Here is a 114,139-nt window from a genome sequence, read left to right as displayed (position 1 = left end):
GCTGTCGTGGGGCGCGGCCCGCGAGGCCGCGTAGCTCATCCTCCGTCCCATGGACGGTGTTGATCCTTTGGGCTAGTTTGCCCGACATGAAGCTTCGATTCGCGTTGGGTGCGCTGTCAGCGGCGGCCGTCGTACTCGCCACCGCCCTCCCCGCCCACGCCGGGACGCCCAGGCTCGGCTGGGAGCTCAAGGAGACCGGGGTGACCGCGCGCCTGCGCGGCCTGTCGCCGGTCAGCCGGGACGTGGCGTGGGCCTCGGGCTCGGGCGGCACCGTGCTGCGGACCGTGGACGGCGGGCGCAGCTGGCAGAACGTCTCACCGCCCGGCACCGCCGCGCTCCAGTTCCGCGACATCGAGGCGTTCGACGCGCGCCGGGCCGTCGCGCTGTCCATCGGCGAGGGTACGGACTCGCGCGTCTACCGGACCGAGGACGGGGGGCGTACGTGGGCGGAGACGTTCAGGAACGACGAGCCGAAGGCGTTCTACGACTGCCTGGCCTTCTTCGACCGGCGGCACGGGCTGGCCATGAGCGACCCCGTGGACGGCAGGTTCCGCCTCCTGGCGACGGACGACGGCGGGCGGAGCTGGCAGGTGCTGCCCGCCGACGGGATGCCGGAAGCGCTGCCGGGTGAGGCGGGCTTCGCGGCGAGCGGTCAGTGCCTGGTCACGGCGGGCGGGCGGGACGCCTGGCTGGCCAGCGGCGGGGCGGAGCGGTCGCGGGTGTTCCACTCGGGCGACCGCGGGCGTACCTGGACGGTCACCGACACGCCGATCCCCGCCGGCGACCCGGCGCGCGGCGTCTTCGGCCTGGCCTTCCGCGACCGCCACCACGGCATCGCGGTCGGCGGCGACTACCGGCCCGAGCAGGCCTCCCCCAGCGCGGGCGCGGTGAGCGGGGACGGCGGCACCACCTGGCAACCGGCCACCACGCCGCCTCCCGCGTACCGGTCGGGAGTCGCCTGGCTCCCGCATTTGCCGTTCGCGGCCATCGCGGTGGGGCCCTCGGGCAGCGACGTCACGTGGTCGGGCGGGCGCAGCTGGGAGACCTTCGACAGCGGCTCGTTCGACACGGTGTCGTGCACCCGCGACCTGTCCTGCTGGGCCTCTGGCGAAGCAGGCCGCGTCGCACGCCTCACACTCAAGTAGCCTCAGCGGACGCCGCGGGGCCGGAACTGGATGCTGATGCGCGGCCCCGTGGGGCGGGCCGTCTTCGGGATCGCGTGCTCCCACGTGCGCTGGCAACTCCCGCCCATCACGATCAGATCCCCGTGCCCCAGATCATGCCGGACGGACGGCCCCCCGCCCCGCGGCCGGAGCAGGAGCGGGCGGGGATCGCCGACCGAGACGATCGCCACCATGGTGTCCTCGGTGCTGCCCCGCCCGATCGTGTCGCCGTGCCAGGCCACGCTGTCGCGGCCGTCGCGGTAGAAGCAGAGCCCGGCCGTGCGGAACGGCTCACCCAGCTCCTCCTCGTAATGCTCGTTGAGCGCCCGCCTGCAGTCCTCGAGCACCGGGTCGGGCAGCGTCTCGCCCTCGTCGTAGAACTTCAGCAGCCGCGGCACGTCCACCACCCGGTCGTACATGTGCCGCCGCTCCGCCCGCCACGGCACCGTCTCGGCCAGCCGCTCGAACAGCGTGTCCGCGCCCGAGAGCCAGCCCAGCCGCAGGTCTATCCAGGCGCCGTGGTCGAGGTGCGTCCTGCGGACCGTGGCGCCGAGCGGCCCGACCCCGAGCTCCTCGTCGAGGCCGAGCAGAGACGCTTGGAACGGGGCTGTCATGGTGCCGAGTCTACGACACAGTTCAAACATGCATTCGATCGCCAACCCGGTTGGCCCGGTCCGTGCGACACCGACTCCAAGTGGATGCCGGTACGGCGAGGCTCCCCCGGCCCCGCCGTACCGGCAGCAGAAGGGACGTCAGCCGCCGCACGCGGCGAAGACGAACGTGTCCTTCAGCAGTGTGTACTTGTCCCTGACCTTGACCTTGCCCGTCTCGGTGTCGATCTGGACGATCGTGATCTTGTCGCCGCCGGACAGCATGTGGAGGGTCACCTGGGTGTCCCCCGTCCAGTCGATCATGTGGATGTCCGCGTCCGGGAGCTTGATCTTCTTGCGGGCGGTGACCTGGTCGGTCCGCAGGTCGTACAGGACGAGCTCCGGCTTGGCGCCCTGCACGACGTTCGCGACCGTGCGGCCGTCGGCGGACAGCGCCTGCGGCGCGTTCGACACGACGACCTGCGGCGGCGCGACGCGTACGACCTCATCGCCGGTGTCGGTGTAGACCGCCAGTTCGGTGACGGGCTCGTCGCCGTCGACGCTGGTGAGGAGCTCGTCCCCGTCGAAGCTGAAGCCCAGCAGCGACCGGTCGGCCGGCACGGTGCCGAGCCGGGCGCCGGTGGCGGTGTCGAACACGCGCGTGCTCGCGGGCTTCTCGCCCCCGATGAGCGCCGCGAGCCTGCCGCCGTCGTCGGACAGGAGCAGGGTCACCTCGTTCTGGGCCACGCGGGGCAGCGCGTTCTCGGCGAACAGCTTGACGCCGCCGCCGAGCGTCCGCACGGCCAGCCTGCCGGTCTTGGAGAAGTATGCGACCCGCCGGCCGTTCCCGCTGACCGCGATGGGCGCCGGGGAGTAGGGGAGCTTCTTGCCCTTCGCGTCGAGCGCGACCCCCTGGGCGTCAGGCAGCACGCTCTTCTTGCCGCTGTGCATGACGAGCCGCCAGTCGCCGCACGGCCTGTCCGTCTGGGTCTTGGACGTGCACTTCTTGATGGAGGCGTACCTGATGCTGTCGTGCCCCTGATGCGCGTGCGGATCCGCGTACGCGACGCCGGGGGCCGCGGCCAGTGCGGCGGCCACGAGGACCGTGAGGATCCTTGCTCTCATGTCGTTCACTCCCCCGCCTCTACGTGCTCGTACCTGGTCTTGCTGATCGTGTATCTGTCGGTCTGCGTGGCGTTGCCGGACTGTGGATCGACGGTGAGCACCCGTACCACCGCCGTCTTCCCGTCGTCGCCGCGCATCACGGTCGCGTGGAGCCGGTCGCCGGGGCTCCACCACGCGGCCACCGTCACCGCGTCGGGCTCGAGCGGCAGGTCGGCGCCCGCGGACAGCTCGCCGCTCTCCAGGTTGTAGGTCCGCACCCTGGGCGGCTTCTTCTTGCCGGGGTTGCCCGCGATGAACGCGGCCAGCGTCCGGCCGTCAGGGGCCAGGGCGAGGGCCTCCGCGCCGTGGACGACCTGGGGCGGCGTCCGCTTGATCGAGCCGCCGCCGAGCCGGTACGCGGTCAGCCGCGTGGTGTTGTCGCTCAGGTCGCGGCTGGTCAGCACCTCGTCGCCGTCGCCGCTGAATCCGAGCATGGAGTCCCCGAGCGGCAGCGTCGCGGTCTGGCCGGTCGCGACGGTGATCACCTTGACGGGCCGGCGCAGCGGCTCGTCCCCGTAGTCGATCATCACCTTGTCGCCCTTGGGGGACAGCATGACGCTGATTTCACCGGCGCCCTCGGGCACCACCGACTTCGGCAGCAGCTTGGCCGGGCCGCCGGCGACCGGCTGGACGACCAGGCGGTGGTCGCGGGCGCGCTGGTAGGCCAGCACGCGGCCGTCGGCGCTGATCGCGAACGCGGCCGTCTCGTCCTTGGCGTCGATCTCGGTGCCGGCCGCGTCGCGCACCACGACCTGCCTGCCGTCCCGCATGATCAGCTTCCACTGCCCGCAGGGATAGTCGATGTCGTCCTTCTTGTCGTGGCAGGACTTGATCCACGCGGCGCGGGCCGCCGGTGTGCCTGCCTGGGCCTGGGCGGTGCCGGGTGTGAGCCCCAGCCCGCCGATGACCGCCGACGCCAGCAGCGCCGCGATCGCTGAGGGGTGCCTCATGGTCGGGATCCTTTCGCTCACCCCGTTTAGACCTCCACCTGATGTACGCGGTTGGTCACAGATCGGCCACGTTCGACCGGGAGGCGTGGGGTGGAGCGGATGACCGTCCCCGCCGTGCCGGGCGGCTCGCTCGCGGACATCCGGCAGAACGGCCCCGACGACGTCCTGGCGGTGGGCACGATCGCGGGGCCCGAGGATGCGAGCTCACCGACGCGCGATCGCGACAATCCTGTTGTCTTCCGCCGCCGCTGAGGGAGGGGGCCCGCCTGGCTACAGGTATGACCTGGCCGCGGTCACCAGCTCCGGTGTGGCGTCGCGGGTGTCGATGTAGAGGGCCGACTCCGGGGTGCGCTCGCGGACGTCCTGGTCGCGGATCGCGAACACCGCCGGGGCGACCCCCACGTCGCCGTAGCGGCCCGCCACGGCCTCGCCGATGGCCTGGCGCACGTCGCAGACCACGTCGCGGGAGGTGTGACCGGGGCCGGAGGCGGCGAGGTAGCCCAGCATCCCCGCGAAGCGCAGCTCCACCTCGGCCGCCGGGCGCTGCTCCGGCAGCACGGGGCGGTCCAGCCAGAACACCTTGCCCGCCAGGAACGCGTCGTAGCCGGCGCCCTCGTGGCCGAGCACGCGCGCGGCCTCGGCGAGCAACTCCCCGAACTCGGCCAGCTCCGCCTCGAGCGGCAGGTCCGTGGTGACGAACAGGGGCACGATCAGCGCGTCGAGCATTGGACTCATCCCTCCGTGAGGTGCCACATCGTAGGACGCCCGACCGACAATCACGGCCCACGCCACTCCCGCGCCCCGCTTCGGACGCGCCACGACTGCGGGAATCCTGGGCCGGTAAGATCGCGGGAATGGCAGCCGCACTCCTGATCACCGGCACTGTCGGCGTGGGGAAGACGTCCGTGGCCGACGCCGTCGGCGACGTGCTGGCCGGCGAGGGCATCCCCTACGCGGTCATCGACCTCGACTGGCTCCGCCGCGCCTGGCCCGCGCCGCCGGGCGACCCCTTCAACAGCGCGCTGACCATGCGCAATCTCCGCGCCGTGGCGGCGAACTTCCTCGACGCCGGAGCGGAGCGGCTGGTGCTGGCCGGAGTCATCGAGCACCGCGACGAGCGCGCACGTCACGAGGAGGTGCTCGGCGTCCCGCTCACCGTGTGCCGGATCCGTGTCCCGCTCGCGGAGACCCACCGGCGGCTACGGGGCCGGCACGTGCACGACCCTCAGGGACTTGACTGGCACCTCGACAGAGCCGGGGAATTGGCGGACATCCTCGACGCGGCCAAGGTCGAGGACTTCACGGTGGACGGGACGAAAGCCCTGAAGCAGGTCGCGGAAGAGGCGATCAAGGGGTGGCGGGTCTAACGTTCGATCCACTCGTCTTCCAGGGCCGAGTGCACGATCGAGTCGCGCCAGCCGTGCGGCGTGTGCACGTGGTGCCGGATCCGGCCCTCCTCCACCATCCCGGCGGTCAGCATGGACAGCTGGGCAGGGAGGTTGTCCGGGGACCGGGCGCCCCAGACGCGGTGCAGCCCGAGCTTCTTGAACCCGAACGACAGCAGTAACCGCACGAGGTCGGTGCCGATCCCGCGCCCCCACTGGTGAGGATGGAGACCGAAGCCGATCTCCGCGCTGTGGGAGTGTTCGGCCTCGATGCGCAGGCGGGCCACCCCGATCACGTCGCGGTGGGCCGCGTCGACCACGGCCAGCACGTAGAGCAGGCGCGGCTCCGCCGTGGCCGCCGCCATGGCCTGGTCGACGAGCTGCGCCACCTCGGCCATGCTGCGCGGCCCGAACGGCATGTGCTGCGTGGCCGCGGAATCGCCGTAGACGGCGTGCAGGGCCGGCACGTCGGCCTCCGTGACTTCACGCAGGCCGAGCCGCTCGCTGTCGTACACCACCCGCCGCATTCGCCGACCGTACAGCGAGTCCCGCGATCTTCACAACCCCTGGTCAAGTGGCAAGTTGACTACCGTAAGCTCGCGCGACAAGTTCGGCGACGGCGCTGTGGGAGCCGAGCGGCTCGGCGTGCCCGGCGTTGATCGCCCTGGCGGCCTGCTCGACGATGCCCGCGGGGGCCTCGTGGCCGATCATGCAGGGCGCGATGGCCAGCCGCTCGGCGCCCGCCGCACGCAGCCGCTGGGCCGCGACGCCGACGCCCGGCTCGCTGTCGAGGGAGGCCGCGACGACGGGCAGCGTGAGCCGGGAGGCCAGCAGCACCGCCGTGGCCTGCACGGCGAGCACCGCGCGGTCCCCGCCGACCGTGGCGAGGATGACGGCGTCCACGGGGCTGGAGACGTTCAGCAGGCGTACGCGGTCGGCCCTGGCCAGACCGCGCTCGGCGAGCTTGATGTGCAGGGCCTCGGCCAGCAGCGGGTGCGGGCCGAGCGCCTCGGTGACGGCGGCGCCGGAGCCGGTGGCCGCCACGGCCTTGCCGATCTCGGCCATGACCACGGGGTCGTCCCAGGTGAGCAGGGGCACGATGACGGCGTCGCGGCCGGTGGGCAGGGAGTCCGCCAGGTCGGTCACGCTCGTCAGCCGCACCTCGATCTGCGGGTTGTCGACGCGTACGACGGCCGCGATCTCCTGGGCCACGCCGGCCGTGTCGCCTGGGGTGGCGAGCACGAGCACGGGGGCGTCCGGCGGCAGGGACGTGGGCACGGGACGGCGGTGGCGACCGCCGCCCGGCCGGGGGGAACGTTCACGTACAGGCAGGCTCACAGGCGCGCAGTTTATGCCTATTCGGTGGATGTTGTTCCGGGAATAGATGGCGATTCCGTCACAACGCAGGCAGTGTGAACGAGATCACATCGTGATCCCTCAAAACGTTGACTTATCCGTACAAAACGGAAACCCTGAAGCAACTAGAAACGCGTTCTAGAACGACCTCCCGCCGAGCGGGGTTGCGGTCCCTTTGGGGAGTGGAGAGGGCGCGCACCCCCGACCCCGTGGGGCGCGCCCCCGCCGACACAGTCCGAGGACCGTCCGCCGGAGGATGGGAATGAAGCCGTTCTATGTCCGCGAGCTCAGTGTCTACCCGGTCGGCGGCCGCCGGATCTTCCTGCTGGCGATAGCGGTGCTGGCGAGCCTGGTGGCCAACTTCGAGACCACCCTCGCCACCATCCTGCCCCTGCTCATGGACGACCTCGGCATGTCGCTCACCGAGTACGGGCGGATCGCGGCACTGTCGGTGCTGATCGCCGGGATCTCGGCCGGGTTCGGCGGCATCCTGTCCGACCGGTGGGGCCGGGTCACGATCCTGGTGCCGACCCTGACCATCACCGCCGCCTGCAACTTCCTGCTCGCCACCGTGGACACCGTGGCGGGGCTGTTCTGGATCCGCTGCCTGATGCTGTTCATCGAGGGCGCGGGCATCACGATCACCGCCTCGCTGGTGCGGGACTTCTCGCCGCGGATGGGACGGGCGCAGGCGTTCGCGTTCTGGACATGGGGGCCGGTCGGGGCGTCGTTCCTGGCCTCGTTCATCGCGGGGGTCACGCTGCCGCTGTTCGGCAACGCGTGGCAGTCGCAGGCGATCATCATGGGCGCCGTGTCGCTGGCGATGTGCGCGATCATCATCTGGCACATCGCCGAGCCGTCGGCGGCGCTGCGGGCGCAGGTGCTCCAGGCCGAGCAGGCCGTACAGGTCGAGGGGCATGCCGGGCACGGCCGGTTGCGGGAACTGTTCAGGCACCCTCACCTGTGGGCGCACGTCTTCGGCAACACCGGCTGGCAGGTGCTCTACTGGACGTTCGCCATCTTCGGCCAGACCATCCTGACCAGCTCGTTCGGCATGGACGCGGCCGCGGCCAACCGCGTCGTCGCGCTGGGCATCGTGCTCAACGCCCTGGCGGTGGTGGTCGTCGGCCGGATCTCCGACCGGATCCAGCTGCGCAAGCCGTTCACCGCCGCCGGCACGGTCCTGACGGTCGCGGCGCTGGCGTACTTCATCGCCATCGTCGGCCCGGGCGTGCCGGCGGCGCAGGTCACGGTCGTGTTCGCGCTGCTCTACCTGTTCATGGGCATCGCGTACGTGCCCTGGATGGCCGGCTTCTCCGAGGACGCCGAGGACGTCGACTCCCGCCTGCAGGGCTCCGCGCTGGGCATCTGGGGCATGGTCGTCCGCGTCATGATCGTGACCATGCTGGTGGTCTCCCCGGTCGTGGTGGGGGCCGGCGGCTGGCAGACGTGGCTGACCGTGGCGCTCGCCGGCCAGGTCGTGTTCCTGATCTCGATGGCCGCCTTCAGGGGCAGGTGGTCTAACGCGACGGCACCACGACCGACTGCGGGTTTCCCGGGGCGTACACCGTGATGCCCTGCGGCAGCGACTTGAGCTTCTCGATCTCGGCGCAGGCGGGGCACTTGTCGTAGCCGTCCTGCCTGGCCCGGTTCGCGTCCGCCTCCGCCTTGGCCTGGGCGACCTTCGCCTGGGCCTCGGAGACGGCCGCCGAGGCGGCCAGCGAGCGGTCCACGGCCTGCTGCACCTCGCCCGGCAGCGTCACCTTGACCAGCGTGAAGCGCAGCCCGGTGAAGAACTGGCCGCCCAACGTCACCGGCAGGTCGCGGGCCAGCGAGGCGTTCACCGCGTCCTGGACCTTGACGATGTTGGCGTTGCTGTCGCGAGGCTTGAGCGCGGAGCTCTCCAGCAGCGAGCAGGATGGCACCAGCTCCGCGCAGCGCATGGCGCCGATCTGGCCGCGCAGCGCGTTGTCGATCACGGGGCGGACGGCCTGGCCGAAGAAGGCGGACCAGCCCTCGTCACCGTCCCACGGGTAGAGCGCGCGGTCGTCCTGGGCGCGGAAGGTACGGGTGCCATACTTGTCGTCGAACGTCTTCAGCGTCTCGTGGTCCAGGTTGAGCGTGAAGTAGAGGGTGCCCTCGATGCCGAGGTTCACGCCGTCGCTGCTCGGCACCGTCACCACGTCCACGCCGAGGGCCGTGGCGCGCTTGGCGTCGGCGGTGATCGTGTAGAAGCGCTGCTGCGCCGGGTAGGGGTGGGCAGACGACCACATCCCGGTCCAGGTCAGGCCGGCGCCGGGGTCGATCACCTGGCGCACCTTGTTGTCGTCGAGGGGTCCGCCGTCGCGGATGACGGCCACCTCGCCGCCGCCCGTGCTCTCCAGGCCCCCCACGCCCCCGAGGAGCAGGGGGATGGCGATGAGCGCGGCGACGACGATCAGGGCGATTCTCATCCGGACCCTTCCGCGCGGGCGGCGCCGGCAGCCGCCGCCCGCGGCTTTCGCGGCGTTTCAGGGGAAGATGCGTTTCAGGCGAACGGTCCCACCTGGCCGGGCAGGGAGGCCTTGGCCTGGGGCGTCTCGGAGAGGTCGAGGTCGCGGGTCTCAGGGGCGATGGCCAGGCCGAGGGCCGTGACCGCCAGGGCGACGACCACGTAGATCGACACCGCGACCGTGGACGCGTACGCCTCGAACAGCTTGAGCGCGATGATCGGGGCCAGCGCCCCGCCCACGATGCCGGCCACCTGGTAGCCCATGGAGGCGCCGCTGTAACGCAGGCGCGTGCTGAACAGCTCGGCGATGAACGCCGCCTGCGGCCCGTACATCGCGGCATGGGTGACCAGCGCCACCACGGCGGCCAGCGCGATCAGCGGGAACGACCTGGTGTCGAGCAGCGGGAAGAACGCGAACACCCACACCGCCGCGCCCACCACGCCCGCGAAGTAGACCGGCCGCCGCCCGAACCGGTCCGACAGCGCGCCGGACAGCGGGATCAGCACGAGTTGCAGCGCCGACCCGATCAGCACCGCGTTCAGGGCGTACGAGCGCGGCAGTTTCAGCACGGCGGTGAGGTAGACGATGATGTACGCGGTGAAGGTGTAGAAGGCCACGTCCGCCCCGATCCGCGCGGTGAAGGCCGACAGCAGGGCCCGCGGGTGCGTACGCAGCACCTCGAGCAGCGGCATCTCCGCCTTGGCGCCCCGCTCCTCGACCTCGGCGAACAGCGGCGACTCGGTGATCTTCAGCCGCACCCACAGACCGACGAACACCAGCAGGCCCGACAGCAGGAACGGCACCCGCCAGCCCCACGACAGGAACGCCGCGTCGGAGAGCGTGAACGACAGCACCGTGAGCAGCCCGGTGGCCAGCACGTACCCCGCGGGCACGCCGACCTGCGGCCAGCTGGCGTTGAAGCCGCGCCGCCGCCCGTCGCCGTGCTCGAGCGACATGATCACCGCGCCGCCCCACTCTCCGCCGAGCCCCAGGCCCTGCACGAACCTGAGCAACGCCAGCAGGATCGGCGCCACCACGCCGATGCTCGCGTAGCCGGGCAGCACGCCGATGAGGAACGTCGAGACGCCCATTACCAGCAGCGTCACCACCAGCACGGTCTTGCGGCCCACCCGGTCGCCGAAGTGGCCGAACACGATGCCGCCGAGCGGCCGGGCGACGAACGCCACGGCGTTGGTGGTCAGTGATGCCAGCGTCGCGTTGAACGGGTCGAGCGACGGGAAGAACAGCTTGGGGAAGACCAGGGTCGCGGCCGTGGTGTAGAGGAAGAAGTCGTACCACTCCAGCGACGTGCCGATCAGGCTGGCGAGGATCACCCGCCGGGTCTGTTGCGCGGAGCCTGTCATTCGATCGCTCCTCGATTTGGTCTAGGGGGTTCTCTTCAACATAAGAATCGTTGAACAATTCGACAAGAGTTTTGCTCCATGATTCGCTGTCGAATGTGGACAACGTGGTTGCAGATCTCTCCCAGGACCGCCCCCGGCTGGGCCGCAGCAGCACCGCGGAGCGGGTGGCCGACATCCTGCGCGACCGCATCAGCGAGGGCTTCTTCCGCCCCGGGCAGCGGCTGTCGGAGGAGTCGATCTCGGAGGGTCTCGGCGTGTCACGCAACACGCTGCGCGAGGCGTTCCGGCTGCTCGGCCACGAGCGGCTGCTCGACCACAAGCTCAACAGGGGCGTGTTCGTCCGGCTCCCGTCCGCCGAGGACGTCTCCGACCTCTACCGCGTGCGCCGCGTGCTCGAAGGGGCCGCGGTGCGCCTCGGCCCCGCCCCGGAGGCGCTGGCCGTGATCAAGGAGGCCGTGCTCGACGCCGAGCGGGCCGCCGCGCAGGACGACTGGCAGGGCGTCGGCACCGCCAACATCCGCTTCCACCAGGCGCTCGTCTCGCTGAACGGCAGTCCCAGGATCGACGAGGCCATGCGTCAGCTGCTGGCCGAGCTGCGGCTGGTCTTCCACGTGATGGAGAATCCGCGGGCGTTCCACGAGCCGTTCGTCGACCGCAACCGCACGCTGCTCGGCCTCATCGAGTCGGGACAGCCGGAGAAGGCCGCCGCGTACCTGGACGACTACCTCGACCACGCCGAACGGCTGCTCATCGCCGCGTACGCGCCGTAACGCCGGGACGGCCGGCCGAGGTGCTCGCTCAGAGGCCCACCAGGACGTAGGGGGCCCACAGGTCGGGCTCGGCGGGGCCGTAGAGGTCGCGTAGTTCCAGCACGGCCTCGCGCAGCGCCTGTGCCGGGGCCGTGCCGGAGCGCAGCCTGGTGTGGAAGTCGCGCATCAGGGCCCTGGTGACCTCGGCGGAGACCGGCCACAGCGGGAGGAGCACCGACCTGGCGCCCGCGTGCAGGAGCGCGTGGGCCAGGCCCGCTCCGCTCGCGACCCCGCGCTCGATGGCGGTGAGGACGACGAGCCTGGCGTCCACGGTCATGCTCATGAGCTGCCTGGCGGTCAGGAGGCCGTCGGCGAGCCTGATGCCGGAGCCGAACGGGTCGCGGGCGTCGGACACGGCGCGGCACGACAGGTGCGCCACGTCCCAGGTGCCGGGGAGTGCGGTCGCCGTGGCCGCCGGGCCGGTCAGGGGCTGGGTGCCGAGCAGCGCGGCGACGTCCTGCGCCGCCGCCTCGAGCGCGGCCCGGCTCTCGGGCTCGGCTTCGAGCGCGGCCCGGCTCTCGGGCTCCGCGGTGTAGCCGATCACCAGTGACCGGGTCGCGGCCGAGGGCGCCCGCTGTGCGAGGCCGGCCAGGGCGGCGACGGAGGGGCCGTACGTCACGGGGAAGCGTTCGAGGAGCGGGCGGCCGTTCGGGGCCAGGGCGTGGATCGGGACTCGACGGAACTCGGCGTGCGGGACCAGGTAGAGGTGGTCCAGGCCGTCGCCGAGCGCGTCGAGCGCGTCCGCGAGGAGGAGGTCGGCGAGGCGGCGCCACAGGGCGGCACGGTGGCGGCGCGCCTCGATGTCCAGCAGGCCCGGCCGCCGCCCGTCGATGGTGGCGGTGAAGTCAGCCAGCAGGCCGTGGCCGACGGTGGTGGGGAAGGCGCGCGGCTCGGGCCAGCCGGTGCGGTGGGCGAGCACCGTCACGCTCTCCTCGCCGACGTGAAAGCCGGCCAGTGCGACCGCTCCCCCGGCCTGGCCGGGGGCGACGAGGGCGTCGAGTTGGCGCCGGGCGGGCGGGGCGCCCCGGCGCAGCGCGACGTAGTCGGGGGCGAGGTGCTCCATGCGCCGCCACAACGCCTCGACGTCGGCCCGCGCGGCACGGGCTCGCTGGATGAGCGCCGCGGCCTCCGCCGGGTCACGGGTGTTGCGAGCGGCCGACATGAGCGTCCGCACGGTGCCGAGCCCGCGCCGCTCGGCCTCCAGCAGCTCGCCGGGCACGCTGCTGGGCGCGGGCCAACGCTGATCGCCCGGCACGCCGCTGGACGCGGACCAGCGCTGATCGCCCGGCACGCTGCTGGGCGCGGGCCAGCACTGATCTTCGGGGTCGGCGGTCACGGGACGGTGCTCGTCGGCGCGCGGCGCCGCCCCGGCCCCGGGCTCGTCGCGCGGCTGCGAAGCGTCCAGCCGGTGCTCGCCCTGATCCGCCGTGCCGGGCGCATGCCCGAGGCCGAGCTGGGCGGCCAGCGTGCTGGACTTGGCCTGCTCCACGTGCCTCCAAGCCGTCATCCCGTGCCCCAGCCGGACGGCGAGCCCGATGACCCGGTCGGAGACGTGGCCCAGCTCGCGGGCGCGTTCCGCGTCGGCGAGCGCGCCCGGCAGGTCCCCCAGTTCCTCCGCTGCGAGCGATCGATTGTGCAGGGCGATGCCCAGCTCCACGTCGTGGCCGAGCTCCTCGAGCAGCTCGACGGCCTCGGTCAGCCGCCAGTGGGCGCGGGCGTACGACGCGGCGGCCACGTCGAGCGCGCCGAGGCGGCTCAGGGCGAGGGCTGTCCCGGGCCAGAAGGTGATCTCCTGAGCCAGCGCCGCGGCTTCCGCCAGCCAGACCCCGGCCTGGGCGGACTCCTCGAGGCGAGCACGCATGATGAGGGCCAGGACCACGCCGCGGGTCCGGCCGCCGGCGCGTTCGAGGTCCAGGGCCCTTCCGGCGAAGGCAGTCGCCTGCTCCACCGCGCCCCGCAGCGTGCAGACCAGGCTGAGGTCGGCGTAGGCGTCCGCGAGGTTCCCCCGGCCGCCCAGTTCCTCCCCGATCGAGATGGCCTCCTGATACAGGGCCTCGGCCTCCGCGAGCTCGCCCAGCTTCAGGTGTACGGCGGCCCGCCCGGCCAGCAAGGATGACCGCAACGGGCGCCAGATCGGCGAGGTCAGCAGCTCCAGGCCCTCGTCGAAGGCGCGGGCGGCCTCCTCCCAGCGGGCCTGGTCGGTGCGGACGCGGCCGAGCAGGTCGAGGGCCTGCACGAGATCGGCGGGGAGCACGGTGTCGGAGTCGCGGGCCAGGGCGACCGCCTGGGTGAGGTGCTCGGCGGCCTCATCCAGGCGGCCCAGCCCGGCGGCCGCCGCGCCGAGGTTGCGCAGGTGGCTGATGGCGAGGTGGCCGCGTAGCGCGTAGCCGCGGGCGGCGTACGCGTGGGCCGCCTCCGGATCTCCCAGCGCGCGGCAGAAGGCGGAGAGCTTGGCCAGCAGGAACGAACGGTGCCCGGAGGCGGTGGGGCGGCCGTCCGCGCCCAGCTCTGAGACGACGGGGCGGGTGTTCAGGGCCCGCTCGGCGAGGGCACGGGCGCCCTCCAGGTCGCCGGCGGCCTCTGCCTCCTCGATGCGGAGCCAGGTCTCCAGCCGCTCCGCCTGGGCGCCGCCCGCCCTGATCGCCTCGGCCAAGGACGCGTGGCCGCGGGTGACGTCCCCGAGAGTGAGCTGGATGCTCGCCAGCCGCGACAGCAGCTCCGCGTCCAGCCCGCCGCCCATGGCCGCGATGAGCTCGAAGGAGCCGCCCGACTCCCCCAAGCCGCTGTACCCAGCGGGACCGCCGCTCACGACAGCGCCACCGCTCTGGGCCGGGGCGCCCTGCTCCGCCAAGCCGCCGTGCTCGGCCGGGTCGAGGTCGGCGAGGGGCGGGGCGAGGCCGGTGAGGCCGTCTTCGAGGGCCGCTCGGGCGCGGCGGAACTCGCCGCGTTCCTCCAGGGCGAAGCCGAGCTTGATCGAGGTGAGCGCCGCCAGCCCCGGCCGGCCGCTCGCGCGGAAGCCGGCCACCGCCCGCTCCAGCGCCTCCACCTGCGCCCCGAGCTCACCGCTGAGGGCGGCCAGCGCCGCCAGCCGGTCGTGTACGACGGCCTCCTTGAGCGGATCCCCGGCGGCCAGCCCCAGCGCCGAGTTCAGCCGTTCCCCGGCCTCCTGCCACGAGCCGAGCCGCACGTCCAGCGCGGCCCGTCCCAGCGTGGCGATGAGCAGGGTCTCCGGGTCGCCCTCGGCGGCGGCCAGCTCCAGCGCGCGGTCGAGGTCGGCCAGCGCGTCGTCGAAGCGGTCGAGCGTGGTCAGGCAGGAGGCGCGCATGGTCAGCGCGGAAGCCTCCTTGGCGGATGCACGCAGCCGGGCGAACCCCTGCCCCGCCGCCCCGAACTCCTCCAGCGCCCGCTCCGTCTCCCCCTCCGCGTACGCGAGCACGGCCATGTTGTAGCGCACCGAGGCGGCCCCGTCGTAGTGGCCGAGGACTTCGTACTCGCGTTCGGCCAGCTGAAACGCCGTCCTCGCGCCGTCGGCGTCGCCGCAGTCGCGGCGGCGGCGCGCGATGCGGTACCACTCGTCGGCGGGCTCGCGCCGCTCCCCCCTGCGCCGCACGATCTCCACGAGCCGGGCCTCGCAGGCCGCGGCCTGGCCGGGGTGGCCGCGCCCGGCCAGCAGGACGGCCTGCGCGTCGAGCGTCCTGCAGGCCTCCTCCCACGCCCCGGCGGCCTCCAGCTCGATGGCGCACGCGGCGATGAGCTCCCCCGCGGAAGTGAGGTCGTCCTGGTCGAGGGCCGCCCTCGCGGCGGGGGCGAGCACCATGGCCGCCTGCCGCGCCTCGCCGAGCTCGAGATACAGCTCGCGGGCCCTGGCCGCGCAGGCGACGGAGCCTGCGGGGTCGCCGGCGGCCAGGCAGGCCTCGGCCGCGTGTCCCTGCTGGTCCGCCTCCTCCGCGGCGAGCCCGGCGCTCTCGCACAGGGCGATGGCCCGCTGGTGGTGTTCGAGGGCGCGGGCCGGGTCGCCCGCCTGGCGGAGGACCAAGCCCATGTGCCCGAGCTGGAGCGCCTCGGACCCGGCCGCGCCCAGTGAGCGGTAGGCGGCCGCCGATCGCTCGAAGGACTCCAGGGCCAGGTCGAGCTCGCCCAGTTCCTGGTGGACGAGCCCCTGTTCGGACAGCGCGTACGCCATCCTGGAGCCCGCGCCGAACGCCTCCGCGGCATGCCCGAGCACGACGCAGGCCGTGCGCCGCCGCCCGAGCTCGCTCAGCCGCTGCCCCGCCTCCAGCAGGAACTCGCCCGGCGAGTCGGCCTGCCGCCCGGCGTAACGCAGCAGCTTGACCGCCACGTCACCATCCGGGAGATCCGGCAGGGCGAGCGCCAGCGAGGTGGCGGACTGGGCGAGCTGCGGGTCCGGCGGCAGCGGGCCGTCGAGCACCGCGCCGAGCCGGGACAGCAGCTCGGGGTCCCCGCCCCTGGCGAGCGAGAGCACCTCATCCAGGTCACGCACGTCGCCCAGGGCGGAGAAGCGCGCCAGCAGCGCCCGGCACAGCACCCGCTGCGCGGGCGCCTGGTCGCGGGAGGTCTTCACGGCCAGCTCGAGGCCCTGGCGGGCGGCGTCCACCGCTTCGTGCAGGTCCTCCATCCGCCCCGTCCGCGCGGCCCGCCACCGCAGCACTTCCGCGACCAGCTCGTACGCCTCCGCGCGGAACGCCGGCCCCTCACCGGCCGCCAGCGCCTCACGCAGCACCGCGACGGCCTCGTCGGCGTTGCCGACGCTGAGCTCGAGGTGGAGCGCCCGGCCGAGCATCAGCAGCACCCTGGCCCTGGCCGGATCCCGATCGCCGTGGGCCGCGAGCGCGGCGCGGGCGGCCGCGACCGGCTCGGCGGGCTCTCCCCTGGTCACGACGGCCCGCTCGAGCAGCAAGTTCGCCAGGTCGGCGAGCAGTCTGGCGCGGTCGGGGTGCCCGCTCGGCGCGAGCCCCGTCGCCTCGCGCATGACCTCGATGGCGCTGTCCAGGTCGGCCGGTTCGCCGGTGACGCCGTACCGCTTCCACCGGCGCTCGCCCAGCAGGCCGAGCCGGACGACCGGGTCGGTCCCGAGCCCCGGCGCCGTCTCGCCGGGCGTCACATGGAGGGCCTCCAGCATCTCGGCTCCGGCCTCGAACGAGCGCTCGTCCCCCGTGACGACGAACCACTCGACCAGTCCCGCCGCGTACGGAGCCAGCACGCCGGGATGCGCCCACTGGTCGTGCCAGAAGTCCAGCGCGCACTGCCCCACCCTGATGAAGGCCAGCAGATCGCGGTCGGCGTACGACCCCGCCGACCGCGCGTGGGCCAGCTCCACCAGCGCCAGCAGCGCCCGCGACCGTTCCTGGCTGCGCGGCGCCGTCCCCGCGGCCACCAGGTACGCCCTGACCAGCTCCTCGTCGCCGAACGCCACCATGCCGAGCGCCGTGGCCAGCTCCCCCGCGTGGGCCGGCTCGGCCAGCGCCGCCCTGAACAGCACGTGCACCGCGTCGTCGATGTGCTCCCGCTCCCCCGTCACCCCGAACAGCCGCACCAGTCCGCCGCCGAGCAGCGCGAGCGCGCCGGGCGCCCAGGCGGGGTCGGGCGAGCGCACCGACTCCTGTAACAGCAGCTCCCCGAGCCGGTCGGCCACCTCAGGCGCGGGGTCCGCCATGGCCCGCCCCACCAGCGCGTGGACCAGCAGCCCCACGTGCGGGTACGTGGCCGGGTCCACGTGCTGGAACACCTCTTCCACCAGCCCCGCCCACGTGTCGGCCGAGTCGCCGGAGGGGACCTGCGAGCCGCGCAGCCTCTCGGGAAGGCGCCCGGGGTCGGCCACGGCCACGGCGGCGAAGAACGCGCCCGCGACCGCGGCGTCCTGCGTGATGCGCTGGTCAAGCCGGTAGCGGGCCAGGTGCAGCATCCCGATGAGCCGCCAGGTGACCGCGTCGGACCGGTCGCCGGCGCACGCGCGCATCGCCTGCTCGGCCTCGGCCAGCGCCTCGGGATCCCAGATCAAGCCGGGATCCGCGGCCTGCTCGAACCGCTCGATGCGGGCGGCCAGCGCTCCGGCCGGTTCGGTCATGGGCACAGGCTCCCACCGGCTTGCGTACCCGTACAGAACCGGGCATTTGACCACCACATCGCCCCGTACCGTATCGTGCGCCGGTACGAGCGGTCGCCCCTTTAGGGTGTCAGCTCGATGAAGGACACGCCCGGCATCGGCAGGTCGAAGGTCACGGTGACGCTGCCGCCGCCGCCCATCGACTGCCAGGCCGCTCTCCACGTTGGAGTGGTCGCGGTCGATGCGGTGGTGGGTGAGCGGGTACGGGCCGTCGAGCCCGTCGATGGTCAGCGAGATCGTCCGGGCCAGCTCGTCAACGCGGCGATCAACGTTCTCAGGGCAGGGCTTGCCCTTCGCGACGCTGCCGAAGCGGCCTGGCGAGAAGCGCTCCCATCAGGGAGCGGAGGAGTCACAACTCCCTCGACACGGCGGAATCGACATGCCAGCTCCCTTGGCCAGCTCCTGGGTTGTTAACTTCTCGTACAGGCCTCGGCGCGTAACGGTGAGGTCACGCCCGCGATGGGTAGTCGGGGACCATGCTCTACGGCAAGGAACATGTACGGCGTTACCAGGAGACCGACGGCGCCGAAGGACACGAGTGGAACAACACGACTGTCCTCCTGCTCACCACCAAGGGCCGCAAGTCAGGCAGGCCCTACACGACGCCGCTCATCTATCAGAAGCACGGCGACGACCACGTGGTCGTGGCCTCCAAGGGCGGGGATCCGGATCATCCGCAGTGGTACAAGAACATCCTGGCCAACCCCGAGGTGGAGGCGCAGGTGATGGGCGACAAGTTCAAGGCCCGCGCCCGCACGGCCGCGCCGGAGGAGAAGCCGGAGCTCTGGCGGCTGATGACCCGCACCTGGCCCGACTACGACGAGTACCAGAAGAAGACCGACAGGGAGATCCCGGTCGTGGTCCTGGAGCGCGTCAGATGACGCCTCAATGAAGGGAGCCCCGCCGGCGCGCGGCGGGGCTCCCGTGACTCACTTGATCTCGAAGGCCCTGATGACGGTCTCGGTGAAGCCGTTGCCGCCGCGGTCGGCGGCCGTGACGCGCAGCGAGGCGAACTTGCCGCGTGTGCTCGCCGGGTGCCAGGTCTCGGCGGACCAGCCGCTCTTGCCCGACGGGTGCACCAGCGTGGGCAGCCAGGTGCGGCCGTCGTCGAAGGAGATCTCCAGCGTGAGCGTGCGCAGGCCGAGGGCGGGCGAGCCGGCCTGGCGCTGGATGCTCAGCGGGATGCGCATGTGGCCCGTTGCGGCCCGGTTGCGGTCGTCCAGCTCGGGGCTGATCTTGACGGCCAGCAGCGGCAGCACCTGCCGCTTGCCCGGCTCGGCCGACTTCGACCTGAACCGCCACTCAGCGCTGACCCGGGTGGACAGCTTGGTCTGCTTCGGATCGCGGTCGGCGGTCATGGTGAGCCGGTACTCGCTCTCCTTGGTCTCGGCGGGCACCTCGACCGAGCCGATCAGGTAGTCGGCCGCGAGGATCTCCTTTCCGTCGCGGTAGAGCTTGGCCTGCGGGGCGGTGTACTCGCCGTAAGAGACGCGGTCGGGCGTGCCGTCCTCGAACAGCCCGGCCGAGAACTGCAGCAGGTTCTCCTCGCGCCAGCTGTAGTCGCCGCGGGGGTCGAGCGCGGCCGCGAAGACGCCGGTGTTCCACCGGTCGGTGCTCTTCTCGCCGGCGCGGTAGACCTTGGTGTCGCCGAAGAAGAACTGGTCGGTGTCGTTCCAGCCGTCCGGCGGCGTGCGGTACTGGATGAACGACGGGTACCAGCCGGTGTCGCCGGGCGTGTAGTACTCGGTCCTGCGGAACGGGAGCGGGAAGCGGGACAGGTGCCCGTACGGCATCCACGCCAGCTCCGTCCCGTACAGCACGGGCAGGGCATGGTGCTCGCCGAACTTGACGTCGTTCTGCGTCGCGTACGTCGAGGTGACCTGGGCGAGGTCGCGGCGGCGCGGGCGGTAGCCGGGGTCGGCTGGGATGCGCGGTTCGGCCTTCATCAGGTGGTAGAAGTACGGGCTGTCGTCGTAGCCGCCGTCGCCCTTCGGCTTGGCCCACTGCGTCCACCGGTAGTAGGCGAACTTCTTGCTGACCGTGCGGCTCGTCGGGATGGCCTTGATGCCTTCGACGCGGTCCGCGCCCCACATGCCGGCCAGGTCCACGTCCACGCCGAAGGGCTGCTCGCCCTCGACCAGCTGGAGCATGCCGAGCATGCCGATGGCCAGGCGCGCGGTCGGCTCCTCCGTACGCACGTCCACGGGCTTGGACCTGCGGGCGTCGGCGGCGACGGTGCGGTCGGCGTCGAGCGTGAACTCGGGGTCGGCGGCCATCACGATGGCGCCGTCGCTGTCCAGCAGGAGGGTGACGACGGTGTAGCGGTGTCCCCGCGGCAGCCTGAGGTCCAGCGTGCCGGTTGAGATGTCGTAGTTGCGCTGGTCCTTGGCGTCGAGGTCGATCACTCCGGCGAAAGCCGCCTGGGCGGGCCGGCCGTCGGAGCCGGTGAAGGTCAGCTTGACCGCGCGCTTCTCCGGCTCGACGCGCATGCCGATGCCGGTGCGTACGGAGACGTCGGCGTTCCTGGCGATCACCGTGCCGCTGAAGATGCCGATGGGGCCAGGCTCGGCGGTCACCTTGACCTGGGCGGTGCCGTGCGCGGGCACCTCCACGGCCGTGGCGTCCAGCTTGAACGGCGTCACCGTCGCGCCCTCGCCGTCCTTGGCGATCACGCTGAGGTCCAGCCGGACGGCGGCGTCGCCGTCGTTGCGGTAGGTGAGCGTCTTCTCCCTGGGCCCGGAGCCGGGCAGCTCGATCTCTCCCATGCTCAGCGTGGCGGGCTCGGCCGTGACCTGCTGGGTGACGGCACGGGCGACGTCCACACGACCGGAGCCCTGGATGTAGGCGCCCAGCTCCTGCGCGGGCGCGGTGGAGGCCATCAGCGCGGCCTTGATCTGGCCGGCCTTCCAATCGGGGTGCTGCCCCGCGAGGATCGCGGCGGCCCCGGCCACGTGCGGCGTGGCCATGGACGTGCCGCTCAGCACGGTGTAGGAGTCGTCGATCGGGAAGCCGAGGGAGGTGCCCGCGGCCCTGGCCGCGACGATGTCCACGCCGGGCGCGATCAGGTCGGGCTTGACCGCGCCGTCGCCCTCGCGCGGGCCCGTGCTGCTGAACTGCGCGACCGTGTCGTTGTCACGGTAGGAGGCGCCGACCGAGAGTGCGCGGTCCGCGGTGCCCGGGGAGCCGAGGGCCTGGGGGCCGTCGTTGCCCGACGCGATGACGAACAGCGTGCCGTACTTCTCCGACAGGCTGTTGACGGCCTGCTCGACCGGGTCCTCGCCGGGCGAGTCTGGCTCTCCGAGGCTGAGGTTGGCCACGCGGGCGCCGTTCTCGGCCGCCCAGGTCATGGCCTCGATGATGGCCGAGTTGGGGCAGTAGCCGCTCTGCAGGCAGACCTTGCCGATCAGCAGCTTGGCGCCGGGCGCGACACCCTTGTACTTGCCGCCCGCGGCGGCGCCGCTCCCGGCGATGGTGGCGGCGACGTGGGTGCCGTGGCCGTTGAGGTCGCGTACGTCGGGCTCTTCGGTGAAGTTCTGGGCCTTGGTGACCAGGCCCTGGAGGTCGGGGTGGCCCGGGTCGTAGCCGCTGTCGAGCACCGCGACGGGCACGTCCTTGCCGGTGTGGCCTGCCGCCCAGGCCTGGGGCGCGCCGATGTGCGGGACGCTGACGTCGAGGGAGAGCTTGGCCTTGCCGTCCAGCCAGATCTTCGCGGGCGCGGCGTCCGCCGTCCTGGCCTGCCCGGTCAGGCTCTTCCATAGCGTGCCCGCGCCGGTGCGGGGCTCGCTCCTGGCGACCCCGTTGATCGCGGGCAGCGGGCGCCCGCCCGCGGCGCGCAGCGTGGCGGCGCCGGTCTGGTCCGGGTACGTCAGGATCAGCGGGAGCGACGGGCTGGCCGCGTCGTCGTAGCCGAGGGCGGCGAGCCGGGTCACGTTGAACAGCCGGGGGTCCAGCCTGCCCGCGGCCAGCAGGGGCATCGCGTCGACGGGGACGATGCTGAGCCCGTCCTTGGCCCGGCGGTGCACGAAGGTGACCTTCTCCCTGCCGGGGCCTGGCTTGACGTCGAGCTGGGTCTGCTTGCTGGGGAGCCGGCGGAGGGTGACCTTGTCACCGGTGATGAGCGTGATCGTCTGGGGCGGCTCTGCCTGGGCCGGGCCCGGGGTCGCCTTGACGGATGGGGCGGGGGTTGGGGCCGCCTGGGCCGGCGTGGCGGCCGCCACGGCGGCCGTCAGCACCACGCCCAGAATGGCGGTCTTTCGCTGAAGCACATCCCGGTTTCTAGTTGTCAGTTAAATTTGGTGACAAGGTGGTTTCTGTGGCCTATTGCGGCAACTGCCGGAAGTGGCCAAGATCGAGGGCATGCTTGAGGACGGCCGTGCGCTGGAGGTCGTGGGGATCAGCGCCTTCGACGAACGGATCTACCGCGGGGTGCTGGCCTGTCCCGGCATCACCGTTCAGGAGCTCGTCAGGCGGAGCGGGGAGAGCGCGGGGCGCATCCAGTCGTCGCTGACCAGGCTCCGCGCCAAGGGCCTGGTCAGCCGCCTGTGGGGGCGCTCGCCCCGGTGGACGGCGACGAACCCGGGCACCGCGATCCGCTCGCTGGTGCGCGGCCTCCAGAGCGAGCTGGACCGGCTCACCGACACGGCGGACGAGCTGGAGGCGGCCTTCCGCACCGTCGGCCAGGACCCGGAGGAGGGCGGCCAGTTCGAGGTGCTGGCGGGGCCGGAGGAGCAGGCCCGATGGTACGTCCGGCTGCAGCAGGAGGCCAAGGAGGAGGTGCTGACCTTCGACCGGCCTCCGTACGTGCTGGACTATCACAACCCGCTGCAGACCGGCCTGCTCCGCGCCGGCGTGCGCTACCGGACCATCTACACGCCGGAGGCCTTCGACCACGCGGGGGCGTTCGACGAGGTGGGCAAGCTGATCACGGCGGGCGAGGAGGCGCGGATCCTGCCGGAGCTGCCGTTCAAGGTGGCGATCGTCGATCGGTGGCGGGCGGTCATGCCGATGAACATGGAGCCGCCGCTCACGCGCGGAGTGCTGATCACGGGGTCCACCATGGTGGTGGCGCTGGTGGAGCTGTTCGAGCGCCTGTGGCGGGAGGCGCTGCCGGTCCGTCCCGAGCTGTGGCAGCAGCCCGGCGCGCCGTCGTCCGCCGGGGAGGACACGTCGGAGCTGGGGGTGGAGGACCGCCGGCTGCTGGCGCTGCTGGCGGCCGGGCTCAAGGACGACGCCATCGCCCGCCAGCTCGGCACCAGCCCGCGCAGCCTCCGCCGCCGCCTGCGCCACCTGCTGGACGAGCTGAACGCCGAGACCCGCTTCCAGGCCGGCGCCCAGGCCAGCCGCCGCGGCCTGGTGTGACGGCCACCGCGCCCGCGCGCTTCGGCTGACCTCCCTGGAGGAGGGCAGTGGGCCGGCCGGTCAGGGGCGCAGTGCCGCGTACAGGTCCATCGTGCGGTGGGCGATGCGTTCCCAGGAGAAGTGCTCGACGGCCCGCGCCCGCCCCGCCACTCCGAGCGCCGTCGCCCTGGCCGGCTCGCGCAGCAGCGTGTTGACGCGCTCGGCCAGGTCGGCGGCGAACCGCTCGGGGTCGTGCGGCGTGCCGTCGGGGCCCTGGGAGATGGGGACGAGCAGGCCCGTCTCCCCGTCGGCCACGACCTCGGGGATGCCGCCGGTGGCCGTCGCCACCACGGCCGTCTCGCAGGCCATCGCCTCCAGGTTGACGATCCCCATGGGCTCGTACACCGACGGGCACACGAACACCGTCGCGTGCGTCAGCAGCTGGATCACCTCGGGCTTGGGCAGCATCTCCTGGATCCAGAACACCCCGTCGCGCTCGAGGCCGCGCACCAGCTCCGTGACATCCGCCGCGATCTCCGGGGTGTCCGGGGCGCCCGCGCAGAGCACGAGCTGGGCTTCGGGGTCGAAGGAGCGCGCCGCGCGCAGGAGGTGGACCAGGCCCTTCTGCCGGGTGATGCGGCCCACGAAGATGACGTACGGCCTGCGCGGGTCGACCCCGTGCTTGTCCAGCACGTCACTGCCGAAGTCGGGGGCGTATTCTGCCGTGTCGATGCCGTTGTGGATGACGCTGACCTTCTCCGGCGGGATCTCCGGGTAGGCGGACAGGACGTCGCGGCGCATGCCCTCCGACACCGCGATGACCGCGTCCGCGCCGGCCAGCGCGGTCCGCTCGGCCCACGACGAGATCGTGTAGCCGCCGCCGAGCTGCTCGGCCTTCCATGGCCGCAGCGGCTCCAGGCTGTGCGTGGTGATCACATGGGGGATGCCGTGCAGCATCTTGGCCACATGCCCGGCGAAGTTGGCGTACCAGGTGTGCGAGTGAACGACGTCCGCGCCCTCGCAGGCGGCGGCCATCTCCAGGTCCACGCCGAGCACCTGCAGCGCGGCGTTGGCGCCGGCCAGCCCGCCGGGCGTCCGGTAGGCCGAGACGCCGGGCTCGGCGCGCTCGGCTCCGAAGCAGCGCACGCGTACGTCGGCCAGCTTCCGCAACTCCCTGGCCAGGTATTCCATGTGCACCCCGGCCCCGCCGTAGACCTCGGGCGGGTACTCCCGGCTGAGCAGATCAACACGCATGACACGACCCTATGGTGGCCCGCGTTCAGCGGGCCAGCACAAGCAGCGGGTTTCGCGCTTATTAGGGCCCGCATCCCGTGGACCACATCGACAAGCCGAAGATCAGGAGCTCCCGATCGTGCATTGCGCACCAAATCTGGACACGAAGGAAATTCTCCATGCCGGGTTTCGTCGATAGATCGGCCATTTGAGGGTAGCGTCCTGGACATGAAGTCCCGGAGGGTGCTCGCGGTTGTGCTGGCAGGTGGAGAGGGCAAGAGGCTCATGCCGCTCACGGCGGATCGGGCGAAACCTGCCGTGCCGTTCGGGGGGATATACCGGCTCGTCGATTTCGTGCTGTCGAACCTGGCGAACGGCGGCTTCCTGAAGATCGTCGTACTGACGCAGTACAAGAACCACAGCCTGGACCGGCACGTCTCGCGGACCTGGCGGCTGTCGGCGATGCTGGGCAACTACGTGACCCCGGTGCCCGCGCAGCAGCGGCTCGGACCGCGGTGGTTCTCGGGTTCGGCGGACGCCCTGTTCCAGAACCTCAACCTGATCTACGACGAGATGCCCGAGCACGTGATCGTGTTCGGGGCCGACCACATCTACCGGATGGATCCCCGGCAGATGGTCGAGCAGCACGAGGACTCGGGCGCGGACGTGACGGTGGCGGCGATCAGGCAGCCGCTGTCGCTGGCCGACCAGTTCGGGGTGATCGAGACCGATCCTGAGGGGCGCAGGATCGTGGCGTTCAGGGAGAAGCCGAAGGACGCGGTGGGGCTGGCGGACTCGCCCGACGAGGTGTTCGCGTCGATGGGCAACTACGTGTTCAAGACGCAGTCGATGATCGACGCGCTGCGGGAGGACGCCCTCGACCCCACCAGCAAGCACGACCTGGGCGGCAACATCATCCCGATGCTCGTCAAGTCGGGCGGCGCCGACGTGTACGACTTCGCCAACAACATCGTGCCCGGCTCCAGCGAGCGCGACCGCGGCTACTGGCGCGACGTGGGGACGCTCGACGCCTACTACGAGGCCCACATGGACCTCATCTCGGCGCATCCCATCTTCAACCTCTACAACGACAAGTGGCCGATCTTCACCGGCCACGACCCGCTGCCTCCGGCCAAGTTCGTGCACAACGAGGGCGACCGGGTGGGGCGGGCGATCGACTCGCTGGTCTCGCCCGGTGTGATCGTCTCCGGCGGCACGGCGATCAGGTCGATCCTGTCGCCCAGGGTCGTGCTCCACTCGCACTCGCTGGTGGAGGACTCCGTGCTGATGGAGAACGTCAAGGTCGGCCGGGGCGCCGTCGTCCGTAAGGCGATCATCGACAAGAACGTCGTGATCCCGGACGGGGCCCGGATCGGGTTCGACCTCGAGTACGACCGCACCCGGTTCGCGCTGACCAGGGGCGGGGTCGTGGTGATCGGCAAGAACGAGATCGTCGACCGCTAGCAGCGGGGCGCCCTGCGGCGCGGGGGGCGTTCGGGCGAGCATCGGAGACAAGGGGGGGCCGGATGCGCGTCCGGGGCGCACCGTCGGTGCGCCCCGGGATCACACCGGGCTGATCGCCCGTGGCGTGTGCGGGACCGGCTTACCCGCCGTCGTCCCAGGCGCTGCGGGCACTCCACCCAGGGCTGCCCCACCGGCTGACCCAGCTGCGCTCCTCCTGCAGGCTGGGATGCCGGTCGAGATAGATCCGGATCGGGGCGCTTTCGAAGGTGACGTACGGGTCACGCCCCCAGCCGGTGCGGTACCAGTTCTCGTAGCCGCTCTCGGTGAACAGGTCGGCGTCGTAGGTGATCGGGCGGGTCGTGCCGGCGAGGTCGGTGCAGGCTCCGGAGCGGCGCAGACCCGCGCGGTCACCCCAGCCGTCGACCCACAGCGGGTGCGATATGTCGGCTGCGCTCAGCTGGCAGGGACCGGCCTCCGCGCCGGCCGGGCCGGCCAGACCGAAGAGCGCGGCACCGGTGATCAGCACACCACCTGCTGCTACGAGCTTACCTTTCATGATCCCCCCTGTAATCATGAAGTGACGACATGACTACTGTAGGAAGTGAAGCCCGTAACGTGCCGCAACGGCACGCTACGGGGCTTGAAGTGCGTCTGAGCTGCATTCCGCATTCTGTATGGCAATTGGGCCTTGAAGCCGCCGCGGTAAAGGATCACGCTGGCGGCAGGAGGCAGTGAGATGTCGCACCCACTCGGAGTCAGCCGCCCGGATCTCGAAGTCACCGACCTGCCCACGCCGGAGGAGGTCTTCAAGGTCTCCAAGATCGGCACCAAGGAACTGTTCAAGTACGCCGTCGGTCCGAGCCTGATCGCGCTCGGCATCTCGATCGGCAGCGGCGAATGGCTGCCCGGGCCCCTGAACGTGGGCCAGTACGGGTTCGTCGGCGTCGGCTGGGTGATCGTGGTGTCGGCGCTGCTGCAGACGTTCTACAACGTGGAGTGTTCACGGTACGTCCTCGCGACCGGCGAGACGCCCGTGGTCGGCTGGGGGCGGGTGCCGCCGGGGTGGCCGCTCTGGGTGCCGCTGTCCGTGCTCATCGTGATCTTCGCGTTCGTCGCGGGCGGATGGGCCGCGTCGGCGGGTCAGGGCGTCTACGCACTGGTCCACGGCGTCGCGCCGGCTGCCGGCGACGTCGAGCCGCGCTGGTGGGCCATCGGCCTGCTGGTGCTGGTGTTCCTCATCACCGCGGCCGCCAAGCGCGTCAGCCGCGCGCTCGAGCTGGCGAACTGGGTGATGGTCGGCGCCATCCTCCTCGCCCTGGTGGCCGTCGACCTGCTCGTGGTGCCGTTCAGCCAGTGGTGGGAGGGCATCCGCGGGTTCCTCACCCCGGCCGCCCCGCCCGCCGGGATCACGGCGACCCAGCTCGGCGCCCTGGCCGGGTTCACCGCGCTGGCCTCGGGCCTGAACTGGTACGTCATGGGCCACTACCGGGACAAGGGCTACGGCATGGGTTACCGCGTCGGCTACATCTCGGGCCTGCGCGGCGAGCGGCGCGAGATCAGGGCCAGCGGCGTCACCTTCCCCGACGACGAGCGCAACCGGAGCCTGTGGCGCAGGTGGTACCGGCTGCTGCTGATCGACATGTGGGGCGTGTTCTTCGTCGGCGCCGTCCTCGGCATGCTGCTCCCCACGATCCTCATGGCGCAGGCCGTCACGATGGCCGGCGAGAAGCCGACGCGGGCGAACGTGCCGACGTTCGTGGCGAGCGCGCTCGGCGATGAGTACGGGCGGGTGAGCTTCTACATCGCGCTCGTGGTCGGCGTGCTGATCCTCTTCTCCACGCAGCTCGGCATCTTCGAGGCGATGGTACGCGTGACGACCGACGCCGCGAACGCCAGCAGCCCGCGCCTGCGCGCCCTGATCGAAGGGGACCCGCGGCGGTTCTACTACCCGTTCATGATCCTGCTGCTGATCGCCATCTCGATCATCATCTTCCAGTCGCTGCCGGTCGGGCTGGTGGAGTGGTCGGCCAACATGTCGAACCTGGGCGCGTTGATCTATCCGTTCCTGCTGATGTATCTGAACAGCAAACTGCCGCGCCCGGCCCGCCCGCGCCCGTGGCACTACGTCATCCTGGTGCTCAACTTCCTGTTCTTCGGCTTCTTCTTCGTCAACTTCATCGCCGACTTCATCGGAGACCCGCTGGTGACGTTCTGACCAGTCGCCGTGCCGAGCGCCTGTCAGCGGCGGAACAACTCCAGCAGTTCCTCCGCCCGCTCCGTGCGGGTGATCCAGACCTCGCGGCCGCGCCGCTCCCTGGCGATCAGCTTGGCGGCGCTCAGCCGGTCGCAGTGGTAGGTGATGCTGCTGGGCGCAACATGCACGCCGGCCGCCAGCATGCTCATGGTCATGGGCCGGTCGATCGCGACGAGCAGGTCCGCGCGGACCGGCCCGACCAGCGCCGACAACTCGTCGTGCGCCGGTGCGGCGGGCCGGCTCCACAGCGTCTCCGCGCCGGGCACCGGGTACGCGATCCAGACCGCCTCCTCGTGGTCGAGGCTGACGATGACCGCGTCCTTGCCCGCCAGCATCGGCACCAGGACGATCCGCCGGTCGCCAAGCTCGTACGTGCTCGGCTCCACGTCGGCGATGAGCAGTCCGCGCTCGCCGTACATGATGCGGCTGTTGAGCGCGCCGAGCAGCAACTCGGGGCCGCCGCGGACGGTGGCCACGCCGACGCGCCGCACCTCCCTGTCCAGCAGGGCGCGGGCGCGCCCCCACAGGGGTTCGGCGGCGTGCCAGACGTCGGCGAGGGCGCTCGCGTAGCCGTCCAGCCAGGGGGCGGGGCGTTCGGCCGCCGAGCGCCAGTGGGCGGGCAGCGGCCCGCGGCCGAACGCCTGCTCCAGATCATTGATCAGGCGGTCGGACGGGAGGTCGCGCAGGGCGCCGATCTGGGCCTGCACGGAGACGTCCCCGCTGACGGGCGTACGCGGCACGAGGCTGTCGGGGACCACCGAGTAGCCGGGCGCGGCGAGGGGGCGTACGGCCCGGTGTCCCTGCCTGCCGACCCGCGAGCTGATCGTTTTGCGCCAGCGCTCCGGCAGGCCGCGGCGGCGGCCGGCGAGGGCGTCAGCGATCATGGCCAGGGCGGTCAGGTGCGGGGAGATCGAGATGGACAGCTGCGGCGTGGAGGTCACGCGCAGTTCGCTCCACACAGTGGTGCTGGTTACGTCGGCTCCTTCAGGTCGGACTCGATCAAGTAACGATGTCCGAACCTATTCCTGACGCTTTCCCCTTGCTTGAAGCCCGCTTGCACGGTTGACGTGGCTTTGCGCCCTTTGGCCCGGTCGACCGAGCGCGCCGCTGCGGCAGCCGGACTTCACCGGCTGCCGCAGCGGCGCGCCACCGGGTCACCAGTCGTCCCCGCCCTCCCCTTCGAAGAACTCCTCGACCACTTCCTCGACGATCTCACCCGCCACGAGGCCGCCCACGACGCCCGCGGCGCCGGCGGCGGCCACCGCCCCCAGACCGGGACCACCGTGGTGCCCGCCGTGGTGGACCGCGCCGTAGTGCCCGCCGTGGTGAGCGGGCGCGTACTGGGCCAGGCCGTCCAGCCAGCGGCCCAGCTCGGCCGCCCAGTCCGTGTGGAGCGCGTCCTGGTGGCTGACGTGGAAGCGGCCGATGGCGTCGTTCGAGGAGAAGCGCCCCGCGCGCTTGTCCGCCTCCAGCACCACCGCCAGCCCGGCGGGATCGGCCACGAAGGTCACCTCGACCTCGCCCACCCGGCCCGCGTACCTGCCGGTCGGGTAGAACTCGATCTCCTGGTAGAACGGCAGCTCCTGGTGGACCCCGTAGAGGTGGCCCGCCTCCAGGTCGGCCGACTTGAAGCCGAACCCGAGCCCCAGGAACGCCTCCAGGATGCGCAGCTGCGAGGGCAGCGGCTCGATCGCCACCATGTCGAGGTCGCCCTTGTCGACGGCCTTGGCGATGGCCAGCTCGGTGCGCACGCCCACCGCCATCCCGGTCAGCGGCTGCCCGCCGATCTCGCTGATCGGCGCCTCCCACGGCACCGGCAGCTCGAAATCGACGACGCGCTCCTCCCCTTGGCGCAGCGTGAACGGCCCGGACACCTGGAGGCGAGCGAACTCGCCGAGCCCGCCGTGCTCGCCGTCGCCGTGCTCGATCTCCACCCGGGCCACCAGGCCGAGGGTGATGTGCTCGATCTGGGCGTCGAAGTCGCCGCCCTTGAGCCGTACCTCCCCCCGCAGCGTCCCACCCGGCTGGGTCCTCGGGGTGGACAGCACGGTGTCCACCGAGGGCGCGCCGACGCCGAAAGCACCCAGCATCCGTTTGAAGACCACGGCTCTGTTCTCCCTGTCGAAGATCGGTTGTGTACCGCTGGGCCAACGATCCGCGCCGACGCCCGAGTTCCGCGCCACCTGCGTGAATCCTCAGGAAGAAGGTGAGAGGCCGCCGTTGGCCAGGACGCGCTCGACGAAGCCGCAGATGTGGTCACGGAGCAGGCCGGCGGTCTCCGCGGGCGACGCGACGTCCGGCCGCCCAGCCGGGCGCTGCCCGAGGCCGTACGGGAGGAGGTGGCCACGATCCTGGCCGCCTGGCGAGAGGGAGAAGCATGAAGATCACCGCGTTGCGGACGTACATGCAGCGCGTCGGCAATCGGCCGCGGCTGCTCGTGAAGATCGAGACCGACGAGGGCCTGGCCGGCTGGGGCGAGGCCTACAACCACGGGCCCGACCACGCGCTGCCGCCGGTGCTGGAGTACATGTTCCGGCAGATCGAGGGCGTGGACCCGCGGCGGGTCGAGTACGTGGTGCGCCGCCTGCTCCAGGAGGCCCGCTTCCCGCCGGGCGCCATCGGCCTGGCGGCCATCTCGGCCATCGACCAGGCCCTGTGGGACATCTCGGGGAAGGCGGCGGGCCTGCCGGTCTACATGCTGCTCGGCGGCAACGTACGCGACCGCGTCCCCGTCTACTGCGGCGTCTACACCGCGCCTGACCCGCCCGCCTGCCGCGACCTCACCCAGGAGATGAACGACAGGTACGGCTTCACCGCCTTCAAGCTGAGCCCGTACCGGCGCGACCTGTACGCCGGGCGGTGGGGCAACGTGTGCAAGGAGGCGGCCGGCTACTTCGCCGAGATCCGCTCGATCAGCCCGCCGGAGTGGGAGTTCGCCTTCGAGGCGCACGCCCGCATCTTCGAGCCGCGCCAGGCGGTCCAGCTCGGCAACGCGCTGGCCCCGTACGACCCGCTCTGGTTCGAGGAGCCGATCAGGCCCGAGTACATCCCGGCGTGGGGGCACCTGCGGGCCCAGCTCGACGTGCCGCTCGCCACCGGGGAGTCGCTGTTCCTGCCGCAGGACTTCCTGGCCCTGCTGACGGCCGGCGGGGCGGACATCGTCCAGCCGGACGTGTGCGTGGTCGGCGGGCTGGCCCAGATGCGCAGGATCGCCGCCATCGCCGAGGCCCACTTCGCGAGCGTGGCCCCGCACAACCCGATGGGGCCGCTGGCGACAGCGGTGAACGTGCACTTCGCGGCCGCCCATCACGGGCTGAAGCTGCTGGAGTACAAGCCGGACAAGACGACGTGGTGCCCGGACCCGTACCTGCCGGTGGACGGCTACCTCGAGCTGCGGCCCGACCGGCCCGGCTGGGGCGTGGAGATCGACGAGTCGGCCCTGCGCACCGACGACTACGTGCATTGGGAACGTGTCCTGCCCATCCGCCCCGACGGCTCGACCGGGTACGTCTGAGGCGCGCGTCAGCCGGACGATAACGATTAGCTGTGAACCTCGCTCGCGGTGTGCCCCTTTCCCGCCTGCCGTGGAACGCTACAGGCGGCATGGCGATGGCGAGGATCGGGTGAGATTCGAGTGGCATCGACAAGCGGGGGATGGATCTGGCGGCGGCTCTGCCGGGCGGCCGCCTTATCGGCGGCCGTCACGCTGGTCGTGACGGGCTGCTCCGGCAACGACCGGGCGGAGCAGGGGACCACTGGAGCCCGGCAACAGCAGCCCCCTGCCCAGTCCCAGCCGGCGCCGGAGGAACGGCCGCAGGTGGACGAGGGCTGGCCCCGCTGGGGCTTCACCCACACGGGCGTCAGCGCCAACAACATCAACCCGGGCTTCGAGCAGGCGGTCGCCAGGCGGCTGTCGCAGACCCCGATGCTGCAGAACCAGCACATCATGGGCTTCGGCGCGCTCAACCCGGAGCCCTACCCGGGGCAGTACTTCTGGGAGGACCTCGACAGCCGGCTCAACCTCATGAAGCAGTCCGGCGGCGTCCCCGTCATCACGCTGTGCTGCGCCCCCGACTGGATGAAGGGCGGCCCCCAGGGCCCCACCGAGGACTCGGCGTGGCGGGAGCACCTGGAGGACGCCCCCTACCCCCAGCACTTCGACGACTTCGCCAAGCTGGCGGCGGCCGTCGCCTCGAGGTACACGGACGTCAAGTACTTCATGGTCTGGAACGAGCTGAAGGGTTTCTGGAAGGACCACTCCAAGCCCGCGGACTACAAGGGCTACACCGAGCTGTACAACAAGGTGTACGACGCGGTGAAGAAGGCCCGGCCCGACGCCAAGATCGGCGGCCCGTACCTCGGCTTCGACAGCAACAGGACCGGCGACTCCGAGCTGCGCGGCGACTGGGGGGTCGTCAACCAGAACGCCCTTGACGCCTTCAATTACTGGTTCGAGAACAAGAAGGGCGCCGACTTCGTCGTGGTCGACGGCGCCTCGCCCACCGACGCCCACGAGCTGCTGCCCGACGAGTTCGGGGCGCTGGCGAAGTTCGGCGCGGTCACCAAGTGGCTGCGCGGCAAGGTCGGCGACCTGCCGGTCTGGTGGTCAGAGTGGTACTTCGTGCCCGAGGACGGCACCACGTGGCCGGAGCCCAAGCGGCTCGCCGTGCAGGCCGCCTCGATGATCGAGTTCGCGCGGAGCGGCGCCGCCACGGCGCTGTACTGGAACCCGCAGACCAAGGGCAGCGCCTGCCAGGCGTGCCTGTGGGACTCCGGGACCGGCGCGGAGACGCCGACCGGCCGGCTGCTGGCCAACTTCGTCAAGTGGTTCCCCGCCGGGGCCGAGCTGGAGCAGGTCACCTCATCGGACGCCAAGGTCAGGGTGCTGGCCCAGCCCGAGCAGCTGCTGCTGGTCAACACCGCCGACGCCGAGGTCACCACGACCGTGGACGGCGACGAGCACACGCTCAAGCCGTACGAGATCAAGTGGACCGGCCGCTGAGCGGCCGGGACGCCGCGCCGCCCTGCCGCAGCAGGGCGAGGGCCGCCTGCTTGGCCAGCTCGGCGGCCTCGCCCTCGCCGTGGTGGTCGGCGAGCACGGTGGCGCCCTCCACCAGCATGAGCAGCTGCCGGCCCAGGGCCTCCGGATCGCGGGCCCCGGCCCGGCGGGCGATGCCGGTCAGCAGGTCGAGGTGGCGGTCGAGGTGCCGGGCGGCGACGGTGCGCGGGGGACCGTCGTGCCGCTGGGTGGAGGCGTTGACGATCGCGCAGCCGCGGAAGGCGGGCTCGGCGTACCAGCTCCCGAGCGCGTCGAAGACCGCGGCGAGCTGGCCGGCGGGGTCGTCGCCCGCGCTGTCGGCCGCCTCCCGCAGCCAGTGCACGACGTGGTCGCTGCGGGCCTCGAGCACGGCCTGGACGAGCCCGTCCTTCGAGCCGAAGTGCCGGTAGAGCGTCTCCTTGGACGCGCCGACGCTCGCGCACAGCTCCGCCACCCCGACGCCGTCGAGCCCCCGCTCGTACAGCAGGGTCGTGGCGGCGCGCAGGATCGTCGCCCGGGTCTGCACGGGGTCGAGCGAGGCGCCTTTGGGTACGGGCATGAATGAAATGGTACCGGACGGTTCCATTATCCGCCTGGCGCAGCCCTGGTGAGGTTTTGGAAAAGATCTATACTTTTGTCCGAAAACTTCCCGGCATCCTCCCTTCACCCCTCAGGAGGGCTTCACCGTGGCACGCAAGACGAAGACCCGTGTCGGACTGGTCGCCGGCGGGCTGGGCGCGTACTGGCCGCAGTTCCCCGATCTCCTCCCCCAGCTCCAGCGATCGGCCGCGCGGGTGTCCGAACGGATGCGGGAGCTGGACGCGGAGATCGTGGACGTCGGGTTCATCTCCGACGCCCAGGAGGGCGCGGCGGCGGCCGAGAAGTTGCGGGCCGCCGACTGCGACCTCATCGTCGGGTTCCTCACCACGTACATGACGGCCACCATGCTCGTGCCGATCGCCCAGCGCAGCGGCGCGCCGGTGCTGCTGATCAACCTGCAGCCGACCGAGTCGATGGACCACGCCACGTTCGACACCGGCCAGTGGCTGGCCTACTGCGGCGCCTGCCCGCTGCCCGAGATGGCCAACGCCTTCCAGCGGTGCGGCATCCCGTTCCGCTCGGTGTCGGGCTACCTGGAGGACGAGCGCGCCTGGGCGCGGATCACGAGCTGGGTGCGGGCAGCCGGGGCCCGCGCCGCCCTGCGGCACGGCCGCCACGGGCTGATGGGCCACCTCTACCCGGGCATGCTGGACGTCTCCACCGACCTCACGCTCGTCTCGGCGAACTTCGGCGGGCACGTCGAGGTGCTGGAGTTCGACGACCTGCGGGTACGCGTGGAAAAGGTCACCGACGCCGAGGTCGCCGCCAAGCGGGCCGAGACCGAGAAGATCTTCGAGCTGGCCGACAGCGTCAACGACACCGACCTGGAGTGGGCCTGCCGCGTCTCCGCCGGGCTCGACCGGCTGGTCGAGGACTTCTCGCTGGACAGCCTGGCGTACTACCACCGCGGCCTGGACGGGGAGATGCACGAGCGGCTCGGCGCCGGGATGATCCTGGGCGCGTCCCTGCTCACCGCGCGCGGCATCCCGGCGGCGGGCGAGTACGAGCTGCGCACCAGCCTGGCCATGCTGATCATGGACCGGCTGGGCGCGGGCGGGTCGTTCACCGAGCTCCAGGCGCTGGACTTCCACCGCGGCCACGTCGAGATGGGCCACGACGGCCCCGCCCACCTGGCCATCAGCGCCCGCAGGCCGCTGCTGCGCGGGCTCGGGGTCTACCACGGCAAGCGCGGGTGGGGCGTGTCGGTGGAGTTCGACGTCAAGCACGGGCCGGTGACGGCGTTCGGCATCATCCAGCGCCGCGACGGCCGCTTCGCCCTGGTGGCCTCGGAGGGCGAGACCGTGGACGGGCCGCACCTGCAGATCGGGAACACCACGTCCCGCGTGGACTTCGGCCGGGATCCCGGCGAGTGGACCGACGACTGGAGCGCCACCGGCATGTCCCACCACTGGGCGCTCGGCACCGGCCACCGCGCCGCCGAGCTGAAGGCCCTCGCCCACCTGCTGGAAACGGAGTTCATCCAGATCTGACCCCACCTGGCACCGCGTTTCGCGATTACGTCAAGCGAGATCTTCCTCGGCGCCGTTTTCCTAGATCTATGCGGGAGCACAACGTAAGAAATCCGCTACATACGGGCGAGTATTCTGCCCGATATGAGCGGTTTTCGGCGATTGTGGCGCTCACGTAACGTGAGCGAGGCGGGCTGAGGGCGGTGCTGGGGAACGACGCCTCGCCGAGCGGCTCGTCCCGCCTGGACGAGCTGCTGGTCGAAGCCGTCGCCGCCACGGGAGCGCACATCGGCGCCACTTACCTCAAGGACGAGAACGGCGGAGTCCTGCGGATGGACGCGCAGCTGGGACTCCCGGAGCTGATCGCCAAGGCATGGGCCAGGGTCAGGATGAGCGACCCCGTGCCCATCGCCATGACGGTGCGCGAAGGGCGGCTGTTGTGGCTCGCCGGCAGGGAGGACCTGGTGCGCATGTTCCCGGCGGCGGCGCTGTCCGTGCCGTACCACTTCGCGGTGGCCGCTTCCCCCCTCCGCGGCGACGACACCGTCTGGGGCGGGTTCCTGCTGCTCTGGCCGGGCGGGCGGGTGTCCCGGCTCTCCCAGGCCCAGCTCGACGTCATCGACGACGTCACCACCCGGATGGCCCGCCTGCTCGAGGAGGCGGCCGGGCGGGGGCGCCCGATCATGCCTGGGCCCCGGCCCCGCGCGCTGGACTTCGTCCCGCAGGCCGACCCACGGGCCGACCCACGGGCCGACATGGTCGCGCTCGACTGCCTCAACCGGCTGCCCGAGGGCTACTGCTCGCTGGACACGGAGGGGCGCGTGACCCTCCTGACGGCCCCTGCCGCCGACCTGCTGCGCAGCTCCGCGTCCGAGCTGCTCGGCCGGTGTCTGTGGGAGGCGCTGCCGTGGCTGGACAACCCCGTGTACGTGGACCGTTACCGCGCCGCGGTCGTCGGCCGCCAGGCCACCCACTTCACGGCGCGCAACCCGGCGGAGCAGCAGCTGTCGTTCCGCTTCTTTCCCGGCCTGACCGGGATCACCATGCGCATCGCGCCGGGCGCGGGCAACCGCGGCCCCGGCCGCCTCGCGGGCGTCGCCGCGGACTCGTCCAGGACGATCGCCCTGCACGAGATGCTGCACCTGGCCACCAGCCTCTCGCGGGCGATGACCGCGCAGGAGGTGGTCGACCTGGTGGCGCACCACGTCATGCCGCTCTACAACGTCCAGGCCCTGTGCATCCTCACCTCGAAGGGCGGGCGGCTGCGCGTCGACGCCTCGCGCGGCTACAGCAAGGGGGCCATCGAGGAGTTCGACGGCCGTCCCTTGATCCCGCCGAACCCGGCGAACCACTCCTTCGACGCCTGCCAGCCGGCGTTCTTCGCCACGTGGGACGAGCTGCGCCGGGCGTACCCGGACGCGGTCCGCTCGGACGACATGTCCGCCTGGGCGTTCCTGCCGCTGGTCACCTCGGGCCGCCCGATCGGCACGTGCATCCTCGCGTTCGACCGTCCGCACCAGTTCAGCGCCGACGAGCGGGCCACGCTCACCGCACTCGCCGGGCTGATCGCCCAGGCGTTCGAGCGGGCCCGGCTCTACGACGTCAAGCACCAGCTCGCGCAGTGCCTGCAGCGGAGCCTGCTGCCGCGCACGCTGCCCGAGATCCCCGGCCTCGAGCTGGCCGCCCGCTACCTGCCCGCCACGCCCGGGATGGACATCGGCGGCGACTTCTACGACCTCATCCGCCTGAGCGACACCATGGCCGCGGCGGTCATCGGCGACGTGCAGGGCCACGACGTGACCGCCGCCGCCCTCATGGGCCAGGTGCGTACCGCCATCCACGCCCACTCCACCGCGGGGGCCAGCCCCGGCGAGGTGCTCGCGCACACCAACCGGCTGCTCAGCGACCTGGCCCCCGACCGGTTCACCAGTTGCCTGTACGTCAGCCTGAACCTGCGCAAGCGCACCGCGTGCCTGGCCAGCGCGGGCCACCTGCCGCCGCTGCTCGGCCGGCCCGGCTGGCGCACCCGGGTCCTCGGCCTCTCCCCCGGGCTGCTGCTCGGCGTGGATCCCGACGCCGAGTACGCCACCTCGGAGGTGCCGCTGCCGCCCGGCTCCGTCCTGACCCTCTACACCGACGGCCTCATCGAGGAGCCGGGCGTCGGGATCGGCGAGGCCATCGACGAACTGGCCGAGCGCTTCACGCCCTCGGCCGGCGAGCCCCTGCACGACCTGGCGGAGTCGCTCATCAAGGGGGTCACCGTCGAGCAGCGTACGGACGACATCGCCGTGCTCCTCTGCCGGACGTGAGCCCTGGACGTGAGCACTGGATGTGAGCCCGTCAGCGGTGGACGTGGCTCAGCAGGGCCGCGCCGAGGGGTGTGACCGTGTGGATCACGTTGCCGCCGGACCTTCGGCTGACGATCAGCCCCGCCTCACGGAGGGACCACGAGGCCGCGCTGCGCAGGCTCGGCCGGGCGCGGCAGCTCGCGACGGCCATCGACTCCCCCATCTGGCAGGCCCGCGCGCTGCACCAGCTCGCCGAGGTGCACAGCGAGCGCGGCCACAAGGCGGCGGCCGCGTCGGCGCGGGCCGAGGTCCGCGAGCTGCTCGCCTCCATCGGGGCCGAGGACCCGGACCTCGGCGCGGGCGTCCCCGCCGGCCCCACGGTGTAGCGGTCGCCGCCGAGCATGGCCGCGTCATAACAGACCCCGGGCGACCTTTCCGTCTTTGCGGATGATCACCGGTCGTGTGACGATGATCGAATGCGGGTGCGCTTCGTCGGCAGTGGGGACGCGTTCGGCAGCGGCGGGCGTTTCCAGACGTGCATCAGCGTCACGTCCGGCGACCTCGTGGTGCTGGTCGACTGCGGCGCCACCAGCCTGACCGCGCTGAAGTCCCAGGCGATCGATCCGCGGTCGGTCGACGCCGTGGTGATCTCCCATCTGCATGGCGACCACTTCGGCGGGCTGCCGTTCCTCGTGCTCGACGGCCAGTTCAGCCGGCGACGAAGCCGCTGCACGTGCTCGGGCCCGCGGGCACGGGCGTGCGGCTGGCCGAGGCGATGGAGACGCTGTATCCCGGCTCAAGCCGGGTGACGCGGCGCTTCCCCGTCGAGGTGCGCGAGCTGCCCGCGGACGGGTCGCCGTCGGAGGTCGGCGGGCTGACGGTCCGCGCGTGGCAGGTGGTTCACGAATGCGGCGCCCCGCCGCTCGCGGTGCGGGTCGATGACGGCGAGTCGGCCTTCGCGTACTCCGGCGACACCGAGTGGACTCCGGCGCTCGTCGAGGTGGCCCGCGGCGCGAGCCTGTTCGCCGCCGAGTCGTACACCTACGACCTGCCGATCCGCTATCACCTGGACTACCGGACCTTGCGCGCCCATCTTGACGAGCTGCGCGCCGGCCGCATCGTGCTGACGCACATGTCGCCCTCCATGCTGGCGAGGCTCGCCGACACGGACCTGCCCGCCGCGTACGACGGCATGACCGTCGACCTGTGACCGGCTCCTCGCTCCACAGCCGATCGGGGCGAGCGGGAAGCGACGACCCAGGCCGGCAAGGGCCCGGGGCGTCGCGCGCCTTGCCGCCGACGTACCCGAGGATCGGGCGCGTCAGGACGGCGTGACCGGGCGGAAGGAGCTGTCCGCGCGGAACAGGGCCGTGTCCTCGGCCTTGTCCAGGCGCAGCCGGTCGCCGCGGTGGCGGACGAACCGGCCCGGGTAGTTGACCGACTCCAGCCGCACCGATCCCCCGGCCGTCCCCTGCCGGGCGTGGAAGGTCGCGTCGCGCCTGAACAGCGCCGTCCCGTCGTTGGCCTCGAAACGGATCACGAAGTCGCGATGGCGCAGGTAACGGCCGTCAGGGGCGACGAAGGAGTAGCCCTTGGCGCCGTCCAGCCCCGGCACCACCCTCAGGACGAGCGGGTCGGCGCCGATCCGGCCCGTGGCCTGGATGTACGCCTTCTGGCGGTTGACTGATTCGAGTGCCCGCGACACCCCCGTCGCCAGGAGCCCGCCGCCGGTGGCGCGGGTGAAGGTCAGCGTGCCGAAGCCGAGGTGGTCGTACTTGCTGCCGCCGTAGTCGCCCCCGCCCCCTTCGGGGGCGACCCGCTTGCTGTACGCCTCGATGTACGGCACGGCCAGCCCCCGGCGCACGCCGTAGTGGTTGAGCAGCAGCGCCCAGATCGGTTCGGTGGCGCCGCGCCCGGCGGCGGAGATCTCCGTCTGCTGGCGCTGGGCGCAGGTCGTGCTGTGCCCCCACTTGTACGTGGTGAACGGCACCGTCTCGCCCAGGTTGTACTTGGCCACGTACTCGGCGCCCTTCATGAACCGGTCGCCGGCGTAGCCGTACAGGTCGATGCCCTGGTTCCAGGCCATCTCGCAGAGCACGCCCATCCACCCGACGCCGACGCTGGTGTGCCCCTGGTCGCGGCCGCTCTCCTGCCACTGACCGAGCCCGCCGGGGTGCAGGAACGGCACCGCGTTCATGATGGCGCCGTTGCCCTTGCCGTGCTTGAAGTACTCCACCGCCTGGTCCACCTTGGCCTGGTCGTCGGCGAGGACGCCGATGGCCAGGATGGAGGCCATGTTGCACAGGTCCCAGTTGGCCCAGTAGTTGGTGATGCAGGCGCCGTTGTGCTCCCTGAGGAACCGGTCGTTCATCGGGTAGAACACCGTGAGCATCATCTTGGTGAAGCGCTCGAAGTCGAAGCCGGGGTAGCCGCGCATGATCTCGCCGACGTTGGCGAGCTGCCAGCCCTGGATCCCGGCCGCGAGGTAGCGGTCGGCGTTGCCGTTGACCGCCTTCAGCGTGGCCGACCAGGCGTTGAGCACGTCCCGGGCGGTGTCGCCGTGGGCCTTCTCGCCGCTGATCTTCCAGCGCAGCGCGTTCTGGTAGGCGGCGGCCACGTCGATGGCCAGCTGGACGTGGTTCGCGCCCGTGCCGCCCCTGACCACAGTCTCGAGCGGCCGTGCCTTCCAGGTGCTCCTGGAACGGCCGTTGGCGACCAGCTTGTCCCAGCCGGCCTTCCATGGCTGGGCTCCGGCGTTCACCTGCGCCCGCATCCGGTCGAAATCCGCCTGCGTGTGCAGGAGGCCGGGGTGCTTGACCGCCGCGGCGTCAGCGGGCAGGGCGGGCAGCACGGCGGCGCCCGCCCCCACGGTGACGGCGGCCCTCAGCACGCTTCGACGGGAGGGCTGCGTGGTCATATGGATCCTTTCCCAGGAGTCACTCTGGTCACAGGAGACGGGCGCGGGCGGCGGGGATGACAGAAATTCTCAAACCCGGCTGTGCTGGGGGACCCGCGCCGGATGCGCGGCCCTGGTCACGTACTGCGGTACGGGGGCGCGGTCGTCGCCCGTGTCGCGGGTCAGGCCGTACCGCAGGATGCCCTTGGCCGGGTCCGGCCTGGTGGAGATGTCGCCCCAGACCTCCTGCCAGGTCTTGGGCGCGATGGTGAGGTCGATGTCGGTGCCGCTCTCGTTGTTGTGCAGGGTGACGCTGCCGTCGAGGTAGTAGAACTCGTTCTGCCACATCTGCTGCTGGCCGCGGGGCAGCCGCACGAAGCCGGTCTCGGGCGAGCCCATCCAGGTGACGCCGGACGCCTGCTCGTCGTCCATGCGCCGGCCGCCGCCCGAGGCGACGTGGAACAGCTTGCCCTTCAGTCCGGTCCAGGTGGCGGGCTGGAAGGGGCCGACCCGGTTGCGGTAGAGGATGCCCCACCGCACCTGTACGTAGCCCTTTCCGGTGATGGTGACGTAGTCGCCCCGGTGCGTGATCGACGGGGCTCCGCCGAACCGGGAGTACCCGTGCTTGCCGCCGATCTTGACCGTGCCGGCGGGGCGGCGCGGCAGCGGGGCCGGGGGCCGGTTCCTGGGCGGGGCCTGGTCCACCTGGTCCACCGTCCGTCCGTACGGGCTCCTCGTCGTCTTCCTGGACGGGCGCGGCGACGACGTCGGTGAGGACACGGGTGAGGAGACAGGCGAGGACGACACGATCACCGGTGTGGCCTGCCTGGGCGGGGCCTCCGGCCGCATGGTCTGGACGACGACCGCGCCTCCGGCGATCAGTGTGGCGCCGGCGGCGGTGACCGCCATCGGCTTGGCGGCCAGCGCGGAGCCGGCCGCCGCCTTGCCCTTGGCCAGCAGGCCGCCCTTCAGCGCCGGTGCGGCGGCCGTACGAGCGGCTTCGAGCAGGCCCGCCGCGATGCCCACGGGGACGGCGACCAGCCCGAGCTCGGCCAGCAGCCGTTCGGCGGGCACCAGGTCGGCGAGCCGGCCGGTGCAGGCCCGGCAGTCGCGCACGTGCCGGGACAACCGCTTGCGCCAAAGGTCGGACGGCACGCCGTTCCAGGTCGCCACCGCGGCGGCCAGTTCGGGGCAGCGCGGCTGGACCGCGAGCGCGCGCACCACGGCGCGGGCGCTCTCCAACCGGCCCTTGGTGCGCTGGACGCGTACGGCGGCGTGCGGCTCGCTCGTCTCCAGCGCGGCGGCCAGTTCGGCCCTGGTCAGCTCGCCCGCCACCTCCATCCACCACAACGCGAGCACCTCGCGGTCGTCGGCGTCGAGCCAGCGGGTGGCCTCCGCGGCCTCCTTGCGCTGCCCGGACAGGCCGAGGCGGGTGACGGTGAGCGCGGCGAAGTCGGAGGCCGCGTCGGCCATGCCCAGCGCCTCGTCGAGTGCGGCGAGGGTGGCGGCCCTGGCCTGCCGCCACTCGCGTACCTGGTTCATGGCGATGGCGACCACCCAGGAACGGAAACGCTCCGGGTCGCGCAGCCCGGACACGCCCGCCACGACCCTGGCCATCGTCTCCTGCACGACGTCGTCCACGTCCGGATGGCCGTTCATGGCGCGCCCGGCGATGTTGTACACGAGCGGCAGGTGGCTCCTGACCAGCTCGCCGATCGCGTCACGATCGCCTGCCCTGGCCGCGAGCACCGTCTCGACGTCATACGTCGGTCGCGCGTGCATCCGTCACCTCGCCCTGGGAGCGACACCATTCAGACCGCACAAAGCGTGCATTGTTCCATTTGTCGCCTATAGGACGCCAACGCCACCGCCCACACAGCCCCGGGACCGGCCAGCGGGCGGCCGCTCACCCGGGCGCAGGTCAGTGAGCGCAGGTGAGCGCTGGTCAGTGAGCGCCGGCGGCGGTCAGCAGGGCGCGGATCGCGGGCCGCAGGGCCATGATCATCGAAATTCAGAGAACTCGTGAATCACTCTTAAGATCACCCAAGAACAGCCCCCCTACAGGAAGAGCTCACTCATGCGCACCATCTACGCCGTCACCCATCCTGAGGCGACGCACCACGTCGAGAGGGTCGTCGGCGGCTGGCATGATTCGCAGCTGACGCCAGCCGGCCTCAGCGCGGCGGCCTCCATTGCCCAGGCGCTGCGGGCGCAGATCCCGGACGGCGCCGATGTGGAGCTGTTCTCCTCGGATCTGCGGCGCACCCGGCAAACAGCCGAGAAGGTCGCCGAGCTGTTCGGCGTGAAACCGATCCTGGACCGCAGACTGCGGGAGAAATCCTACGGAGAGGCGGGGGGAAGGCCGCAGGAGTGGCTGGACCGACGATTCGTCCCGCCGCCGGCTACCGGGGAGCGGTTGGAACACGACGAGGGCGTGGCGGGTGCCGAGACCAAGGCGGCGTGTGCGCAGCGCATCTACGCGGCCATGGACGAGATCTTGCAGCGCCCCTGCGAACACCAGATCATCGTGACGCACGGCGGCTCCCTGACGTTCGTCGTGGCGTCCTGGATCAAGATGCCGATCACGGCGGTCGGCTATGCCAGTTTCCGGGTGGCATCGGGCAGCATCACCACGCTGCGCGAAGACGACTTCTTCCACAACCGCACGGTCGTCAGCCTCGGTGACACCCGCCATCTCGACTCCGCCAAAGCCGGCTGACCTCTGCCTGGCCTGCTTCGACGGCTGATGAGGTGGCGCAGCGAGCCCGACTGCTCGAGATCCGCGACAACCTGATCGACAGCTTCTCGGGGAGGGCTGACGGTACGCTCGGCCCCGAAGTGCTCATCCTTGCGGCACCACGGCGCCGAGCACCACGTCGATTCTTGCGCGGGTCTGCCGCTGGTGGTGCTCGCGGGCGCGCTGGAGCACTGGTCCTGGTGCGGCCTGAGGTAGCGCTGTGGCCTGAGGTGGACGTGCCTGAGCAGCGCCTACAGGCTGACCAGCGGAACATTCCGCGCGATCAACACCGGCTAGTACTTGCGGCAGTCGTGCTTGGCGAGAACCAGGGTCATCCCGGCGACCTGGTTGGTCTTGTTGGACACGTAGAAGAGGTAGAGCGCCTTCTTGTTGCCCGGCACGCCGGCGGTGGGATAGCCGCCCGGACCACGCCTCAGGCCGGGGTAGGCGGTCTTCAGCTGCGCCCTGGTGGAGCCGACGCCGATGCCCTGGGGCGTCTTGAGGCTAGTGGGCGCGACGATCATGGTCATGCCGTACTTCTTGGAGATGTACATCCCCACCCGGTAGTTCGGGTACGGGTTCTCCTTCAGGTCCCAGCCCGTGCATCCGGCGTGGTCACCCACTGATTTGCGGACGATTCTCCCGGTCGCCTTCGCCTTCGCGGCGCTCATGCCGAGCTTCAGGCTGCCGTACCCGTACGGTCCCAGCGTCGCCTTCTCGGCGGCGAGCGCGGCGGGCGCGACGGCGACCGGCACGAGCCCGCCCGCCAGCGCCACCACCAGCGCCGATCGGCCGATCCGTAGGGCGTTCGTTCGGTTCATCGTGCTACCTCCTTGATCTTTGACTTGATCACTTTAGTGATGGTCCGGATTGGTTGTTGGGGATTCGCGGAGTTGCGGGCAGGCGCCGCCGCATTCGGATCACCCGCCGGCGCAGCATGCCCGCGAAGCACCTCGACGTCGGCCCGCCGTACACCAACGACCTGTACCGGGGCGTTCCGCGCGGGCCTGGCGCGGTCGCCGGCCGACCGTGACGGCCTGACCTCTGTGGTGGACCGTGTTCGACTGGCTGCAGCCGGACTGGGTGTAGCAGAGCGTAGAGGCCCTAGCGCCGCCGGACCGCGGTGAGCACCCCGTCGCCCACCTCGATCAGCCGCACGACGAACTCCCCGTCGGCCGCCAGCAGCTCGTGGAACTCGACGAGCTGCTCACTGTGGCTGACGGCGTTGTCCACCGCGATGACGCCCCCGGGCACGAGCGCCCGCCGCAGGTGGGGCCAGTAGTCCACGTACGCGGGCCGCTCGGCGTCGAGCACCACCAGGTCGACCGACGCGTCCGCGGCGGCCGCCAGCGCCTCGCCGCCGTCGCCGTGCACCACGTTCACGTGCTCGGCCACCCCGGCCGCGGCGATGTTGGCGCGGGCCCGCTCGACCCGCTCGCCGTCGACCTCCACCGTGACCAGCCGCCCTCCGGTGTCCCGCACGGCGTCGGCGAACCAGATCGCCGAGTAGCCGTTGGACGTGCCGATCTCCAGCACGTTCCGGCTGCCCTGCGCCCGGATGAGCAGCGCGATCAGCCCCGCGGCGGCGGGCGTCATGTTGCGCAGCCTGAGGAGGCGGTCGGCCAGCGGGGCGTCGTGCTCGCGGCCGCGCTGGTAGAGGTCCTGCAGGTAGCTTTCCAGGGACGTGTCCACGGTCATCCTTCCTTGAGGCCCTCGATCACAGGGCCGAGGCCGTACATCCGCGGCTCCTGGACGGTGATGCAGCTCGAAACCGTACCGCTCGGGGAGTCCCGGCGATGGCGGGGGTCAGACGTCCGGGCTCGTCGTGGCGAGCAGTCCGGCTCGCAGTGCCTTCTCGTTGGCGGCGAGGAACTCCGCGAACGTGCGGGGCGCGCGGCCCGTGAGGTCCCGCACCGCGGTCGTGGTGGCCGCCAGCGAGCCGGCCGCGACTTCCCGGCAGAGCTCGGCGAAGTCGTCGGCGAACTGCGCGGGCAGTCCCTCGGAGCGCAGCGCGGCGGCGAGCTCGTCCGGGGACACCGCGGCGTGCCCGAACGTCCGGCCCAGGGCCGCCGAGAGCTCGCGCGCGATCTCGGCCGAGGTGAGCGCCTGCGGACCCGTCAGGACGTACGTCTCCCCGAGGCCGTGCGATCCGGTCAGCAGGGCGGCGGCGCAGGCGGCGATGTCGTGGCAGTCGATGTAAGACACCGGGGCGCCCCCGAACCCGTCGAGGAGCTTCCCGTCGGCGGTGAACGCGCCGGCACCGGTGATGAAGTTCTGCATGAAACCGCTCGGCCGCAGCATCGACCAGCTGAGCCCGGAGGCCTTCAGGTACTCCTCGATCTCCCAGTGCGCGCCCTCGGCCAGCCGCCCGCCCTGGTGGGCGCCCCAGACAGATACCTTCACCACCGTCGACACGCCGGCGGCCCGCGCCGCGTCGATGGCCGCCTTCTGCTGGCGGATCATCGGCTGCTCCCCCTCGACCGGCTGGGCACCGCCCGCGTTGAGGAACAGCCGGTCCACGCCGTCCATGGCGGCGGCCAGCGAGGCGGGCTCGTCGAAGTCCCCGACCACGACGTCACAGCCGCGGGCCCGGCCCTTGGCTCTGTCGCGGACCAGCGCCTTGAAGGCCACCCCCTGGTCGAGGAGAAGGCGCACGAGATGCGTGCCGATGGATCCGGTGGCTCCGGTGATCAAGATCATGTGTAGTCCTTCCGGTAAGATGAGGCAACCTCGAAAACACTATATCGAGGCTACCTCGAATTACTGGGGACGCCCGCATGACCAGCACCCGCCGGCCCCGCGCCGACGCCCGCCGCAACTACGAGCGCCTCCTGGCCGAGGCCGACGCCGCCTTCAAGGAACGCGGCGTCGACTCCAGCCTGGAGAGCATCGCCCGCCGCGCCGGCGTGGCCATCGGCACGCTCTACGGCCATTTCCCCAGCCGCCGCGCCCTGGTCGGCGCGCTGCTGCGAGAGCGCAACGAGGCCCTGTTCGAGCTGGGCGACCGGCTCCTGACCGGCTCGGCACCGGACGATCGACCCCTGGCCCGCTCGGCGCCGGGCACGCCAGACGACAGGGCCCCGGCCGGCTCGGCGCTGGCCGGCTGGGTACGCGCGGCGACCGCGCACGCCGCCACCTACAGCGGATTGGCCTCCCTGCTGACGGACGGCCTGGACGACGAGGCGTCGGAGCTGCACGACTCGTGCCTGCGCATGGCGGAGATCGGCGAACGGCTGGTCGCGCGGGCGCGCGAATCCGGCGCCGTACGTCCCGACGCGACCGGCGCGGACGTGACCGCGCTCACCTCCGCCGCCGCCTGGCTCCACGAGCACGTGTCACCCGCCGCCGCCGACCGCCTCATCACCGTCACACTGGACGGCCTGGCCGCCCGCCCTTAGCCGCCGGCGGCCGCCTGCCCTCGCAGCGCATCCGGTAAGCCGGAATTCCCGATGCCACGGCACCACTCCCGGCCGTGATGTCGCGGCCGGGAGTTTCGCCGTTCATTCGGGCGCGCGGCCCAGTTCATTCAGGCGCGCGGCCCACGGACCGGCAGGCGAACGCGCGGCTCGCCCGCGGGCGCCGCCATGCCGATGCCGATCTCAAGGGTCGACCGGCTCGCGCTCCAGGGGCCTGACCCGCCCGGCTTCGTCGCCGCCTCCGGCCGCCGAAGCGGTGCGCCTGTCGGCGTACAGGCTGGTGAGCGTGACGGTGATCAGGACCGCGATGATGACGCCGAGCGAGGCGAGGGTGGGGATCTGCGGGACCCACGCCCACAGGCCGTGCGCCCAGTGGAGGACCAGCTTGACCCCGATGAACGCCAGGATGACACCCAGGCCGTAGTTGAGATGGCGCAGCTTGGTGAGCACGTCCCGCAGCACGAAGTACAGCGCCCGCAGGCCCAGCAGCGCGAAGGCGTTGGTGGCGAAGACCAGGAAGGGGTCCTCGGTCACCCCGTACACGGCGGGCACCGAGTCGACGGCGAAGACGATGTCGGTGGCGAACACCGCCACGGTCGCCAGGGCCAGCGGCGTGATCGCCAGCCGGCCTTGCTCGCGCACCACCAGCCGGAACCCGCGATAGTCGGCGGTGACCGGGATGAAGCGGCGCAGCAGCCGGACGCTGCGCATGGAGTCGATGTCGACGTGCTGGTCGTCCCCCTTCAGCACCTTGGCCGCGGTGACGATCAGGACCACCCCGAACAGCAGGAACGCCCACGTGCCGCTCTGCAGCGCCGCGGCGCCCAGCGCGATGAAGACCGCCCGCAGCACCAGCGCCCCGACGATCCCGTACAGCAGCACCCGCTGGGCCAGCTCGTGCGGCACCGCGAACGCCGACAGCAGCAGCATGAACACGAACAGGTTGTCCACCGACAGCGACTTCTCCACCACGTATCCGGTGAAGAACTCGACCGCCACCCCGGTGCCGAAGACGCCCCACAGGTAAGCGCCGAAGCCCACCGGCAGCACCAGGTAGAAGACCGACCAGGCCAGGGCCTCGCGCATACCTACCTCATGCGGGCGCCGGGTCAGCACGATGTCGATCGCCAGCAGCAGGATCAGGGCGGCCACGGTGATCGACCACAGTGCGGGTGAAGCGATCGTGCCCTGATCGGGCGCAGCCAGAATTGTCCCCGGGGACATGAAACCTCCTCGAACGAGCTCAGCCGTTCGAGGTCTCCTTCACCCGGGGGTGCGGGTGGCCGTCCGGGGACGCCAGATAACGTCCGTACTGACCGGATCGACGCTTGGGAAGTACTCCCCTCGTCTGGCCCAGAGTAGGACAAATCCGGCCAGCGAGCCACTGTACGTCGGCGCGGATCGCGGCCAGACGCTGCTCGGCGTCACCTTCGTCGGCCTCGCGGCGTCGAGCTCCCGCTGCCATGGGTTCGAGCCAGAAAAAAGGGCCGTAGAGCATGGGAACGTCGAGCGGTACGCTCATCGGATCTCACCTCATCGATCCTGGCAGTGGCACCTTTCCTGTCAGGGCAGGTTGCCGGACCGTCGCAGGGCCAGGTCCCTCGGGTCCTCTGGATGATGGCGAGATCCGATCGTCCGTTCCCGGCGGGGAGCGTCAGACCAGGGGCCGCCGAGCAGTTCCCAGGCGGCCCGCCGATCTACTGGTTAGCAAATGCCCCACACCGGGGACCAGAGCTTGTTGTAGTAGCGCGTGCCCTTGTAGTAGATCCGGAGGCCGCAGGGCTTGCGCGAACTGCCCCCCTCCCAGGTGCGCGTCTTTCCGACCGTGATCTTCTTGTAGCCGGAGTCAGGCCCGGTCTGGATCATGTTTACCTTGACGGTGCTGCTGCAGCCGTTCCTCACCTTCAGGTACCGCGTGTTGCCCTTGACCCACGTCGTGTGGGTGACACACCTCAGCTTTGCGTCGGCGCTGGTGGCTGCGCTGGCCGCGGGTACGCCGCTAACGAGCGTGCCCACGATTCCCGTCATCAGTGCAGCGGCTACCAGTTTCTTTCGCATACTTCCTCATTGCCTTATCTTTGGGGATAAAAGCCGCCCAAGACCCTAACACGCATCGCGATCATACGGTTACCCGCCGAGCGCGCCCGGCGGAGCCGGCCCTCGATCCATGCAGGCTCCGTGCCGGGGAGCTGTAGCCGGGTCGGCGTTGCAGCGCTGGCAGGGAAGGCACACCGGTGCTGACGGCAGTAGCTGAGGATGGTTCGGCGCGAGACGGCTCCTCGACAGCACGCGATGCGGAGGAGGCGGGCGTCGGGGCCGTCGACGTACCCAGTGGCGACGTACGTGCATCAGGGCAGACCACGTAGCGTCCGTACTCCGAGACAGCGAGTGCACTTTGCTCTTGCCATGATCGGGCGCTATGCGTGATGCTTGCAGACCTCTTGAGCGAATCGGCCGAAAGCTCCCAGAGCGCGTCACTCGTGCCGTGACATATGCAGCGGCGTCGCGAAGGGAGCGGCAATCAGAGAGGTAGTTCACCCCGTGATCCACGGCCCGTGGCCCCAGCAGCCCGCAGAAACGCTGGAGTCGATGTCCGTTGAACCGCTGCTGACCAGGGACTACGACGCGGACCCCGCACTCGTCCACGAACGCCTGCGCGGCAGGTACGGCCCGGTGGCCCCGCTCGAGCTCCTCGGGGTGCCGGTCTGGTTCGTCCTCGGCTACGAGGAGGTGCTCAACGTCCTGCAGAACAAGGGCGGCATCTGGAGCAAGGACGTGGACAGGTGGCGGGCGCACGTGGAGGGCCGGATCCCGGCGGACTGGCCCCTGCTGCCGATCTTCCAGGCCAACAACTCGGCGTTCTCGGAGGGCGCCGCGCAGCGCCGGTTGAGGTCCGCGTGGACGCAGGCGCTCGCGCCGTTCCAGGACCACTCCAACCCCCAGGCCCAGCTGCTGGAGCAGGCCATCACGCAGTACGCCGACGACCTCATCGGCGTACTGTCGGAAGGTGGCTCCACGGGGTTCGCGGACCTGGCGGCACAGTACGCGCGGCCGCTCCCGCTGATGGTCGCCAACCGCATGCTCGGCTTCGCCGCCGCCCGCGGCGAGGAGGTGGTCATGGACATCTGGCGGATGGCCGACGCCGGTCCCGACGCGGCAGCGGCGTTCGGGCGCCTGTACGAGGCCATGACGGAGCTCGCCGCCGCCAAGCGGGAGCGCCCCGGAGACGACCTGCCCTCCTACATGATCAGCGCCCAACCGGACCTCACGCTGGACGAGCTGGCCCGCGAGCTGTTCATGCTGCCCGGACTGCTCGACTTCACCGCCAGCCTGGTCTGCAACGTGGTCGTCGAGGTCGTCTCCAACCCCGATGTGCGGGCGAGCCTGTCGGTCGGCGCGATCGACGAGACGGTGAACCGGGTCGCCCTGCTCAACCCGCCCATGGCCAACCTCACGTTCCGCTTCCCGAGGGCGGACGTGAAGATGGGGAACTACACGATCGCCGCGGGTGATCCGGTGATGCTCTCCGTCGCGGGCGCCCACGCCGATCCGCGGTTCGCGGGGGCGCTCGATCGGCATGCCATCCGCAGCACCCGGGCCCACCTGGCCTGGGGCGCCGGGCCGCACAGCTGCCTGGGCCAGCGGCTGGCGATCCAGATCACCACGATCGCCGTGCGCCGGCTCTTCGCCAGGCTCTCCAAGGTGAAGCTGGCGCTCCCGTCCGACCAGCTGCCCTGGCGCCCCTCGCCGTTCATGCGGGCGCTGCGCTCCCTGCCCGTCCAGTACGAGCTCGCCGAGATCTACGTACCGGCCGGTGAGGGCGGCTTCGACGGCGAGGCGCTCGCGGCGCAGCCGGCGCCGGCGGACGAGGCCGGGCAGGCGTCGTCCCGTTCCGGGTTGTGGGGCTTCCTGCGCGCGCTGCGTCGCGGGCGATGAAAGCCCGCGGGCCGGTCCCGTGCTCACGCGAGAGACCCGGACCGGCCCACCGAGCCCCGGGCTCACGCAAGAGACCCTGACCGGCCCGCCAAGCCCCCGAGCTCGCGCCAGACACCCGGACCGGTCCGCCGAGGTCCACACGCTCGGGGCTGGTTCACTCCTCGGCCAGGACGTCCTCGCCGACGAGGCGGCGGAGCCGGTCGTTGGCCTGTTCCAGCACCGTGAGGGCGATCTCGCGCCGATCCTCGCCTGTCTCGCCCATGACCTCCTCGGCGAGCTCCGCCCATGCGCGTTCGATGGCGGGCACCAGCTCGTGGCCGGCCTCCGTGACCAGGACGCGCACCTGGCGGCGGTCACCGGCCACCGCCTCGCGGCGGAACCACCCGCCGCCCTCCAGCCGGGCCAGGCTGCGGGTCGCGGTCGGCGGCTCGATGGAGAGCCGCGCCGCCAGCTCCTTGACGGTCATGCCCTCGGGCTCCTGAGCCAGCAGCCACAGCAGCACGTCCTGCCCCGGGTGCAGCCCGAGCGCCGCGAGCTTGCGCGCCTTGGCGGCGCGGTAGAGCTTGCTCATCTTGTTGAGCGCCCGGTTGATGCGCATCACTTCACTTGCATCCACAGCATCCATCCTACCGAGTGTGTATAGTCGGCTAATAAGTAGTCGGCTAACTATTGGAGAAGCTGATGGATCTAGGACTCAACGGGCGGGTCGTGCTGGTCACCGGGGCATCCGGTGACATCGGCCGCGCGATCGCCAGGACGTTCGCGGCGGAGGGGGCGTTCGTCGCCGCGGGCTGGCACGGCAACGAGGAGCGGGCCCGCACCCTGGTCGACTCGATCAACCAGGCGGGCGGCAAGGCGATCACGGTGCGGACCGACCAGCATGACCCCGAGTCGGCGGCGGCGGTGGTGCGCCAGGTCGAGAGCGAGCTCGGCGACGTCGCGGTCCTGGTGGCGAACGCGGTCTCCTGGCCGGTGGCGGGGCCGGAGACGTGGGAGAGCCTGACCGCCGGCCTCACCGGGAACGTGACAGGGACGCTCGCGCTGGTCGACGCCGTGCTTCCCGGCATGCGGAGCGCCGGATGGGGGCGGCTGGTGCTGATCTCGTCCGATGTGGTGGACCAGCCGCTGCCCGCGGGCGTGGCGTACCCCGCCGCCAAGAGCGCGCTGGAGGCGGCGGGAAAGGTGCTCGCCGTGCGGGAGGCCCGGCACGGCATCCTCACCAACGTCGTGCGGCCGGGCTTCACGCTGACGGAGAAGGCGCTGACCTGGCCGCAGTTCGGGCAGGAGGCCGTCGACGCCGAGGGCGCGAAGACGCCGACGGGACGCATCTGCACGCCGGAGGACGTCGCCTCCGCGGTCGCCTACCTGGGCTCCGCCGCGAACGGGCACGCCAACGGCGAGGTGCTCTCCGTGGCGGGCGGGCGGCACCTGACGCGTTAGCGGAGGGTCGGACCGCCGGCGTGGCCCCCTCCGTGCAGGCGCGGCCGGGGAAACCCTGTTCAGAGGGTACGGGCTCGCTCCGCGAGGACCTCCGCGCGGGCGAGCTGCACCTCCCTGGCCTTGCGGGCGGCGTACCGGAGCAGCGGCCCGAACGTCGCCCGCACCGTCAGCACGTCCTCCACCTCGGTCACCCCGCCCTCGGCGGCCAGCCGGAACCGGTAGTCGAGCCGCACCCCGCCGGGGCTGTCCACCTCGCCCTCGACGCCTTCGCGTGAGGCGCGCAACGTCACCTCGATCAGGTTGTCGTACCGCAGGAAGCCCAGGAACCGGAAGCGCTCCACCGACACGAACCGGGTCTGGCCGGGCTCGCGCCGCACGTCCCGCACCTCCACCACCAGCGGCGACAGGCCCACGTAGCTCGACGGCTCGCTCAGATGCGCGAGCACCGCGGACGTCGGGGCCGCGACGTGGAAAACGTTACGCAGCGAGGTCTCCGGCACGGCTCGGCCTCCTGGGCGTCGATGAGTGATCTGCCCAGTATCGGGGTCACGGGCGCAAATGATCGCCTCGGCGCGATCGGCGCCACCCCACACCCTCACTCGCCGTGCCACGAACGCCAGAGGGCGGCGTACGTGCCGCCCGCCTCGACGAGGTCGTCGTGCGTCCCGAGTTCGGTGAGCCGGCCGTCCTGCATGACCGCGACCCGGTCGGCGTCATGGGCGGTCTGCAGGCGGTGGGCGATGGCGATGACGGTCCGGTCGGCGAGGACGGCGGCCAGGGCCCGCTCGGTGTGGCGGGCGGTCCTCGGGTCCAGCAGCGCGGTGGCCTCGTCGAGGATCAGCGTGTGGGGGTCGGCGAGGACCACCCGGGCCAGGGCCACCTGCTGGGTCTGCGCCCCGTCCAGGCGGTGGCCGCCGGGGCCCAGGTCGGTGTCCAGGCCGTCCGGGAGGTCGCCGATCCAGTCGGCGCCGACGGCGGTGAGGGCCGCGTGCAGGTCGGCGTCGGTGGCGGAGGGGGCCGCGATGCGGAGGTTGTCCCGTACCGTGCCGAGGAAGACGTGGTGCTCCTGGGTGACGAGGATGACCCGCTCGCGCAGCCGGTCGGGGTCGAGGTCGGCGACGGGCACGCCGCCCACGGTGACGGTGCCGTTCCTGGGCCTGTCCACGCCTGCCAGGAGCCTGCCCAGCGTGGTCTTGCCCGCGCCCGAAGGTCCGACGATCGCCAGGCGTTCGCCGGGCTGGACGGTCAGGTCCACCCCGCGCAGCACGTCGGGGCCGCCGTCGTAGGCGTAGTGCGCGCCGGCGACTTCGAGCCGGTCATCGGCCGGTACGGAAGCGGAGGCGGTGGCCGGCGCCTCCTGCGAGGCCAGGGCGATGCCCTCGACCCGGGCGAACGAGGCGCTGCTGCTCTGCAGGTTCTCCAGGTGATAGAGGATGGTGTCCAGCGGCTGGGACAGTTGCCGCAGGTAGAGGGCCGAGGCGACGACCGTTCCCAGGGTCATGGCGCCGCCCTGCGTCATGACGCCGCCGACCAGCAGGACGCCGGCCACGGGGATGACGTAGGAGACGTCCACGATCGGGAAGAGCACGCTGCGCAGGAACAGGGTGCGGGTGCGGGTGCCGCGGCACTCGTCGATGGCCTGCCGGCAGGCCGCGGTGCGGCGGTGCTCGAGCCGGAGCGCCTCGATGGTGCGGGCGCCGGTGGTGGCGGCGGCGAGCTGCTCGGCGAGGGCCGAGTTGGCCGCCCCCTCGTCCAGGTACGCGGTGACCGCGCGGCGCAGGTACCAGCGGGCGGCGAACCAGATGCCCACGAGGCCGAGCACGCCGCACGCGCCGAGCAGCGGGTCGAGGGTGAAGACCGCGCCGAGGATGAACGCCGCCTGGACCGCGGCGATGAGGATCTCGGGACCGGCGTCCCGCAGCATGGCGCCGACCTGCGTCACGTCCGTGGTGCCGCGGGTGGTCAGGTCGCCCGTGCCGGCACGCTCGATCACCGAGGTGGGCAGGGCGAGGGCGCGGTCGGTGAACTGCTCGCGGATGCGGGCCAGCGTACGCTCGCCGAAACGGTGGCCGAGGTAGCTCGCGTAGCGCGAGAGCAGGAGCTGCGCCAGGGCGAAGGCGAGGATGGCGAGGGCCAGCCGGTCCACGGTGCCGACCCCGGCGCCGGCCTTGACCTCGTCGACGATGCGGCCGAGCAGCCACGGGCCGACCAGTCCCGCGCCGGCGGCCAGCGCGTTGAGGGCGATCACGGCGGCGAAGGCGCGGCCGTCGAGGCGGATCAGCCGGAGCGCGGCCCGGCGGACCCGGGAGGGCTCGGCGACAGGCAGGGGTCCGGCCCCGGACAGGTCGGTCATCGGACGGCCTCCTCGAGCCCCGTCCCGGCCCCGTCGCCGGACCCGCTGTCGGACCCGTCATCAGCCCCGTCGTCGGACCCGTCGTCGGCGTCGTTGTCGACGTCGTCGTCGTCGGCGGCGTCGCGGGACACCAGCAGGCGGTAGCCGGGGTGTTCGCGCAGCAGCTCGCGGTGGCTGCCCGCAGCCGCGACCGACCCGTCCACCAGGTAGTACACGGTGTCGGCCTGGTCCAGCACGAGCGGCGAGGTCGTGGTGACCGCCGTGGCGCGGCCCTCGCGCGCGGCACGCAGGCGGGCCGCGATGGTGGCCTCGGTGTGGGCGTCCACGGCCGAGGTGGGCTCGGCCGCCAGCAGGATCTCGGGATCGGCCAGCAGCGCCCGGGCCAGGCGTACGCGCTGGCGCTGCCCGCCGGACAGGTTGCGGCCCTGAGGGTCGATGGCCGAGTCCAGCCCGTCCGGCAGCCCGCGTACGACGTCCTCGGCCATGGCCGCGTGGACCGCCCGCTCGACGGCCTGCTCGTCCGGGTCCCTGCTGCCCGCGATGACGTCGCGCAGCGGCCCGGCGAACAGGTCCGCCTCGTTGTCCGCCACCAGGATCCGCTCCCGTAACCGCGCCCGGTCGACGTCGCCGAGGCGGACCGTGCCCCAGGTGGCGGCGGACGCGATGAACCCGCCGAGCCGGTCGAGCACCGCCGCGGACTCCCCCGGGCGGGCGCTGACCAGCGCGGTCAGCTCGCCTGGCGCGATCTCGACGCCGGAGGCGGGATCGCGCAGCACCGACGGCGAGGCAGGCGCGTCCAGGCCCGCGTCCCCGCCTGTGACGTCGGGTTCCAACGTCAGGAGACGGACGACCCTGCCGGCGGCGACGAGGCCCCGGCTGAGGCCGTAGCTGCCCTCGATGAACAACGAGACCGGCACCACCAGCACCGCGGCGTAGCCGTAGACCGCCACCAGTTCCCCGGCGGTGATGTCCCCTTGCGCCGCCATCCGGGCCGCCAGCCAGGTCACCGCGCCGAGGAACAAGGTGGGCAGGCCGACCCCCAGGGCCTGGATCCAGCTGGTCACGGCTCCTACCTGGTAGCCCTTCTCCTGGAGCTCGCGGGAGCCGCGCCGGTAGCGTTCGGCGTACACGTCCTTGCCGCCGATGCCGTTCAGGACCCGCAGCCCCGCGGCGATGTCCCCGAACCGGGCGGCCAGCTCCCCCTGCCGCGCCCGGTACACCGTCTCGGCGCCGCGCAGCCGCCCCATCAGCGGGCCGAGCAGCACCGCGAGCAGCGGCACGCCGAGCAGCACCACCGCGGCGAGCAGCGGCGAGACGGCCAGCAGCAGCGCGGCCACGACGACGTAGGCGAGGACCGCGCCGACGCCGGGGCCGGTGATGGTCAGCGCGTGGGCGATCACGCCGGCGTCGCCGAACCCGATCGTGACCACTTCTCCTGCCGTGACCTTGCGCGACAGCGCCGCGCCCAGCCGCGTCGCCTGCAGGACGACGACCTGTGCGGTACGGAAGGCGGCGTCCATCCGGACCCTGGTCATCGTGCGGTGGCGCATGATGGCCAGCCAGGCGTTCAGCACCCCGATGCCCAGCACCGCGCCGACCCACCCGGCCAGCGCGTCCCAGCGTCCCGGCGTCAGCCCGTCGTCGATGGCCCGCGACAGGACATACGGCGGCAGCGTCAGGCAGACCATCCAGGCGCTGCCCAGGATCGCGCCGACGGCGATCCTGCCGCGCTGGCTCGTGACCAGCCACCACAGGTACCGTCCGGCACTGCGACAGTCGGGAGTCCCAGGGTCCATGATCGTCCGTTCTGCCATGCCCCTGACCCTAAGCCCCGGCCGCTTCCTGCCTCTGGCAGGGGGGTGCGGCTGCCGGAACGGCCCTGCCCGCTAACATCCGTGGTCGGACAACGTGAAAGGCGCGGCATGAGCGAGCACCCCCTGTGGCCCACGACCGGCGAGGCGACCATCACCGCCTTCCCCGTGCAGAGTGAGCGCCCTGCCCCCGCCGTCGTGGTCTTCCCCGGCGGGGCCTACCACCACCTCGCCGACCACGAAGGGGCTCCGGTGGCGCGGTGGCTCAACTCGCTGGGCATCGCGGCGTTCGTCGTGCACTACCGGATCGCGCCGCACCGCCATCCGCTGCCTCTGCTGGACGCCGCCAGGGCCGTGCGCTGGGTCAGGCACCACGCCGCGTCGAACGGCGTGGACCCCGCCCGCGTCGGGGTGCTCGGCTTCTCGGCGGGCGGTCACCTGGCCGGGCTCCTCGCCACCGAGGCGGGCCCCATGCTGCCGGAGGGCCCGCACGACGCCGTCGACCAGGCCGACCCGCGCCCGGGGCTGGCGGTGCTCTGCTACCCCGTCACCGACCTCACCGGACCGGCCGCGCACCGGGGCTCGGCCGCCAACCTGCTCGGCGCGGACGCGCCCGAGTCCGTACGCGCCGAGCTGTCGCTCGCCCACCGGGCAGGCGACGCGACCCCGCCCATGTTCCTGTGGCACACCGCCGACGACGCGGGGGTCCCCGTCGAGAACACCTTCCAGCTGGCTCAGGCGCTCGCCCGCCACCAGGTCCCCCTGGAGGTCCACGTCTATCCCAGCGGCAGGCACGGGCTGGGGCTGGCGGAGGACGACCCCGTCGCCGGCGACTGGACCAGCCGCTGCGCCGCCTTCCTCCGCGGCCGGGGCTGGTGATTGCGCGGCGGTTCAGCCGACGTGGAACTGCGGCCCGCGCTCGTCCGCGGCCGTTCAGCCGACGTGGACGTGCGGCCTGCGCTCGCGGTCCGGCTCGGCCTGGCGCAGGACCTCCCTGGTCAGCGCCGGTACGTCGCCGCCGCCGAAGACCAGGTAGCGCAGCATGGCGGCCACGGGGTTGCCCTCGGTCCAGTGGAAGTAGATGTGCGGCACCGAGCCGGTCCGATCCCGCAGGTGCAGCAGCAGCGCGGCCAGCGCGTTGGCCACGGCCGAGCTCTCGATCTTCAGGATCTTGTGGCCGTACCGCTCCTCGCCCTCGGCGTGCACCTCCGTCTCGAACTCTGACGCGTCCGGCACCGTGACCTCCACGAAGAGCACCGGCTCGGATGGGCGCAGCCGGTGGGTGAGCCAGGTCTCGCGCAGTTTCTCGTTGTACTCGCTCTGATCGCGTTTGTGCGGCTCGTTGGCGATCACGTGGATCTCGCCGCAGGCCACCTCGTTGACGAACCGCTCGGACAGCGCGTCGAGGTGCACCTCGGTGACCCGCAGCTCCGTCGAGCGGGTCGCCCGGGAGATCAACGACGTGGCGATGATGGTCCCGATGAAGAACGAGGCGATCTTGACGCCTTCCGGCCGCTCGATGACGTTGTCCACCAGGGTGTAGGCCAGGACGACCGCGATGACCGCGTACCCGATGGTCGCCCGGTGCCGGCCCTGCCGCCCGGCCGCCAGCGTCACGGCCACCGCGGCAGAGAGGATGAGCACCAGCACGCCGGTGGCGTACGCGCCGCCCTGGGCGTTCACGTCGGCACGGAAGATGATCGTGATACCGAACGCGATCACCGAGAACACCAGCACCAGCGGCCGCACCGCGCCCGTCCACTCCGGCGCCATGCCGTACCGGGGCAGGTAGCGCGGCACGAGGTTGATCAGCCCGGCCATCGCCGAGGCCCCGGCGAACCAGAGAATGGCGATCGTGGAGACGTCGTAGACGGTGCCGAACCAGTTGCCCAGGTAGCCGTGGGCCAGGTAGGCCAGCGCCCGCCCGCTCGCCTTGCCGCCGTCCCGGAACTCCTGCGGCGGGATGAGCACGGTGGTGACGAAGCTGGAGCAGATCAGGAACACGCTCATGATCAGCGCGGCGGTCGTGAGCAGCCGCCTGGCGCTCCTGATCCGCTCCTGGATGTCTCCCCTGATCACCGGCATCACCGCGACCCCGGTCTCGAACCCGGACAGGCCCAGCGCCAGCTTCGGCATGACCACCAGCGACAGCCCGATCATGGCGAGCGGGCTGCTGAAGCCGCCGCTCAGCGCATGCCGCCAGTTCACGACGGCCTGCGGGTCCTCCAGGACGTGCAGGACGGCGGCCGCCACCACGACGGCGTTCAGGCCGAGGTAGACGAAGACGAGCAGCGTGGCGATGCCGATGGCCTCGGTGAACCCCATGAGGAACACCCCGCCCAGCATCGCCAGCAGCACGAGCGTGACCGGCACCCGGTGGCCGTCCAGGAAGCCGGGCACGAACGGGTTCTCCAGGAGGTGCGCGGTCGCGTCCGCCGCCGACAACGTCATAGTGATCACGAAGTCGGTCGCCGCGAAGCCCAGCAGGACCAGCACGAAGATCTTGCCCCACCACTGCGGGGCCAGCTTCTCCAGCATCGCGATCGAGCCCTGCCCGTACGGGCTCTCGACCGCCACCCGCCGGTAGACCGGCAGCGCGCCCAGCAGCGTCAGCGCCACCAGGAACAGCGTGGCCAGCGGCGACAGCAGCCCCGCCGCCAACGCCGCGATGCCCGGCTGGTAACCCAGCGTGGAGAAGTAGTCCACGCCGGTCAGGCACATCACCCGCCACCACGGGTGCTTCACATGGGGACCGTGCTCGATCTGCCTGCGGTCGGTCTGCAGGCCCTGCAACAGCCAGGAACGCAGCGTCCCTTCCGTAGCGGCCGGCCGCTTCGCCAGCACCATGACGGCCACCCCTCTGTCAAGACCGCATGGCACACGTTCCACGGCGACGGGGTGATCGACCTGATCAGAGGGTCAAGAAAAGGTACAAGTCAAAGACAGGCCCCGAGACCCCTACAGGACGGCGCCCCGGCCGTGCGTTCACGGCCGGGGCGCCCACGTATTTGGCGCCCCAGTCACTTTTCCTGACTGGGGCAAGTCGAGACTAGGGCTTTTCATCCGTTTTGTATAGCTTTGGGGCGAAATTTCGTGACATGATCTGGAATAGCGGTCCCCCGAGAGAATGTCGGTGGCCTGCCCTAACCTCTGACGATGGACATCATTCTGATCCCCGGGTTCTGGCTTGACGGCTCGTCATGGGACGAGGTCGTCCCCGCCCTGGCGCAGGCGGGGCATCGCACGCGCGCGCTCACGTTGCCGGGCATGGAGTCGAAGGACGCCGACCGCTCCAAGATCACCTTGCGCGACCACGTCGACGCCGTCGTCGAGGTGATCGACTCGTACGACCCGGCCGACGGCAAGGTCGTGCTCGTCGGGCACTCCGGCGGCGGCGCGATCGCTTACGCCGCGCTCGACGCGCGTCCCGACCGTGTCGCCCGCGTCGTGTACGTCGACAGCGGTCCCCTCGGGGAGGGCGGGGTCATCAACGACGAGCTCCCCGTCGTGAACGGCGAGATCCCGCTGCCCGACTGGTCGCTGTTCGAGGCGGAAGACCTGGTCGACCTCGACGACGAGCTGCGGGCGGCGTTCCGCGAGCGCGCCATCCCGACGCCCGAGCACGTCGCGAGCGATCAGCAGCGGCTCTCCGACGACGAGCGTCGCTACGACGTGCCCGCCACCGTCATCGCGTGCGAGTTCTCGAGTGCGACGCTCCGGGAGTGGATGGAGCAGGGGATGGGGTTCGTGCGGGAGCTCACGAAGCTTCGCGACGTCGACTACATCGACCTGCCCACGGGGCACTGGCCACAGCTCACCCGGCCGGAGGAGCTCGGGCGGGCGATCCTGGCGAGCGTCGGCCCCGCCTGATCGGACCATATGAATGACTCCGAGCCCCTCTGCCCAAGGAGCTCGGAGGGACATCCGGTCCATCCAGGGGACGCCCGTACCGGCTGCCATGTCTGCCATGGCGGGCGAGCCCGAACGGCGGTGCCGCTCCTCGGCGCGTGCGGGCGTGCGGGTCCGGGCGCTGCGCCCTACGCTTCGTGGACCGGTCGCAGGCAGGCAATCGCCGCTGGTGCTCGATGAGCCGATGCGGCAACCGCACAAAAGCGAGACGCCACCACCTGCGCACCCGGCCCGCCGGCTGAGCGGGCCGCGCTCATTGCGCGTTCGCGTGGATCCTGCGGTACTTCGGCTGCCACATGGTGTCCTGCACCATCTGGATGGGGTCGTCCAGGTCGACGCGGGCCAGGTTCTCCTTGGCTGCCTGCCGGGCGACGGCCACGGCGACCGTGGCCGAGATCTCGCGCAGGTTCTCCACCTGGGGCAGCAGGCAGGCGCCCGGGGCGGAGACGTCGACCATGCCGGCGACGGCCTCGGCGGCGGCCTGGAGCATGCCGTCGCTGATCCGGCCGGCCCGCGACACGATCGCGCCCAGCCCCAGCCCGGGGTAGAGCAGGGCGTTGTTGGCCTGGGCGATGGCGTACGTCACTCCGTCGTGCGTGATCGGGTCGACCGGCACGCCGGCGGCGATCAGCGCACGGCCGCCGGTCCAGCGCAGCAGGTCGGCCGGGTCGGCCTCCATCCGGTCGGTCGGGTTGGAGATCGGGAAGACGATCGGCCTGTCGACCTGCGCCGCCATCGCCCTGACGACCTCCTCGGTGAAGGCGCCGTGCACGGTGGAGGTGCCCAGCAGCATCGTCGGCTTGACCCGCTTCACCACCTCGGCGAGCCCCAGGCCGCGGGCCTCCTCCCGCGCCGGGCGGGCGTAGGGCTGCTGGAAGTCGCGCAGGTCCGGCATGTCCTCGGTGAGCAGGCCCTGCCGGTCGATCGGCCAGATCCGCCGGGTGGCCGCCTCGTGGTCCAGGCCGTCGCGGACCATCGCGTCGCGCAGCTGGTCGGCGATGCCGATGCCCGCGGTGCCCGCGCCGAAGATGACGACGCGCTGCTCGCGCATCGGCGTGCCCGTCACGCGGACGGCGCCCAGCATGGCGGCCAGCACGATCGCGCCGGTGCCCTGCATGTCGTCGTTGAACGTGGGGACCCTGCCGGTGTACTTCTCCAGGATGCGCCGGGCGTTGGACGGGCCGAAGTCCTCCCAGTGCAGCATCGCGCCGGGGAACATGCGGGTGGCCGTGGTGACGTAGGCGTCGATGAAGTCGTCGTAGCGCCGGCCGCGCACCCGCGAGTGCCGCTCGCCGATGTAGAGCGGGTCGTTGAGCAGCGCCTCGTTGTCGGTGCCGACATCGAGGGCGACCGGGATGACGCGGCCGGGGTCGATGCCGGCGGCGGCGGTGTAAACGGCGAGCTTGCCCGCGGAGATGCCGGCGCCGCCGCCCACCCCCCAGTCGCCGATGCCCAGGATCTGCTCGGCGTCGGAGGCGACGATCAGGTCCACCTGGCCGGCCTCGAGGCCGAAGTTGCGGAAGGCGCGCTCGATGCCGCCGAGGTCGTCGATGGACAGGTAGACGCCCCTCGGGCGGCGGTACTCGTGGCTGTAGCTCTTGATCGCCTGGGCGACCGTGGGGTCGTACACGATGGGCAACATCTCGCGCAGGTGATCGCCGAGCAGCCGGTAGAACAGCACCTCGTTGCGGTCCTGCAGGGCCGACAGGAAGACGTTCCTGGCCAGGTCCGTGGGCTGGTGGCCGTACTGCGCGTACGCCCGGCCGGCCTGCTCCTCGAGTGTCTCGACCACCGGCGGGATCAGCCCGTCCAGCGCCAGGCTCGCTCGCTCCTCCGGGCTGAACGCCGTGTCCTTGTTCAGGAGCGGGTTTTCCAGCACGGCCAGGCCCACCTCGGACGTGGCATAGCCCCCGTCGGGGGTCTCCACGAAGTCGCGGCGCCTGCCGGCGGCATGCCTGTGCTGGTTCATCGAGGTTGCTCTTCCCGTGCCTGGATACGACGGGTTCGTCGTTTCCAGGCACGGGTAACGCTACGCGCCGGGCACCGGAGATCAATCCTCAAACGGCGGGCTTGGCTGGGTTGCGGTCCCAGCCCTGCCGGCCTTTGCGGGCAAGGGACCACATCTGCATGCCGCGCTCGATCTCCACCGCCGCCGCCCACGGGACCGCCGGGGCGAGCTCGAGCGTGGCGCTGTTCTTGATCCGCCGGGCCAGCTGGGGGTCCGCGGCGGCCTTGGCCACTAGCCGGGTGGCGGTGTCCAGCATGGTGTGCGGTTCGGCGAGGTCCCAGGCGAGGCCGCGGCGCACCGCCTCGGCGCCGGACAGCGCGGCGCCCAGGACGCCGAGCGCGATGGCGTGCTGGTATCCGGCAGCGCGGCCGAGCAGGGACAGGTGCCCACCGCCCGGATGGATGCCGCGCGCCACGAACCCGCTGTCGAGCACCGCGTCCGGGGTGACGAGCATCAGGTCGGTGGCCAGGGCGAGGTTGAGCCCGGCCCCGACCGCGCCACCCGCCACCAGGGACACGCTGGGCACCGGCAGCTGCCCGATCTGGACGAACGCGCCGTAGACGGCGGAGATCCGCTCGACCGACTCCGGCGCGGCCGGGTCCGCAGAGGAGGCGGCCAGGTCACGGGTGTCGGCGCCGCTGCAGAAGTAGCCGCCCGCGGAGTCGACGAGTACGGCGCCGATGGTGTCGTCGTCGTGCACGAGCGCGCAGAAGTCGCCGATGAGCGCCGCCATCTCCAGCGTGATGGCGTTCTTCCGCCGGGGGTTGTTCAGGGTGAGCCGGGCGATCCCGTCCTGGACGGTGGTGATGGCCGGTGGTTCCTCGGTCAAGACGCTGCTCCTGTCTGCGTGATCGACTGCCGTCCGCCGCCGGATCTCCGCACCAGGTCGGCGCGTCTGCGCCGCCGGCGGAGCTCGGTGCCGGTTGTTCATCCGGCATTCAGCATTCGGACAACGGGCGGCGCGATCGACTTCTCCGTGACATCGTTGGGTCGGCTTGTGTAAAGCGTCCCACGTTGGAGGCAATGTCCCATGCCCTCACCTGTTTCCCGTCGTTCCTTCCTCGGCCACGCCGCCGCGGGCAGCGTCGGCATCGCGTTCACCGGCAGCATCGAGGCGATCTCCGGACCTCCCGCCTTCGCCGCCGCGCGGCCCGCGGCCGGCTACGGCCCGCTGGTCGCCGATCCCGCCGGGGTGCTGTCCCTGCCCGCCGGGTTCTCGTACCGGGTCGTCGCTCAGACGGGGGTCACGCTGCTGGAGAGCGGCGAGCCGACCCCGAGCGATCCCGACGGCACCGCGAGTTTCCCGCACGGCAGGGGTGCCACGCTGGTCAACAACCACGAGGTCGGCGGCAGCGAGCCGTACCGGGTGCCCGCGCTGCCCGGCCTGACCTACGACCCGGGGGCCGGCGGCGGCACCACGAACATCGACGTGGACGCGCGGGGCGAGCGGATCCGCGAGTACGTCAGCCTGGCCGGCACGCACAACAACTGCGCCGGCGGCAAGACCCCCTGGGGCACCTGGCTGACCTGCGAGGAGACCGAGCAGCGGGCCGGTGGGGCCTTCCAGAAGGACCACGGGTACGTGTTCGAGGTGGACCCGTTCGACCGCGAGGCCAACCGGGACCCGGTGCCGCTGAAGTTCCTGGGCCGCTATTCACATGAGGCTGTCGCGGTCGATCCGCACACGTCGGCGATCTTCCTGACCGAGGACGCCGGCGGGCCGAACGGGCTGTACTACCGCTGGACGCCGCCGAGAAAGTTCCGCGGCGGCAAGGGCGCGCTGCGGGCGCTGGCGCTGTCCGAGGACGGCGACACCGCGGGCAAGCTGGAGGCGATGAGCTGCTACCAGGACGACAAGCACATCGCCGACCTGTCGGAGGCGACGGCGCCCGGCACGCGGTTCAAGGTCCGCTGGGTCGAGGTGCCCGATCCTGACGCGAAGACCACGTCGACCCGCAAGCAGTTCACCGACGACCAGGTCACCCGCAGCCGCAAGCTGGAGGGCGCCTGGTGGGGCGACGGCGGCGCGTACTTCGTGGCCAGCTACGCCCGCCACACCGACGGCAGCGTGAACGAGCACGACGGCCAGGTGTGGTTCTACGACCCGCGCAGCGAGACGGTCACGCTCAAGGTGCTCTTCGGCGTCAACCCCGACCCTGCCCAGGACAGCAACTTCGACGGCCCCGACAACATCACGGTCTCGCCGTACGGCGGGGTGATCCTCGCCGAGGACGGCGAGGGCATCCAGCACCTGGTGGGCGTCACCGACCGTGGCCGGTCGTACCCGCTCGCGCGCAACGAACTCAACGACAGCGAGTTCGCCGGCCCGACCTTCAGCGCGGACGGCCGCATCCTGTTCGCCTGCATCCAGTCGCCGGGGCACGTCTTCGCCATCACCGGTCCCTGGAAGCGCCGCGACAAGGACGGCGACTGAGGAACCCGCTGCCCCCGGTACACGGCCGCCCGTGTACCGGGGGCGCCCCCGCGTCACCCGATGAAGCGGATCGTCGCCCCTTGGTCGGTGATCGACAGCACGCGGAAGTCGAGCTTGTTGATGCCCCCAGAGGTGCCCACTCCCGAGTAGGCGGTGCTGCCCCCGCTCCACACGGCGACGACGTCCTGGCCGAGCATGTCGCTCCACTCCTTGGCGACGTGTACGTAGCCATCCAGGTCGTACTTCTTGGCGACGCGGAACTTCACCGGCTTCGTGAACGTGAACTTGCACTTCCCGTCGTAACACGCGCGCAGGTTCGGCTTGGCCGCGGCCGTGGCCGGAGTGGCGGCGAGGGCCGGCGTCACGACCAGGGCGGCGGCGAGGGTCAGGGCGGTGATGGCCTTCCGGTGCATGGTCTCCCTTTCATCGGTTCCGCGAAGATCGAGAGCTTTCTACCGGACATATGCCGGGAGGGGTCCCGGCGTGATCCAATATGCTCGACCACATGGCGGTGGACCGCGAGCGGAGCGTGGTGTTCGGAGGGGCGGTCGAGCAGTACGAGTCGGCCAGACCTGGCTATCCCGCCCAGCTCATCACCGACGTGCTGAACTACGCGCCACCGGGCCCGGTGCTGGAGGTGGGCGCGGGCACGGGCAAGGCCACGGCGGGCTTCGCCGCCCGGGCCGCGGATCTCACCTGCGTCGAGCCCGACCCCAGGATGGCCGCCGCGCTGGCGGCGAAGTGCCCGGACGCCCGGGTCGAGATCGGCCTGTTCGAGGATTACGTCCCGGACCGGGCGTTCGCCCTGCTCTACTCCGCGCAGGCCTGGCACTGGATCGACGAGCACAGGCGCTGGGACCTGGCCCACGCGGCCCTGGCGCCTTCCGGAGCGGTGGCGGTCTTCTGGAACCACTACGTCGTCACCGACCCCGGCCTGCGAGCCGCCCTGGCCGCGGTGGACGGCCGCCACGGAGTGACCACCTCGAGCCTGCACCGGGACGGTTCGGTCCGAGCCGAGAAATCCGAGCACGAGCTGGCGCACGACCCCCGCTTCACCGACCTCGACCAGCGCCACTACACGCGCGCCGACCGGTACGAGACCGGCCGCTACCTGGACCTGGCCCGCTCCATCTCCGCCTACCGGATCCTGGACCCGGACTCCCGCGAGGAGCTGATGCGGGAGATCGCCGCCCTGCTGGACGACGGCGTGGATCTGACCTTCACCACCGACCTCACCCTGGCCCGCAGAGCAGGCTGATCCCGCTGAGGCTCAGGCCGCGCCGGAGGATCGGTACCGCCACCGGATGAGACGCAGGGTGCCGGCGCCCGCGAAGTACCCGATCAAGGCCACGATGGGCAGGCCGGAGAGAGCGTGACCTCGCGGGCCGGTCACCGCGAGGGTGAGCAGCCCCGCCACCACGCCGGCGAGGCCGAGGACGGTGAGAACACCCGCCGTCGCCCCGGCCGTCGCTCCCGGCCCTGGGCGGGGACCGGCCCGCCGCTCGACGGGACCGAACACCATGACCAGCACGCCGAGGATCAGGGCCAGGGCGGCGAGCCAGGGCAGACGCAGCAGCAGCCACGCGGGCGTCCCCGGAGGCGGGGCCGGCAGCAGCCCGGTCGGGTACAGCGCCAGCGCGCCGAGCACGACGGCGGTCATGTGCCACAGGAACAGCGTCATGACGACGGAGTTGACCGTCACGACGACGGTCCAGGGACGCGGCCGCCGCAGCCACCGGCCGGCCGGGCCGTGTAGCGACAGCGCCAGCCCGGTCTGCGTCGCGGCCAGCGCCAGCAGCGCCAGCGTGGGTGGCGAGGTGTTCTGGATCCCCTCCCCCGGGATCCCGACCATGCTGATCGGATAAGGGCCTACCACCGTGAGCCCGACCAGGGCGACCAGCCCCGAGAACGCCAGCGGCAACCCGGCGCGGGGCCGGGCGGGCAGGCGCCCGTCCTGCCAGGCGAAGCCCAGCTGATGCACGGCCAGCCAGGCGAGCAGGAAGTTGCCGTCCCCCAGGGCGGGAGCCCGCAGCACCAGGCGGGCCGCGTCGCCGAGGCCGACCAGCACGGTCAGCACGATCGGCACGGCCAGGCCGTAGCGGCGGTGCAGGGCGTGCATGAGCGGGGTGAGTGCCACCACGGCCACATAGGCCACCAGGAACCACAGCGGGATCCCGGCCACCCACACCGCGATGCCGATCAGGCCCGGATCGGCGCCGAGGGCCTGCGCCGCCAGGGCCGATGCCGCCAGCACGGCCAGCAGCACGGTGGTGGGCCGGATGAGCCGGTCGGTACGGCGCAGCGTCCAGCAGGTGGCGTCGCCGCCCGTGGCGCGGTGGGCGGCGAGAGAGGCGGCGTTGGCGTAGCCGCCGACCAGGAAGAAGACCGGCATGACCTGGAACAGCCAGGTCAGCGGGCGCGTCCACGGCACGAGCTCCAGCACGCTGCCGCCGCGCGGGCCCCCGTCGTAGCTCACGTGCACCACCAGCCAGTGGCCGACGACCACGGCCGTGATCGCGATGGCGCGGAGCAGGTCGACAGTGCGGTCCCGATGCGCCGGCGTACGCTCGGCCAGCCGCCGCATCCTTCGCCCCCGTGACTAGCTCGACTTCACCGGACCAGTACCCGGGAGGAGCCGACCTATCACCCGACGCCCGCGCCGGGCTCGGCCTCGTCCATGGCCGGGGCGGCGGTCAGCCGCCGGTGGACTCGCGGGCCACGACCGAGAAGCGGCTGACGAACTCGCGCGCCGCCACCTGTTTCTGCTTGCCCTTGCGGGCCAGCCGGCCGACCAGGAGGTCGACGGCGGTGCCGGCCATGAGGGGGTGGTCGGGGTCGATCGACGACAGGGAGGGCACGGAGTAGGCGCCTTCGGCGATGTTGTCGAAGCCGATGACCTTCACCTGGTCAGGCACGCGCACCCCCCGGTCGGCCAGCCCGCGCAGCACGCCGATCGCCACCGTGTCGGTCACGCAGAACACGCCGTCGAAGTCCGCCCCGCCGTCGGCCAGGCGCCGCGCCGCGGCGGCCCCGCCCGCCATCGTGAACTGCTCGGTCGGGGCGACGAGCCGCGGGTCGAAGGCGAGGCCGGCCTCTTCGAGCGCCTGGCGGTAGCCGGTGTAGCGCAGGCTGGAGACGTTGACCTCGTCGCCCTGGGCGCCGCCGTCGATGAGCGCGATGCGGCGGCAGCCCCGCTCGATCAGGTGGGCGGTGGCGGCGCGGGCGCCTTCGACATTGGGCATGGCCACGTGGTCCACGGGCCCGTCGAAGATGCGCTCCCCCAGGATGACGATCGGGTAGTCCACCTTGAGCAGGTCGGTGTCGGCGGGCCCAAGCCCGACGGTGCTGAGGATGAGCCCGTCGTAGAGCCGGTTGCGCGACAGGGCGAGCGCGTCGAGCTCGCCCTCGCGCGAGGCGCCGGTCTGCTCGATCGCCACCTTGAGGTTGTGCCGGGCCGCCGCGATGATGATCTCGGCGGCCAGCTGCCCGTAGTAGGGCCGGTCGACCTCGGGCACGGCCAGCCCGATGGTGCCGGTCCGCCCGGTACGCAGGTTGCGCGCGGCCACGTTGACCCGGTAGTCGAGGTCGGCGATGGCCCGCAGCACGCGCTCGCGCGTCTCGCTCTTGACGTGCGGATGGTCGTTGATGACGTGGGAAACGGTCATGGCCGAGACTCCGGCGGCTCTCGCCACGTCCTGTATCGTCACCACCCCGGCATCCTTTCACGGCCTCAGCCCTTGACACTGCCCTGCAGGAGCCCGTTGACGATGTGACGCTGCATCGCGATGAAGAAGATCACGACGGGGATCAGCACGATCACGCTGAGCGTCATGAACGCCGGCCAGTCCACCGAGTACTCCCCGACGGCCTTGTAGACCTGCAGGACCAGGGTCTGCTTGTCGGGCGAGCTGATGAACACGTTCGGCGTGATGAAGTCGTTCCAGATCCACATGGTCTGGAACACGCCGACCGTGATGAGGATCGGCCGGATGAGCGGCAGCACGATCCGCCAGTAGATCTGCCACGGTCCCGCACCGTCGATGCGCGCCGCCTCGAAGATCGAGATCGGCAGCGACCGCAGGTAGCCCTGGATGAGGAAGTAGCAGAAGATCGAGCCGGCCGCGTACAGGAGGATGAGCCCTTCGAGGCTGTCCACCAGCCGCAGCCCCACGAGGAGCCGGTAGACCGGGATCAGCGTGGCCTGCCCCGGCACCAGAAAGGCGATCACGAGCAGCACCCCGGCGACCCGGTTGATCAGGGTCTTGCGCAGCAGCATCGCGTACGCCGCCATCGACCCGATGACCAGCATGATCACGATGGAGACGGCGGTGACGTACAGCGTGTTGAGAAACGACTGCAGGATCGGCGTGCTCTCGAAAACCCGCACGTAGTTGTCGAGGTACAGGCTCGTCGGCGGCGCGAGCGGCGAGGCCGACGTCTCCTGCCGCGTCTTGAACGTGTTGACGACGATGTAGTAGAACGGCACGCCGACCACGGCGGCGGCCAGGATCATCGCGAGGCTGAGCAGCGGCCTCCTCATGACAGGCGCCCTTCGAACCGGCGTGACACGATCAGCTGGGCGGCCACGATCGCGCCCACGACCAGCATGAAGACCACCGCCAGCGCCGACGCCTGGCCGAACTTGGCCTGCGCGATGCCGCTCTGGATGATCGACTGGGTGATGGTGAACGTGGCGTACCCCGGCCCGCCCTTGGTGAGGGTGTAGGGCAGGTCGTAGACCTTCAGTCCGCCGGTCATCAGCAGCAGCGTGCTGACGGTGACGGCGGGCGCGAGCAGCGGCAGCGTGATCCGGAAGAACGCCTGCCGGGGCGAGGCGCCGTCCACCCGCGCGGCCTCGTAGTAGTCGCCGGGGATCGACTGCAGGTACGCGAGGTAGAGGATCGCGTGCCAGCCGGTGGACGACCAGACGGCCACCATGATGACCGACAGCTGGGCCAGGGTGCCGTTCGACAACCACGGCACGGGGCCGAGGCCGCCGATCGCGTCGAGGGTCCAGTTGATCGCGCCCGAGCCGAGCGGCGACAGGATGAACCCCCACACCAGGCCGAGGATCGCGATGCTCGGGATGGCGGGGAAGAAGAAGACGGCCCGCACCACGTTCCGGCCGAAGAAGCGCTTGTTGAGCAGCACGGCCAGCGGGATCGCCAGCACCGTGACGATCACCGTGCTGCCGATCGCGAACATCAGCGTGAACCCCAGGCCCGCCAGCATGGAGGGGTCGGTGAAGATCTTGCGGTAGTTCTCCAGCCCGACGAAGTTGACGTCCAGCGAGTAGCCGTTGAAGTCGGTCACGCTGAAGTAGAGCGACTGCGCCAGCGGGATCGCGAACAGCACCGCGAACACGATCCCGATCGGCACCAGGAACGCCTGCAGTCGCAGCCCCTCGAGCGCCTTGGGCGAGGTGAGCCAGGACAGGGCGCCCGTCAGCGCGGGCGCCCTTCTGCCGAGCGCGGTCATGTCAGCCCTGCGCCAGCCGGTTGTCCAGCGCGGCGGCCACGTCCGCCGGCTTGGCCTGGCCCTGCACCATCAGCTGGAGCTGGGCGACGGCCTCGGTGTTGAGCGCGTCCTGGACCCGCGGCCAGGCGACCTGCGGCAGGTAGAAGTTGCCGTCCTTGAGCGCCTGGAGGTTGGGCTCCAGCACCTTGTCGATCACGGGGGTGACGTCGGACGTGGTGGTCATGGCGGCCGTCTTCTTGTTGAACAGCGTGACGCCCTCCTTGCTGCCGAGATACGTCAGGAACGCCTCGGCCTCCTTCTCGTGCTCGGTCTTGGCGTTGATGGCCCAGCCGGGCGAGGCGGCGCCGCTCCAGAACGGCTTGCCGTCGGGAGTGGGCACCCCGGCGAAGACCATGTTCATCTTCGGCGCCTTCTCCCGCAGCGAGGTCACGTCCCACGGGCCCGCGGGGATCATCGCGACGCGGCCGTTGGCGAACTCGTCCACGATCTGCTCGCCTTTCAGGCTGACCACGTCCTTGCTCAGCACACCGCTGGTGAACAGCTGGTTGAAGGTCGTCAGCGGCCCGTTCCACAGGTCGCCGAACTTCTTCTTGCCCGCGAAGATCTGGGCGTCCACGTCGCCGCCCTGGCGCGCGTTCTCGTGGCCGACCATGGCCGCGAGGGTGAGCGGCATGCCCATCAGCGACTCGTAGTACGGCGTGACGCCGGCCGACTTGAGCTTCTGGCACAGCGCGATGAAGTCGTCCCACTTCGTGGGGAACTCGGTGACGCCCGCCTTGGCGAGGAGGTCCTTGTTGTAGAGGATGCCGGCGGACCACGACGAGATCGACATGCCGTAGGCCTTGCCGTCCACGGACCAGGTCTCGGTGTTGAACTTGGACATGTTCGCCATGAACGGCTTGCCGGTCAGGTCCTTGACGAAGCCGCCCTGGACGAGGTTGGTCTTGTTCTCCGCGGCGATCACGAACACGTCCGCCCCGGTGCCCGAGACGAGCCTGGTCTGCAGCGCCGCGATGTACTCGGCCACGGGCGGGGCGTGCGAGAACTCGACGTCGATGCTGGGGTTCTGCTTCTCGAAGGCCTCGATGAGCGGCTTCATCGTCTCCTCGCTCTCCCAGGAGAAGAAGCTCAACTTGGTCTTGCCGCCGCCGTCGCCGCTTCCCGATCCGCATCCGGTGGCTGCGGCCAGGAGGACGACCGCGGCCGCCGTGACGACTTTCCAGCGAGGGGACATTTTCTGGAGAGGGGACATCTCTCACCTCTTCGGTGCTCTTACCGTGGGGGGATGGGTGCGCGGATGAGGGCCCGCGCGGGACTGACCGGTTCGAGATCGCCGTCTTCACGGTGGTCACGCGGCGTTTATCGATACAAGTTTTTATCGATACAAATCCGGCGATGTCAAGAACGTGTTACCGGACCTTCACCCCGGCCGTGAGCGGCTCGTCACCCGCGCGAGGTCGCGCGCAGCACGGCCACGCCCGCGGGCGGCAGGGTGACGGCGTCGACGTCCGCACCCGAGAGCGCGTCGGTCCACTCGCCGCCGAGGGTGATGTCGTGCTTGTCGCCGGTGTGGTTCAGCAGGATCAGGAAGCGACGGCCGGCTCCGGCGCGCACGCTCGCCTGAACCCCCCGGGGCAGGCCCTCGACGACAGGGGTCACTCCGGCTTCGGCGAGCGCACGCGCGAGCACCGCCCGCATGGTGGGCTCGTCGAGCCGGGTCGAGAGGTAACGTGCGGTTCCCTCGCCGTACTCGTGCCTGGTCACGGCCGGGCGCCCGGCCCAGTCGGGGGCGTCGAAGACGAGCTCGGGCTCCGCCCCGGTGAGCCGCAGGTCCTCACGCCACAGGTCGGCCACCCCCTCGAGGTCAGGGAACGCCCCGCACCCGCGCACGGCGAACGTCTCCTGCTCGGCCGCCGGGCAGAACTCCTCGACCCGCACGCCGAGCACCTCTCGCAGGGGCGCCGGGTATCCGCCGAGGTGGACCCGGTCGTGCTCGTCGACGATCCCGCTGAAGAAGGAGACGACCAGCGCGCCGCCACGGGAGACGTACGACGAGACGCGCCGCGCGTCCTCGCTCGACAGGAGGTACAGGTTCGGCACGACGACGAGCGCGTAGCCGGTGAGGTCGGCCGAGGGCGGCACCACGTCCACGCCGGCGCCGAGGTCGAACAGGGGGCCGTAGTGGTCGAGCAGGCGGTCCTGCTGGCGCACGCCGTCCGACGGATGGGAGTCGAGCTCGAGCGCCCACCAGCTGTTCCAGTCGAGCAGGATCGCCACCTGGTTGCGGACTCGCGTGCCGGGCAGGTCGGGGACCGAGGCCAGTTCCCGGCCGAGCGCCGTGATCTCACGGTAGACCCTGCTGTCGGCTCCCGCGTGCGGCACCATGCCCGAATGGAACTTCTCGGCGCCGCCGCGTGACTGCCGCCACTGGAAGTACAGGATCGCGTCGGCGCCCTGCGCGACCGCCTGCCAGCTCCACAGCCGCATCCGGCCCGGCTGCTTGATCGCGTTTCTGGCCCGCCAGTTGACCCCGCTCGGCGCCTGCTCCATCAGGATCCACGGGTCCCCTCCCCCGGCGCCGCGCATCGTGTCGAACACCAGGCCGGGGAGGAGATGCGGCCGCTCGTCGTGCGGGTCGGGGTAGCAGTCGACCGCCACGACGTCCACCTCAGGCGCCCAGCCGAAGACGTCCACGGCCTTGAGACCGGCCAGGAAGTTCGTGGTGATCGGCACCTCGGGGGTGACGCGCCGCAAAATGTCGGCCTCCAGGCGGAAGCAGCCGCGCAGCGCCTCGTCGCTGAAGCGCGTGTAGTCGAGCTGCTGGGCCGGGTTGGGGTACGTCGGCGCGACGCGGGGCGGCTGGATGTGCTCGAAGGACGCGTAGCGCTGCGACCAGAAATCGGTCGACCAGGCGTCGTTCAGCGCCTCGATGTCGTCGCCGTACCGCTCCCGCAGCCAGCGGCGGAAATCGGCCGCCGACGCCTCGCAGTAGCAGGCGGGGATGTGGCAGCCGTACTCGTTGCCGATGTGCCACAGCCCCAGGGCCGGATGGCCGCGGTAGTGCTCGGCCAGCCGCTCCACCAGCAGCGCGGCCCGTTCCCTGTAGACCGGGCTGGACGGGCAGAAGTGCTGCCGACCGCCGGGGCCCAGCACGGTGCCGTCCGCGGTGACCGGCAGGATCTCGGGGTGCTCGTAGGCGAGCCACGGCGGCGGCGACGCCGTCATGGTGGCGAGGTCGGCGGTGATCCCGTGCGCGTGCAGGTCATCCAGGACCTGGTCGAAGAGGGAGAAGTCGTACGCTCCGCGGGCCGGCTCCACGCGGGCCCAGCCGAAGACCCCGACGGTGACGAGGTTCACCCGGGCCTCGGCCATGAGGAGCAGGTCCTCGGCTCTGGTCTCGGCCGGCCACTGCTCGGGGTTGTAGTCGCCGCCGAAGGCCACGCCGCCGAGCCGGCGCCAGAGCCGCTGGACCGGCATGTCATCACGAGGTACGGCCTTCATCGTCGGCGCGGCGGCTCCGGCAGGCGAAGGCGCCGCTCCTCCCTTCTCTTGGTCGCGAGGGTCACGGGGTCACGGGGTCACGGGCGGGGTGGCGGCGCGGCGGTGCTCTGCCTGACGATCAGCTCAGGCGTGACATACGCGGTGGCGGAAGGCGCGGGGCCGCCCTCGATCTGGTCGATCATGAGCGACACGATCCGCTCCGCCACCACGTCGAAGTCCTGCCGGACGGTGGTGAGCGGCGGGGAAAGGTAGGCCGACTCGTCGAGATCGTCGAACCCGGCGATGCTGACGTCGTCCGGGATGCGGCGGCCCGCCTCGGCCATCGCGCGCATCACGCCGAGCGCCATCTGGTCGTTGGCGGCGAAGACGGCCGTCACGCCGGGCCGCCGGGCCAGGACGCGGCCCGCCTCGTATCCGCTGGCGGCGCTCCAGTCGCCGAACACCACCCCGGGGACCGCGGCCCCCGCCTCCTTGAGCGTCGCGTGCCAGGACTCCGTCCTGCGCTTGGCGGCATAGGAGTCCTCGGGCCCGGCGACGTGCCAGACCGTTTCGTGGCCGAGGTCGAGCAGGTGGCGGGTGACGAGCCGGGCGCCGAGGGTCTGGTCGGTGTCGACCATGGGATGGCGGTGACTGACGTCGCCGTCGGCCATCACGACCGGCACGCCCGGCGGCAGGCGAAGCGCCGGCGTGTCGAGGATCTGCGCCTCGATGAGCACGATGCCGTCGACCGCCTGCATCGTGAGCTGGTCGAACGCCTTGTGCACGGCCCGCTCGGTCTGCGACTCGATGGCGATCATGTTCACGGTGTAGCCGGCCCGCTGCGCCGCCTTCGTGACGGCGTCGACGGTGCGGGCGTTGCCGAAGCTGGAGAGCCCGAAGCTGATCAGGCCAAGAGCCCGGAACTGGCCGGTGACCAGGGCCCGCGCGGCGGTGTTGGGCCGGTATCCGAGCATGCGCATGGCGGACAGGACGCGCTGGCGGGTCTCCTCCTCCACGTTGCTCCGGTTGTTGACCACCCGGGAGACGGTCTGGCTGGAGACCCCGGCCAGCGCGGCGACGTCGGCCATGGACGGCCGCCTGCGCGTGCGCCGCCCCGGCGGCGTTTCCTGTGTCGCCCCGTCCACTGTCACCTCTGATCCTCCGATGCTCTGGGCCGATGTTTACGTAAACATGCTCCGCTCGTCAATGCGGACCTCCAAACGGGATGAAATCGCCAGGGATGTTAACTGAGGGTTACCTGTTGACATGATCCGGCGGCCGGTTCAGACTACGGGACTACCTTCCCAATGTTTACGTAAACATTCGATCATCGTGACTGCGGCGGCGAGCAGGCGCAGGTGGGCCTGCGATTTCCCGCGACCGCCCAGGCCCCGACAAGGAGAGTTCAGTGCCAGTCTTCGTGGCAGCGCGAACATCGCCCAGGAGCACGGGATGACCGTGCAGGCCGCCGGAGCCCGGCGTCCCGGCCTCAACCGGCCGTTCCTGCGCCTGCGCGTCGCCGGCTACGCCTTCTTCCTGCCGTTCTTCGTGGTCTTCTTGGTCACGGTGGTCGCGCCGCTGGCGTACGCCATCTACCTCAGCTTCTTCCAGGACCGCCTGATCGGCGGCACGGTCTTCGCCGGCCTGGCCAACTACACCCGCGCCATCGGCGACGCGCTGTTCGGAGCCGGGCTGCTCCGCGTGGCGCTCTTCCTGGTCGTGCAGGTGCCGATCATGCTGCTCCTCGCCCTGGGATGCGCGCTCGCCATCGACAGCGGCCGGCTGCGCTGGCCGGCCATGTTCCGCATCACGATCTTCATGCCGTACGCGGTGCCGGCCGTGGTGGCGGCCCTCATGTGGGGCTACATGTACGGCGACCAGTTCGGTCTGGCCGGGCAGATCGGCGACGCGCTCGGCGTCGCACTCCCCGACCTGCTCTCGCGCTCCTGGATGCTGACCTCCATCGGCAACATGGTGACCTGGGAGTACGTCGGCTACAACATGATCATCCTGTACGCCGCTCTGCGCGCCATACCCGAGGAGCTCTACGAGGCCGCCGAGATCGACGGAGCGGGAGCCATCCGCATCGCGTGCAGCATCAAGCTGCCCGCCCTGCGCCCCGCGCTCCTCGTGGCCACGATCTTCTCGGTCATCGGCAGCTTCCAGCTCTTCAACGAGCCGAACATCGTCCAGAAGCTGGCGCCCGCGGTGATCACGACGAGCTACACGCCCAACATGTACGCCTACAACCTCGCGTTCAACGGCCAGCAGATCAACTACTCGGCCGCCGTGGCCGTGGTGCTCGGCCTCGTCACCATCGTCGTGGCGTACGCGGTGCAGCTCATCACGGCGAGAAGGGAGAAGACGCTGTGACGGCCGTCGCGGAGGCGAGCCCCGCCGTAGGCGCCCACCGGTCGCCCTCGGCCAGGCGCCGCCGGGGCAAGAGCCCCACCCTCACCGTGATCATGCTGGTGATGTTCGCGTACGCGGTCCTGCCGCTGTTCTGGCTGCTGGCCAACGCCAGCAAGAGCGGCGCGGACCTGTTCTCGACCTTCGGGCTGTGGTTCGGCGGGGACTTCCATCTGTTCGCCAACATCGGCGACACCCTGAGCTATCAGAACGGCATCTTCCTGCGCTGGTTCGGCAACACCGTGCTCTACTCCGTGGTGGGCGCGGGCGGTGCCGCCCTGCTGGCCACCATCGGCGGGTACGCGCTGGCGAAGTACGACTTCTTCGGCCGCAAGGCACTGTTCGCGATAGTGCTCGGCGGGATCTCCATCCCCGGCACGTGCCTCGCGGTGCCGACCTACCTGCTGTTCAGCCGCATCGGGATCGTCGACACCCCGTGGGCGGTGCTCATCCCGACGCTGTGCAGCCCGTTCGGCCTCTACCTGATGCGGGTCTACGCCGCCGACGCGGTGCCCGACTCGATCCTGGAGTCCGCCCGCATCGACGGGGCGGGCGAGTTCCGGATCTTCCGGACCATCGCGCTGCGGCTGCTCGCCCCGGGCTTCGTCACCGTCCTGCTCTTCTCGCTGGTCGCGACGTGGAACAACTACTTCCTGCCGCTGATCGTGCTGAACACGCCGGACTGGTTCCCGCTCACCGTCGGGCTCAACCAGTGGAACGCCCAGGCCAACAGCGGCACCTCCGGCGCCGGTGACGCCACCTACCAGCTCATCCTGACCGGCAGCCTGCTGTCCATCGTGCCGCTGATCGTCGCCTTCCTGGTGCTCCAGCGGTTCTGGCAGTCGGGTCTGGCCACCGGAAGCGTCAAGCAGTAACCCCTGTGAGTAAGGAAACGCCATGAGATCATTTGTGAGGACCGCCGGGGTCGCCGCGGCCCTGTCGGTCGCCCTGGCCGCGTGCGGCGGCGGCTCCGGCGGGAGCGGTGGCGCGAGTGCCCCGGCAGCCGCCCCGAGCAAGTCGGCGGCCGTGCAGGACGCGCTGAGCAAGCCGGCCGAGCTGACGTTCTGGACGTGGGTCACGGGGATCGAGAAGACCGTCGCCCGCTTCCAAGCCAAATATCCGAACATCAAGGTCAACGTGGTGAACGCGGGCCAGTCCGCCGACCAGTACACCAAGCTGCAGACCGCGATCAAGGCAGGGTCCGGCGCGCCCGACGTGGCGCAGATCGAGTATTTCGCGCTGCCCCAGTTCGCGCTCTCCAAGCAGGTCGTGAACCTTTCCGAGTACGGCGCCGACGCGCTCAAGGACAAGTTCGCCGCGTCGGCGTGGGCCCAGGTGGCGGTCAACGGCGGCGTCTACGGCATCCCGCAGGACACCGGCCCGATGGCGATGTTCTACCGCAAGGACATCTTCGACAAGCTGAAGATCGAGCCGCCGAAGACGTGGGCGGAGTTCGTCGAGGCGGCCAAGAAGATCAAGGCCGACAACCCGGACAACTTCATCACCACGATCGACCCCGGGGACGCCGGCGGGGTGGACAGCATGATCTGGCAGGCGGGCGGCACGCCGTTCAAGACCTCGGGCGAGAGCTCGGTCAGCGTCACGCTCGCCTCCGACCCCGGCGTCAAGCAGTGGGTCAGCACGTGGAGCACGCTGCTCGGCGAGAAGCTGGTCGACCCGCAGCCCGGCTGGACGGACGACTGGTGGAAGGGCATGGGCTCCGGCAAGTACGCGACCTGGCTGACCGGCGCCTGGGCCCCGAACGGCATCGTGAACTCCATCCCCAAGACGAAGGGCAAGTGGGCGGTCGCCCCGATGCCCCAGTTCGACGCGGCCAAGCCGATGAACGCCGAGAACGGCGGCTCCTCGGTCGCGGTCATCCCGCAGAGCAAGAACATCCCGGCCGCCGTCGCCTTCGCGGAGTGGCTCAACTCCGACCCGGAGGCCGTCAAGTCGCTGAACACCGAGGCCGGGCTGTTCCCCGCCACGAAGGTGCTGCTCGACGACCCCGCGTTCCGCGACGCGCCGCTGGAGTTCTTCGGCGGGCAGAAGATCAACCAGGTGCTGGGCGACGCCTCGACCGCCGTCCGCCCCGGCTGGCAGTACCTCCCGTTCCAGGTGTACGCCAACAGCATCTTCAAGGACACCGTGGGCCAGGCCATCGACGGCGGCGGTGACCTGGCCGCGGCGCTGAAGTCCTGGCAGGACCGCATCACCGCCTTCGGCACCGAGCAGGGCTTCACCGTCAGCGGCGGCTGACCCCAGAGGCTCCGGCCCCGGTTGACGTCAACCGGGGCCGGAGCCGGAACGGGACCGTCAGCGCTTCATGAGCGCGAACACGCCCCAGCCGACCAACGGCCGCTCGTACCTGACGTAGCGCAGCGGCTCGGCTGCCAGCTCGGCCCGGAACTCGGGGGCGAGCTCGTCGCCGGGGTTGGCGTCCAGCCAGGTGCGAATGTTAAGCCATTGGGCGGCGCGGTAACGGTCCCAGCTGTCCTCGTCGGCCAGGACCATCTCGACGACGTCATAGCCGAGGCCGTGGAAGCACTCGAAGAGCCCGGGCAGCGTCTTGTAGTCGTCACGGGACCGGACGCGACAGGCTTCGACGGCTTCCTGGCTGGGCGGCTCGGCACGCCAGAAGGGCTCGCCGATCAGCATCACACCGCCGGGGCGCAGGCTGCGCTCCAGCAGTGCGACGGTCCCGGCGGCGCCCTGGCCGATCCAGGTCGCCCCGATGCACGCCGCCACGTCGACGGGCTCCGCCGCCACGTGGGTGGCGGCGTCGCCGTGCACGAACGCCACCTGATCGGCGACGCCGAGCTCGGCGGCGCGCTTGCGCGCGGCGGTCAGGAAGACCGTGCTGATGTCCACGCCGGTGCCGGCGATGCCGTGATCGCGGGCCCAGGTGGCCAGCATCTCGCCCTTGCCGCAGCAGAGATCGAGCACGGAAGCGCCCGCCCGCAGTCCGATCGCGGCGCCCAGTGTGGCGAGCTTGTCCGCGGTGAACGGGTTGAGAATCCGGTGGCTGCTCTCCCGGATGGTGAAACTACGTGACAGGTCCAAGGGAAGGAGTCCTTACGTGTGATGACGGGTTTACCGAAGTGGACCGGGAACGAACGTCATCGACACGCATAAAGCAACTCCTCCGTCACGAGATGATGATCGGCCCGACCCTAACCGTGGCCCAAGTGCGCGGCAACCGAATTTCGCGCGCCTTCCGGCGTCAGCCGCACACGTCCCGGTAGGGCACATCCGCGAGATACCGGCTCCACTCGGCGGGCGAGAGCGTGCGAGCGGCCCGCGCGCACACCTTCCCGGCCACGAGCGCGTCGCCGACGGGCACCTCGTGCACGCTGTTGCCCTGCGTGCCGACGTACAGGACGCTCCCGTCGGCGCTGAAGGCCATGGACGAGGGATCGAACTCCCCCACCCGGTACGAGCTGCCGAGCCTGCGCCTGGCCTGGACGTCCCAGAACTCGAGGACGCCCTCGTCGGTGGCCGTGGCGAGCGTCCTGCCGTCCGGCGAGAAGACCGTGCGGGCGATGTTGCCGGCGGCCCGGGGCATGGCGGGACCGAGCGCGGTCGGGCCCTTGACGTCCCACAGGCGGATCCGGTGGGCGGCGGACTCGTGGACGGCCATGAGCCCGTCGCGGCTGACGGCCACCGCGTTGGTGGCGCCGAACCCGGAGCCGACGGCCTTGCCGGACATCAGGTCGACGAGCCTGCCGTCGGCCGAGACGAACACCTGCCGTCCAGGAAGAAAGGGCCCGATGGTCAGCCGCGTCTTGTACGAGGCCGCCACGCGGCCGTCGGCGGCCTCCAGCACCACCTGGTTCATCACCGGGGTCTGCCCCAGGACCAGAGTGATGGCGATCCTGCGCCCATCAGGGGTGAAGTAGGCGTACGCCGGCTGGTGGCCGGCGTCTCCCACCCGCTTGGACCAGAGCTTCTTCATGGTCGCGAGGTCCCACAGCGTGATCGTGCGGTTGATGTCGGTGGTGACCAGCCTGGTGCCGGCGTCGTCGACGGTGTCGGCGAGCCCGTCCTCGCTGACGGGTATGCGGCCCGCCTCCTTGCGGGCCCGCAGGTCGAACACGCTCAGCGCGGGACCGTCCGTCCTGGACACCGCCCAGTGGCCGTCGCGGCTGAGCTCCGGAGGGCCGGGCAGGGGGACCGCCGGGGTGCGGGGCTGGAGGTCCACGCTGATGACGGCGTCGTCGATGAGGTAGCGCAGCGTCCTGCCGTCGGGGTCGAAGCGGACGTCGCCGAGATCGCCCTCGGCGCGGTAGCGCAGGATGTCCCTCTGGTCGCTGATCCGCAGGACCTCCAGATCGCGGCCGTGGAAGCCGGCGAGGTAGCGGCCGTCGGCGCTGAACCTGAGCTGTGCGGAGTCTTGGCAGAGATCGCAGTTCAGCACCTCCTTCAGCTTGTGCTCGTGCCCGGTGACGGCGTCCAGGAGAACGATGTCGCCGGCGACGTCGACGCAGGCCAGGGTCTTGCCGTCCTGGCTGTAGGCGGCCAGCACGTGAGACTTGACGCAGGCGGGGAAGGGGCGTTCGGCGGTCCAGCCGGGCAGGGCGAGCTGGTCGAAGCGGCGGCCGGGCAGCAGCAGGTGCCTGCCGGTCGGGTCGACGAGCGGCGCGGGGGTCTGCGCGTATTCCCGGCCGTCGTAGACGGGCCGGCCGAACCGCTTGCCGGTGGTCACGTCGATGAGGAAGGGGACCTCGTCGGCGAGGGTGACCACGAGCGTCGTCTCGTGCTCGCCGAACACGACGCCGAAGCCGCCGTTCCCGGTCGCCGGGAGAGCCGCCCTCACCAGCGTCCTGCCGGTCTTCAGGTCCCATACGCCGAGCTCGTCCGTGGTGGTCCGGGCGAGCAGGCGTCCGCTGCGGCTCAGCGCGGGATTCTGGAGGGCCGTCCCCTTCAAGGTCATCTCGGGCCAGCTCGCCGTCCGGCTGTGGGTGCGCACGTCGTACACGTTGACGCCGCCCTCGCTGACGCTGACCAGCGTGCGCCCGTCGCGGCTCAGCACCCGCCGGCCCACGCCCCTGACCGGCGGATCGTGGAAGACGGCCGTCTCCCGCTGCTGGAGCGAGCCCATCAGGCTGGAGCGCGCCTCCGGCTGCGGCGACACCCGGTAGGCGGCCACGCTGAGCAGCATCGCGAGGGTCGGATCGGCCGTGCGCAGGCGGTCGGCCTCGGCCGCGACCTGCTTGGCGGTCAGGATGTCCAGCCGCTCGGCGGCCTGCTGCCGCTGCCACACGGCCAGCCCGCCCGCCGCCAGCGCCACCGCCAGCAGCCCCGCCAGCGCCGTGGTGACCAGTCTCCTGCGCCGGCCGCGCTTCCTGGTCAGCTCGGTGCCCGCGCGCAGGAAGTCGCGTTCGAACGGGGTCAGCGTCAGGTGCCTGCGGCCGGTCGCCGCCCAGCTCAGTGCCTCCTCCAGGCGGGTGCCCTGCAGCACGTCGCCGTCGCGCCGCCCGTGCTCGTCCCAGTGCCGCGCCGCCACGTTGATCTGGCTGAGCACGGCCAGCCCGGCGCGGTCGGCGTCCACCCACATGCGCAGGCGCGGCCAGGCCCGCAGCAGGCCGGGGCGCGACAGGGCCACCGAGTCGTCCTTGACGGCGACCACGTACGAGAAGGCCTCCAGGATGCGCCGGACGGCCGCCGCCTCCCGTTCGGGACGGCCGCCGAACAGCTCCTCGGGAGCCGCCCGGCGCAGCGTCTCCTGCCCGTCGGCGTTCACCGCGACCAGCCGCAGGAACACCTCGGCCGCCAAATCGCGCTCCTCCGGACCGAGCGCGCCATAGGCGTCCTCGGCGATCGTGCCCAGCGTGGGATCGCCCTGGTCGGGCACCCGCATCCCCCCGGCGCTGCGGCTTCCGGCCGCAAGCAGCCCGCGCGTGTCGGATCCGTCGCCGCTGACCAGCGCGAGCAGCAGGTCGCGTGCGGTGGGCCGCGCCGACGGGTCCTTCTCCATCGCGGCGTCGGCCAGCGTGGCCAGCCGGGGCGGCAGAGCGCTCAGGTCCGGATGGTGGGTCAGCACGCGGTGCATGACGCCGCCCAGGTTCTCGCCGCCGAACGGGTCGCGCCCGGTGGCCGCGAACACCATGATCGCGCCCCATGCGAACACGTCGGCCGCCGCCCCGGCACGCTGCCCGGTCAGCACCTCGGGCGCCATGTAGCTGGGAGTGCCCGCCAGCTCGCCGGTCCTGGTCAGCGACATCTCCAGCGTCCTGGCGATGCCGAAGTCGATCACCCGCGGCCCGTCCGGGCCGAGCAGCACGTTGTCCGGCTTGAGGTCGCGGTGGACCACGCCCGCCTCGTGGATCGCGGTGAGCGCCGTGGCCACCGCCGTCGCCAGCCGGTGCAGGTCGTCGCCGGTGAAGCGCCGCCCGTCCCGTACGGCCGCGCGCAGGTTCGGACCCGGCACGTACTCCGAGACCAGGTACGGCTTGCCGCCGTCGAGCTCGGCCGCCAGCAGCCGGGCGGTGCAGAACGAGGCCACCCGCCCCGCCGCGGCCGCCTCCTTGGCGAGGCGCCCGCGATCGCCCGCCGCGTGCAGCACCTTGACCGCCACCCGCCGGCCCTCGGGGTCGTAGGCGTCGTACACGACGCCCTGCCCTCCCGAGCCCAGCCGGCCCGCCAGCCAGTAGTCCCCGATACGCTGCGGATCTCCCGCGACCAACGCCTCCACGGCGGATTAGATGCGCCGGCCGCCGCCAAAGTTGCCGCCCCCACGATCAGAGCTCGCCCGTCTGCAGCACGCCGCCGGCTCGCCACTCGGCTGAGCCGGCGTGAGGCGTGCGGAGTTCGACCTCCTGTGCGCTGTGGCGCGACTATTCCGTCTCGCGGCGCCGGACGGGGCGCTGCCCGACTGGGCGCGGGCGGCCCTCGGTGGGCCGGCGTGCGACCACGGGCTCCGGTTCGAGCTCCTCTTCCTCCTCGTACTCTTCCGCTTCCGGCTCCTCTTCTTCCTCCTCCTCGGGCTCTTCCTCCTCCTCTTCTTCTTCGGGCTCCTCTTCCTGTTCAGCTTCGGGCTCTACCGCCTCTGCCCGTTCGGGCTCTTCCGCCTCTGCTCGTTCGGGCTCTTCCGCCTCGGCCCGTTCGGGCTCCTCCTCTTCCCACTCCTCCTCTTCGGGCTTCTCTTCCTCCTCGGCCAGCTTGGCGCGCTCCTCCTCCATCGCCGTCTCGTGGTCCTTGACGACCTGGCTGTCGCGGATCTCGCCGCGCCAGCCGTCGCCGACGTCGTCGGGATGCAGCAGGAGGTGCGACATCACGTGCCGCCTGAAGTGCTTGAGCTCCAGCCGTGCCCGCCGGCCCTGGGCGCGCCACATGTTGCCGGTGCGCTCGAAGAGGCCCTGCGGGTGGTACTCCAGCACCATCAGGACACGGGTCAGGTCGTCGGTGAGCGCGTGGAACGTCACGGCGCCGTCCACGTAGCCCTTCGCGCCCTCGGACCGCCAGATGATGTGCTGGTCCGGGACCTGCTCCATGATGTGGGACTTCCACATCCGGTGGGACCAGAAGACCTGGGCCTTCCAGGAGAGCTCCTCGTCGCTTTCCTGATTGACCGTCTCCACCTTCTTCATGAAGCTCGGGAAGTCCTGGAACTGCGTCCACTGGTCGTACACCAGGCGGCGCGGGGCGCCGATGTCGATCGACTCGACAATGTTGACGATCTTCAGCTTGCCGCCCTTGCCGCCGCCCTTCCCGGTGATCTTCTGCCAGAGCCCCTTCACGCCGGCCTTCAGCCCGCCGGCGAGACCGCCCTTGAGACCCCCCTTGAGGCCGCCCTTGAGGGCGCCGCCCAGCACCCCGGCCCGATTCTCCGAGCCGGTCACCGCGCTGAGGAGGCTCTTGCCGCCGGTCTCCGCGTAGTCGGTCAGCCGCCCGGTGAGGCCCTCGATCTTCCCTTCCGCGGACGAGAGCAGCCGCTCGCTCGCTGCCTGCAGCAGGTTCTGCGCCTCCTGGACGAGCCGGCCGGTCGGCAGGCTTTCAACGATCGCGCCACCGGCCTTCTTGACCGTCTCCGTCGCAGCGCCGGCCGCTCCTTGACCGACGTCCCTGGCCGTGCCGGCCACTCCTTGACCGACGTCCCTGGCCGTGCCGGCCGCTCCTTGACCGGCTCTCCTGGCCGTGCCCGCGACACCCCTGGCCGTTCCCGTCACTGCCCGGCCGGTTCCCCGAACTGCCTGCCCGGCCCGGCCGGCTCTCGTCTCAGCCACCCGACTCACCTCCGCGACTGTCCGGCCCGCCGAACGGGACGGGTTCGCCGCTGCGCCCTCTGGGGCGGGAGTTCCCGCTCTTCCTCGTAGTCCTCGGCCTCATCCTCGTAATCCAGGTCCTCGTAGTCTTCTTCCTCCTCTGCCTGCCTCGATGGCCGGCGGGTTTCCTGCGCCGTCCCCTGCGTACGCAGAGACTCGGCACGTTCGTGCAGCCTGTTGCTCAGAGCGTCGATCTGCCTGCTGGTCGCCGCCACCGCCGCCGCCTTGCCGACCTCCATCAGGTCCCCCCGGAGGCGGTCGGTGATCTGCCCGACCTCGGCGGAGGAGCGCAGGGCCTTGACCCCCTGCGACAGCAGGCCGCCCTCCCCCATGCGCGCGCGGCCGACCAGCCCCGCCAGCGCCAATGCCGCGGCCATGCGCAACTTGCGGCGCCGTCCGAGGTAGTAACCCGCGAGCACGGCGCAGGCTATCCGTGACGTGTTCGACATGATCAGCGCTCCTTTCCCTCAAGCTCCTTCGTCTCGGGATGCACAGAATTCGGTGCACAGGAGCCTGTTGCCGCAGCCGAGACACTCGCCCGTGGGCTGCCCTCAAACAGGACAAAGAACCAGATACTCGGGAAAGTTGCGCAGACTTTGAGCGGCCCAGACCAGAGATTTGCGGTCCCCGGTCACCCGGGCACGGGGGCCATGGCATTGCCCGGCTCAGACCGCTTCCGCGGCCTCTCCGACTCCCTGAAGGATGAGGAAGCGGTGCTGGCCGGCCAGGAGGTGGCCGACTCCGACGATGCCCACGATCGGCCATTCCACGATCTCCAGCACTCCCAGCGCGATGAGTACCGCGTAGAACGCGAGATGCTCGGGCTCCGGAAGGGTGACCGCGCCGAGTACGGGCAGCTCCACCTGTGGCCGGCGCTCGCCGGTGGTGCGCGTGACGACCATGATGCCGCTCCTTCGATCGACGACTGGCCGTCCGGCTGCCCTCCAGCCGGTTCGGTAACTCCGGGTGAGGCAAAGCTTCAACGAGCCCCACGACGGCCACCGCTACTCGTGGGGCGATGCGCCACCGGATCGTGACTGATTGCTACTATCCGTGTTGCCTGGGTGATTAGCCCGGACAGATCACAACGACTCCCCCCGAGGACCTCTCAAGGGGGGACGAGATGACAGACATGGAGCAACCACCGCCTTCCTCTTCCGTCATAGAGGCGTGGATCGGTCAGGTTCTCCGGCTCGCCGGCGTGAGACCGCTCAACGACGCATCGCTCCCGTTCCCGCGGCAAACGCCGCCGAAGGCGCCGCTGTCCCGCACCAGATCCGACGAGCCTTGAAACCGGGGCGCCGCGAAATTCCCGGCCAATTCCGGCAACCGGCCGGACCGCCGGCCCGCGAATAAGCAAAGAGCTCTGTTTCCACCGGCCGAATCGTTCAGCCGCGCGTAAACAATTCGCCCGGCCACGACTGGCAGCGTTCGTCAGCCAGTTTATTGCCGCGACATAACGGACAACCATCACTCATGCCATGGGGGGAAACACGCAAGCGGCCGTCGCGGCCATGATGTTCGTGCGCCACCACCCCGGCGATGGAGGCAACGAGCGCGATGTGCCCCCTGCCCGCCGCGACCATCCCCGGCAACGGAGTCTGTGAGGGCGTCATGGTCATGTCGCGAAGCATCTTCAGGCGCAAGCCGGTGGAGCAGATCGCCACCGAGCACGAAGGAGAACTGTCCAGGTCGCTCGGGCTGTGGCAGCTCACCGCCATCGGTGTGGGCGGCATCATCGGCGCGGGCATCTTCGCCCTGGCCGGCGCGGTCGCCAACCAGACCGCCGGGCCGGCCGTGCTGGTGTCGTTCCTCATCGCCGGGATCGCCAGCGCCGCCGCCGCGTTCTCGTACGCCGAGTTCGCGGGCCTGATCCCGAAGGCGGGGTCCGCCTACACGTACGGGTACGCGGTCCTGGGAGAGATCGTCGGCTGGTTCATCGGCTGGGACCTGCTGCTGGAGTACACCGCCATCGTCGCGGTCGTGGCCATCGGCATCTCCGGCTACTTCGGCTTCCTCGTGCAGCAGCTCGGCTTCACCCTGCCCTCGTGGATGCTCGGCGCGCCCGGCACCGGCAAGGGACACGTGGTGGACCTGTTCGCGGTGCTGCTGTGCCTGCTCATCGCCTTCCTGCTGAACCTCGGGATCCGCGCCGCGGCCAGGTTCGAGACGTTCGTGGTGGCACTCAAGGTCGCCGTCGTGCTGCTGGTGATCGTGGTCGGCTTCTTCCACGTCAACCCGGCCAACTACACGCCGTTCTTCCCGTACGGGGTCAGCGGGGCGATCACCGGGGCTGCCACCGTGTTCTTCGCGGTGTTCGGCTACGACGCGATGAGCACCGCTGCCGAGGAGTCACGGGACGCGCAGCGGCACATGCCGAAGGCGATCCTCTACTCGCTGGCCATCTCCATGGTGCTGTACGTGCTGGCCACGCTCGTGCTCACCGGCATGCAGAACTACCGGCAGATCGACCCGGAGAGCGGCTTCTCCTCGGCGTTCGCCGCCGTCGGGCTGTCCGGGCTGGCGACCCTCATCGCCGCCGGGGCCGTGATCGGCATCCTCACGGTCATGTTCACGTTCATGCTCGGCGTCACCCGCGTCTGGTTCTCGATGAGCCGGGACGGGCTGCTGCCGCTGTGGTTCGCCAAGCTCCACCCGGTACGGCGGGTGCCCACGCGGGTCACGTGGATCGTGGGCGTCGCGTCGGCGGCGATCGCCGGGTTCCTGCCCATCCGTGAGGCGGCCGAGCTGACCAACATCGGGATCCTGCTGGCGTTCGTGGTGGTGTGCGTGGCGGTGATCGTGCTCCGCTACCGGCAGCCCGACCTGCCTCGCAAGTTCCGCATGCCGGGGATGCCGGTGGTGCCGGGCATCGGGGCGCTCTTCTCGATCTGGCTGATCACGTTCCTGGCTCCGGTGACGTGGCTGCGCTTCGCCGCCTGGTTCGCGCTCGGGCTGATCGTCTACTTCGCCTACAGCCGCCGGCACTCGGTGCTGGCTTAGCACCACGCGGCTTCCCGCTTCACCGCCCCCTCTGTCCCTTCAGCACCATTGAGCTCTCGTTTGCACACATGTGACCGATCAACTACGGTCCTTGACTGCTCTTTACCTCTTGTGTGCATGCGTGGAGTGATCAAGTGAATATCCGCAGACCGGGTACCGGCATCGCCCTCACCGCGACCGTGACGGCCCTATGCCTCACCGCTCTGTCACCGGCCTACGCCTCCCCTAACACCCCCTCCCCCACCCCGTCCCCCAGCGCCACCGCGAAGTCCCAGAGCCTTGTCGCGCCGCTGAAGTACCAGCTCAGCCTCAAGGGCCAGCGGCAGGAGACCAACTACTTCTGCGTGCCCGCGTCGTCGTCGATGAGCCTGTCGACCTTCGGCGTCAACGTCAGCCAGTCGACCCTCGCCAAGAAGATGAAGACCACCCCGTCCGGCGGCACCAAGCGCGTGAACGCGCTGCCGGTGGTCAATGCCTACGTCAAGGCCCGCGGCTACAAGTACACGGTCCCCGCCGACACTGCCGGCAACCCGGTCCTCCTCATGAGCCGGGTGGCGAACAACGTCGGCCAGCTGCACCGGGCGCCGGTGCTCGGGGTGTGGATGGAGCAGCTGCCCTGGAACAAGGGCAAGATCAAGGGCAGCAAGGTGGGCCACGCCATCCTCGCCTACGGCTACGACAGGGTGGCCGGCACCATCACCGTCTACGACCCGTGGAAGCCCACCGGCGGCACCCACACCATCAAGGCCTCCGTCCTGGCCGGTCTCCTCCAGCCGGGCGGCATGTACTACATCTCCAAGCTCTAGCCGGCGTCCGGCGGGCCGCCGGCAGCCGGCCCGCCATGACGGCAAAATCTGCCGTCCCGTTTTGTCCCATTAGTCACAAAACATCACTCTTTGCACACGCTTGACCGATTCAACACGGTCATTGACTAATCTTTGCTCCATTTGTGTGCCTATGTGGAGTGATTGCGTGAAGAACCATAGACCGAGGACTGCCGGCATCGCCCTCACCATGGCTGCGACGGTGGGGGCGCTCTGTTTCACCCCCCTGTCACCGGCCTACGCCGCGACGCCCGACGGGTTCGTCAGGCCCTTGAAATATCAGCTCAGCCTGGAAGGCCAGCGGCAGCAGACCAACTACTTCTGCGTGCCCGCCTCGTCGGCGATGAGCCTGGCGAGCTTCGGCATCGCAGTCAGCCAGTCGACCCTGGCCAAGAAGATGAAGACCCACCCGCCGTACGGCACCGAGGGCTCGGACGCCGTGCCGGTGATCAACGCGTACGTCAAGTCCCTCGGCTACAAGTTCACGATGCCCACCGACGCGGACGGCAACCCGGCCGTCCTCATGAAGCGGGTCTCCAAGGACATCGGCGAACTGCACCGGGCACCGGTGCTCACGGTGTGGATGGACCAGCTGCCCTGGAACAAGGGCAAGGTCAAGGGCACCGAGATCGGCCACGCCATCCTCGCCTACGGCTACGACAAGGTCGCGGGCACCATCACCGTCTACGACCCGTGGAAGCCCACCGGCGGCACCCACACCATCAGCGCCTCCGCCCTGGCCCGCGTGCTCCAGCCGGCCGGCAACATGTACTACGTCACCAAGCTCCCGTAGGACACCGGCCCCGCGTTGAACACCGGAGCCTTGCCACGCGTATCTCCACATGGCCATGGGTGTGGAGACTTCATGAGGAGGCACCGTGGTGACCGTGCTGGGGCGGACGGCGGCGGCCGTGGCTCTGACCTCGATCGCGCTGGCCTCCGTTCCCGGCGCCGCCGTCGCCGACCCGTCGCCCGCCCAGGCCAGGGCCAAGCTGGTGAAGCTGAACGAGCGGGCCGACCAGGTGGTCGAGCGCTTCAACCAGGCCACCGAGGCGTACAAGAAGGCCAGGAAGAAGTACGACGCCCTCAACGCCGAGTTCGGCCGCAAGGACGCCCAGGCGGACACCTTGCGCCAGGACCTCGTCGGGGCGGCGGTCGGCGACTACCAGCACGGCCCCTTCAGAGGGTGGGAGCGGCTCACCGGCCAGGGCGACCCCGAGGCGATCCTGGGCGGCATGGCCTCGCTCCAGCAGCTGGCCGAGGCCAGGGCGGCGAAGGTAGGCGCCTACCTGGCGGCCGCCAAGGAGCTGCGCGATCGGCGCGACGAGGCCAAAGCGGTCCTGGCCGAGGCCGAGAGCGCGCGCGACAAGGCCGGCGACGAGAAGGCCGAGATCGAGAAGCTGATCGCCGAGCAGACCAAGCTCCTGCGCGGGCTGGGCACGTACAGGACGGGGAACACCAACAGCCGGGGCATCCCGTACACCGGCTCGGCCTCCGGCAACGCCCGCGCCGCGCTCCGGTTCGCCTTCGCCCAGGTGGGCAAGCCCTACCGGTACGGCGGCACCGGCCCGGGCTCCTACGACTGCTCCGGCCTGATCCAGGCCGCCTGGCGCGCGGCGGGAGTCGCGCTGCCCCGCACGACCTGGACCCAGTGGAGCTGGGGATCCGACCGCCGCGTCCCACTGAACGCGTTGGAGCCCGGGGACCTGCTCTTCAGCAAGGGGCTGGGACACATGGGCATGTACGCCGGCAACGGCAAGATGGTCCACGCGCCCCAGACCGGAGACGTCATCAAGGTCGTCGACCTCGACGACTACTGGCGCAACCGCCTCGCCGGCGCGATCCGCCCCTGACGTGCCGGCTCCACTTGTGAAACCCTGCCATTGATCGCATGGCAAGGGAGGCGACGATGGGCTCCAAGGCTCGCGAGGAGCGCCTGCGCCGCTATTGGGACAGGCAATCCGTTTCCTACGACCGGCAGATGGCCTACTTCGACCGGAGGTTCTTCGGCGATACCCGCTCGTGGATCTGCGGCCAGGCCGCTGGAGACACCCTCGAGGTCGCCGTCGGCACGGGCCTCAATCTGCCGCTCTATCCCGAAGGCGTCCGCCTGACCGGCGTCGAGTGGAGCCCGGCCATGCTGGCGATCGCCCGGCGCCGGGCGTCCGAACTCGGCGTCCAGGCAGAGCTGTATGAAGGGGACGCCCAGGCACTCGCCTTCCCGGACGCCGCCTTCGACACGGTGGTGTGCACTTTCTCCCTCTGCGCCATCCCCGACCACCGGCGGGCGATCGCCGAGATGGTGCGCGTGCTCCGGCCCGGCGGGATGCTCCTGCTCGCCGACCACGTGGCCGCCTCGGCCTGGCCGGTCCGCGTGGTGCAGCGGCTGGTCGAACTGGTGACCGTGCCGCTGGGAGGCGAGCACTTCCTGCGCCGCCCCATCCTCCAGCTCCCCGGTCACGGCCTCACCGTCGAACGTCACGACCGCTTCAAGCTCGGCCTCGTCGAACGCCTGGCCGCCCGCAAACCCGCCGCATAGCGCGGCCCCCTGTCGCCCCCGGAACCGTGTCCCGGGGGCGAGGCGCTCAGGAGCTCCGTACCGGGAGGCTGGTCAGGCCGTGCATGAGCAGGCCCGGGCGCCAGGCGAGCCGCTCCTCTGGAACGGCGAGCCGGAGGCCGGGGAAGCGCTCGAGCAGGTGGCCGAAGGCGACCGCGCCCTCGGTCCTGGCCAGCGGGGCGCCGAGGCAGTAGTGGATGCCGTGGCCGAACGCGACGTGCTGGCCGGGAGCGCGGGTGACGTCGAAGCGGTCGGGGTCGGCGAACTGCGCGGCGTCCCGGTTGGCGGACAGGAAGGACACGAGCACGAGCTGGCCCTGCGGGATCTCCATGCCGCCGATCGTGACGGGCTCCTTGGTGAACCTGAGGGTGGACGTGCTGACCGGCCCGTCGAAGCGGAGGAACTCCTCGACCGCGGCCGGCAGCAACCCCTTGTCCTCACGGAGCTTGGCGAGCTGCTCCGGATGGCGCAGCAGGGCGAGCATGCCGTTGCAGATCAGGTGCACGGTCGTCTCGTGGCCGGCGACCGTGAGCAGGAACGCGGTGTCGACGAGCTCCCGCCGGCTCAGCGCGCCCTCCTCGTCCTGCGCCTGGACCATGGCGCTGAGCAAGTCGCCGGTCGGCTTGGCGCGCCTGGCCTCGCAGAGCTCGGCGAGGTAGGTGAGGAAGTCGGTGGCGGCCCGCACCACCTCCTCGGGGTCGAGCACGGCGCCCTCGATGGTGGTGTTGGACCACTTGATGAGCCGCGGCCAGTCCTCCTCGGGGATGCCGAGCAGCTCTCCGATCACCATGGCGGGCAGGGGCACGGCGTAGTCATGGAGGAGGTCGAACTCCTCGCCCACCTTGTCGAGGAGCCCGGCGCTGATCTCCTCGATGCGGGGCCGCAGCGCCTGCACGCGCCCGGCGGTGAACACCTTGCCCACCAGCCGGCGCAACCGCGCGTGGTCGGGCGGGTCGTTGAAGAGCATGTTGTGCGGCACGGTGGCTTCGAAGCCGCTGCTGTCGCCGCCCTCCAGCTCGTTCGACTTGATCATGTGCGGGTTGTTCGCGAAGTCCTTGCTGAGGCGCGGGTCGGTGCAGGCCGCCTTGACGTCCTCGTAGCGGCTCACCACCCAGACCCGTACGCCCTGCGGAGTGGCAGTGCGGTAAACGGGCTGTTCTGTGCGGAGTCGTGCATAGACCGGATGCGGGTCACGCAAATAGTCCTCATCGAACAATGTCTCGGCCATCGTCGCCCTTTCGCATACGGAATGGCAGGGCCTCACTTTATCGACCGCCCCAGAAAACACGTCCGGCGCCCTGCCATTTCGCCTTGTTGCCGCGTATTCTCCGGGAGCCCAAAACGAGCCGGAGGTCACCTCACCAGCGCTTGCCAGGAGGGCGGCATATTGCGGCTGACCTCGATTCCCGAGAACACCGACGGCTCCTGCGGCCCGTGTTTGCGCGCCCAGGCGGCCATCTGCGCCAGCCCCTCGGCCAGCGGCACCGAGTCGGCGCCCACCCCCAGGATCTCCCTGGCCTTGTCGTGCGCGGAGAAGGCGTGGACCACCTCGTGCCGCGCCTCCAGGTGCCGCACCCGCAGCGGCGCGTCCATCGCCTCCGCGACCGCCCTGGCCAGCTCGTTCACGGTGTAGGGGGTGTCGCCGCCGATGTTGAAGACCTCGCCGTAGGCGCGCGGGTTGCCGATCGAGCGCGCGATCGGCAGCGCCACGTCGTCGATGTGGCTGAAGGCGCGGGTCTGCTCGCCGTCGCCGAAGACGGTGCACTCCTCGCCGCGCAGGATCTGGTTCATGAAGATCCCGATGACGTTGCGGTAGCGGTCGCCGATGTTCTGCCGCTCGCCGTAGACGTTGTGCGGCCGGAAGATGATGTACGGCAGGCCGAACATCTCGTGGCTGACCTTCAGCTCCTGCTCGACCGCGTACTTGGCGATGCCGTACGGGTCCACCGGGGCGGGCGTCAGGTCCTCGGTCATGGGGGGACTGGCGTGGCCGTAGACGGCGATGGAGGAGGTGAAGACGAAGCAGCGCACGGTCCCCGCGTTGACGGAGGCGTTGATCAGGTTCACGCTGCCGATCACGTTGTTGGTGTAGTTGTAGCGCTTGATGAAGTGGCTGAGCCCTTCGGCGGCGTACGCGGCCAGGTGGAAGACGTAGTCGAACTTCCAGGTCCTGAACAGTTCGTCAACGGTCTCCGGATCGCACACGCTGCCCTCGTGGAAATGGGCGCCGCCCGGCACGTTGGCCGCGTACCCGCCCGACAGGTCGTCGAGCACCACGACGCGGTGGCCGGCGCGGAGCAGGTCGGCCGCGACGTGGGAGCCGATGAAACCGGCGCCCCCGGTGACGAGTGAGGTGGAGGTCATGACAGTCGTTCCTTTCCGCTGATGGCGCGCGTGCTCACACGCCCATGAGTTGACGGGACCGCGGTCGCAGCCAGTGGAGGATCGCCGCCGCGTGGACGAGCTCGCCGAACGCGATCAGGACCACCGCGCCGAGCGCACCCGCCCACGGCACGACGACGAAGGCCAGCGCCCCGATCACGGCCAGCGACAGTGCCGCCCCGACCGCGGTCGCGTGCAGCGCCTGGCGGCTGGCGTTCTCCATCACGTAGTTGGCGCTGCCGACGGCGAAGATGACCGGGACACAGGCGATGTAGAGGATCACGACCCCCACGTCCCCGCGCGGCTGCAGCACGGTCAGCGCCAGCACCAGCACGGCCAGCACGTACGGCGTGCCGATCAGCATCAGCAGGCCCAGCCAGCGCGACAGCCGCTTGTAGGCCGCGGTCAGATCCCGCTGGTGCAGCGCCCTGGACACGTCGGGCTGCAGGATGCGCAGCAGGTAGGAGAAGGCGTTGAGCAGGGTCGAGGAGGCGGTGGACGCCATGTAGAGGCCGGTGCTCTCGGCCTGCGCGCCGGCCACGGACAGGGCCAGGAACATCAGGCTGATGGCCATCCCGCCGGCCAGGTCGGGCACGGCCATCCGCAGCGACGTCCCGACGGCGGCCTTCTTTAGCGCGCCGCGGCGCAGCCCGCGGAAGTCGGGCCGCAGCCCGGCCAGCAACGCCAGGTTGAGCACGGCCACCGTGCCGGCGTACAGCGTCAGGAACGTGCCCGGGCTGATCCCCAGCGCCAGCGCCGCCCCCGTGTAGCCGGCCAGTGCCGCCGAGAGCACGAGGTGGTTGGCCACGTCGCGCGCGGGTTTGCCGATGGCCCTGGTCAGGCCGACGAGCACCTGGTTGAGCCCCACGCCGATCTGGCTCAGCCCGGCGAGCGCGGCCAGCGGCCACGGCCCGTTGCGCCCGAGCGCCAGCATGCCGCCCAGGACGGCGAGCGCCACCACGAGCAGGACCCCGGCGAGCGCCACGAAGACGCCGATCAACGCGGGCACGGTGTACCGCAGCCGGGGGATCAGCTTGAGCGCGCACTTCTCGATCCCGGTCGTGGCGATCACGGCCAGGACGGCGGCGCCGCCCATGGCCTGCGCGTACCCCGCGTACTCCGGCGAGCCCCAGGCCGCCAGCAGCGCCACGTTGGCCAGCAGCAGCGTCCCGCGGAACACCGCCCGCCCGCCCATCAGCGCCGCCAGCCGCCGCACGGTGGCCGCCCCGGGGCGTTTCATGCGACGTAGTCGGAGGTGACGAACCGGCCCTTACCGCCCGGTGTGACGAGCACGGACTCCGCCCGCACCACCTCCAGCGGGAACTCCCCTCCGGCCAGCCCGAACAGCTTCTCGCGCACTGTCGCGAACACCCGCTCGGCCTCTTCCTCGCCGCTCGGCACGACGTGGAGGCGCACCAGCCCGCCCGCCTCCTGGTGGACGAAGCACTCGCTGATGCCGGGGTGGGTGGCCGCCAGGTGCAGGAACGCGTCCGGGTAGAGCCGCTCGCCCGAGGGCAGCGTGACGTAGTCGTTGCTGCGTCCCGTGGTCAGGCGCAGGACGCGGAAGCGGCGGCCGCAGGGGCAGCGTCCCGGCTCGATGAGGCCGATGTCGCCCAGGCTGTAGCGCAGCAGCGGCATCGCCCGCTCCAGGAACGCGGTGACCACCACCCGGCCGGGCTCGCCGTCCGGCACCGGCTTGCCGCGCTCGTCCACGACCTCGCAGTAGACGCGGTCCTCGCCCAGGTGGGCGCGGCCGTGACGGCAGTCGTAGGCCACGTTGAGCACCTCGAAGGCCGAGTACTCGTCGAAGACCGTCGCCGCGAACTGCGTGGCGAACATGGCGCGGTGCTCGGGCAGCAGCAGCTCCGACTCGGTCATCACGATCCGCAGCGTCCGCCGCAGCCGCGCCAGCTCGTCCGGGGTGAGCGCCCGCAGCAGCGCCCGCAGGTGGACGGGGTAGCCGATCAGCACCTTGGGGCGGTTGGCCAGCAGCTCCGCCTTGATCTCCGCCATGGGCCGGTGCGAGAGGAGCACGTGCCGTCTGAACAGGCCGAACCGCTCGAACATGCGGGCCGGCGGCGCGAACGGCCGGATGTGGCTGAGCCGGTCGGTGGGCAGGTAGCGGCCGGTGGCCAGGAACCTGCGCACGCACGCGGCCATGTGGTAGTCGTGGCTGTCCTGGTCGTGCAGGATCCTGACCCGCCGGCCGGTGCTGCCGCTGGTCTGGAACGACAGGCACCGCTCCGGGTCCACGCCGTCGGCGAGCATGCGCTCCAGCGGCTGCTCGCGCAGCACCTGCTTGTCCAGCACCGGCAGCTCGGCCAGCTCCGCCAGGCCGCGCAGCGGCCCCCGCGCGTAGCGCGGGTCGTCGCGGTAGTACGGCACCCGGGTGCGGGCCAGCTCCAGCACCCGGTTGAGCCCGCGGAGCTGGCGGCGGCGCAAGGCCGCCACGCTGCCGTACTGCCGCGCGATGGTGAGCGGGACGTACGCCGCCTCGCGCACGAGCACCGCTCTACGCGCTCTCGGTCCGGGTCCGGACGAACCGCAGCCTGAGCGAGTCCCACCAGCGCTGCGGGCTGAAGAACACCGCCAGCGCCAGCACCACGTGGACCGCGATGAACGCGTACGCCTCGTACTTGGTGGGCGGGTGCCCGAGGAACACGGTCATGTGCGAGGCCCAGTCCCACACCTCGGGGATGGTGGCCCACGCCGGGTCGGTGTGGTCGTTGACCGTGAGGAAGGCGAGGTCCTCCAGGCCCGACAACATCAGCAGCAGCATGCCGTACGAGAGCCTGCGCACCAGCGCCGCCGAGCCGCCGCCCAGCCGGAAGGCCAGCGTCATGCCCATGATGAGGAACGGCGTCACCGTGAGCACGTGGTAGTACAGGCCGTAGAACGCCTCGCGGGTGCCGGCCGCCACCCCGCCGAAGAAGAAGATCTTCGGCACGAAGTAGAGGAAGTACACCAGGAACGCGACCGGCACCGACCAGACCGCGAGCCTGATCCGCTTGGCCCACTCCACGTCCAGCCTGGCCACGGCCTCGGTGGCGAAGACGAACGGCAGCAGCTTCACCAGGAAGATGCCCAGCGACTTCACCTCCCGGTCGTGGGGCAGTCCGAACCAGACGAACGCCGCGGAGGCGGCCGCCAGCGCCGCGAATATCAGGAAGCCGAGCGGCTTACGGGGGATCATGGGGAACCTTTCACATCGGGCTCGATCTCGAATCGGAGAGTGCGCAGGGCGCGGTCCAGGGCGTCTTCCAGCAACTCCCGCGTGTCGGCGACCAGGACCAGGTAGCCGAGCTTGTGCCCGGCCTGCGTGTAGGCGCGTACGTGGTCGCCGGGCGACTTGAACACCTGCACGTCCACCACCTCGGGCATCCGCCTGAGCTCGGCGAGCCCGTCGATGGCGGTGAGCACGCCGTCGGCCTCGGCGGCCAGGATGCGCAGCGCGGCGATGCGCCGGTGGGTGACGTCGATGGTCAGCGGCTCGCCCAGGGCCAGCCGGATGGCCGCCTCGACCGTGTTCAGGCCGAAGGCGTGCCGCACCATCAGCGGCATGCCGTTGCCGCCCAGCCTGGCGCCCATCTCGATGAAGCACAGGTCGCCGCCGGGCGTCAGCACGAAGTCGAAGTTGACCGGGCCGTGCCGGTGCCCGACCTCGGCGCAGATGGCGCTGACCGCCTCGCTCAGCCGCGCGTACACGGACGGGTCGAGGTCGGCGGGCACCACGTGGGCCAGGCTGATCATCGCCGGCGACCCGGTGATGACGCGGTCGGTGACGGCCATGAACGCCAGCCGCCCGTCGGCGAAGAACGACTCCACCGCGCCGTGGCTGCCCTCGATCAGCTCCTCCAGGATCACCTGGCGGGAGAAGGAGTGCTTGCGGGCGTACTCGATCGCGCCCGGCAGGTCGGCCGGGCCGGTCAGCACGGTGATGCCCTTGCTGCCCGACGAGTCGGCCGGCTTGACGATCAGCGGGTAGCCGAGGCCGGCCGCCGCGCCGATCAGCTTCTCGATGTCGTCGTCCTGCACGTAGCGGTACGCGGGCAGCCCGAGCCGGTCGATGACCTGCCGGAAGAAGCCCTTGTCCACCGTGCACCGCAGGGCGTCGGGCGCGGTCTGGTGCGGGGTGCGGTAGATCCGGCGCAGCTCGGCCACCGACTCCTGGGCCGCGTCACTGGCCGGGGAGATGACGGCGGCGACGTCGATCGGGCCCAGGGCGCGGGCGATGCCCTCCGGGTCCCTGCTGGTCATGCAGAGGAACTGGTCGGCCTCCGCGGCGCCGAGCGCGTCGGGGCGCTGGTCCACGCCGATCACCCGGTAGCCGAGCCTGCGCCCCTCCCGGTAGGCGGGGATCTGGTCCTCGCCTCCGCCGAGCACGATGAGGTTTCTCAACTGACGTTCTCCCAGACTTCGGCGACGACATAAGGGGTCTCGTGGCCGTACAGGGCCTCGTCCGCCCGGATCGGGATGTTGGCCTCGCGGATCTGGTAGCGCGGCACGCCGATCGCCTGCACGCGCATCACCCGTACGAGATAGCGGGCGACCACGGCCAGCAGCACGAGCGTGACCAGCGCGGTGCCCAGGGCCGCCAGGTCGACCACGATCGGGCCGACGTGCCCGGCCAGCGCCAGCGCCGCGATCACGATCCCCCCGGCCACCGCCGCGGTGGTCAGACCGATGAGCCAGGTCAGCGGCCGGAACGAGAACCCGACGAACAGCTCGGTGGCGTGCGTGAACAGCTTGCGCAGATTCCACTTGCCGGTGCCGTCCACCCGCGGCTGGTGCGTGGTGGGCAGCGTGGTGTAGCGGGCGCCGAGCAGCGGGGCGGTGGCGATGAAGTACGGCGTGGACAGCTTGCTGTCCACCACCTTGCGCGCCACGCTGGTCCGGACGATCCGGAACACCGACGCGCCCTGGGGCAGCTCGATGCCGAGCCAGCGCTGGGCGATCATCTGGTGCGCCCAGGTGCCGAGCCTGCGGTACCAGGCGTCCTGGCGGTTCTCGCGCACGGCGAAGACCACGTCGTAGCCCTCCATCGCCTTGGCCACGAGCCGGTGCATCTCGTGCGGGGGCGACTGCAGGTCCGCGTCGAACTGCACCGTCCAGGCCTTGGAGGCGTACTTGAACCCGGCGGAGAAGGCCGCCTCCAGGCCGAAGTTCCTGGCGAAGGAGATGTACTTCACCCGGGGGTCGGCGGCGGCGAAGCCCTTGATCGCCTCCAGCGTGCCGTCGGTGCTGCCGTCGTCGATGAACAGCAGCTCGACGTCCTCGTACTTGCTCAGCTCCGCCTGGATCTCCTGGTACGCGCGCTCGACGCAGGCGATCTCGTTGTAGCACGGGATGATCGCGGTGATGCCGGGAGGCGGCATACGGATGTCCTTCATACCCACATGCGCCCCCGTCTGATGGATAAGCGCTGGTCGGCCGTTTTCTTCAGCGACATGCGACACGGGCCCTTTTCTGGGTTGCGGATTAATCACCGGAAAGCGCGTGATCTTCGTGTACCTTTACGATCTTGATTTTTCCGTTCGCTTCTGGGGCTATCTGGGTTGCCGTCCGTACGGTGGGGTCCAGGCCGGGCGCCTGGCGGCGGAGCGCCTGCTCGATGTCGGCCGCGAGGTCGTGGCGGGCGTCCGCCGTCGGCACGATCACCACCTCGATCGCCCCTGGCCGGTGCTGGATCAGCTGCATCCGGGTCACCTCGGGGAAGGACTGGACCGCGTAGGTGAGGAAGTCGCCGTAGTAGCGCCGGCCGTCGGCGGCGGCGATGCGGTCCTCGCTGCGGCCCAGCACCTCGCGCACGATGGGCGTGCGGGCCACTCCGCAGGGGCAGTCGCTGGGCGTGATGTGCACCCGGTCGCCGAGCCGGTAGCGGATCAGCGGCATGGCCTGGCCGCGCAGCCTGGTGAGCAGGATCTCGCCCCGGCCGTCCTCGACCGAGACGGTGCCGTCCTCGTGCTCGACCTCGACGACCAGGTCGGAGGTGCGCAGGTGCAGGCTCCCCCGCGGGCAGGCCCGGGCGATGGTGAACGTCTCGACGCAGGCGTACACCTCCTGGTGGGCCGCGCCGAAGTAGTCGAGGATGTGCGCGCGGGCGGCCGGGGTGAGCCGCTCGCCGCCGAACAGCACGGTCCTGACGCCCTCGTGGGCGATGCCGCGCCGCTTCAGCTCGTCCACCACGCTGGCGATGACGTTGGGGAACCCGACCAGGAACGTGGGCCTGGCCGTCAGGAACGCGGCCACCTGCTCATCCAGCGACCGGTCGGTCGGGATGTGGAAGTTGCGCAGCACGCCGAAGCGCTCGAGCGGGTGGCGCAGGAACTGGCTGACCCGGAAATAGGCGATCCGGTCGGAGGGGCGCAGCCCGCTGGAGAGCATGTCCTGCAGATACGTGGCGCGCAGGTAGCCCAGGTCGCGTTCCGAGTTGCGGATGGTGATAGGGATGCCGGAGGAGCCGCTGGTCGTGGCGGCACGGGTGTTGGCCTCGGTGAACCCGTCGGCGAGCAGGTCGGCCCCGTTGTCGTGCAGGTCCATGCGGTCCAGCACCGGGAAGCCGGCCAGGTCTGACGCGCTGCGCAGTCCCTCGACCCGGGCCTCGGCGAACGTGCGCCGGTAGTAGGGGACGTTGGCGTAGGCGTGCCGTACGAGGGCGCGCAGGCGCTGGGCCTGCAGGCGCCGCTGCTCGTCGTGGCCGAGGCGTTCCCTGCGGCGGATGCCGGCCAGGTGGTAGGCGACCGGCACGAGGCTGAACGTGGACTTCCTCACGAGGCCACCGCCCCGCGGCCGGCCGGCCGGTCCGATCCGGCCATCTCAGCAGAAGGTGTTCTGGTCGTGGACGAGCAGCCACCGCCCGTCGGCCCGGGTGAAGTAGAGGGTCAGGTAGTAGAGCTTCTGGTACGGCTTGCCCTCCGGGTCCAGGTCGTCGTACACGACCGACAGCAGGGCGAAGGCGGACTCGCCCCCTGTCTCCACCCGCACGGTCTCGGCTCGCAGCGACCAGTCGGGATCGGCGAACCAGGCGGCGTGGAACTCGGCGATCGCCTCCCTGCCGCGCAGGAGCGTCCCGTTCGGCAGGATCAGCGAGGCGTCCTGGTGGACGGTGGCCAGATATCCCTCCAGGTCGCGTGCCTCGATTGCCGTGAGATGCGCGTCGAGCGCCTGTGAGAACTCCACGGTCGTTTGCCTCTCGAGATGTCGGACGGTCGCCACGTGGGAGCGGTCGTGTCTGGGCAAGTCGGTGCGGCCGCCCCCGGCGGTCGTGCTCATGTGCTTCGTCCTAGGAGGCCGTGCGGATCAAATTGCCGGCGGTCCAGAGCTGGGGACGCTCCTGAAACCAGGAGATGGTCTGCCGCAGCCCGTCCTCGATGGGCGTCTTGGGCACCCAGCCCAGCCGGGTCTTCGCGAGCGTGATGTCAGGACGGCGGATCTTCGGATCGTCCTGCGGCCGCGGCACGAACGTGATCTCCGATGCCGAGCCGGTGAGCTCCTTGATCCACTCGGCCAGGGCGAGCATGGAGATCTCATGCGGGTTGCCCAGGTTGACCGGTCCGACCAGGTCCGAGTTGAAGACCCGGAAGACGCCCTCGACCAGGTCGTCCACGTAGCAGATCGACCGGGTCTGGCTGCCGTCGCCGGACACCGTGATCGGCTCGCCGAGCAGCGCCTGCCTGATGAACGTCGGGATCGCGCGGCCGTCGAACGGCCGCATCCGGGGACCGAACGTGTTGAAGATCCGCAGGATCGCGGTGTCGACGCCGCAGGCACGCCGGAAGGCCATGGTCATGGCCTCGGCGAAGCGCTTGGCCTCGTCGTAGACGCCGCGCGGGCCCACCGGGTTCACGTTGCCCCAGTAGGTCTCCGGCTGCGGGTGGACCAGCGGGTCGCCGTAGGTCTCCGACGTGGAGGCGAGGACGAACCGGGCGCCCTTCTCCTTGGCCAGCTCGAGGGCGTTGAAGGTGCCGCTGGAGCCGACCCGGAGCGTGTCGATGGGCAGGCGGAGGTAGTCGGTGGGCGAGGCGGGCGAGGCGAAGTGCAGCACGGCGTCCACGGCGTCCGGGAGGACCAGGTGCTGGGACACGTCGGCGCGGATCAGCCGGAAGCGGTCGTCGGCCATGAGATGCTCGACGTTGGCGACCGCTCCGGTGAGGAAGTTGTCGACGCAGAAAATGCGGTAGCCCTCGGCCAGAAATCGCTCACAAAGATGAGAACCGAGAAAACCGGCGCCGCCGGTAATGGCCACGACAGGCCGTCTTATAAGGGATTCTCACTATCTTTCCCGCATTTTATGGCAGCCAAAAAAGGCATGTTGCGCCCCCGCGTCACATCTTTTGAGCGGGCCCTTGTGAGGTCCCTCAGAAAGATCGGCTTCGATCCACGGGAAGATTATGACGGCCGCGTCGCCACCGTCAATCCCGTTTTGTTGCCATATTCGGACAACATTTCCCGCCACGCCGCCATCACGCACGCCTCCAGGCTGTGACGCGATCGCCAGTTCTTTCCAGCCACGGGGCCGGGATCTTGTATCCGCAAGACAGAAGCGCACCGTGTTCGATCTGTTACATGGTGTGATGCGAGCTGCTCAGGCAGCTCTCCGAGCAGCACGGACCCGAGGAGAAAACAGCAATGAGGTCGACGACACACGGCATGCGGATCGCAACCGTCACCGGCGCCATCGCACTCACCATCGTGGCTTGCGCCGCCCCGGCCACGGCCGCGCCCGAGCCCGCCGCCCCGGCGGCCGGGGACATCTGCCTGTGGAGCGGGCGGGACTACACCGGCGCGTCGTGGTGCTGGAACCCGGGGAACGGCTACGTGGACGTGCCACCGGCGCTGCACGACAACGTAGGGTCCTTCATCGCCCACGCCAACGGCTGCTTCATCAACTGGATCCACGTCCCCGACCGCAAGGAGACGCGCGTGGTCCGTGACGGCGACTACCGCAGGGTGTACAAGAACGACTTCGGCGGCAAGATCGACGCCGTGGCGCCCACCTGCTAGGACGCCGAGTCAGCCGACGGGCTCTGGGCGGTCGCAGCGCGGACAGAGCCCGTCCCGGCGCGCTCGCCTTCACCGATGAGCCGATCATGATCGCCGTCCAGCCGAGGGCGGTGGCCCGGCCCCGCGTGGGGCAGCGGCCGGCGACCGCCGCGTACACCATCGGAGGCCGCCGTGCACGCCCACCCGGCCGGCGTCATCGAGGCGCTGTGGCACTCGAGCGGCTGAAGGTCAGGGCGGGCCGAGCACTTCGGGGGTGACCAGGGCGCGGGCGGCGGCGGCGAAGTAATCGCCGGAGGCGGCGTCGGTCAGGCCGAGGATGGCTCCCTGGCTGAGGCCGACAAGAAGCCCTCTGAGCGCCGTGGCCAGGCGTCGCGCCTGGCGCAGGGTAAGGGGCGCCGCGTCGTGGGACCTGCCGGCGAGGAGCACGGCCAGGCGTTCCTCGTGCGCCCGTACGGATGCGGCGAGCCTGGGCCGCAGCTCCGGGTCGCGCAGCGCCAGGTCCTGCAGACTGATCTCGAACGACAGGTGCCGCAGCGCGTCGGGATCCTCACACAGGCCGCGGTAGTGGCGGGCGAAGGCGTCGACCGTCTCGAGCACGTCCAGGCTTGCCGGAATGGCCTCCGCGCTTTCGTAATGCGGGCCGAGGTAGTCGGTGACCAGCGCGATCAGCAGGCCGTTCTTGCTGCCGAACAGCGAGTAGACCGCGCCGGTGGTCAGCTCGGCCTCCTCGGCGATCTCCTCCAGCCTGGCGCGGTAGCCGTCTCTGGCGACGATCCGGCGGGCCGCGTCGAGCAGGGCACGCCGGTTGCGCTCCTTGGTCTCGGCCCTGGTCATTCTCATAATCCTATTATTACCGTAATTCCATTATTCATGTCGACAAGTACATGCACCAGGCCCGCGACGCGTTTTGCCACCTGTGACACGACTTGGCGCGCAAAGTTGTGACATATGGCTTTTGTGCCGTCTTAGGCGAAATGTAACTCCTGTGTTCTCGACGGCCGCCCAAACTGGAGAAGGACCCAGGCGCGAGCCCGGGGCCGATTCGCGCCGCAGCGGGTTCGCCCGCCGCGGCTCACCGAAATCGGGGGGATCACAGTGAAACGAGTGCTTCTCGCGGCGGCGCTGGCGCTGACCGCCAGCACCGCCGGCACCGCCCACGCTTCCGTCCTTACGCCCACGCCGGAGACGTCACCGTCACCGGAGGCGACCATGCCGGAAACCTCGCCGGCGCCGGAGGAGACCATGCCCGAGGTCTCACCGTCACCGGATGAGACGACGCCGGGCGCCACCGCCAGCCCGTTCGGGCCCGGCTGCGCCGCGATGGAGAGCAACCTGGCCGGCATCGCGGACAAGCCGGCCGGCACTGCCCTCTCCGAGGTCTCCGAGCTCTCCACGCTGTCGGAAGCGGTGAAGCAGGCCGGTCTGGAGGAGAAGCTGAACTCCGCCAAGGACATCACGATCTTCGCACCGGAGAACAAGGCGTTCGACGCGATCCCGAAGGAGGCCCGGGACAAGCTCATGGCCGACAAGGACCAACTGGCCAAGGCCATCAACTACCACGTGGTCGAGGGCAAGAAGGCGCCGGCCGACCTGGCGGGTGCCACGCTCAAGACCATGCAGGGCGCCGAGCTGACCGTGAAGGGTTCCGGCGAGGACCTCACGATCAACGGCGCCAAGATCGTCTGTGGCGACGTGCACACGAGCAACGCCGTCGTCTACGTCGTCGACAAGGTCCTGATGCCCCAGTGAGGGCCACGGGGTCCTGACCCGGGCGGAGGGCACGATCGCCAGGCGACCGTGCTCTCCTCCCGAACCCCCGCCGAGACCGCTCCCCCGCAGTGCCCGTTTCTTACCGTCCGGGCGCCGCCCTCGACGCCATCGAGGCCGCCTTCTGCTCACACCGACCCTGCCGATCATCGCGTTCCCCTAGGGCAGGGACACGCCGCAGGACCGGCCTTCGGCGGACTGGACCGGCTGGACGCCGTACACCTATCCCTTCAACATGACCCAGCAGCCCGCCGCCGGCGTGCCCTGCGGCTTCACCTCCGCCGGCCTACCCATCGGCCTGCAGATCGTCGGCCCCCGTCACGCCGACGCGCTCGTGCTGCGTGCGGCCCGCGCGTACGAGCGCGCCACGGACTGGACGTCGGCGGCGCCGCGGCGGCGTCGCGTTCGGCAGGCGTGAAGCTCATCACATACACTCTGTCCAGCGGTTTCGCGGCGGGTCGGATCGCACCGGCCACCCGTCTGCCTTGCCGGAGCACCAGGCGGCCGGCTACGAGATCGGCGCGACCGCGGCCCTCGTCGAACCCTGCGGCGCAGGGCAACGAAACCAAAGAGAAAAGATCATGCGAATTCTCGCGACCCTCATAGTCGGTGCCGCGTTCGGCCTCGCCGCCTGCGGTTCGTCCGCCGGCAGTGAGCCCTCGGGAGACCTCAATATCGGAATGACCGTTTCGACGCTGGACAACCCCTACTTCGTCCAGTTCCGCGACGGCGCGGAGGCGGCTGCGCAGAACTTCGGGGTCAAGCTGACCGTCACCGACGCGAACAACGACGCCACCAAGCAGGCGGCCCAGGTCCAGAGCTTCACCGGCCAGAAGATGAAGGCGATCATCATCAACCCGGTCCGCTCCGAGACGCTCGGACCGGCGGTCAAGGCCGCTGCCCAGCTCAACATCCCCGTGATCGCGGCCGACCGCTCGGTCAACGGCGCCGAGGTGGCCCAGACCCTGACCTCCGACAACGTGGCCGGAGGCAAGCTGGGCGCCCAGGAGCTGGCCAAGCAGCTCGGCGGGAAGGGCGAGGTGGTCGTGCTCGAGGGAACGGCCGGCACCTCCGCCGCCCGCGACCGCAGCCGGGGCTTCTACGAAGGCATCGCCGCGTACCCGGACATCAAGGTCGTCGCCAAGCAGCGGGCCGACTTCCACAGGGCCAAGGGCGTGCAGGCCATGACGCAGCTGATCCAGCGTCATCCCGACATCACAGGGGTGTTCGCGGAGAACGACGAGATGGCGCTGGGCGCGGTCCAGGCACTGGGGCCGAAGGCGCGTCAGGTCAAGGTGGTGGGCTTCGACGGCACGCCGGAAGGCATCAAGGCGGTGCAGGCGGGCACGCTGGCCGCCACGGTCGCCCAGCAGCCGAGGCTGCTCGGCTGGCAGGCGGTGGACGGCGCCATCAAGGCGGCGAGGGGGCAGATCATCGCGAAATCTGTGGCAATTCCCGTCAAAGTGGCGACCAAGGAGAACGCCCGGGAGTTCTGGACTTTCTAAAAATTTCGGGCGCGCGCGACGGGGGCCGGCCCGATCCGGTTGCCGTCGACGGGCGCCGGAAAACGTTGTCTATACTCCAGGCTCATGGCCAGCAGAGGCGAGCACCGCCCGAACACGATCCGGGACGTCGCGGCACGGGCGGGCGTGTCCGTCTCCACGGTGTCCAGGGTGATGGCCGGGGACTACCCGGTGGCGCAGGCCACCAGGCAGCGGGTGCAGCGGGCGATCAAGGAGCTCAACTACGTCGCCAACACCCACGCCCGCGCGCTGGTGGCGGGCAGCACCCAGACGGTGGCGTTCATCGTCAACGACGTGCGCGGGCCCGCCTTCGCCTCGGCTGTTTACGGGGCCGAGCAGGAGGCCGCGCGCCGCGGGCGGCTGTGCCTGGTGTGCACGACCGAGGGCGATCCCGAGCGGGAGCTGACCGCCGTCCGCCTCATGCGCGAGCAGCGCGCGTCGGCGGTGATCCTGATCGGCGGGGCGGTCGAGGACGACGCCTACCGCGCGCGGATGGCGGAGATCGCGCACACGCTCGACGCGGCCGGATCGCGGCTGGTCCTGTGCGGCCGGCCGCCGCTGGGTGACGACATCCCCGCCACGGTCGTGGAGTACGACAACGAGGCCGGCGCCTACGGGGCGACCGCCCACCTGCTGTCCCGGGGGCACCGGCGGATCCTGTTCCTCGGCGGGGAGCCGGCGTTCACCACGACGGCGGGCAGGCTCTCGGGATACCGGCGGGCGCTGGAGGACCACGGCGTGCCCGTCGATCCCGAGCTGATCGAGACGCAGGTGGAGTTCACCCGGACGTCCGGGTACGAGCACGTGCGCAGGCGGCTGAGCTCGGGGCCGCCGTTCACCGCGATCTTCGCCGAGACGGACATCGTCGCGGGCGGCGCGATGGCCGCGGTCTTCGAGTCGGGTCTGAGCGTGCCCGAGGACATCTCGCTCGTGGGCTACGACGACATACCGCTGGCGACGGACCTGCGGCCGCAGCTGACGACCGTGCGCGTGCCGTACGAGGAGCTGGGCCGCAGCGCCGTGCGCCTGGCGCTGGAGCTGAAGGAGGGGCGGGCGGGCAGCGGCTCGGAGCAGCATGCCGTCTTCGGCACCCACGTGGTGGTGCGCCAGTCCGTGGCCCAGTATGTGCCGGGGCCCGCCCGCGACATAACGGAGGTCAGGCCCACGCGGTGACGGCCGTGAAGGAGCTGTCGTCGCGGAACCCGGCCGTGCCGTCGTAGGCGTCCACCCAGAGCTCGTAGTTGCGGTGCCGCAGGAAGCGGCCGGGGTAGTTGCTCGACTCGAGCCGCACCGAGCCGCTCGCAGCGCCGGGTACGGCGTAGAAGGTGGCGTCGGCCTTGAACAGGGCGGTCCCGTCGTCGGCGGCCAGGCGCGCCCGCCACCCGGTGTGGCGCAGGTACTGCCCGTTGGCGGCGCGCAGGGAGTAGCCGTTCGGCGCGGCGAGGCCCGGCACGATCGTGAAGGTGGCGTCCTGCCGGGTCAGGGCGTCGCTGGAGGCGCTCACCTCGTGCAGGTAGCCCAGGCTGTTCTGGTGCCTGACGTAGCGGGCGGGGAAGTTGACCGAGCGCAGCGACCTCGTCCCGGCCGGGAGGGTGGCGGTGCCGGGGACCCTGGTGTGGGTGAGCGTGCCGAACCCGAGCTGGTCGAAACCGCCGCTGTTGGGCCCGTAGTCACCGCCGCCGCCCTCCGGCCGCACCTGGGCGACGAACGCGGCCGAGTACGGCATGGCCAGGCCGCGCCTGATCGCGTAGTGATGGTAGACGGTCTCCCAGACGGGCCGCACCTGGCCGCGGCCCGCGGCGGAGATCGCGGTGTGCGTCTGCTGGGCGCAGTTCTGGCCGGTGCCCCAGGTGTAGGCGGTGAAGGGGACGTCCTCGCCCAGGTTGTACTTGGCGATGTACTCGCAGGCTTTGGCGAACCGGTTGCCGTCGTAGCCGTACAGGTCGATGCCCTGGTTCCAGGCCATCTCGCAGAAGGCGCCCATCTGCCCGACGCCCATCATGGTGTGGCCCTGGTCGCGCCCGCTCTCCTGCCACTGCGCGAGCCCGCCGCTGTGCAGGAACGGGATGGCGTGCGTGATCGAGCCGTTGCCCGCGCCGGTTTTGAAGTAGGTGACGGCCCGGTCGATGAGGTCCTGGCGGTCGCAGAGCACGCCGATGGCCAGGATCGAGTTCATGTTGCACAGATCCCAGTTGGCCCAGTAGTTGGTGATGCAGGCGTCGTTGTGGTTGGTGAGGAAGTGCTCGTTGAGCGGGTGGAAGACGTTGAGCATCATCCGCTGGAAGCGGGCCAGGTCGAAGCCGCTGTAGCCGCGCATGATCTCGCCGACGTTGGCGAACTGGTAGCCGTAGATGCCCGCGGCGAGGAAGCGGTCGGCGTTGCCGGTGACCGTGGTGAGCGTGCCCGACCAGGCGTTGAGGATGTCGCGTGCCTTGTTGCCGTGCGCGGTGCTGCCGCTGACCTTCCAGCGCAGCGCGTTCTGGTAGGCGGCGTGGATGTCGTTGTAGAGGATGCCGTAGTTCTGCCCGTCGCCGCCACGGATGATCGTCGCCTGCGGGTTGGGGGTCCAGGTGCTCTGGGAGTGGGAGTTGGCCACGAGCCGGTCCCAGCCCGCCTTCCACGGCTGGGCTCCGGCGTTGACCATGGAACGCATGCGGTCGAAGTCGGCCTGGGTGTGCAGCAGGCCGGGGTGGCTGGCCGCGGCGGCGGGTTCGGCGCGGCCGAGCAGGGCCGCGCCGGCGCCGGCGGCGATCACCGTGTTGAGCGCTGTCTTGAGCGCGCCACGGCGGCTGACGGCGGGAGTGCGTGCGGACATGACCTCTCCTTTGGGGGGTTGGAGGGTGCGGTACGGCTCACGCCGGGCAGGCGCGAGCCGTACCGCGGGGGGTCACAGGCTCGCGAGTGCGACGCGCAGCCGCTCGGCCGCGGCGTCGATCTGGTCCTGACCGGCCAGGTCGGAGCGGGCGTGCTCGAGCGCGGCGGTCAGCTCGGGGGTGTACCGGGTCGGGTCGACGGCCTCGGCCTCCTTGATGAGCAGGTCGAGCAGAGTGCGGTCGTCGCTCATGGACAGGAACTCGACCTCGGCCACGTTGGTGTTGCCCGCCGGGAAGGCGATCCGCAGCCACGGGTAGGCCGCGGTCCGCGGGAGCGGGACGGAGTACCACCGCGCCGTGTCGACCCCGCTGACCGTGTGCAGGTCGGTCCAGGTCGCGCCGCCGTCGGCGGATGCCCTGAACACGGCGCCGTTCAGCCGCGTGACGTGCGTGGAGCGCGGGTGGTAGCGGATCGCGTCCAGCGCGACCGCCGTCGGCAGGCGCACGTCGATCCAGCCCGCCGCCGTGGTCGTGTCGGTGGCGGTGGCGAGGTCGCCGTCGAAGGCGCGCCAGCCGTTCTGGGCCTTGGTCCCGCCTCCGCCCCACGGCTCGGTGGACGCCTCCACCATGGACGGCTCGACGGCCACCTTCCTCAGCAGCGTGCCGACCGGCTCGAGCTGCTCGACGGCGGCGTAGATCCGGTCGATCAGCTCGGCCTCGTCGCCGCCCGCCTTCGCCTCGGCGATCGCCCGGGTCAGCAGGTAGTGGCTGCCCTTGGTGTAGTCGGCCGCGGGCAGCTTCTCCGCCTCGGCGATCACCGTGGCGAGCGGCTCGGCCGTCGCCATCAGCAGGCCCGAGCCCGGCCGTTCCGCGCCGTCCGCGCCGATCGCCGCGATCCGGTAGAAGCGCGTGCCGTGCCGCAGCGGCTCGTCGGTGAACTCGAAGGTCAGCGCGCCGGCCAGCACCGGGCGCCAGGCGGCGCTCGCGCCGTCCTTGCGGTACACGGTGAACCGGGTGGCGGTGTCCGGCTTGCTCCAGCGCAGCGTCACCCGGTCCCTGGCCCGCTCCACCCGGGCGTACAGCGTCCCGTCACGGTCGGGCGAGACCGTGACGTCGGTGAACGTGGCCGCCGTGGCCGCCACGACCCCGGCGTACACGCCTTCGGGGAAGGGCGTGAACAGCTCCGCCACGTACGACCACGACCGGCCGTCCTTGCTCGCCCACGCCCGCACGATCTGCGCGTCGGCGTCCCGTACGAGCTTGACGAACGGATACTCGGCCGCGGTGAAGCCCTGGACGTTCGCGTTGAGCGGGCTGCGCCGCTCGTCCTGCCAGTCGTGCCGGGAGTCGCGGTTGCGGTTCTGCAGGACGAGCCTGCCCGAGGCGTCCGCGCCGAAGTAGATGTAGCGCGCGTCCGCCCGGAGCATCACGCCGCTGGCCGGGCCCTGCGCCTGCACGATCCGCGCGCTGACCGACCCGCTGCCGGTGAGCACCTCGTTGGAGAACAGCAGACTGTCCTGGATGTCACGCTTGTCGAGGTAGTAGTCATCGCCCTCGCCGAGGCCCTTGCCGTTGCCCCCAGTGAGCTCGACGCGGTGCTCACCCGCCTTGACCTTGCCGGTGACCTCGCCGACGCGCTCCACCGGCTCGGCGGGCGGCTCGACGGCCTGCGAGGCCCAGCCGGAGCCGTGGCGGTTCACCCCGGTCACGGTGTACGCGCCCGGCTTGCCGGTCCTGAAGGTGGTGCCGCGGACCCCGGCGGCGATCACCTCGCCGTCGCGCCTGATCGTGTAGGTCTCGGCGCCGGCGGCGGGCTTCCAGGTGAGGGTGACGCCGTCGCGGTCGCGCAGCGCCTGGACGAAGTCCACGTGGTGCGGCTTCAGCCGCTCGGCCACGACGCCGTCCAGCTTCAGCACCAGCGCGGTCTCGGGCGGCACGCTGAGCGCGCCCTTGGCCACCTGCCTGCCCGAGACCAGGTCCACCGCGTCGCCGGGGACGTCCAGGGAGAACGACCGCTTGTTCCCGTAGTCGTCCCTGGTGGTGTTGAAGGCGAACACGTAGTTCCCGTAGCGGGCGGTCAGGAAGTCCGCGTATCCGGAGTAGGGCGTGTCGAACTCGTAGTTCTCCCGCCGTACGGTGCCGACGCCCGGCTGGTGGGCGGCGGGCAGGATCTCACCGGCCAGCGCCTGCGGCAGGCCGCCGTCGCCCTTCTGCTGGTCCTCCATGAAGTCGACGTCGATGTTGTCCATCCGCACGTTGTAGTCGCGGTAGGCGAACCGGGTGTCCGTGGCGATCTGCACGACGTTGTGGTGGTCCTTGGCCAGGACGTGCAGCCGCCCGTTCCCGGCGACGCCGCGCTGCCGTTCGAACAGCGAGCCGAAGATCCGGGTGTCGCCGTCGCGGACGGAGACGAACATGTTGTCCACGTCAGCGAACGCGAAGCGCTGGTAGCCGGCCGGATCGACGCCCAGCGCGGCGAGCTCGCCGGGCGTGTAGGCGGCGAAGTCCGTCTGCGGGAGCACGGCCCCGGCCGGCGGCCGGTTGCGCAGGTAGGCGTAGGTCTCCGGCAGCCACATGTCGTACTTCCGCTTGGCCTCCACGGAGGAGAACGTGTTGAAGTACTGGTTGTCGGCGATCTGCTGCTGGAGGAACCCGGCGGCCTCGTTCGCGTAGCGCCGGTACGGCTCCCACTCCGCGCCCGAGTAGCGCTCGGCGTGCTCGGCCATGTGCTTGTCCAGCGTGACGTACTCCATCGTCCGCCCCTCGCTGTTGCGCAGGGCGTAGGCGGGCCAGCCCGGGTAGCTGGCGTTGCGCTCGTCGACGACCATCTCGGCCAGGGACACCCGCTTGCCGTTGGCGTCCGTGCCGGTGTAGCGGGTGAAGCCACGGGCGTGCAGGTTCTTCAGCGCCAGCTTGAGTATCTCGTCGTTGAGCCGCTCGTCGCCCTTGTGCCCCCAGGTGCGGAAGAAGTACTCAGGCAGGTAGTTGGTGGCTTCGCCGTAGTTGGCGACGAAGGTGTTCTCCCTGGTCAGGCCGGCTTTGGTCATGCCGGTGTAATGCTCGCCGTACGGCAGGCGGCGCACCACCTTCCCGTCGGCGCCGAGCTTGCTCCTGGCCAGGCCCTTGGCGACGATCTGCGCGAAGTCGTCGGTGAAGCGGGCGGTGGTGTCGTGCCAGAAGAGCGAGTGGTAGAGGTCCAGGTCCTTGCCGTCGGGCCCGGCCAGCACCTCTTCACCGAGGAAGGGCTCGACGCCGAGCGACTCCAGCAGGATCCGGTGGCTCCTGGCCTTCCCCTCGTAGAAGCGCGAGCCGATCACCCGCAGGCCCTCGTGCGCCTCCCACGCGCCCTCGTAGGTGTACATCACCTGGTTGTAGATGTAGGACAGGCGGGCTCGGGCGAAGTCGAAGTTGGCCTTCAGCACCCGCTCGTACGCCTCTCGCCGGGACAGCTCGCCGCCGTCCCAGTCCACGCCCTTGAGCGAGGCCGGTCCGTCCTGGGTGCCGGTGACGAAGGGCTCGTTCAGGAACGCCTCGAACTCCTGCGTGCCGTACACCTCCGGGATCAGGTTCTCCACGATGTACAGCGCCTCGCCCAGCGCCCCGTAGTAGCCGCCCCAGTCGCCCTGGTGGCCGCCCCTCAGCAGCAGCCGGGTGTCGGCGTAGTAGTCCTTCACGTGGTTGTCGATGGCCTTGAACAGGCGGCGCAGCGCCGCCTTCTTGAGCTCGGGCGTGTTCGCCGGCACCCACGGCTCGAGCAGCGCCGAAGCGTAGAAGCGCAGGTCGTCCTGGTAGCGGACGATCGACAGCTTCGCCGCCGGCGAGGCGTCGAGCTGGGCGCTGTACTGGTTGAACAGGCCGATCTGGCTCTGCCTGTAGCGGTCGACCATCGCCTGCTTCTCGGCGTCACTCGGCCCGGGCGGGGGCGTGGTGTCCGGGGTGACCGCCCCCTGCTTCTCGCCGGAGACGTCCAGGTACGCGGTGGTGTGCGTGTAGGCCCGGTAGTAGCCGCGCGAGTCGGCGGTCACGGGCTGGCTGAACGCGGCGTCATACGTCCTGACGGTCATCTCGACCAGCCGCCTGCCTTGCGTGTGCGCGAGCGGCAGCATGATCGTGTTGTAGTAGAACCGGCCGGGCAGCGGCATGCTCGATCCGAGGTTGATCGCTTCGTAGTCGCCCGAGCGGCGGTAGCCGATCTGCTCGCCGTTGATGTAGGCGATCGTCTTGTAGGGCGAGACGTCGCTCCCCCAGAACTTCAGCGTGAAGTAGTTCTGCGCGACCGGGTCGACCGCAACCCTGAACCGCAGCTCGCCTCCCTTGACGCTCGGCGGGGCGGTCGGCTTGGCGACCCTGGCGGGCTCCCCCAGCGCTCCGTCCACCACCGCGGTGGACGCCGCCTGCAGCGCGTGGGTGCTCTCGGATTCGGCGTCGCCGAACGTGACCACGTCCACGTATCCGGCGGGCAGGGGGGCGGTCGCGACGGCTGCCGCGTGCGTCACGGCGAGGAAGGGCAGCAGCAGGGTCGCGGCGAGCAGGCCGGCTAACCGGCGCCGTGTGCGCATGGCGGATTGATCTCCTGACACGGGGGGTGATGCCTTCGGGCTCGAGGGATAGAAAACGTTGTCCCCCGAGATTAGGTCGGAGTTAGACAAGCGACAAGAAGCCGTTACCCACGCGTTACAAGACCGGACGACACGCGGCACGTTCACGGTCATGCGTTTCCCCTGTTCAATGGCCTAATATGAGGCTCGTGAGATTGCCGCGCACGACGGAAATACGCCTACTCCCTTGTCGACTCGGGCGGCTCACGCCTAGTCTGAGGGCATTTCAATAGACACCGGTCTCTATCGCGCCTCCCGAAGAGCGGCCTCCTCCGCTCGTCGGCGGCCACCGAACGTGAGGCGAGCGCCGGGGCGAGGATCGTGGTCTGGCCGGAGGTCGGCGGCGCCGGCGCGGCGATACGACTGGCGCCAGGGCCTCTGCCTGGCGAAATGCGCCAGGAATAACCTGGTAGTGGAAGCTGTGCGAGCTTGGGGGCGACTCGCTTTTGACGGATGAATCAACATTTGTCGGGCGGGGGCACGAGCTGTCCGCGGCGCGAAAAGCGCTGTCAAAGGCGCGGTTGCTCAGCTTGACCGGCACGGGCGGGGTCGGCAAGACCCGGCTGGCGCTCAGGCTGGCCGAGCTCCTGCGGGACAAGTACCGCGACGGCGCCGAGGTGGTCGAGCTCGGCCCCCTGGAGACCGGCGACCTGCTGGAACCGGCGGTCGCCGCGGCCCTCGGGCTGCGCGACGCGCCCCCCGACCTCATGGGCGCACTGGTGGAGCACCTGTCGGCCAAGCGGATGCTGCTGGTCCTGGACAACTGCGAGCATCTGGGCGAGGTCTGCGCCCGTTTCGTGGAGCGGCTGCTGCAGGGGGCGCCCCATGTGCAGGTCCTGGTGACCAGCAGGCAGAGGCTGGGCGTGTACGGCGAGCAGGTGCTGAGGGTCCAGCCGTTGCCCGTTCCGTGCCCTGGCCGCACGGTCCGGGAGGTCGCCCGGCATGACGCGGTTCGCCTGTTCGTGGAGCGCGCGGCGCACGTCGTGCCGGGCTTCTCGCTGGGCGTGGGCAACGTGGAGCGCGTGGCGCGGCTGGTGCGGCGCCTTGAGGGGATCCCGCTGGCGATCGAGCTGGCCGCCGCACGGCTGCGCACCCTGTCGCTGGAGCGCCTGACGGACGAGCTGGACGAGCGCTTCGACGTGCTGACGGGCGGCGCCCCCACCGCGTTGCCGCAGCACCGGACGCTGCGCGCGACCATGGTCTGGAGCTTCCGGCTGTGCTCGGCGGCGGAGCAGCGGCTGTGGGCGCGGCTGTCGATCTTCCCCGGCGGGGCCGATCTGGACACCGCCGAGAAGGTCTGCTCCGGCGAGGGCATCGACCCGCTCGACGTGCTCGACCTCCTGTCCGGTCTGGTGGACAAGTCCGTCCTGGTCCGGGACGGGCTCGGCTGCCGCATGCCGGAGAGCCTGCGCGCGTACGGCTCCGAGCGGCTGACGCCCTCCGAGCGGCGGCTGCTGCGCGAGCGTTTCGTCGGCCACTACCGGGAACTGGCGCAGGCGCACCGGCTCGACCAGCTGGTCCCCGACCAGCTGGAGCGTTACCAGGCGCTGCGGCGGGAGCTGCCCAACGTACGCGCCGCCCTGGAGATCTCTCTGAGCGAGCCGCCGCTGGCCCCTGCCGGGCTGGAGACCGCGTCGGCGATGTGGTGTTTCTGGCTGCTGTCCGGCGCGCTCAACGAGGGCCGCTACTGGCTCGAACGCGGCCTGGAGCTGCTGCCGGAGGCCGGCCGCGCCCGGGCGACGGCGCTGTGGGTGGACAGCATGCTCGCCCTGCGCCAGGGCAACCTCGGCGCGGCCATGCCGCGGCTGGAGGAATGCCGCGCCATCGCCCGCCAAACGGGCAATGAGGACATCTTGCCGTACGCCGTCCGGACCGAAGGTGTGGCCGCCTTCTCCAGCGGCGAGGGGCGGCGCGGTCTCGCGCTGTTGCGGGAGTCCCTCGCCCTCCACCGGGCCAGGCACGACATGGACGGGGTCCTGTTCAACCTCTACTTCGCGGCCGCGTACGGCTCGAGCGAG

Annotated in this window: 98 protein-coding genes, 1 pseudogene and 1 riboswitch (2 of these 100 running past the window's edge); of the genes and pseudogenes, 42 read left to right on the top strand and 57 right to left on the bottom strand. The window is 70.9% G+C overall.

The genetic code is table 11. The annotated features are described in order from the left end of the window. Together ACIBVN_RS01960 and ACIBVN_RS01955 are read left to right on the top strand one after the other, a co-directional pair. Window positions 1-34, top strand: the 3' portion of a protein-coding gene (locus ACIBVN_RS01960) for a D-alanyl-D-alanine carboxypeptidase family protein (RefSeq protein WP_397131613.1). It extends 845 nt beyond the left edge of the window; 34 of the gene's 879 nt are visible here — the last part of the coding sequence; the start codon falls outside the window, past its left edge; its stop codon occupies window positions 32-34. 52 nt (window positions 35-86) lie between these two features. Continuing rightward, complete coding sequence (locus ACIBVN_RS01955; RefSeq protein ID WP_397131611.1) at window positions 87-1,145, top strand: WD40/YVTN/BNR-like repeat-containing protein; 1,059 nt, start codon at window positions 87-89, stop codon at window positions 1,143-1,145. Window positions 1,146-1,147: 2 nt separating this feature from the next. On the opposite strand, the gene ACIBVN_RS01950 is transcribed toward ACIBVN_RS01955, so the two are convergent. From ACIBVN_RS01950 to ACIBVN_RS01940, 3 genes are all read right to left on the bottom strand, one after another. Further along, window positions 1,148-1,777, bottom strand: coding sequence for an alpha-ketoglutarate-dependent dioxygenase AlkB (locus tag ACIBVN_RS01950; RefSeq protein WP_397131609.1), 630 nt, complete (start codon window positions 1,775-1,777; stop codon window positions 1,148-1,150). A 138-nt stretch (window positions 1,778-1,915) separates the two neighbouring features. Beyond that, entirely contained in the window at window positions 1,916-2,878 is a 963-nt protein-coding gene (locus ACIBVN_RS01945; protein WP_397131607.1) for a hypothetical protein, read from the bottom strand. 5 nt (window positions 2,879-2,883) lie between these two features. Further along, the gene (locus tag ACIBVN_RS01940) at window positions 2,884-3,867 is read right to left on the bottom strand and encodes a hypothetical protein (protein WP_397131605.1); all 984 of its coding nucleotides are present in this window, start codon (window positions 3,865-3,867) and stop codon (window positions 2,884-2,886) included. Window positions 3,868-3,966: 99 nt separating this feature from the next. Between ACIBVN_RS01940 and ACIBVN_RS01935 the strand changes: the two genes are divergently transcribed. After that, window positions 3,967-4,119, top strand: a complete 153-nt coding sequence (locus ACIBVN_RS01935) for a hypothetical protein (protein ID WP_397131603.1) — start codon at window positions 3,967-3,969, stop codon at window positions 4,117-4,119. An 18-nt stretch (window positions 4,120-4,137) separates the two neighbouring features. On the opposite strand, the gene ACIBVN_RS01930 is transcribed toward ACIBVN_RS01935, so the two are convergent. Further along, window positions 4,138-4,602, bottom strand: a complete 465-nt coding sequence (locus ACIBVN_RS01930) for a hypothetical protein (protein ID WP_397131602.1) — start codon at window positions 4,600-4,602, stop codon at window positions 4,138-4,140. 119 nt (window positions 4,603-4,721) lie between these two features. Here ACIBVN_RS01930 and ACIBVN_RS01925 point away from each other — a divergent pair, with 119 nt between their 5' ends. Next, on the top strand, window positions 4,722-5,234 hold the full coding sequence (locus ACIBVN_RS01925; protein ID WP_397131600.1) for an adenylyl-sulfate kinase: 513 nt from the start codon (window positions 4,722-4,724) through the stop codon (window positions 5,232-5,234). Here the strand turns inward: ACIBVN_RS01925 and ACIBVN_RS01920 are convergent. Further along, window positions 5,231-5,779 carry a GNAT family N-acetyltransferase gene (locus ACIBVN_RS01920; protein ID WP_397131598.1) on the bottom strand — a complete coding sequence of 183 codons (549 nt, stop codon included), beginning with the start codon at window positions 5,777-5,779 and terminating at the stop codon, window positions 5,231-5,233. The two genes, ACIBVN_RS01925 and ACIBVN_RS01920, sit on opposite strands and share 4 nt — an antisense overlap. Before the next feature lie 43 nt (window positions 5,780-5,822). Next, window positions 5,823-6,590, bottom strand: a complete 768-nt coding sequence (locus ACIBVN_RS01915; protein ID WP_397131596.1) for a sirohydrochlorin chelatase — start codon at window positions 6,588-6,590, stop codon at window positions 5,823-5,825. Between the two features lie 280 nt (window positions 6,591-6,870). Between ACIBVN_RS01915 and ACIBVN_RS01910 the strand changes: the two genes are divergently transcribed. After that, window positions 6,871-8,181 (top strand): MFS transporter, encoded by a 1,311-nt coding sequence (locus tag ACIBVN_RS01910; protein WP_397131594.1) that lies wholly within the window; start codon window positions 6,871-6,873, stop codon window positions 8,179-8,181. Here the strand turns inward: ACIBVN_RS01910 and ACIBVN_RS01905 are convergent. Together ACIBVN_RS01905 and ACIBVN_RS01900 are read right to left on the bottom strand one after the other, a co-directional pair. Continuing rightward, window positions 8,129-9,061 (bottom strand): SPFH domain-containing protein, encoded by a 933-nt coding sequence (locus ACIBVN_RS01905; RefSeq protein ID WP_397131592.1) that lies wholly within the window; start codon window positions 9,059-9,061, stop codon window positions 8,129-8,131. The two genes, ACIBVN_RS01910 and ACIBVN_RS01905, sit on opposite strands and share 53 nt — an antisense overlap. Before the next feature lie 74 nt (window positions 9,062-9,135). Then, window positions 9,136-10,464, bottom strand: a complete 1,329-nt coding sequence (locus tag ACIBVN_RS01900; RefSeq protein WP_397131590.1) for an MFS transporter — start codon at window positions 10,462-10,464, stop codon at window positions 9,136-9,138. Between the two features lie 104 nt (window positions 10,465-10,568). Here ACIBVN_RS01900 and ACIBVN_RS01895 point away from each other — a divergent pair, with 104 nt between their 5' ends. Further along, a complete protein-coding gene (locus ACIBVN_RS01895; protein ID WP_397131588.1) occupies window positions 10,569-11,234 on the top strand; it encodes a GntR family transcriptional regulator in 666 nt (221 codons plus the stop codon). A 28-nt stretch (window positions 11,235-11,262) separates the two neighbouring features. Here the strand turns inward: ACIBVN_RS01895 and ACIBVN_RS01890 are convergent, their stop codons facing one another. After that, on the bottom strand, window positions 11,263-17,358 hold the full coding sequence (locus ACIBVN_RS01890; protein WP_397131586.1) for a CHAT domain-containing protein: 6,096 nt from the start codon (window positions 17,356-17,358) through the stop codon (window positions 11,263-11,265). A 515-nt stretch (window positions 17,359-17,873) separates the two neighbouring features. Between ACIBVN_RS01890 and ACIBVN_RS01885 the strand changes: the two genes are divergently transcribed. Continuing rightward, window positions 17,874-18,278, top strand: a complete 405-nt coding sequence (locus ACIBVN_RS01885) for a nitroreductase family deazaflavin-dependent oxidoreductase (RefSeq protein ID WP_397131584.1) — start codon at window positions 17,874-17,876, stop codon at window positions 18,276-18,278. Window positions 18,279-18,326: 48 nt separating this feature from the next. Here the strand turns inward: ACIBVN_RS01885 and ACIBVN_RS01880 are convergent, their stop codons facing one another. Beyond that, complete coding sequence (locus ACIBVN_RS01880) at window positions 18,327-21,662, bottom strand: S8 family serine peptidase (protein ID WP_397131582.1); 3,336 nt, start codon at window positions 21,660-21,662, stop codon at window positions 18,327-18,329. A 91-nt stretch (window positions 21,663-21,753) separates the two neighbouring features. Here ACIBVN_RS01880 and ACIBVN_RS01875 point away from each other — a divergent pair, with 91 nt between their 5' ends. Next, window positions 21,754-22,755 carry a TrmB family transcriptional regulator gene (locus ACIBVN_RS01875; protein ID WP_397131580.1) on the top strand — a complete coding sequence of 334 codons (1,002 nt, stop codon included), beginning with the start codon at window positions 21,754-21,756 and terminating at the stop codon, window positions 22,753-22,755. A gap of 60 nt (window positions 22,756-22,815) precedes the next feature. On the opposite strand, the gene glgA is transcribed toward ACIBVN_RS01875, so the two are convergent. Then, a complete protein-coding gene (glgA, locus tag ACIBVN_RS01870; protein WP_397131578.1) occupies window positions 22,816-23,988 on the bottom strand; it encodes a glycogen synthase in 1,173 nt (390 codons plus the stop codon). A 207-nt stretch (window positions 23,989-24,195) separates the two neighbouring features. On the opposite strand from glgA, the gene glgC reads away from it, so the two are divergent. Next, the gene (gene glgC, locus ACIBVN_RS01865; RefSeq protein ID WP_349454855.1) at window positions 24,196-25,431 is read left to right on the top strand and encodes a glucose-1-phosphate adenylyltransferase; all 1,236 of its coding nucleotides are present in this window, start codon (window positions 24,196-24,198) and stop codon (window positions 25,429-25,431) included. Between the two features lie 139 nt (window positions 25,432-25,570). On the opposite strand, the gene ACIBVN_RS01860 is transcribed toward glgC, so the two are convergent. Beyond that, window positions 25,571-25,987, bottom strand: a complete 417-nt coding sequence (locus ACIBVN_RS01860; RefSeq protein ID WP_397131576.1) for a hypothetical protein — start codon at window positions 25,985-25,987, stop codon at window positions 25,571-25,573. Window positions 25,988-26,167: 180 nt separating this feature from the next. On the opposite strand from ACIBVN_RS01860, the gene ACIBVN_RS01855 reads away from it, so the two are divergent. Continuing rightward, the gene (locus tag ACIBVN_RS01855) at window positions 26,168-27,646 is read left to right on the top strand and encodes an Nramp family divalent metal transporter (RefSeq protein ID WP_397131574.1); all 1,479 of its coding nucleotides are present in this window, start codon (window positions 26,168-26,170) and stop codon (window positions 27,644-27,646) included. 23 nt (window positions 27,647-27,669) lie between these two features. On the opposite strand, the gene ACIBVN_RS01850 is transcribed toward ACIBVN_RS01855, so the two are convergent. Next, window positions 27,670-28,626: an ArsR/SmtB family transcription factor gene (locus tag ACIBVN_RS01850; protein WP_397131572.1), complete on the bottom strand. Its 957-nt coding sequence runs from the start codon at window positions 28,624-28,626 to the stop codon at window positions 27,670-27,672. Between the two features lie 213 nt (window positions 28,627-28,839). Further along, the gene (locus ACIBVN_RS01845; RefSeq protein WP_397131570.1) at window positions 28,840-29,790 is read right to left on the bottom strand and encodes a sporulation protein; all 951 of its coding nucleotides are present in this window, start codon (window positions 29,788-29,790) and stop codon (window positions 28,840-28,842) included. Window positions 29,791-29,937: 147 nt separating this feature from the next. Between ACIBVN_RS01845 and ACIBVN_RS01840 the strand changes: the two genes are divergently transcribed. The 3 genes from ACIBVN_RS01840 (at window position 29,938) to ACIBVN_RS01830 (ending at window position 32,687) form a co-directional block, all read left to right on the top strand. Then, complete coding sequence (locus ACIBVN_RS01840; RefSeq protein ID WP_397131568.1) at window positions 29,938-30,066, top strand: hypothetical protein; 129 nt, start codon at window positions 29,938-29,940, stop codon at window positions 30,064-30,066. Next, on the top strand, window positions 30,063-31,199 hold the full coding sequence (locus tag ACIBVN_RS01835) for a mandelate racemase/muconate lactonizing enzyme family protein (protein WP_397131566.1): 1,137 nt from the start codon (window positions 30,063-30,065) through the stop codon (window positions 31,197-31,199). Before ACIBVN_RS01840 ends, ACIBVN_RS01835 begins: the two co-directional genes overlap by 4 nt. 120 nt (window positions 31,200-31,319) lie before the next feature. Then, entirely contained in the window at window positions 31,320-32,687 is a 1,368-nt protein-coding gene (locus ACIBVN_RS01830) for a xylan 1,4-beta-xylosidase (protein ID WP_397131564.1), read from the top strand. Here the strand turns inward: ACIBVN_RS01830 and ACIBVN_RS01825 are convergent. After that, window positions 32,668-33,282, bottom strand: coding sequence for a TetR/AcrR family transcriptional regulator (locus ACIBVN_RS01825; protein WP_397131562.1), 615 nt, complete (start codon window positions 33,280-33,282; stop codon window positions 32,668-32,670). The two genes, ACIBVN_RS01830 and ACIBVN_RS01825, sit on opposite strands and share 20 nt — an antisense overlap. Window positions 33,283-33,409: 127 nt before the next feature. On the opposite strand from ACIBVN_RS01825, the gene ACIBVN_RS01820 reads away from it, so the two are divergent. From ACIBVN_RS01820 to ACIBVN_RS01800, 5 genes are all read left to right on the top strand, one after another. Beyond that, window positions 33,410-34,813 carry an arabinose isomerase gene (locus ACIBVN_RS01820; RefSeq protein WP_397131560.1) on the top strand — a complete coding sequence of 468 codons (1,404 nt, stop codon included), beginning with the start codon at window positions 33,410-33,412 and terminating at the stop codon, window positions 34,811-34,813. Between the two features lie 182 nt (window positions 34,814-34,995). Next, window positions 34,996-37,101, top strand: a complete 2,106-nt coding sequence (locus ACIBVN_RS01815; protein ID WP_397131558.1) for a SpoIIE family protein phosphatase — start codon at window positions 34,996-34,998, stop codon at window positions 37,099-37,101. Between the two features lie 77 nt (window positions 37,102-37,178). Next, window positions 37,179-37,466, top strand: a complete 288-nt coding sequence (locus ACIBVN_RS01810; protein WP_397131556.1) for a hypothetical protein — start codon at window positions 37,179-37,181, stop codon at window positions 37,464-37,466. Window positions 37,467-37,556: 90 nt separating this feature from the next. After that, window positions 37,557-37,889, top strand: a complete 333-nt coding sequence (locus ACIBVN_RS01805; RefSeq protein WP_397131554.1) for an MBL fold metallo-hydrolase — start codon at window positions 37,557-37,559, stop codon at window positions 37,887-37,889. Beyond that, complete coding sequence (locus tag ACIBVN_RS01800; protein ID WP_397131552.1) at window positions 37,814-38,290, top strand: MBL fold metallo-hydrolase; 477 nt, start codon at window positions 37,814-37,816, stop codon at window positions 38,288-38,290. The genes ACIBVN_RS01805 and ACIBVN_RS01800 overlap by 76 nt, the downstream gene beginning before the upstream one ends. Window positions 38,291-38,401: 111 nt before the next feature. On the opposite strand, the gene ACIBVN_RS01795 is transcribed toward ACIBVN_RS01800, so the two are convergent. Beyond that, entirely contained in the window at window positions 38,402-39,997 is a 1,596-nt protein-coding gene (locus ACIBVN_RS01795; RefSeq protein WP_397131550.1) for an AbfB domain-containing protein, read from the bottom strand. Between the two features lie 69 nt (window positions 39,998-40,066). Then, the gene (locus ACIBVN_RS01790; protein ID WP_397131548.1) at window positions 40,067-41,758 is read right to left on the bottom strand and encodes an RNA polymerase sigma factor; all 1,692 of its coding nucleotides are present in this window, start codon (window positions 41,756-41,758) and stop codon (window positions 40,067-40,069) included. A gap of 295 nt (window positions 41,759-42,053) precedes the next feature. Between ACIBVN_RS01790 and ACIBVN_RS01785 the strand changes: the two genes are divergently transcribed. Continuing rightward, entirely contained in the window at window positions 42,054-42,695 is a 642-nt protein-coding gene (locus ACIBVN_RS01785; RefSeq protein ID WP_397131546.1) for a histidine phosphatase family protein, read from the top strand. A 311-nt stretch (window positions 42,696-43,006) separates the two neighbouring features. On the opposite strand, the gene ACIBVN_RS01780 is transcribed toward ACIBVN_RS01785, so the two are convergent. From ACIBVN_RS01780 to ACIBVN_RS01770, 3 genes are all read right to left on the bottom strand, one after another. Further along, window positions 43,007-43,534, bottom strand: a complete 528-nt coding sequence (locus ACIBVN_RS01780) for a hypothetical protein (RefSeq protein ID WP_397131544.1) — start codon at window positions 43,532-43,534, stop codon at window positions 43,007-43,009. A gap of 283 nt (window positions 43,535-43,817) precedes the next feature. Beyond that, the gene (locus tag ACIBVN_RS01775; protein WP_397131542.1) at window positions 43,818-44,411 is read right to left on the bottom strand and encodes an O-methyltransferase; all 594 of its coding nucleotides are present in this window, start codon (window positions 44,409-44,411) and stop codon (window positions 43,818-43,820) included. Window positions 44,412-44,519: 108 nt separating this feature from the next. After that, entirely contained in the window at window positions 44,520-45,413 is an 894-nt protein-coding gene (locus tag ACIBVN_RS01770; protein ID WP_397131540.1) for an NAD(P)H-binding protein, read from the bottom strand. Window positions 45,414-45,490: 77 nt separating this feature from the next. Here ACIBVN_RS01770 and ACIBVN_RS01765 point away from each other — a divergent pair, with 77 nt between their 5' ends. Then, on the top strand, window positions 45,491-46,111 hold the full coding sequence (locus ACIBVN_RS01765) for a TetR/AcrR family transcriptional regulator (protein ID WP_397131539.1): 621 nt from the start codon (window positions 45,491-45,493) through the stop codon (window positions 46,109-46,111). Between the two features lie 201 nt (window positions 46,112-46,312). On the opposite strand, the gene ACIBVN_RS01760 is transcribed toward ACIBVN_RS01765, so the two are convergent. The 3 genes from ACIBVN_RS01760 to ACIBVN_RS01750 all read right to left on the bottom strand — a co-directional run bounded on the left by ACIBVN_RS01760 (window position 46,313) and on the right by ACIBVN_RS01750 (window position 48,187). After that, the gene (locus ACIBVN_RS01760; RefSeq protein WP_397131537.1) at window positions 46,313-47,353 is read right to left on the bottom strand and encodes a TerC/Alx family metal homeostasis membrane protein; all 1,041 of its coding nucleotides are present in this window, start codon (window positions 47,351-47,353) and stop codon (window positions 46,313-46,315) included. 19 nt (window positions 47,354-47,372) lie between these two features. Next, window positions 47,373-47,651, bottom strand: a complete 279-nt coding sequence (locus ACIBVN_RS01755; RefSeq protein WP_397131535.1) for a hypothetical protein — start codon at window positions 47,649-47,651, stop codon at window positions 47,373-47,375. Between the two features lie 8 nt (window positions 47,652-47,659). Then, window positions 47,660-47,750, bottom strand: a riboswitch (SAM riboswitch). 83 nt (window positions 47,751-47,833) lie between these two features. Continuing rightward, window positions 47,834-48,187 (bottom strand): hypothetical protein, encoded by a 354-nt coding sequence (locus ACIBVN_RS01750; protein ID WP_397131533.1) that lies wholly within the window; start codon window positions 48,185-48,187, stop codon window positions 47,834-47,836. A gap of 531 nt (window positions 48,188-48,718) precedes the next feature. Between ACIBVN_RS01750 and ACIBVN_RS01745 the strand changes: the two genes are divergently transcribed. Beyond that, window positions 48,719-50,065, top strand: a complete 1,347-nt coding sequence (locus ACIBVN_RS01745; protein ID WP_397131531.1) for a cytochrome P450 — start codon at window positions 48,719-48,721, stop codon at window positions 50,063-50,065. Between the two features lie 154 nt (window positions 50,066-50,219). Here the strand turns inward: ACIBVN_RS01745 and ACIBVN_RS01740 are convergent, their stop codons facing one another. Next, window positions 50,220-50,681 carry a MarR family winged helix-turn-helix transcriptional regulator gene (locus ACIBVN_RS01740; RefSeq protein WP_397131529.1) on the bottom strand — a complete coding sequence of 154 codons (462 nt, stop codon included), beginning with the start codon at window positions 50,679-50,681 and terminating at the stop codon, window positions 50,220-50,222. A 65-nt stretch (window positions 50,682-50,746) separates the two neighbouring features. Here ACIBVN_RS01740 and ACIBVN_RS01735 point away from each other — a divergent pair, with 65 nt between their 5' ends. After that, on the top strand, window positions 50,747-51,505 hold the full coding sequence (locus ACIBVN_RS01735) for an SDR family NAD(P)-dependent oxidoreductase (protein WP_397131527.1): 759 nt from the start codon (window positions 50,747-50,749) through the stop codon (window positions 51,503-51,505). A 59-nt stretch (window positions 51,506-51,564) separates the two neighbouring features. On the opposite strand, the gene ACIBVN_RS01730 is transcribed toward ACIBVN_RS01735, so the two are convergent. From ACIBVN_RS01730 to ACIBVN_RS01720, 3 genes are all read right to left on the bottom strand, one after another. After that, on the bottom strand, window positions 51,565-52,005 hold the full coding sequence (locus ACIBVN_RS01730; RefSeq protein ID WP_397131525.1) for an SRPBCC family protein: 441 nt from the start codon (window positions 52,003-52,005) through the stop codon (window positions 51,565-51,567). Between the two features lie 95 nt (window positions 52,006-52,100). Further along, window positions 52,101-53,858, bottom strand: coding sequence for an ABC transporter ATP-binding protein (locus tag ACIBVN_RS01725; RefSeq protein ID WP_397131523.1), 1,758 nt, complete (start codon window positions 53,856-53,858; stop codon window positions 52,101-52,103). Next, window positions 53,855-55,672 (bottom strand): ABC transporter ATP-binding protein, encoded by a 1,818-nt coding sequence (locus tag ACIBVN_RS01720; RefSeq protein WP_397131521.1) that lies wholly within the window; start codon window positions 55,670-55,672, stop codon window positions 53,855-53,857. Before ACIBVN_RS01720 ends, ACIBVN_RS01725 begins: the two co-directional genes overlap by 4 nt. Before the next feature lie 108 nt (window positions 55,673-55,780). Between ACIBVN_RS01720 and ACIBVN_RS01715 the strand changes: the two genes are divergently transcribed. After that, on the top strand, window positions 55,781-56,548 hold the full coding sequence (locus ACIBVN_RS01715) for an alpha/beta hydrolase (RefSeq protein ID WP_397131519.1): 768 nt from the start codon (window positions 55,781-55,783) through the stop codon (window positions 56,546-56,548). Between the two features lie 54 nt (window positions 56,549-56,602). Here ACIBVN_RS01715 and ACIBVN_RS01710 read toward each other — a convergent pair whose 3' ends face one another. Continuing rightward, window positions 56,603-58,516, bottom strand: coding sequence for an amino acid transporter (locus ACIBVN_RS01710; protein ID WP_397131517.1), 1,914 nt, complete (start codon window positions 58,514-58,516; stop codon window positions 56,603-56,605). Window positions 58,517-58,825: 309 nt separating this feature from the next. Between ACIBVN_RS01710 and ACIBVN_RS01705 the strand changes: the two genes are divergently transcribed. Further along, window positions 58,826-59,539 (top strand): alpha/beta fold hydrolase, encoded by a 714-nt coding sequence (locus tag ACIBVN_RS01705; protein WP_397131515.1) that lies wholly within the window; start codon window positions 58,826-58,828, stop codon window positions 59,537-59,539. A 137-nt stretch (window positions 59,540-59,676) separates the two neighbouring features. Beyond that, window positions 59,677-59,820: a CGNR zinc finger domain-containing protein gene (locus ACIBVN_RS01700; protein WP_397131513.1), complete on the top strand. Its 144-nt coding sequence runs from the start codon at window positions 59,677-59,679 to the stop codon at window positions 59,818-59,820. Window positions 59,821-59,831: 11 nt separating this feature from the next. Here the strand turns inward: ACIBVN_RS01700 and ACIBVN_RS01695 are convergent, their stop codons facing one another. Then, entirely contained in the window at window positions 59,832-61,547 is a 1,716-nt protein-coding gene (locus ACIBVN_RS01695; RefSeq protein WP_397131511.1) for an NAD-dependent malic enzyme, read from the bottom strand. Between the two features lie 88 nt (window positions 61,548-61,635). Further along, a complete protein-coding gene (locus ACIBVN_RS01690; RefSeq protein ID WP_397131509.1) occupies window positions 61,636-62,415 on the bottom strand; it encodes an enoyl-CoA hydratase-related protein in 780 nt (259 codons plus the stop codon). A gap of 201 nt (window positions 62,416-62,616) precedes the next feature. Between ACIBVN_RS01690 and ACIBVN_RS01685 the strand changes: the two genes are divergently transcribed. Further along, window positions 62,617-64,020, top strand: a complete 1,404-nt coding sequence (locus tag ACIBVN_RS01685; protein ID WP_397131507.1) for an alkaline phosphatase PhoX — start codon at window positions 62,617-62,619, stop codon at window positions 64,018-64,020. Between the two features lie 53 nt (window positions 64,021-64,073). On the opposite strand, the gene ACIBVN_RS01680 is transcribed toward ACIBVN_RS01685, so the two are convergent. Then, on the bottom strand, window positions 64,074-64,433 hold the full coding sequence (locus ACIBVN_RS01680; RefSeq protein ID WP_397131505.1) for a hypothetical protein: 360 nt from the start codon (window positions 64,431-64,433) through the stop codon (window positions 64,074-64,076). A gap of 92 nt (window positions 64,434-64,525) precedes the next feature. Between ACIBVN_RS01680 and ACIBVN_RS01675 the strand changes: the two genes are divergently transcribed. Continuing rightward, the gene (locus ACIBVN_RS01675; protein WP_397131503.1) at window positions 64,526-65,278 is read left to right on the top strand and encodes a methyltransferase domain-containing protein; all 753 of its coding nucleotides are present in this window, start codon (window positions 64,526-64,528) and stop codon (window positions 65,276-65,278) included. Between the two features lie 12 nt (window positions 65,279-65,290). Here ACIBVN_RS01675 and ACIBVN_RS01670 read toward each other — a convergent pair whose 3' ends face one another. From ACIBVN_RS01670 to ACIBVN_RS01640, 7 genes are all read right to left on the bottom strand, one after another. Next, window positions 65,291-66,604, bottom strand: a complete 1,314-nt coding sequence (locus ACIBVN_RS01670) for an acyltransferase (protein WP_397131501.1) — start codon at window positions 66,602-66,604, stop codon at window positions 65,291-65,293. Window positions 66,605-66,713: 109 nt separating this feature from the next. Beyond that, on the bottom strand, window positions 66,714-67,727 hold the full coding sequence (locus ACIBVN_RS01665; protein WP_397131500.1) for a LacI family DNA-binding transcriptional regulator: 1,014 nt from the start codon (window positions 67,725-67,727) through the stop codon (window positions 66,714-66,716). Between the two features lie 23 nt (window positions 67,728-67,750). Continuing rightward, a complete protein-coding gene (locus ACIBVN_RS01660; RefSeq protein ID WP_397131498.1) occupies window positions 67,751-68,560 on the bottom strand; it encodes a carbohydrate ABC transporter permease in 810 nt (269 codons plus the stop codon). Next, a complete protein-coding gene (locus ACIBVN_RS01655) occupies window positions 68,557-69,498 on the bottom strand; it encodes a carbohydrate ABC transporter permease (protein WP_397131496.1) in 942 nt (313 codons plus the stop codon). Before ACIBVN_RS01655 ends, ACIBVN_RS01660 begins: the two co-directional genes overlap by 4 nt. 1 nt (window position 69,499) lies before the next feature. Beyond that, entirely contained in the window at window positions 69,500-70,750 is a 1,251-nt protein-coding gene (locus ACIBVN_RS01650; protein WP_397131494.1) for an ABC transporter substrate-binding protein, read from the bottom strand. Window positions 70,751-70,941: 191 nt separating this feature from the next. After that, complete coding sequence (locus ACIBVN_RS01645) at window positions 70,942-72,975, bottom strand: beta-galactosidase (RefSeq protein ID WP_397131492.1); 2,034 nt, start codon at window positions 72,973-72,975, stop codon at window positions 70,942-70,944. Window positions 72,976-73,076: 101 nt separating this feature from the next. Next, a complete protein-coding gene (locus ACIBVN_RS01640; RefSeq protein ID WP_397131490.1) occupies window positions 73,077-74,129 on the bottom strand; it encodes a LacI family DNA-binding transcriptional regulator in 1,053 nt (350 codons plus the stop codon). Between the two features lie 301 nt (window positions 74,130-74,430). Between ACIBVN_RS01640 and ACIBVN_RS01635 the strand changes: the two genes are divergently transcribed. From ACIBVN_RS01635 to ACIBVN_RS01625, 3 genes are read left to right on the top strand one after another with little or no spacing between them, the layout of a single operon-like run. Continuing rightward, the gene (locus ACIBVN_RS01635) at window positions 74,431-75,351 is read left to right on the top strand and encodes a carbohydrate ABC transporter permease (RefSeq protein ID WP_397131489.1); all 921 of its coding nucleotides are present in this window, start codon (window positions 74,431-74,433) and stop codon (window positions 75,349-75,351) included. Beyond that, window positions 75,348-76,262 carry a carbohydrate ABC transporter permease gene (locus ACIBVN_RS01630; protein WP_397131487.1) on the top strand — a complete coding sequence of 305 codons (915 nt, stop codon included), beginning with the start codon at window positions 75,348-75,350 and terminating at the stop codon, window positions 76,260-76,262. The genes ACIBVN_RS01635 and ACIBVN_RS01630 overlap by 4 nt, the downstream gene beginning before the upstream one ends. 22 nt (window positions 76,263-76,284) lie before the next feature. Next, on the top strand, window positions 76,285-77,646 hold the full coding sequence (locus ACIBVN_RS01625) for an ABC transporter substrate-binding protein (protein WP_397131485.1): 1,362 nt from the start codon (window positions 76,285-76,287) through the stop codon (window positions 77,644-77,646). Between the two features lie 57 nt (window positions 77,647-77,703). On the opposite strand, the gene ACIBVN_RS01620 is transcribed toward ACIBVN_RS01625, so the two are convergent. The 6 genes from ACIBVN_RS01620 to ACIBVN_RS01595 form a co-directional block, all read right to left on the bottom strand. After that, window positions 77,704-78,450: an SAM-dependent methyltransferase gene (locus ACIBVN_RS01620; RefSeq protein WP_397131483.1), complete on the bottom strand. Its 747-nt coding sequence runs from the start codon at window positions 78,448-78,450 to the stop codon at window positions 77,704-77,706. 160 nt (window positions 78,451-78,610) lie between these two features. Further along, entirely contained in the window at window positions 78,611-82,081 is a 3,471-nt protein-coding gene (locus ACIBVN_RS01615) for a protein kinase (protein ID WP_397131481.1), read from the bottom strand. A 142-nt stretch (window positions 82,082-82,223) separates the two neighbouring features. Continuing rightward, entirely contained in the window at window positions 82,224-83,612 is a 1,389-nt protein-coding gene (locus tag ACIBVN_RS01610; protein ID WP_397131479.1) for an SRPBCC family protein, read from the bottom strand. Window positions 83,613-83,617: 5 nt separating this feature from the next. Then, window positions 83,618-84,100, bottom strand: a complete 483-nt coding sequence (locus tag ACIBVN_RS01605) for a hypothetical protein (RefSeq protein WP_397131477.1) — start codon at window positions 84,098-84,100, stop codon at window positions 83,618-83,620. A gap of 216 nt (window positions 84,101-84,316) precedes the next feature. Beyond that, the gene (locus ACIBVN_RS01600; protein WP_397131475.1) at window positions 84,317-84,553 is read right to left on the bottom strand and encodes a hypothetical protein; all 237 of its coding nucleotides are present in this window, start codon (window positions 84,551-84,553) and stop codon (window positions 84,317-84,319) included. Window positions 84,554-85,039: 486 nt separating this feature from the next. After that, a complete protein-coding gene (locus ACIBVN_RS01595; RefSeq protein ID WP_397131473.1) occupies window positions 85,040-85,273 on the bottom strand; it encodes a hypothetical protein in 234 nt (77 codons plus the stop codon). On the opposite strand from ACIBVN_RS01595, the gene ACIBVN_RS01590 reads away from it, so the two are divergent. From ACIBVN_RS01590 to ACIBVN_RS01570, 5 genes are all read left to right on the top strand, one after another. After that, window positions 85,272-86,654 carry an amino acid permease gene (locus ACIBVN_RS01590; RefSeq protein WP_397131471.1) on the top strand — a complete coding sequence of 461 codons (1,383 nt, stop codon included), beginning with the start codon at window positions 85,272-85,274 and terminating at the stop codon, window positions 86,652-86,654. The genes ACIBVN_RS01595 and ACIBVN_RS01590 overlap by 2 nt on opposite strands. 134 nt (window positions 86,655-86,788) lie before the next feature. Continuing rightward, a complete protein-coding gene (locus tag ACIBVN_RS01585; protein ID WP_397131469.1) occupies window positions 86,789-87,460 on the top strand; it encodes a C39 family peptidase in 672 nt (223 codons plus the stop codon). A gap of 208 nt (window positions 87,461-87,668) precedes the next feature. Next, entirely contained in the window at window positions 87,669-88,271 is a 603-nt protein-coding gene (locus ACIBVN_RS01580) for a C39 family peptidase (protein WP_397131467.1), read from the top strand. An 85-nt stretch (window positions 88,272-88,356) separates the two neighbouring features. Beyond that, complete coding sequence (locus ACIBVN_RS01575; protein WP_397131465.1) at window positions 88,357-89,331, top strand: NlpC/P60 family protein; 975 nt, start codon at window positions 88,357-88,359, stop codon at window positions 89,329-89,331. Window positions 89,332-89,369: 38 nt separating this feature from the next. After that, window positions 89,370-90,017: a class I SAM-dependent methyltransferase gene (locus ACIBVN_RS01570; protein ID WP_397131463.1), complete on the top strand. Its 648-nt coding sequence runs from the start codon at window positions 89,370-89,372 to the stop codon at window positions 90,015-90,017. 46 nt (window positions 90,018-90,063) lie between these two features. Here ACIBVN_RS01570 and ACIBVN_RS01565 read toward each other — a convergent pair whose 3' ends face one another. From ACIBVN_RS01565 to ACIBVN_RS01520, 10 genes are all read right to left on the bottom strand, one after another. Beyond that, a complete protein-coding gene (locus tag ACIBVN_RS01565; RefSeq protein WP_397131461.1) occupies window positions 90,064-91,263 on the bottom strand; it encodes a cytochrome P450 in 1,200 nt (399 codons plus the stop codon). A 125-nt stretch (window positions 91,264-91,388) separates the two neighbouring features. Further along, on the bottom strand, window positions 91,389-92,399 hold the full coding sequence (locus ACIBVN_RS01560; RefSeq protein ID WP_397131459.1) for an NAD-dependent epimerase/dehydratase family protein: 1,011 nt from the start codon (window positions 92,397-92,399) through the stop codon (window positions 91,389-91,391). 34 nt (window positions 92,400-92,433) lie between these two features. Then, entirely contained in the window at window positions 92,434-93,657 is a 1,224-nt protein-coding gene (locus ACIBVN_RS01555; protein ID WP_397131457.1) for a hypothetical protein, read from the bottom strand. Further along, window positions 93,654-94,919, bottom strand: a complete 1,266-nt coding sequence (locus ACIBVN_RS01550) for a phenylacetate--CoA ligase family protein (RefSeq protein ID WP_397131455.1) — start codon at window positions 94,917-94,919, stop codon at window positions 93,654-93,656. Before ACIBVN_RS01550 ends, ACIBVN_RS01555 begins: the two co-directional genes overlap by 4 nt. Window positions 94,920-94,929: 10 nt before the next feature. Next, window positions 94,930-95,610: a hypothetical protein gene (locus ACIBVN_RS01545; protein WP_397131453.1), complete on the bottom strand. Its 681-nt coding sequence runs from the start codon at window positions 95,608-95,610 to the stop codon at window positions 94,930-94,932. Continuing rightward, window positions 95,607-96,815, bottom strand: coding sequence for an ATP-grasp domain-containing protein (locus ACIBVN_RS01540; protein WP_397131451.1), 1,209 nt, complete (start codon window positions 96,813-96,815; stop codon window positions 95,607-95,609). Before ACIBVN_RS01540 ends, ACIBVN_RS01545 begins: the two co-directional genes overlap by 4 nt. After that, window positions 96,812-97,807, bottom strand: a complete 996-nt coding sequence (locus tag ACIBVN_RS01535; RefSeq protein ID WP_397131449.1) for a glycosyltransferase family 2 protein — start codon at window positions 97,805-97,807, stop codon at window positions 96,812-96,814. Before ACIBVN_RS01535 ends, ACIBVN_RS01540 begins: the two co-directional genes overlap by 4 nt. Window positions 97,808-97,895: 88 nt before the next feature. Beyond that, window positions 97,896-99,188: a phenylacetate--CoA ligase family protein gene (locus ACIBVN_RS01530; protein WP_397131447.1), complete on the bottom strand. Its 1,293-nt coding sequence runs from the start codon at window positions 99,186-99,188 to the stop codon at window positions 97,896-97,898. Window positions 99,189-99,233: 45 nt separating this feature from the next. Next, window positions 99,234-99,596 (bottom strand): YybH family protein, encoded by a 363-nt coding sequence (locus ACIBVN_RS01525; RefSeq protein ID WP_397131445.1) that lies wholly within the window; start codon window positions 99,594-99,596, stop codon window positions 99,234-99,236. A 103-nt stretch (window positions 99,597-99,699) separates the two neighbouring features. After that, window positions 99,700-100,608, bottom strand: coding sequence for an NAD-dependent epimerase/dehydratase family protein (locus tag ACIBVN_RS01520; protein ID WP_397131646.1), 909 nt, complete (start codon window positions 100,606-100,608; stop codon window positions 99,700-99,702). Between ACIBVN_RS01520 and ACIBVN_RS01515 the strand changes: the two genes are divergently transcribed. Then, entirely contained in the window at window positions 100,489-100,902 is a 414-nt protein-coding gene (locus ACIBVN_RS01515) for a hypothetical protein (RefSeq protein ID WP_397131650.1), read from the top strand. The two genes, ACIBVN_RS01520 and ACIBVN_RS01515, sit on opposite strands and share 120 nt — an antisense overlap. 143 nt (window positions 100,903-101,045) lie before the next feature. Beyond that, entirely contained in the window at window positions 101,046-101,420 is a 375-nt protein-coding gene (locus ACIBVN_RS01510; RefSeq protein ID WP_397131443.1) for a peptidase inhibitor family I36 protein, read from the top strand. A 228-nt stretch (window positions 101,421-101,648) separates the two neighbouring features. Here ACIBVN_RS01510 and ACIBVN_RS01505 read toward each other — a convergent pair whose 3' ends face one another. After that, the gene (locus ACIBVN_RS01505) at window positions 101,649-102,254 is read right to left on the bottom strand and encodes a TetR/AcrR family transcriptional regulator (protein WP_397131441.1); all 606 of its coding nucleotides are present in this window, start codon (window positions 102,252-102,254) and stop codon (window positions 101,649-101,651) included. Window positions 102,255-102,515: 261 nt separating this feature from the next. Here ACIBVN_RS01505 and ACIBVN_RS01500 point away from each other — a divergent pair, with 261 nt between their 5' ends. The 4 genes and pseudogenes from ACIBVN_RS01500 (at window position 102,516) to ACIBVN_RS01485 (ending at window position 105,883) form a co-directional block, all read left to right on the top strand. Then, window positions 102,516-103,169, top strand: a complete 654-nt coding sequence (locus ACIBVN_RS01500; RefSeq protein ID WP_397131439.1) for a fasciclin domain-containing protein — start codon at window positions 102,516-102,518, stop codon at window positions 103,167-103,169. A gap of 139 nt (window positions 103,170-103,308) precedes the next feature. Beyond that, window positions 103,309-103,605: pseudogene (locus ACIBVN_RS01495) on the top strand (amidase family protein); the annotation flags it as partial. Window positions 103,606-103,768: 163 nt separating this feature from the next. After that, window positions 103,769-104,692 (top strand): substrate-binding domain-containing protein, encoded by a 924-nt coding sequence (locus ACIBVN_RS01490; protein WP_397131437.1) that lies wholly within the window; start codon window positions 103,769-103,771, stop codon window positions 104,690-104,692. Window positions 104,693-104,776: 84 nt separating this feature from the next. Further along, entirely contained in the window at window positions 104,777-105,883 is a 1,107-nt protein-coding gene (locus ACIBVN_RS01485) for a LacI family DNA-binding transcriptional regulator (protein WP_397131435.1), read from the top strand. On the opposite strand, the gene ACIBVN_RS01480 is transcribed toward ACIBVN_RS01485, so the two are convergent. Both ACIBVN_RS01480 and ACIBVN_RS01475 read right to left on the bottom strand, forming a co-directional pair. Continuing rightward, window positions 105,867-107,525 carry an AbfB domain-containing protein gene (locus ACIBVN_RS01480; RefSeq protein ID WP_397131433.1) on the bottom strand — a complete coding sequence of 553 codons (1,659 nt, stop codon included), beginning with the start codon at window positions 107,523-107,525 and terminating at the stop codon, window positions 105,867-105,869. The genes ACIBVN_RS01485 and ACIBVN_RS01480 overlap by 17 nt on opposite strands. Before the next feature lie 72 nt (window positions 107,526-107,597). Next, the gene (locus ACIBVN_RS01475) at window positions 107,598-112,082 is read right to left on the bottom strand and encodes a hypothetical protein (RefSeq protein WP_397131431.1); all 4,485 of its coding nucleotides are present in this window, start codon (window positions 112,080-112,082) and stop codon (window positions 107,598-107,600) included. Window positions 112,083-112,642: 560 nt separating this feature from the next. On the opposite strand from ACIBVN_RS01475, the gene ACIBVN_RS01470 reads away from it, so the two are divergent. After that, window positions 112,643-114,139, top strand: the 5' portion of a protein-coding gene (locus ACIBVN_RS01470) for an ATP-binding protein (RefSeq protein WP_397131429.1). 474 nt of this gene lie beyond the right edge of the window; 1,497 of the gene's 1,971 nt are visible here — the first part of the coding sequence; the start codon lies at window positions 112,643-112,645; its stop codon lies off the right edge, out of view.

Source organism: Nonomuraea sp. NPDC049400, from assembly GCF_044466425.1.
Taxonomy (GTDB): domain Bacteria; phylum Actinomycetota; class Actinomycetes; order Streptosporangiales; family Streptosporangiaceae; genus Nonomuraea.
Note: the sequence above shows the minus strand (reverse complement) of the source record. Positions and strands in the feature narration are given on the sequence as shown.

Coding starts and splice junctions, on each gene's coding strand:
- ACIBVN_RS01955 (WP_397131611.1), top strand. CDS start 87: ATGAAGCTTCGATTCGCGTTGGGTGCGCTGTCAGCGGCGGCCGTCGTA.
- ACIBVN_RS01950 (WP_397131609.1), bottom strand. CDS start 1,777: ATGACAGCCCCGTTCCAAGCGTCTCTGCTCGGCCTCGACGAGGAGCTC.
- ACIBVN_RS01945 (WP_397131607.1), bottom strand. CDS start 2,878: ATGAGAGCAAGGATCCTCACGGTCCTCGTGGCCGCCGCACTGGCCGCG.
- ACIBVN_RS01940 (WP_397131605.1), bottom strand. CDS start 3,867: ATGAGGCACCCCTCAGCGATCGCGGCGCTGCTGGCGTCGGCGGTCATC.
- ACIBVN_RS01935 (WP_397131603.1), top strand. CDS start 3,967: ATGACCGTCCCCGCCGTGCCGGGCGGCTCGCTCGCGGACATCCGGCAG.
- ACIBVN_RS01930 (WP_397131602.1), bottom strand. CDS start 4,602: ATGAGTCCAATGCTCGACGCGCTGATCGTGCCCCTGTTCGTCACCACG.
- ACIBVN_RS01925 (WP_397131600.1), top strand. CDS start 4,722: ATGGCAGCCGCACTCCTGATCACCGGCACTGTCGGCGTGGGGAAGACG.
- ACIBVN_RS01920 (WP_397131598.1), bottom strand. CDS start 5,779: ATGCGGCGGGTGGTGTACGACAGCGAGCGGCTCGGCCTGCGTGAAGTC.
- ACIBVN_RS01910 (WP_397131594.1), top strand. CDS start 6,871: ATGAAGCCGTTCTATGTCCGCGAGCTCAGTGTCTACCCGGTCGGCGGC.
- ACIBVN_RS01905 (WP_397131592.1), bottom strand. CDS start 9,061: ATGAGAATCGCCCTGATCGTCGTCGCCGCGCTCATCGCCATCCCCCTG.
- ACIBVN_RS01900 (WP_397131590.1), bottom strand. CDS start 10,464: ATGACAGGCTCCGCGCAACAGACCCGGCGGGTGATCCTCGCCAGCCTG.
- ACIBVN_RS01890 (WP_397131586.1), bottom strand. CDS start 17,358: ATGACCGAACCGGCCGGAGCGCTGGCCGCCCGCATCGAGCGGTTCGAG.
- ACIBVN_RS01885 (WP_397131584.1), top strand. CDS start 17,874: ATGCTCTACGGCAAGGAACATGTACGGCGTTACCAGGAGACCGACGGC.
- ACIBVN_RS01875 (WP_397131580.1), top strand. CDS start 21,754: ATGCTTGAGGACGGCCGTGCGCTGGAGGTCGTGGGGATCAGCGCCTTC.
- glgA (WP_397131578.1), bottom strand. CDS start 23,988: ATGCGTGTTGATCTGCTCAGCCGGGAGTACCCGCCCGAGGTCTACGGC.
- glgC (WP_349454855.1), top strand. CDS start 24,196: ATGAAGTCCCGGAGGGTGCTCGCGGTTGTGCTGGCAGGTGGAGAGGGC.
- ACIBVN_RS01860 (WP_397131576.1), bottom strand. CDS start 25,987: ATGAAAGGTAAGCTCGTAGCAGCAGGTGGTGTGCTGATCACCGGTGCC.
- ACIBVN_RS01855 (WP_397131574.1), top strand. CDS start 26,168: ATGTCGCACCCACTCGGAGTCAGCCGCCCGGATCTCGAAGTCACCGAC.
- ACIBVN_RS01835 (WP_397131566.1), top strand. CDS start 30,063: ATGAAGATCACCGCGTTGCGGACGTACATGCAGCGCGTCGGCAATCGG.
- ACIBVN_RS01825 (WP_397131562.1), bottom strand. CDS start 33,282: ATGCCCGTACCCAAAGGCGCCTCGCTCGACCCCGTGCAGACCCGGGCG.
- ACIBVN_RS01805 (WP_397131554.1), top strand. CDS start 37,557: ATGCGGGTGCGCTTCGTCGGCAGTGGGGACGCGTTCGGCAGCGGCGGG.
- ACIBVN_RS01795 (WP_397131550.1), bottom strand. CDS start 39,997: ATGACCACGCAGCCCTCCCGTCGAAGCGTGCTGAGGGCCGCCGTCACC.
- ACIBVN_RS01790 (WP_397131548.1), bottom strand. CDS start 41,758: ATGCACGCGCGACCGACGTATGACGTCGAGACGGTGCTCGCGGCCAGG.
- ACIBVN_RS01785 (WP_397131546.1), top strand. CDS start 42,054: ATGCGCACCATCTACGCCGTCACCCATCCTGAGGCGACGCACCACGTC.
- ACIBVN_RS01780 (WP_397131544.1), bottom strand. CDS start 43,534: ATGAACCGAACGAACGCCCTACGGATCGGCCGATCGGCGCTGGTGGTG.
- ACIBVN_RS01775 (WP_397131542.1), bottom strand. CDS start 44,411: ATGACCGTGGACACGTCCCTGGAAAGCTACCTGCAGGACCTCTACCAG.
- ACIBVN_RS01770 (WP_397131540.1), bottom strand. CDS start 45,413: ATGATCTTGATCACCGGAGCCACCGGATCCATCGGCACGCATCTCGTG.
- ACIBVN_RS01765 (WP_397131539.1), top strand. CDS start 45,491: ATGACCAGCACCCGCCGGCCCCGCGCCGACGCCCGCCGCAACTACGAG.
- ACIBVN_RS01760 (WP_397131537.1), bottom strand. CDS start 47,353: ATGTCCCCGGGGACAATTCTGGCTGCGCCCGATCAGGGCACGATCGCT.
- ACIBVN_RS01755 (WP_397131535.1), bottom strand. CDS start 47,651: ATGAGCGTACCGCTCGACGTTCCCATGCTCTACGGCCCTTTTTTCTGG.
- ACIBVN_RS01750 (WP_397131533.1), bottom strand. CDS start 48,187: ATGCGAAAGAAACTGGTAGCCGCTGCACTGATGACGGGAATCGTGGGC.
- ACIBVN_RS01745 (WP_397131531.1), top strand. CDS start 48,719: ATGTCCGTTGAACCGCTGCTGACCAGGGACTACGACGCGGACCCCGCA.
- ACIBVN_RS01735 (WP_397131527.1), top strand. CDS start 50,747: ATGGATCTAGGACTCAACGGGCGGGTCGTGCTGGTCACCGGGGCATCC.
- ACIBVN_RS01725 (WP_397131523.1), bottom strand. CDS start 53,858: ATGACCGACCTGTCCGGGGCCGGACCCCTGCCTGTCGCCGAGCCCTCC.
- ACIBVN_RS01720 (WP_397131521.1), bottom strand. CDS start 55,672: ATGGCAGAACGGACGATCATGGACCCTGGGACTCCCGACTGTCGCAGT.
- ACIBVN_RS01715 (WP_397131519.1), top strand. CDS start 55,781: ATGAGCGAGCACCCCCTGTGGCCCACGACCGGCGAGGCGACCATCACC.
- ACIBVN_RS01710 (WP_397131517.1), bottom strand. CDS start 58,516: ATGGTGCTGGCGAAGCGGCCGGCCGCTACGGAAGGGACGCTGCGTTCC.
- ACIBVN_RS01705 (WP_397131515.1), top strand. CDS start 58,826: ATGGACATCATTCTGATCCCCGGGTTCTGGCTTGACGGCTCGTCATGG.
- ACIBVN_RS01695 (WP_397131511.1), bottom strand. CDS start 61,547: ATGAACCAGCACAGGCATGCCGCCGGCAGGCGCCGCGACTTCGTGGAG.
- ACIBVN_RS01685 (WP_397131507.1), top strand. CDS start 62,617: ATGCCCTCACCTGTTTCCCGTCGTTCCTTCCTCGGCCACGCCGCCGCG.
- ACIBVN_RS01680 (WP_397131505.1), bottom strand. CDS start 64,433: ATGCACCGGAAGGCCATCACCGCCCTGACCCTCGCCGCCGCCCTGGTC.
- ACIBVN_RS01675 (WP_397131503.1), top strand. CDS start 64,526: ATGGCGGTGGACCGCGAGCGGAGCGTGGTGTTCGGAGGGGCGGTCGAG.
- ACIBVN_RS01670 (WP_397131501.1), bottom strand. CDS start 66,604: ATGCGGCGGCTGGCCGAGCGTACGCCGGCGCATCGGGACCGCACTGTC.
- ACIBVN_RS01660 (WP_397131498.1), bottom strand. CDS start 68,560: ATGAGGAGGCCGCTGCTCAGCCTCGCGATGATCCTGGCCGCCGCCGTG.
- ACIBVN_RS01655 (WP_397131496.1), bottom strand. CDS start 69,498: ATGACCGCGCTCGGCAGAAGGGCGCCCGCGCTGACGGGCGCCCTGTCC.
- ACIBVN_RS01650 (WP_397131494.1), bottom strand. CDS start 70,750: ATGTCCCCTCTCCAGAAAATGTCCCCTCGCTGGAAAGTCGTCACGGCG.
- ACIBVN_RS01645 (WP_397131492.1), bottom strand. CDS start 72,975: ATGCCGGTCCAGCGGCTCTGGCGCCGGCTCGGCGGCGTGGCCTTCGGC.
- ACIBVN_RS01635 (WP_397131489.1), top strand. CDS start 74,431: ATGACCGTGCAGGCCGCCGGAGCCCGGCGTCCCGGCCTCAACCGGCCG.
- ACIBVN_RS01625 (WP_397131485.1), top strand. CDS start 76,285: ATGAGATCATTTGTGAGGACCGCCGGGGTCGCCGCGGCCCTGTCGGTC.
- ACIBVN_RS01605 (WP_397131477.1), bottom strand. CDS start 84,100: ATGTCGAACACGTCACGGATAGCCTGCGCCGTGCTCGCGGGTTACTAC.
- ACIBVN_RS01600 (WP_397131475.1), bottom strand. CDS start 84,553: ATGGTCGTCACGCGCACCACCGGCGAGCGCCGGCCACAGGTGGAGCTG.
- ACIBVN_RS01590 (WP_397131471.1), top strand. CDS start 85,272: ATGTCGCGAAGCATCTTCAGGCGCAAGCCGGTGGAGCAGATCGCCACC.
- ACIBVN_RS01595 (WP_397131473.1), bottom strand. CDS start 85,273: ATGACCATGACGCCCTCACAGACTCCGTTGCCGGGGATGGTCGCGGCG.
- ACIBVN_RS01580 (WP_397131467.1), top strand. CDS start 87,669: ATGGCTGCGACGGTGGGGGCGCTCTGTTTCACCCCCCTGTCACCGGCC.
- ACIBVN_RS01570 (WP_397131463.1), top strand. CDS start 89,370: ATGGCAAGGGAGGCGACGATGGGCTCCAAGGCTCGCGAGGAGCGCCTG.
- ACIBVN_RS01565 (WP_397131461.1), bottom strand. CDS start 91,263: ATGGCCGAGACATTGTTCGATGAGGACTATTTGCGTGACCCGCATCCG.
- ACIBVN_RS01560 (WP_397131459.1), bottom strand. CDS start 92,399: ATGACCTCCACCTCACTCGTCACCGGGGGCGCCGGTTTCATCGGCTCC.
- ACIBVN_RS01555 (WP_397131457.1), bottom strand. CDS start 93,657: ATGAAACGCCCCGGGGCGGCCACCGTGCGGCGGCTGGCGGCGCTGATG.
- ACIBVN_RS01545 (WP_397131453.1), bottom strand. CDS start 95,610: ATGATCCCCCGTAAGCCGCTCGGCTTCCTGATATTCGCGGCGCTGGCG.
- ACIBVN_RS01535 (WP_397131449.1), bottom strand. CDS start 97,807: ATGAAGGACATCCGTATGCCGCCTCCCGGCATCACCGCGATCATCCCG.
- ACIBVN_RS01510 (WP_397131443.1), top strand. CDS start 101,046: ATGAGGTCGACGACACACGGCATGCGGATCGCAACCGTCACCGGCGCC.
- ACIBVN_RS01505 (WP_397131441.1), bottom strand. CDS start 102,254: ATGACCAGGGCCGAGACCAAGGAGCGCAACCGGCGTGCCCTGCTCGAC.
- ACIBVN_RS01490 (WP_397131437.1), top strand. CDS start 103,769: ATGCGAATTCTCGCGACCCTCATAGTCGGTGCCGCGTTCGGCCTCGCC.
- ACIBVN_RS01485 (WP_397131435.1), top strand. CDS start 104,777: ATGGCCAGCAGAGGCGAGCACCGCCCGAACACGATCCGGGACGTCGCG.
- ACIBVN_RS01480 (WP_397131433.1), bottom strand. CDS start 107,525: ATGTCCGCACGCACTCCCGCCGTCAGCCGCCGTGGCGCGCTCAAGACA.
- ACIBVN_RS01475 (WP_397131431.1), bottom strand. CDS start 112,082: ATGCGCACACGGCGCCGGTTAGCCGGCCTGCTCGCCGCGACCCTGCTG.